This is a genomic window from Gordonia prachuapensis, from assembly GCF_036350515.1.
GTDB lineage: Bacteria > Actinomycetota > Actinomycetes > Mycobacteriales > Mycobacteriaceae > Gordonia > Gordonia prachuapensis.
On record NZ_JAZDUE010000021.1, the window covers coordinates 1 to 86,110 of the forward strand.

Annotated in this window: 71 protein-coding genes; 31 read left to right on the forward strand and 40 right to left on the reverse strand. The window is 67.7% G+C overall.

What is annotated here, in order from left to right; all coding sequences use genetic code 11:
* Positions 1 to 189 precede the first annotated feature (189 nt).
* From V1Y59_RS20720 to V1Y59_RS20735, 4 genes are all read right to left on the reverse strand, one after another.
* A complete protein-coding gene (locus V1Y59_RS20720) occupies positions 190 to 981 on the reverse strand; it encodes a glycerophosphodiester phosphodiesterase (RefSeq protein WP_330506934.1) in 792 nt (263 codons plus the stop codon).
* Complete coding sequence (locus V1Y59_RS20725) at positions 978 to 1,931, reverse strand: DUF4328 domain-containing protein (RefSeq protein ID WP_330506935.1); 954 nt, start codon at positions 1,929 to 1,931, stop codon at positions 978 to 980. Before V1Y59_RS20725 ends, V1Y59_RS20720 begins: the two co-directional genes overlap by 4 nt.
* An 83-nt stretch (positions 1,932 to 2,014) precedes the next feature.
* Entirely contained in the window at positions 2,015 to 2,350 is a 336-nt protein-coding gene (locus V1Y59_RS20730) for a rhodanese-like domain-containing protein (protein ID WP_330506995.1), read from the reverse strand.
* A 428-nt stretch (positions 2,351 to 2,778) separates the two neighbouring features.
* Positions 2,779 to 3,627 (reverse strand): S49 family peptidase, encoded by an 849-nt coding sequence (locus V1Y59_RS20735; protein WP_330506936.1) that lies wholly within the window; start codon positions 3,625 to 3,627, stop codon positions 2,779 to 2,781.
* A 53-nt stretch (positions 3,628 to 3,680) separates the two neighbouring features.
* Here V1Y59_RS20735 and V1Y59_RS20740 point away from each other — a divergent pair, with 53 nt between their 5' ends.
* Positions 3,681 to 4,433: a VOC family protein gene (locus tag V1Y59_RS20740; protein ID WP_330506937.1), complete on the forward strand. Its 753-nt coding sequence runs from the start codon at positions 3,681 to 3,683 to the stop codon at positions 4,431 to 4,433.
* A 15-nt stretch (positions 4,434 to 4,448) separates the two neighbouring features.
* Here the strand turns inward: V1Y59_RS20740 and V1Y59_RS20745 are convergent, their stop codons facing one another.
* On the reverse strand, positions 4,449 to 5,522 hold the full coding sequence (locus V1Y59_RS20745; protein ID WP_330506938.1) for a winged helix DNA-binding domain-containing protein: 1,074 nt from the start codon (positions 5,520 to 5,522) through the stop codon (positions 4,449 to 4,451).
* Positions 5,523 to 5,525: 3 nt separating this feature from the next.
* Positions 5,526 to 6,230 carry a peptide-methionine (S)-S-oxide reductase MsrA gene (msrA, locus tag V1Y59_RS20750; RefSeq protein WP_330506939.1) on the reverse strand — a complete coding sequence of 235 codons (705 nt, stop codon included), beginning with the start codon at positions 6,228 to 6,230 and terminating at the stop codon, positions 5,526 to 5,528.
* Between the two features lie 132 nt (positions 6,231 to 6,362).
* Between msrA and V1Y59_RS20755 the strand changes: the two genes are divergently transcribed.
* On the forward strand, positions 6,363 to 6,515 hold the full coding sequence (locus V1Y59_RS20755) for a hypothetical protein (protein WP_330506940.1): 153 nt from the start codon (positions 6,363 to 6,365) through the stop codon (positions 6,513 to 6,515).
* Positions 6,516 to 6,695: 180 nt separating this feature from the next.
* Positions 6,696 to 7,325, forward strand: coding sequence for a superoxide dismutase (locus V1Y59_RS20760; protein ID WP_330506941.1), 630 nt, complete (start codon positions 6,696 to 6,698; stop codon positions 7,323 to 7,325).
* A gap of 113 nt (positions 7,326 to 7,438) precedes the next feature.
* On the opposite strand, the gene V1Y59_RS20765 is transcribed toward V1Y59_RS20760, so the two are convergent.
* The gene (locus V1Y59_RS20765; RefSeq protein WP_330506942.1) at positions 7,439 to 8,188 is read right to left on the reverse strand and encodes an energy-coupling factor transporter transmembrane component T family protein; all 750 of its coding nucleotides are present in this window, start codon (positions 8,186 to 8,188) and stop codon (positions 7,439 to 7,441) included.
* Positions 8,185 to 10,275 carry an ABC transporter ATP-binding protein gene (locus V1Y59_RS20770; RefSeq protein ID WP_330506996.1) on the reverse strand — a complete coding sequence of 697 codons (2,091 nt, stop codon included), beginning with the start codon at positions 10,273 to 10,275 and terminating at the stop codon, positions 8,185 to 8,187. Before V1Y59_RS20770 ends, V1Y59_RS20765 begins: the two co-directional genes overlap by 4 nt.
* A gap of 216 nt (positions 10,276 to 10,491) precedes the next feature.
* On the opposite strand from V1Y59_RS20770, the gene V1Y59_RS20775 reads away from it, so the two are divergent.
* The 4 genes from V1Y59_RS20775 (at position 10,492) to V1Y59_RS20790 (ending at position 12,722) form a co-directional block, all read left to right on the forward strand.
* Positions 10,492 to 10,779: a transposase gene (locus tag V1Y59_RS20775; protein WP_330506943.1), complete on the forward strand. Its 288-nt coding sequence runs from the start codon at positions 10,492 to 10,494 to the stop codon at positions 10,777 to 10,779.
* Positions 10,776 to 11,168: a hypothetical protein gene (locus tag V1Y59_RS20780; RefSeq protein WP_330506944.1), complete on the forward strand. Its 393-nt coding sequence runs from the start codon at positions 10,776 to 10,778 to the stop codon at positions 11,166 to 11,168. Before V1Y59_RS20775 ends, V1Y59_RS20780 begins: the two co-directional genes overlap by 4 nt.
* Before the next feature lie 212 nt (positions 11,169 to 11,380).
* Entirely contained in the window at positions 11,381 to 11,905 is a 525-nt protein-coding gene (locus tag V1Y59_RS20785; RefSeq protein WP_330434345.1) for a peptidase, read from the forward strand.
* Positions 11,906 to 12,020: 115 nt separating this feature from the next.
* A complete protein-coding gene (locus tag V1Y59_RS20790; protein ID WP_330506945.1) occupies positions 12,021 to 12,722 on the forward strand; it encodes a TMEM165/GDT1 family protein in 702 nt (233 codons plus the stop codon).
* Between the two features lie 7 nt (positions 12,723 to 12,729).
* Here the strand turns inward: V1Y59_RS20790 and V1Y59_RS20795 are convergent, their stop codons facing one another.
* From V1Y59_RS20795 to V1Y59_RS20810, 4 genes are all read right to left on the reverse strand, one after another.
* Complete coding sequence (locus V1Y59_RS20795; protein ID WP_330506946.1) at positions 12,730 to 13,857, reverse strand: MAB_1171c family putative transporter; 1,128 nt, start codon at positions 13,855 to 13,857, stop codon at positions 12,730 to 12,732.
* Positions 13,848 to 14,357, reverse strand: coding sequence for a hypothetical protein (locus V1Y59_RS20800; RefSeq protein ID WP_330506947.1), 510 nt, complete (start codon positions 14,355 to 14,357; stop codon positions 13,848 to 13,850). Before V1Y59_RS20800 ends, V1Y59_RS20795 begins: the two co-directional genes overlap by 10 nt.
* 30 nt (positions 14,358 to 14,387) lie before the next feature.
* Complete coding sequence (locus V1Y59_RS20805; protein ID WP_330506948.1) at positions 14,388 to 14,957, reverse strand: XRE family transcriptional regulator; 570 nt, start codon at positions 14,955 to 14,957, stop codon at positions 14,388 to 14,390.
* Positions 14,958 to 15,414: 457 nt separating this feature from the next.
* Complete coding sequence (locus V1Y59_RS20810) at positions 15,415 to 15,936, reverse strand: hypothetical protein (RefSeq protein ID WP_330506949.1); 522 nt, start codon at positions 15,934 to 15,936, stop codon at positions 15,415 to 15,417.
* 13 nt (positions 15,937 to 15,949) lie between these two features.
* On the opposite strand from V1Y59_RS20810, the gene V1Y59_RS20815 reads away from it, so the two are divergent.
* Positions 15,950 to 16,108 (forward strand): hypothetical protein, encoded by a 159-nt coding sequence (locus V1Y59_RS20815; RefSeq protein WP_330506950.1) that lies wholly within the window; start codon positions 15,950 to 15,952, stop codon positions 16,106 to 16,108.
* On the opposite strand, the gene V1Y59_RS20820 is transcribed toward V1Y59_RS20815, so the two are convergent.
* Positions 16,088 to 17,767, reverse strand: a complete 1,680-nt coding sequence (locus V1Y59_RS20820; protein ID WP_330506951.1) for a TM0106 family RecB-like putative nuclease — start codon at positions 17,765 to 17,767, stop codon at positions 16,088 to 16,090. The genes V1Y59_RS20815 and V1Y59_RS20820 overlap by 21 nt on opposite strands.
* A gap of 185 nt (positions 17,768 to 17,952) precedes the next feature.
* Here V1Y59_RS20820 and V1Y59_RS20825 point away from each other — a divergent pair, with 185 nt between their 5' ends.
* Both V1Y59_RS20825 and V1Y59_RS20830 read left to right on the forward strand, forming a co-directional pair.
* Entirely contained in the window at positions 17,953 to 18,663 is a 711-nt protein-coding gene (locus tag V1Y59_RS20825) for a DUF6474 family protein (protein WP_330434360.1), read from the forward strand.
* A 5-nt stretch (positions 18,664 to 18,668) separates the two neighbouring features.
* Positions 18,669 to 19,367 carry a hypothetical protein gene (locus tag V1Y59_RS20830; protein WP_330506952.1) on the forward strand — a complete coding sequence of 233 codons (699 nt, stop codon included), beginning with the start codon at positions 18,669 to 18,671 and terminating at the stop codon, positions 19,365 to 19,367.
* 92 nt (positions 19,368 to 19,459) lie between these two features.
* Here V1Y59_RS20830 and V1Y59_RS20835 read toward each other — a convergent pair whose 3' ends face one another.
* The 7 genes from V1Y59_RS20835 to lysX all read right to left on the reverse strand — a co-directional run bounded on the left by V1Y59_RS20835 (position 19,460) and on the right by lysX (position 30,177).
* Positions 19,460 to 21,484 (reverse strand): ArnT family glycosyltransferase, encoded by a 2,025-nt coding sequence (locus V1Y59_RS20835; RefSeq protein WP_330506953.1) that lies wholly within the window; start codon positions 21,482 to 21,484, stop codon positions 19,460 to 19,462.
* A gap of 138 nt (positions 21,485 to 21,622) precedes the next feature.
* Positions 21,623 to 22,423 (reverse strand): cyclase family protein, encoded by an 801-nt coding sequence (locus V1Y59_RS20840; protein ID WP_330506954.1) that lies wholly within the window; start codon positions 22,421 to 22,423, stop codon positions 21,623 to 21,625.
* A gap of 4 nt (positions 22,424 to 22,427) precedes the next feature.
* Positions 22,428 to 23,600 (reverse strand): PQQ-dependent sugar dehydrogenase, encoded by a 1,173-nt coding sequence (locus V1Y59_RS20845; protein ID WP_431309251.1) that lies wholly within the window; start codon positions 23,598 to 23,600, stop codon positions 22,428 to 22,430.
* A gap of 91 nt (positions 23,601 to 23,691) precedes the next feature.
* Complete coding sequence (locus V1Y59_RS20850) at positions 23,692 to 25,245, reverse strand: succinic semialdehyde dehydrogenase (protein WP_330506956.1); 1,554 nt, start codon at positions 25,243 to 25,245, stop codon at positions 23,692 to 23,694.
* An 8-nt stretch (positions 25,246 to 25,253) separates the two neighbouring features.
* Positions 25,254 to 25,787, reverse strand: coding sequence for a ribonuclease E activity regulator RraA (gene rraA / locus V1Y59_RS20855; RefSeq protein WP_330506957.1), 534 nt, complete (start codon positions 25,785 to 25,787; stop codon positions 25,254 to 25,256).
* Positions 25,788 to 25,861: 74 nt separating this feature from the next.
* Complete coding sequence (locus tag V1Y59_RS20860) at positions 25,862 to 26,752, reverse strand: alpha/beta hydrolase (protein ID WP_330506958.1); 891 nt, start codon at positions 26,750 to 26,752, stop codon at positions 25,862 to 25,864.
* Between the two features lie 5 nt (positions 26,753 to 26,757).
* Complete coding sequence (gene lysX, locus V1Y59_RS20865) at positions 26,758 to 30,177, reverse strand: bifunctional lysylphosphatidylglycerol synthetase/lysine--tRNA ligase LysX (protein ID WP_330506959.1); 3,420 nt, start codon at positions 30,175 to 30,177, stop codon at positions 26,758 to 26,760.
* A 58-nt stretch (positions 30,178 to 30,235) separates the two neighbouring features.
* Here lysX and V1Y59_RS20870 point away from each other — a divergent pair, with 58 nt between their 5' ends.
* Positions 30,236 to 30,463: an RNA-binding S4 domain-containing protein gene (locus tag V1Y59_RS20870; protein WP_330506960.1), complete on the forward strand. Its 228-nt coding sequence runs from the start codon at positions 30,236 to 30,238 to the stop codon at positions 30,461 to 30,463.
* A 416-nt stretch (positions 30,464 to 30,879) separates the two neighbouring features.
* On the opposite strand, the gene urtE is transcribed toward V1Y59_RS20870, so the two are convergent.
* From urtE to V1Y59_RS20900, 6 genes are all read right to left on the reverse strand, one after another.
* Entirely contained in the window at positions 30,880 to 31,572 is a 693-nt protein-coding gene (gene urtE, locus V1Y59_RS20875; RefSeq protein WP_330506961.1) for an urea ABC transporter ATP-binding subunit UrtE, read from the reverse strand.
* 4 nt (positions 31,573 to 31,576) lie between these two features.
* Positions 31,577 to 32,410, reverse strand: a complete 834-nt coding sequence (gene urtD / locus V1Y59_RS20880) for an urea ABC transporter ATP-binding protein UrtD (RefSeq protein WP_330434380.1) — start codon at positions 32,408 to 32,410, stop codon at positions 31,577 to 31,579.
* Positions 32,407 to 33,522 carry an urea ABC transporter permease subunit UrtC gene (urtC, locus tag V1Y59_RS20885; RefSeq protein ID WP_330434382.1) on the reverse strand — a complete coding sequence of 372 codons (1,116 nt, stop codon included), beginning with the start codon at positions 33,520 to 33,522 and terminating at the stop codon, positions 32,407 to 32,409. The genes urtD and urtC overlap by 4 nt, the downstream gene beginning before the upstream one ends.
* Entirely contained in the window at positions 33,519 to 34,406 is an 888-nt protein-coding gene (urtB, locus tag V1Y59_RS20890; RefSeq protein ID WP_330434383.1) for an urea ABC transporter permease subunit UrtB, read from the reverse strand. The genes urtC and urtB overlap by 4 nt, the downstream gene beginning before the upstream one ends.
* 137 nt (positions 34,407 to 34,543) lie before the next feature.
* Positions 34,544 to 35,809: an urea ABC transporter substrate-binding protein gene (gene urtA / locus V1Y59_RS20895; protein WP_330506997.1), complete on the reverse strand. Its 1,266-nt coding sequence runs from the start codon at positions 35,807 to 35,809 to the stop codon at positions 34,544 to 34,546.
* 357 nt (positions 35,810 to 36,166) lie between these two features.
* Complete coding sequence (locus V1Y59_RS20900) at positions 36,167 to 37,027, reverse strand: cutinase family protein (protein WP_431309252.1); 861 nt, start codon at positions 37,025 to 37,027, stop codon at positions 36,167 to 36,169.
* A gap of 197 nt (positions 37,028 to 37,224) precedes the next feature.
* Between V1Y59_RS20900 and V1Y59_RS20905 the strand changes: the two genes are divergently transcribed.
* Entirely contained in the window at positions 37,225 to 37,659 is a 435-nt protein-coding gene (locus V1Y59_RS20905; protein WP_330506962.1) for an SRPBCC family protein, read from the forward strand.
* 7 nt (positions 37,660 to 37,666) lie between these two features.
* Here the strand turns inward: V1Y59_RS20905 and V1Y59_RS20910 are convergent, their stop codons facing one another.
* The 3 genes from V1Y59_RS20910 to gltB all read right to left on the reverse strand — a co-directional run bounded on the left by V1Y59_RS20910 (position 37,667) and on the right by gltB (position 45,077).
* A complete protein-coding gene (locus tag V1Y59_RS20910) occupies positions 37,667 to 38,881 on the reverse strand; it encodes a TetR/AcrR family transcriptional regulator (protein ID WP_330506964.1) in 1,215 nt (404 codons plus the stop codon).
* 162 nt (positions 38,882 to 39,043) lie between these two features.
* Positions 39,044 to 40,498 carry a glutamate synthase subunit beta gene (locus V1Y59_RS20915; protein ID WP_330506965.1) on the reverse strand — a complete coding sequence of 485 codons (1,455 nt, stop codon included), beginning with the start codon at positions 40,496 to 40,498 and terminating at the stop codon, positions 39,044 to 39,046.
* Positions 40,491 to 45,077, reverse strand: coding sequence for a glutamate synthase large subunit (gene gltB, locus V1Y59_RS20920; protein ID WP_330506966.1), 4,587 nt, complete (start codon positions 45,075 to 45,077; stop codon positions 40,491 to 40,493). The genes V1Y59_RS20915 and gltB overlap by 8 nt, the downstream gene beginning before the upstream one ends.
* Before the next feature lie 357 nt (positions 45,078 to 45,434).
* Here gltB and V1Y59_RS20925 point away from each other — a divergent pair, with 357 nt between their 5' ends.
* On the forward strand, positions 45,435 to 46,451 hold the full coding sequence (locus tag V1Y59_RS20925) for an alpha/beta hydrolase (protein WP_330506967.1): 1,017 nt from the start codon (positions 45,435 to 45,437) through the stop codon (positions 46,449 to 46,451).
* Here V1Y59_RS20925 and V1Y59_RS20930 read toward each other — a convergent pair.
* On the reverse strand, positions 46,435 to 48,642 hold the full coding sequence (locus V1Y59_RS20930) for a DUF2254 domain-containing protein (RefSeq protein WP_330506968.1): 2,208 nt from the start codon (positions 48,640 to 48,642) through the stop codon (positions 46,435 to 46,437). The two genes, V1Y59_RS20925 and V1Y59_RS20930, sit on opposite strands and share 17 nt — an antisense overlap.
* A gap of 330 nt (positions 48,643 to 48,972) precedes the next feature.
* Here V1Y59_RS20930 and V1Y59_RS20935 point away from each other — a divergent pair, with 330 nt between their 5' ends.
* The 9 genes from V1Y59_RS20935 (at position 48,973) to V1Y59_RS20975 (ending at position 60,728) form a co-directional block, all read left to right on the forward strand.
* The gene (locus V1Y59_RS20935) at positions 48,973 to 50,265 is read left to right on the forward strand and encodes an aromatic ring-hydroxylating oxygenase subunit alpha (protein ID WP_330506969.1); all 1,293 of its coding nucleotides are present in this window, start codon (positions 48,973 to 48,975) and stop codon (positions 50,263 to 50,265) included.
* Positions 50,265 to 51,383, forward strand: coding sequence for an FAD-binding oxidoreductase (locus tag V1Y59_RS20940; RefSeq protein WP_330506999.1), 1,119 nt, complete (start codon positions 50,265 to 50,267; stop codon positions 51,381 to 51,383). Before V1Y59_RS20935 ends, V1Y59_RS20940 begins: the two co-directional genes overlap by 1 nt.
* 11 nt (positions 51,384 to 51,394) lie before the next feature.
* Positions 51,395 to 52,603 (forward strand): sarcosine oxidase subunit beta family protein, encoded by a 1,209-nt coding sequence (locus V1Y59_RS20945; RefSeq protein ID WP_330507000.1) that lies wholly within the window; start codon positions 51,395 to 51,397, stop codon positions 52,601 to 52,603.
* An 18-nt stretch (positions 52,604 to 52,621) separates the two neighbouring features.
* Complete coding sequence (locus V1Y59_RS20950; protein ID WP_330506970.1) at positions 52,622 to 52,921, forward strand: sarcosine oxidase subunit delta; 300 nt, start codon at positions 52,622 to 52,624, stop codon at positions 52,919 to 52,921.
* Positions 52,918 to 55,764 (forward strand): 2Fe-2S iron-sulfur cluster-binding protein, encoded by a 2,847-nt coding sequence (locus V1Y59_RS20955; protein ID WP_330506971.1) that lies wholly within the window; start codon positions 52,918 to 52,920, stop codon positions 55,762 to 55,764. The genes V1Y59_RS20950 and V1Y59_RS20955 overlap by 4 nt, the downstream gene beginning before the upstream one ends.
* Positions 55,757 to 56,374, forward strand: coding sequence for a sarcosine oxidase subunit gamma (locus V1Y59_RS20960; protein WP_330506972.1), 618 nt, complete (start codon positions 55,757 to 55,759; stop codon positions 56,372 to 56,374). The genes V1Y59_RS20955 and V1Y59_RS20960 overlap by 8 nt, the downstream gene beginning before the upstream one ends.
* A gap of 9 nt (positions 56,375 to 56,383) precedes the next feature.
* Positions 56,384 to 57,232 (forward strand): formyltetrahydrofolate deformylase, encoded by an 849-nt coding sequence (purU, locus tag V1Y59_RS20965; protein ID WP_330506973.1) that lies wholly within the window; start codon positions 56,384 to 56,386, stop codon positions 57,230 to 57,232.
* 75 nt (positions 57,233 to 57,307) lie between these two features.
* Positions 57,308 to 59,770, forward strand: a complete 2,463-nt coding sequence (locus V1Y59_RS20970) for a GcvT family protein (protein WP_330506974.1) — start codon at positions 57,308 to 57,310, stop codon at positions 59,768 to 59,770.
* Positions 59,771 to 59,939: 169 nt separating this feature from the next.
* On the forward strand, positions 59,940 to 60,728 hold the full coding sequence (locus V1Y59_RS20975; protein WP_330506975.1) for an IclR family transcriptional regulator: 789 nt from the start codon (positions 59,940 to 59,942) through the stop codon (positions 60,726 to 60,728).
* Here the strand turns inward: V1Y59_RS20975 and V1Y59_RS20980 are convergent.
* Genes V1Y59_RS20980 through V1Y59_RS20990 form a run of 3 tightly spaced genes read right to left on the reverse strand, consistent with a single transcriptional unit; the run spans position 60,719 to position 63,570 of the window.
* Positions 60,719 to 61,153 carry a MerR family transcriptional regulator gene (locus V1Y59_RS20980; protein WP_330506976.1) on the reverse strand — a complete coding sequence of 145 codons (435 nt, stop codon included), beginning with the start codon at positions 61,151 to 61,153 and terminating at the stop codon, positions 60,719 to 60,721. The genes V1Y59_RS20975 and V1Y59_RS20980 overlap by 10 nt on opposite strands.
* Complete coding sequence (locus V1Y59_RS20985) at positions 61,143 to 62,639, reverse strand: SulP family inorganic anion transporter (RefSeq protein WP_330506977.1); 1,497 nt, start codon at positions 62,637 to 62,639, stop codon at positions 61,143 to 61,145. Before V1Y59_RS20985 ends, V1Y59_RS20980 begins: the two co-directional genes overlap by 11 nt.
* A gap of 43 nt (positions 62,640 to 62,682) precedes the next feature.
* Complete coding sequence (locus V1Y59_RS20990; RefSeq protein ID WP_330506978.1) at positions 62,683 to 63,570, reverse strand: LysR family transcriptional regulator; 888 nt, start codon at positions 63,568 to 63,570, stop codon at positions 62,683 to 62,685.
* Positions 63,571 to 63,664: 94 nt separating this feature from the next.
* Between V1Y59_RS20990 and V1Y59_RS20995 the strand changes: the two genes are divergently transcribed.
* A complete protein-coding gene (locus V1Y59_RS20995) occupies positions 63,665 to 64,864 on the forward strand; it encodes an MFS transporter (protein WP_330506979.1) in 1,200 nt (399 codons plus the stop codon).
* 12 nt (positions 64,865 to 64,876) lie between these two features.
* On the opposite strand, the gene V1Y59_RS21000 is transcribed toward V1Y59_RS20995, so the two are convergent.
* A complete protein-coding gene (locus tag V1Y59_RS21000) occupies positions 64,877 to 66,322 on the reverse strand; it encodes an HNH endonuclease signature motif containing protein (RefSeq protein ID WP_330506980.1) in 1,446 nt (481 codons plus the stop codon).
* A gap of 640 nt (positions 66,323 to 66,962) precedes the next feature.
* Here V1Y59_RS21000 and V1Y59_RS21005 point away from each other — a divergent pair.
* Both V1Y59_RS21005 and V1Y59_RS21010 read left to right on the forward strand, forming a co-directional pair.
* Entirely contained in the window at positions 66,963 to 67,775 is an 813-nt protein-coding gene (locus tag V1Y59_RS21005; protein WP_330506981.1) for a PIG-L deacetylase family protein, read from the forward strand.
* 29 nt (positions 67,776 to 67,804) lie between these two features.
* Positions 67,805 to 68,485 carry a nitroreductase gene (locus tag V1Y59_RS21010; RefSeq protein ID WP_330506982.1) on the forward strand — a complete coding sequence of 227 codons (681 nt, stop codon included), beginning with the start codon at positions 67,805 to 67,807 and terminating at the stop codon, positions 68,483 to 68,485.
* A gap of 13 nt (positions 68,486 to 68,498) precedes the next feature.
* On the opposite strand, the gene V1Y59_RS21015 is transcribed toward V1Y59_RS21010, so the two are convergent.
* From V1Y59_RS21015 to V1Y59_RS21025, 3 genes are all read right to left on the reverse strand, one after another.
* Entirely contained in the window at positions 68,499 to 68,921 is a 423-nt protein-coding gene (locus tag V1Y59_RS21015; RefSeq protein ID WP_330506983.1) for a DUF779 domain-containing protein, read from the reverse strand.
* Positions 68,922 to 69,002: 81 nt separating this feature from the next.
* Positions 69,003 to 70,526, reverse strand: coding sequence for an acetaldehyde dehydrogenase ExaC (exaC, locus tag V1Y59_RS21020; RefSeq protein WP_330506984.1), 1,524 nt, complete (start codon positions 70,524 to 70,526; stop codon positions 69,003 to 69,005).
* Positions 70,527 to 70,669: 143 nt separating this feature from the next.
* Positions 70,670 to 71,815, reverse strand: coding sequence for a MalY/PatB family protein (locus V1Y59_RS21025; RefSeq protein WP_330506985.1), 1,146 nt, complete (start codon positions 71,813 to 71,815; stop codon positions 70,670 to 70,672).
* A gap of 140 nt (positions 71,816 to 71,955) precedes the next feature.
* Here V1Y59_RS21025 and V1Y59_RS21030 point away from each other — a divergent pair, with 140 nt between their 5' ends.
* Complete coding sequence (locus V1Y59_RS21030) at positions 71,956 to 72,759, forward strand: LLM class F420-dependent oxidoreductase (protein ID WP_330506986.1); 804 nt, start codon at positions 71,956 to 71,958, stop codon at positions 72,757 to 72,759.
* Positions 72,760 to 72,842: 83 nt separating this feature from the next.
* Complete coding sequence (locus tag V1Y59_RS21035; protein WP_330506987.1) at positions 72,843 to 74,864, forward strand: TPM domain-containing protein; 2,022 nt, start codon at positions 72,843 to 72,845, stop codon at positions 74,862 to 74,864.
* A 25-nt stretch (positions 74,865 to 74,889) separates the two neighbouring features.
* On the opposite strand, the gene V1Y59_RS21040 is transcribed toward V1Y59_RS21035, so the two are convergent.
* Positions 74,890 to 76,266, reverse strand: a complete 1,377-nt coding sequence (locus tag V1Y59_RS21040; RefSeq protein ID WP_330506988.1) for an NAD-dependent succinate-semialdehyde dehydrogenase — start codon at positions 76,264 to 76,266, stop codon at positions 74,890 to 74,892.
* 227 nt (positions 76,267 to 76,493) lie between these two features.
* Between V1Y59_RS21040 and V1Y59_RS21045 the strand changes: the two genes are divergently transcribed.
* Positions 76,494 to 78,587 (forward strand): PhoX family protein, encoded by a 2,094-nt coding sequence (locus tag V1Y59_RS21045; RefSeq protein ID WP_330506989.1) that lies wholly within the window; start codon positions 76,494 to 76,496, stop codon positions 78,585 to 78,587.
* 49 nt (positions 78,588 to 78,636) lie between these two features.
* Here V1Y59_RS21045 and V1Y59_RS21050 read toward each other — a convergent pair whose 3' ends face one another.
* Positions 78,637 to 78,864: a PLDc N-terminal domain-containing protein gene (locus V1Y59_RS21050; protein WP_330506990.1), complete on the reverse strand. Its 228-nt coding sequence runs from the start codon at positions 78,862 to 78,864 to the stop codon at positions 78,637 to 78,639.
* A 55-nt stretch (positions 78,865 to 78,919) separates the two neighbouring features.
* Between V1Y59_RS21050 and V1Y59_RS21055 the strand changes: the two genes are divergently transcribed.
* Positions 78,920 to 79,384: a MarR family winged helix-turn-helix transcriptional regulator gene (locus V1Y59_RS21055; protein ID WP_330506991.1), complete on the forward strand. Its 465-nt coding sequence runs from the start codon at positions 78,920 to 78,922 to the stop codon at positions 79,382 to 79,384.
* Positions 79,385 to 79,440: 56 nt separating this feature from the next.
* Positions 79,441 to 80,715: an MFS transporter gene (locus tag V1Y59_RS21060; RefSeq protein ID WP_330506992.1), complete on the forward strand. Its 1,275-nt coding sequence runs from the start codon at positions 79,441 to 79,443 to the stop codon at positions 80,713 to 80,715.
* A gap of 22 nt (positions 80,716 to 80,737) precedes the next feature.
* On the opposite strand, the gene V1Y59_RS21065 is transcribed toward V1Y59_RS21060, so the two are convergent.
* Positions 80,738 to 83,650: a patatin-like phospholipase family protein gene (locus V1Y59_RS21065; RefSeq protein ID WP_330506993.1), complete on the reverse strand. Its 2,913-nt coding sequence runs from the start codon at positions 83,648 to 83,650 to the stop codon at positions 80,738 to 80,740.
* Positions 83,651 to 84,166: 516 nt separating this feature from the next.
* On the opposite strand from V1Y59_RS21065, the gene V1Y59_RS21070 reads away from it, so the two are divergent.
* A complete protein-coding gene (locus V1Y59_RS21070; protein ID WP_330506994.1) occupies positions 84,167 to 85,810 on the forward strand; it encodes a DUF222 domain-containing protein in 1,644 nt (547 codons plus the stop codon).
* The last annotated feature ends 300 nt before the right edge of the window (positions 85,811 to 86,110 follow it).

Sequence of the window (86,110 nt, forward strand, 5' to 3'; positions counted from 1 at the left end):
AGAACTGGATCGCCGGATGGAACGCCAACCCCAAACCATTCATCTGGACCAAAACCGCCGAAGACATCCTCGGCTCCATCGGCAGACTTATTCAACGAATTAACGGCGCAGGACACTAGCGCCTCGCTCCTCAGGGACCGGGGCATCCTGACGTGCGGCTAGCGCCTCGCTCCTCAGGGACCGAGTCGATCAGTCGACCGTGACCAGCCAGTCACGAACCTTTGCGGGCCGGTTGGTGGAGAGCCAGCGGACCCCGAGGTCGGCACACAGCTGCACGTCGGGCAGTTCGTCGACCGTCCAGCAGTAGGTGACCCGGCCGGCCGCGGCCGCCCGGTCGACGAGATCCGGATACATCCGCAGCGTTTCCACCGAGGGACCGATCCCGGTGGCTCCCACCGCGGTGGCGGCGCTGCCGCCGAGCAGGCGGGCCGTGTCGCCGAGCAGGATGGTCGGCAGCATCGGCGCGTGCCGCCGGATGCGCCACACGGCCGCCGACGAGAACGAGATCACCACCGCGCGACTGTGATCGGCCGACGGCGGGGTGGCGACGCCGAACTCGTGGAGCATCGCGAGCAGCTTCTGCTCGACGAGACTGCCGTACCGCACCGGATGCTTGGTCTCGATGAACAACCGCACCGGACGACGCCAGTCGAGGGCGAGGGTGATCAACTCGCGCAGCGTCAGCACCGACGACGGCGTGCCCGCCGGATGCCAACTGCCGAAGTCGAGTTCACGTAGCTGCGCCAGCGACATCTCGCTCACCGCGCCGACACCGTCGGAGGTGCGGTCGACAGTGCGGTCGTGGACACAGACCAGCTCGTGATCGCTGGTCAGACGGACGTCGCATTCCAGGCCGTCGGCGCCCTCGAGGAGGGCACGCTCGTAGGCGGCCAGGGTGTGTTCGGGCAGATCGTCGGACGCCCCGCGGTGTGCGACGACGGCCGGCTTACCCGACCGGGAGATGTGCTCGGTGCCCGTCATCCGACCGCGACCCATCGGCGAGACGGCACCGGATCCTCGTGGCGTTCACCGAACGTGGCGTCGAGCCGGTCGGCGAACCACCACGCGAACACGCCGGAGCACGCGGCGGAGACGACGACCGCGAGGAGCGCGTCGGCGCCGGTCTGGATGGACCCCGACGACATCGCGACCACCCGGGTCACGACGGCCGCCACCGCCACCACGTTGACGAGCACCCACCCGACCCACATCCGCGACAGTCGCCTGCGGGTGCGCTCGCGGTCGAGGTCGATCCGCATGTTCGCCGCCTCGTGGAGCAGCACCGCGGCACCCCACACATTGAGCAACGGGATGCCCGCCATGAGCATGATCTGCCACCGACGCCGCGGATCGCGCCGCTCGCGGCGACGGTAGGCGTCGGCGCGCAACGCGACGACCCAACGGGCGAACACGACGGTCGCGTAGACGAAACAGCCGAGCGACAGCAGACCCCCGAACAGCACCAGCGCCGAGGTGATCAGATCCGTCCACGCCGGTACGGGTGTCGACCGGTTCACGACCAGCAGGATGTACCGGGCCAGGTGCGCCACCGCGGCGAGTCCGAGCGCGGCCGCGAGGACATGCAGGGCACGCGACAACGCGGCGGTGAGGGCGTCCCGGCGGCTGGGGACGGAATCGGCGACCACCGGCGCATCCCGCAGACCCCACTGCGGAATGTAGAGGTAGCGGGGGATGTACCGGGGCCGCAACGCCTGGTCGGAGCGGCGACGCGGAGGGATCGCCTCGGGTGGGCGGCGCGCCACCCACCGGACGTGCCGGCTCCGATAGAGACGGCCGCTGCGCGGACCGCTGACCGGTGAAGGCATGGGGCCGGGCGCCGGCGCTGCCGGGCGTGGGGCGGGTGCGGGTCGTGGTCCGTCCGCGACGTCGCGGGGCGGCACCGAAGCGCCGAGCAGATCCGAGTCGACCACGCGGAGCGGCCCACCACAGCGGGGGCAGCGCTCGCGCCCCGGGCGGTGCGGCGCCTGTATCCGGCACCGCGGGCAGAGGTCGATCATTTCGACCCGGCACTCCCTGTCTCGACGGGCTTCCCGTTCTCCAGCCACGCCAGCATGCCACCGCGGACACAGCTGCCCTCGTACCCCATCTGGTCGAGGTACTGCAGCACCCGCATCGACCGCCCACTCGAGTGACACACCACCAGCAGGTCGGCATCGAGGTCGATCTCGCCGAGCCGTGCGGGGACGTCGCCGAGCGGAATGTGCAGAGCACCTCTGACGTGTCCGGCCGCCCACTCATCGTCCTCGCGGACGTCGAGCAGAACTCGGTCGGCGTCGTCGGTGAAATCGTTCGGAAGCTCCGTCACCGGCACCTGTCGGATGTCGCCCATGCTCACGGATTCCATGGTGGCACAGGCACCTGAGGCCGGGTGCGCATCATGCGACTCCCGCTGTGCACAACCTTGGGATGGACACGGTCGAATTGACACGGCTCCGCCCCCACTCGCCCACTATGATGACCTACATACGGCTATCCACATGCCGCTTTGCGCGGGACCCCGGAAGTGTGCATCAGCGTCCTTCAAGCTGTGGATGAGACTGTGGAAAATGTGGAGAAACCGCCGACGACCTCGGCAGATCTGTGACCGCCCTCACACACTCTGTGACGGTCGTCACCAGATTGGTTGCTCGGCGTAACAAGTTCTTCACCACAGTGCAGACCCACGTCACACCTGAAGAATGTTGCACATGATCACAGCGCCTGTGGACAACCTGGGGAGAACTGTGCACATCTGCTCACCGACGACCCCACCAGGCGTCATCGCATGTCGGTGAGGGTCGGTCGATCGAGCGCACCGAGCGCACCCGACACCGCGCTTTCCATCACGCCGGCCACGCTCAGCTGCCCACCGAAGATCCGGGCGAGCAACGGCTTGGGTGCTTCGATCACCGTGATCTCGGCGTCCGGGTACCGCTCGGCGATCACCGACCGCATTACCCCGATACCGTCCACCAGTCCGACCTCCACCGCGCGACCGCCCACCCAGAGGTCGCCGCTGAACAGTTCTGCATCCGGCGCGTTGAGCTTCTTCCCACGACGTTGGCGAACCCAGCCGGTGAACGCATCGTGCAGTTGCGACTGCAAGCCCTTGAGCCATTCGACGTCCTCCGGCCGTTCCGGGGAGAACGTGTCCAGGCGCGCCTTGTTGTCGCCGGTCGCGTAGAGCCGACGTTCCACCCCGAACCGCGACAGCAGATCGGCCAGGCCGAAGCCCGAGGACACCACCCCGATCGAGCCGATCATCGACGTGTGCGCGGCGAAGATCTCGTCGGCGGCGCACGCGATCCAGTACCCGCCGGAGGCGGCGATGTCCTCGCAGAAGGCGAGCACCGGCACCCCCTTCTCGGCCGAGAGCTGCCGGATACGTTCCGCGATGTACTCCGACTGCGCCGGCGACCCGCCCGGCGAGTTGATCACGACGACGACGGCCTTGACGTGCTCGGTGCCGAACGCGCGCTTGAGGACCGGCTCGAGGCTGTCGGTGCTGATGCCGTGCCGACCTATACCCGTCACACCGATCGGGCCGTCGAGCCGGACGACGGCCACCCGGTCCGCGCGTGAACGCGCCAGACGTTTGGCGATCGATTTGCATGCTGCACCGGTCATGGGGCCGAGTGTAATGGGCCGCCACCGGCGTTCGACGACACTAGACTTTGCGCGTGCGGATCCGATGGCTCACGGCATTCTTGGATTTCCCGACCGATCAGTTCGGCGCCGAGGTGACCTTCTGGCGGGCGATCGCCGGCAGCACGGTGTCGCCACCACGGGGTGAGCGACGCGAGTTCGCCTCACTCGAGCCGTTCAACGGCGACCCACATCTGCGGGTGCAGCGGGTCGACGACGGGCCCGGCGGGATTCATCTCGACCTCCATGTCGAGGACCTCGGCGCAGCCACCGAGGAGGCCATCAGGCTGGGCGCCACCACCATTCGAGCAGAGCCGGGCGACGGCTACGTGACGATGACGTCGCCCGCCGGGTTCGTGTTCTGCCTCGTCGACTGGCAAGGCGAGTCCGAGCGGTCCCGCCCGATCCGCTGGCCGGGCGACACGATCAGCATCATCGACCAGGTCTGCATCGACGTGCCGCATGACGCTTTCGAATCCGAGACGGACTTCTGGGAGCGGCTGACCGGTCGCCCGACCACTTCCACCAGCCGCCCGGAACTGGTCCGCCTGGCCCGTGACCCGGCACTGCCGATCGGAATCCTCTTGCAGCGCAGGGGCCGCGAGGACACGACCGCAACGGCGAGCGGACACCTGGATCTGGCCGCGACCGCGGTCGAGGACGAGGTGGCGCGCCACGCCGACTGGGGCGCCGAGGTGGTCGAGCGATTCGAGAACTGGACGGTCATGCGCGACCCGGTGGGACGGCGGTACTGCATCACGAGCCGCAACCCGCGCACCGGCGACTGAGGCCGGAATCGTCCGTTATCGCGCGGGTTCGGCGATGAACTGTTGCAGCTGTTGAACTTCCACTTCGAGATCGTCCCGCTCGGCGGGCGTCGGGTCGACCATCATGTCCACCGAGACCCGGCCGTCGACGATGCGCCAGGAGCCCGCGAGCCGGCCGTCGAGGAGCACGAAACCCGGCGATCGTCCGTTGGGGGTGCGCAGGGCGCCGAATCGGTCCTCGTCGGCGATCCGCCGTCGGTCTGCCTGCGCGACAAGGACATTGTCGTACGGGGCGAGCAGGCGTGCCGGCGCAGGCCGATCGGCGTCGACGAGGTCGAGACCCTCGAGGTCGAAGAGCCGCTCACCGTCGGGTCCGGTCAGTTCCACGAGCTCCCAATCGGCTTCCATCTTCTCGACGAGCGTTTTCAGCCTGGTCATCCCGCACCAGCTCTGGATGCCCGCCACGGTCGCCGGGCCGAAGCCGCGGAGGTAGAGGCGGATGAGATCAAGGCGGGCCTCGTCGCCGGTCACCGCAGGTTCGCCCGGACCGGCCCAGTCGTCGAAGAGCGCGAAGGTCGGCGCGCCGACCCCGCGCCACAGTCCCCGGGGAGGCACCTGGACGAGGCTCAGGCCGCACCGCGCGACGGCCACGAGTGTGGACGGGTCCTCGTCGGGGTGCCGTTGCACCAGCGCGGCTCCGAGCCGCGCGCCGGGCATGGGCCCGTCGGCCAGCAGCTCGGCCGCGTCGTCGAGGACCTGCTCGGACCGGGCGCCGACGAGTTTGCGCGCGTGCAGCGCGAGTTCGGTGTCGAGCGTCGGCTGCGCGAGCCGACGTATCCACCGCGCGTCCTCCGCATCGAGGAGGAACACCGTCGAACGCAACGCCGCCATGCGCACCACCTCACGCCGGCGGAGCAGGTCGTCGAGCTCGGTTGGTTCGAAATCGGTTATGCGCGACCACAATCCGAAGAAGGGTGCCGTGGGCTCCTGCGCCTGGAGGCCGACGCATCGGTCGAGGACCTCGATCGCGTCCTCGTCGACCCGCCCGAGCAGGTGCTGGCGGTGCAGCACGGTCCGGTTCCACTGGCGGGCAGTGATCTGTTGGGGCACCGCTCAGCCGGCTGGATAGTGCAGGCCGGTCGCGGCGTGGCAGCGATAACCGTGCGGGTTCTTGGCGAGGTACTGCTGGTGGTGGTCCTCGGCGTAGTAGAACTGGCCGTTCCCCGCCTGCGACAGCTGCGCGATCTCGGTGGCGATCGGCCCCAGGCCGGCATCGGCGAGTACCTTGCCGAACTTCTCGGCACTGGCACGTGCGAGGTCCGCATCGGCCTCCGACAGCGTGTAGATCGCCGACCGGTACTGCGTTCCGACGTCATTGCCCTGCCGCATCTGCTGGGTCGGATCGTGGTTCTCCCAGAAGATCTTCAGCAGTTCCTCGAGGTCGATGACGGCCGGGTCGAACACCACCAGCACCGCCTCGGTGTGCCCGGTCCGCGCAGTACAGACCTCGTTGTAGGTCGGGTTCGGCGTGTATCCGCCGGCGTACCCCACCGCCGTGGTGTACACCCCGGGTACCTGCCAGAAGATCTCCTCCACACCCCAGAAGCATCCGCCGGCGAGGATCACCGCCGACAGGTCGGCGCCGAAGTCGCCGATGCCCTGCGACTCGGGTGCCGGGGCGCCACGCAACGGATGTCGCAGCAGGAGGTGCTCGTCGGCAACGGGCATGGTGGCCTCGCGGCCGGGCAACGCCTGCTCCGGCGAGATGAGTTCCCGTTTGTGCGAACGCGCGGAAAGTAGCTGGTCAAGCCATGACATGGCACCGATCCTACGCGCGGGTGGCCGGCCGATCGGGTTGATGGATCGCCGGCGGTCTGCCTATCATGACCCCCACGCCGGACGTGTGATCGTTGTCACTCCCGGTGGTGTCGCCGACAACGAAGGGTGTTCATGGCAGCGCACGCGAGTTCCGACCTCGGTCGAGCCCTCGGCTCGCGTCCGACCGCTCCGCGCGCCAACTACGACGTCCGTTCGTCCTGCATCGGTACCGGCGTCAGCATCCTCGGACTCATCGCTCTGCTCGTCGTCTTGATGCTGATCTGACCTGCGATCGCACGGCGGATGACGACCGCCGAAACTTCAACCGCACTTGAGGTGGATTACCGCCCAGTGTTTGCAATCCCCCAGGCAGTGGGTAAGGGTGGAAGTACTCGCGCGACCGGCGATAGACGCCGCGGTTGAGCGCGCAGAGTGAGTACGAGAAGCACCTCAGAGAGGAATATCGTGGCTGAATACACCTTGCCGGATCTCCCGTACGACTACGCGGCACTCGAGCCGCACATCTCCGGCAGGATCATGGAGCTCCATCACGACAAGCACCACGCCACCTACGTCAAGGGTGCCAACACCACCCTGGAGAAGCTGGCCGCAGCCCGCGAGGACGGCACCATCGCCGACAAGGTCTACGGCCTCTCGTCGACGCTGGCCTTCCACCTCGGTGGCCACACCAACCACTCCATCTTCTGGAAGAACCTGTCTCCCAACGGTGGTGACAAGCCGGAGGGTGACCTCGCGGCCGCGATCGACGACCAGTTCGGTGGCTTCGACAAGTTCCAGGCCCACTTCACCGCGGCCGCCACCACCCTGCAGGGCAGCGGCTGGGCGATCCTGGGCTACGACACCATCGGTGGCAAGCTGGTGATCCTGCAGCTGACCGACCAGAGCGGCAACATCCCCGCCGCGATCATCCCGGTCGTCATGCTCGACATGTGGGAGCACGCCTTCTACCTCGACTACCAGAACGTGAAGCCGGACTACGTGAAGGCCTGGTGGAACGTCGTCAACTGGGCCGACGCCGCCGAGCGTTTCGCCACGGCGAGCAAGCAGGGCGCAGGACTCATCGTTTCCGCCTGATCGACGCACAACGCCCCGATCCCTGAGGAGATTCGGAGCGCTAGCGGAGAATCGTCACGAAGGGCCCTTCGTGACGCTCGGCTAGCGCCTCGCTCCTCAGGGATCGTGGTTTTTCAGAGCAGGATGGTCGCGACGATCGCACTCACACACGCGACGCCGACGACGGCGAGCGTCACATAGTCGGCCCGCCCCGGCCGCGACGGATAGGCGGTCAGCCGACCGGTACCTCCGCGCGCGGTGATCGCCTCCGCCATCTCCGAACTCCGCCGTAACGCACTCGACATCGCGGCGGTGAGCATGTCGAGTACGCCCATCTCGGCCGCCGGGTGGCCACTGCGTGGCGGCGCGGATGGCCGCAGCCGATGCGCCGCCCGCAACATGCGCAGTTCGTCGATGAGCATGGGCAGACCGCGCAGGCACAGGGCGATGGCGACCGCCCATTCGTCGACCGGGAGCCGAAAGATCCGCAGCGGCCGCATCAGCGTCGCGATGGCCGGCGCGATGTCGGCCATCGGCGTCGTCCAGATCACCAGGATCGAACTCGCCACGAGTACCAGACCGAGGGTGACCGCCCGCAGGTACACGATCAGCGCGGCGGGCCCGAACACCAGGTTCACCAGACCACCGGCGATGATGAGTCCCCAGAACCACCACGGCGGGCGGGGAATCGCGCCGAGCGGGATGCCGGCGATGATCGCGGTGATCACCACGACCGCGGCGACCATGCCCAGCGCCGGCCACGACGGCAGCACCCAGGTCATCACACCGAGCATGAGCACCACCACGAGCTTGGTGCCCGCCCACAGGCGGTGCACCAGCGAGTCGCCGGGTACCTGACGCAGCGGAATCGTCCGAACGCTCATTCGCCCATCTCCCCGGATGTGTGCTGAAACTGTTGGTGCCCAGTGTTTTTCGGATACCCGTGGTGGTTCGGAGTCGGGGTGGGCGGCGGGTCGACCGGGGTGAGCGTGCCGGCGGTGAGCTTCACACGGCGACTGACCACCGCATCGAGGTCGGACAGATCGTGCGAGATGATCACGATGGTCATCCCGTCGGCACGCAGCCGGCCGAGCAGATCCACGATCTCGGCGCGCGCATAGGGGTCCACCCCGGCAAGCGGTTCGTCGAGGATGAGCACCTTGGGGCGCCGGGCGATGAGGCCGGCCAGCACGACACGGCGCATCTGGCCGCCGCTGAGCGAATCGGTTCGGCGAGCCGCCATCTCCCGTGGCAGTCCGACTGCCTCGAGCACGCGGGCGACTTCGGCGGTGCCCACCTCGATGCCGCCGGCGGCCATGATCTCGTCACCGACCGTCTGCTTCTGCAGCTGCAGACGGGCGTGCTGGAAGGCCAGCGCGACGTCGCCGACCTTGTCCGCGGTCGGCGAGCCATCGAGCAGAGCGCTTCCCTGGCTGGGTGCGATGAGTCCGGCCATCACCCACGCGAGAGTGGTCTTGCCCGAACCGTTTCCGCCGACGATGAGCAATCCGTCGCCGCGATGCACGGTGACCGACACGTCGTGCAGGGCCTGCACCGCCCACGGCGATCCCTTGAGGTAGGTGTGTCCGACCCCCTCGAGTACCAGGAGACGCTCCGCTGGGCGGGGTGGAAACCCCGACTGCGCGACCGGCGTCGGGCGGGATGGCTCCTCGACCGCACCCGGCCGGGGCACCCAGTCCGGCGGGTGTGGAATGACCCGGCCGTTGTGCAGGTGGATGATCCGATCGGCGGCGGCCGCCTCGTGCCCGCGATGCGTGATAAGCACGACGGACATGCCGCGACGTCGCGGGAGATCGGCGAGCAGGGCGAGGAGTTCGTCGCGCCCCTCCGGATCGACCATCGAGGTGACCTCGTCGGCGATGAGGAGCGCCGGTTCACGTGCGAGGGCCGCGGCGATCGCGAGCCGTTGCTGTTGGCCGCCGGACAGATCCGATGTCTCACGGTCGCCGAGGCCGGACAACCCGACCTCGGTGAGCAGTCCCTCGGCGTCCACCTCGACCCCGGCGGGCAGACCCCACACCACGTCGTCGGCGACCCGCGACCCGAGCATCTGAGTCTCGGGGCGTTGCAACACCATCGCCGTCCCGCCGTGACGGCCGAGGCCTGCGGCGCCGGGCCGGACGACGGCACCGGTCGTCGGTGCCCGTCCCGCCAGGATCTTCGCCAGCGTCGACTTGCCGGAACCGTTGGCGCCGACAACGGCGACGAACTCGCCGGGCGCCACCGTCGCGTCGACGTCGTCGAGGACGATCGGCCCGTCCGGCCGGTAGCGGAATCCGATACCGGTCAACTGCAGCGGCAGCGGGGCCGGCTCGGCTGCGTCGCGGTCGAGTTGCCCGACGTCGAGGGTGTCCTCGCTCGGGATGTCGGCGAGGCGGGCGATGACGCCGCCCAGCAGCCACCACGCGACCGCCAGCGAGACCATGGTGCCCAGCGCGCCGGACACCCACATCCACACCCACCAGTAGTCGACCATGCTGGACCCGAGCGCATCCACGGTGTCGGCGAGCCCGCCGAGGGCCGGAACGGCGTTGAGCAGTTCGACCAGGCCGCCGACGGTGTTGCCGAGCGCTTCGAGGATCAGTGTGCGCAGCGGCACCAGGACCAGCAGCACCAGCACGGAGATCCCGCCGATGATCGGGGCCGCGGCCAGCCCGGCGAGGGTGATCGTCCCGATCCCCCGCCCGCGCCGCTTCGTGTCGCCGACGATGCCGCCGATCAGCGCGGACCCGAGCACGGACGCCGCGGCGCCGGTGCCGGCCATCGCGAAACTCACGCCGGTGGCGGCCACCGACGCGGCGATCAGCGCCCGCGGTCGGGTACGCGCCGCGACGAGCGCCAACGGCACGGGTGCCAGCAAACCGACCGCGGTGGCCAACGGGACCACGGCGGCGACCACGATCGTCGCTACCGTCAATCCGCCGAAGATGGCGATCGACGCCATCTCCATCGGGCGCAGCGGAACAGAACTTCTCACCTCATCCAGTGTGCCTGGTGGGGCCGACGTCCCCGCAGCCTGTGTCCACCGTTCGCGTCCGGTCTGTCCGACCGGTAACAGCAAACTGTGGCGCACCGAACTGGCTGAACTCCGGCGATCCTGCCGGGGTAGGACTCCATCCCATCAATTGTGTATTACATACAGATCTTTCTGTAGTACATTGAGCTTGTGGAACTGGAAATCGACTGGTCACATCGTGAGGAGTACATCGCGTGCAAACACCAGACGACGCCGACCATTGCGAACGAGGCACTGACCGATCCGAACCGTGTGGTGATCTCACCCGACTACGCAAGCCGGTCAGGGGCGAGTGATCGGACCATCGGCTGGTCGACGACGGCTGGCGTGGTCTTGACGGTCATCACCGTGGAGGAGGACGACGGCACCCTATTCGGAGTGAACTGCTGGAAGGCGAACGAGAAGGACCAACGCCTGTATCGAGAGGGAACGGAATGAGTGATCGAAAGGGCAAGCTGCAGCAGGCAGTCGATGAGGCGCAGGACATCGAGCGTGATCCCGATCGGGTGGTGCGCACCGACGTGAAAGTGACACGCGGACATGGACGCAGCAAGGTGTTGCAGGTCCGTTTGAACGACGACGAGTACAACGAACTCGAGCGGCTCGCCGGAACTATCGGCGACGGAGGAGTTCCACTGTCGACGCTGGCCAGGTCACTTCTGATCGAGGGAATCCAGCGTAGAACCGACGAAGTCGACGGCGGCAGTGCGGACTCCGCTGGTCCGGCGGAGGCCGCCCAGATGCTCGTCCATCTGTCGGCCCAGATGGCACGAATCGCAGAGACCCTGGTTCCCGATCAACAGCAAGGAATCGCGTCACGCCGATAGTTCATGGTGAGGCGATCTCCTGTCATTGCGACACGACGCAGCCGGATTCCGTGTCGGGTTACGTCGTGTAAAAGAACCGTCACAAGAGCCGTGTTCGAGTTGTCACCGGCCCCGCGGCGGAGGATTCTTCTTCCACAGGTTCCGTATCGCCGGATCCTGGTCTCGGAGTTAAGGCCCTGTGGCAGAGCAACACCAGCGATGGGAGACCAGTGATGACGACTTCCATTCCGATCGGCCTGACGCCGTTCCAGTTCGAAGGGCATCTGAACGGCATCCTGATCTCCGGGCGGTGGCCCGAGTCGACCCTGGAGTGGACGCAGACGCTCGTCGCGTCGGTGCGGATCGCGTGCCGGCCGGGTTTCCTGCCGACCACCACGGTCTTCGGTGTGGTGGAGGAACGTCCCGACGACGCCGAACAGGACGCCGTCGGCATGATGGTCGCCGTCGGCAACGTCGTCGACGACAGCTTCGTGGAGGCCGGACGCTTTCTCTCGAATCCGCCGGCTCTGGTGATGCTGCATCCGCCGTCGCAGACCCGGCCGTCGCTGCCGGAGTGCTCCGAGGTCGCCTCGGGCTGTGTCCTTCTCCCCGGCCTGCCGGAACTCGGGCTCGAACACCGCGCCGGCTGGGCCGAAGCGGAGGCCGACGGCACCGTGGTGAACTTGCGCAACCAAGTCGGTATCGACCCCAACGCCGACCCCGACACCGCCGTGCTCGCCATGCTTCTCGCAGCCTGACCTGCGGGTAGGCGAGTTAGGGTTCCCAAACTTTTAGTTTTGACCCTCCTACCAGCGGAAATACGGCTCTGCAATCTGTTGCACCGCCAACTCTGGGCACCCTAACCTGGCCTTCATGATCGCTGCGATGTTGTTGAGCTTCGGCGTGATCTTCGTCGCCGAACTCGGCGACAAGTCACAGCTGATGGCGATGACGTACGCCCTCCGCTACCGGTGGTGGGTGGTTTTGTTGGCGATCACCGCCGCCACCACGGCCGTGCACGCGGTGTCGGTGTTCTTCGGCCACTTCCTGGGGATGTCCATCCCGTCGGACACGATGTCGATCCTGGCGGGTCTGGCGATGCTGGTGTTCGGACTGTGGACCATCCGCGGCGATCACCTCGACGACGCCGAGGCCGCCAGGGCCGAGCGGGTGGGTGCATCGGTGTTCCTGGCGGTGATGTCGTCGTTCTTCCTCGCCGAACTCGGCGACAAGACGATGCTCGCCACCATCACGCTCTCCACCAACAACGACTGGCTCGGCGTGTGGATCGGCTCGACGATCGGCATGGTCGCCGCCGACGCCCTCGCCATCGCCGTCGGTGCGTTGCTGGGCAAACACCTGCCGGAACGGACGATCGCCCGGGCTGCGGCCACGCTGTTCTTCGGTTTCGGCGCATGGTTGTTGTGGACGGGATTGGCCGGCGCCGAGGCAGTCACCGTGATCGCGACGCTGTCGGCGGCGGTCGTGCTGCTCGGCGTCGGCACCGCCTACATCATTCGCCTCCGGCGGGCCGACGATGTGCAGCAGCCACACGACGAACCCGTGCGGAACTGACCCGGCTCTAGCTCGTTTCCAATTCGGCCACGGCCGCCGACAGTCGGAGCAACGGATCCGCGTCGGCCGCGAGATCCGGCCCGCCGGGGACCAATTCGCGGACGGCACCACGCGGGCGGCCGGACACCTGGTACTCCTCTACCGCCGCCCACAGCATCTCGGCGCGTGCTGTCTCGTCGACGACGGCGAAGTCGTCGGTCAGGTACGGGCTGAGCTGGGTGAGGGCGTCGCGGATCTCGACGACGCGCCGATGCAATGTCATCGTCGGCGCCGGTGTGCCGCCGACGGGAAGCACCACCTCGGGGACGGCGTCGGTCACCAGCTGCCAGAGCGGAGCGAGCGCCTCGACGTCGCGGCGATGCCGTCGGCGCGCCGAGATCGTGTGCCAGCGCGCACGCAGCATCGGATAACTGATCCCGATCAAGAACAGGACCACGCCGATGACCGACAGGACCGCGCTGACGTCGAGCAGCCACCGCACATGCCAGCTCCGGGTCGACGATCCGATGACGAAGACGATCTGCAGCACGGTCCCGGCCGTCAGCATCACCAGGCCACTCAGCAGCAGCCCCAGCGACGTCCTCAGGTAACCCTGCGCCAGCCGCAGGAACTGACGGATGCTGCGGACACACGCCACGAACCCGTAGGTGAGGTAGGCGCTGGCGATCAGCACGAACAGCGCGTAGGCGATGTTGCGGGCGGTCCACACGGACAAGCCCTCGGTCCGCAGGTCGGTCGGGATGACCAGCATGGTGATCTGCAGTCCGAGCAGGGCGACCACCAGCGGTACGGCCTCGATCCCCGCCCGGCGTTCCCGCGTCGTCGTCCGTCCGGGGAAGAAGAACACGACGATCAGGGCGGCGACACCGAGGGCGAGCAGCGCGTAGAAGAGGACCCGCGCGGCGCCGACGAACGTCACCGAGTCGATCGCCGCGGTCACATCGTCACCGGAGACCACGTACGCCAATGTGAGTGCGGCGATCGCCACGGTCATCGCGACCGATTGCAGTCCGCCGCCCTCGCGGCGGATCTGTTCCAGGCGCCAGCACAGTGCGGCGGCGAAGATCACGGCCGCCACCGTGTTGAGTACACCGACGACGATCACGCCGGCCCCCTCGACGACACCTACAGCCACCCCTTGTGGCCGCCGAGGACCCGCTGGATGCCACGCAGACCTTCGTTGTCCGGCGTCGTGCCGACCGTGTGAGCCGCCTCCGATGCCCACGTCAGGATCATCGAGGCCAGCATCTCCGCTTCCCACTCGCGGTCGTCCGAGTAGCACGTGCGCTGCAACGCCGCGGCGGAGTCCTCGTCGGACGGCGCGGTCAGCGCGGACGCGGACACCGCGCCGAGCATCTGATGCCCCGCGATGAGATGGCCGAACTCGTGGATGACGATCTGGTCCTGATGCAGTGGCGATGTGTTGGCCTGATAGAAGAAATAGTCCGCGTCGTCGGCGGCCAGCCAGACGCCGTTCGGCATGCCGACCGGCAGCGGATGAGCGATCAACCGGATCGGACGGCCACGCTGTGTGCCATAGCGGTCACACAGCTGCGCGACGTCGAGCGGGAGATCGAGGTCGAGGCCCTTGAGCGTGTCGCGGCACAACACTCTCAGCACACGATGACTTCGCATGGATTCGACTGCGTGCGACGCCCGGAGACCTCAGTTGTTGTTCAGATGCCCGCCGACGACCCGCAGATGCGCGTCCTCGGGAACATCGGAGATACCGGCCGCGATGACGTCCGGCGGATCCTTGGGCAGACCCTGCTGCTCGCGTAGCACCTTGATCAACTCGTTGACGATGGTCACCGAGTCACTCGACAGTCCGGCGAGCCGGAACGCGGCGAGCTGGACATTGGTGTCGGCCTGCAGACGCATCAGGTCGATCTCGTCGCGAGTGCGCTGGGCGGCACGGTCCTCGAGGAAGTAGTGCACATCCACACCGAACGCGGCCGCGATCCCCTCGACGGTCCGGAACGACGGCGACTTCGCCTTACCCGAGCGCAACTGGCTCAGATACGACTCACCGAGCCGGAACCCGCGCTCGGTGGATCGTGCGGCGATCGCCTTGGCGCTGTAGGCGCGACCGTTCGGACCCGGCACCGTACGAAACAGTTCTTCCAGGCGTCGAGCGAACAGACCCGGATCCACTGCTCCGGTCTGCTCGGAGTCGACCGTCCCACCCTCGGTTCGACGTCCGCCAACAGGCATTTCCGCACCTCGTGTAGTCATTGTTTCTCCCCGGCAAATTCAAAGCTGCTTGAACTTGCAAACATTAAAGACCGGCGTGCATCGTGGATGCAACGCTCCATTCCGTCTGAACGTACCCGACCACCATCGCGCATGCGTATCACCTGTGCCAACGATGTAACGATTACCCAGTGTGGCATTGTTCACACTCGATCGTGAACAACATGCGGCAAGGCGAATCGTACGTTGCCGGGGGATAAACAAGTGGGGTCGAGTATGTCCAGCGTTCGTGTCCACGTAACCAAACCGGGGGTCCGATGACACATCGTGTTCCGTCTCGTGGTGCACGCCGTCGCCGAGCGGGTCGCGGAGTCGCGATGATCAGCGCCATTGTCGCGATGTTCGCCGTCGGCGCCGGTGTCGCGTTTTCGTCGCCCGGCGCAGACGACGACCGCGGCCACAGCAGACCCGGCGACCGGCATCACCACCATTGGCACGATCACGACCACGGAGATCGCGGGGACGTCGGCGACGGCGACGGCGACGGCGAGGACCAGAGCACGGAACCCTCCGAGCCCTCGACGAAGCCGTCGACCAAGACCTCGACCACAACGCCCCCGGAGACATCCGAACCCACGACATCACAACCGACGACGACCACACCCAGAACGAGCGAGCCCACCAGCACGCGCTCGACGCCCTCGACCGGGACGACGACGTCCGACGAGACCACCGCCGGCAGCCTATCGACGAGAGATCGGGACAGCGGGGATACGGACGGCAGCGATTCCGACAGCGGCGATTCCGACAGCGGGGCGGCGATCATCGTGCCGCGGTCGGCTCCACCTGCCGACCCACCCCCTGCCGTCCAGCCCCCTGCCGTCCAGCCACCTGCCGTCGCCGCAGTCCCGGCGCCGGTCCCCACCGTGCCGACCGTCGCATCCGGGTCCGATGCCGCCGGCAGTCGCGCTGATTCAGCAGCGACACCGGGGCCCGGCGGCCCGCCGACCGAATCGGCCACCGCGACTCAGGCGGTGACGGCCACCGGTCCACCGGTCTCGACGGGCACGGCGCTGGCTTCGGCCCGGCGCATCATCGTGGGTTTGGCGCCCGGTGCACTGCTGCTGCTCGGTGCGGTCGCACTGCTCGGCAGCGGATCGTTCCTGGAGGCCCTACGTTCGTCCCGCTCGTGAGTCGCCTCCGCGGCGGAATGCGAGCATCTGGTCCTGATACGGGATCTCGACCGCGGCGCGATCGGTGATCCATTCGCGCAGAGCCTTGGTCGCGCGGACGTCGTCTTCGTTGTATTCGAGCAGTCGTCGACGTTGCGTGGGGTCCGGGGCGGTACCCCCGAGCCCGACGGCATCGCGGTACCAGTCCATCGACGCCTCGCCGCCCGCTTCGGCGTCGCGCCAGGTGAAGCCCGCAACCGGGGCAACCTTCTTGAGGCCTTTGCCGTTCGGGCAGACGAAGTTGCGTCCCACCGCTTCGTAGATGTCGACCCATTCGTCCGACGCGATGAAGGCCTCGATCTCGGCGCGCGGTGGCACGCCGGGCGTGCCGGCGAAACGGTCCGCCGACCCGAGTAGCCAACGGTTCTCCGCCTGCTGGGAGTAGCAGTAGGCGGCGAACGTCTTGCCTGCTGCGCGCGCGGCGTCGCGTTCGATGCTCAGCCAGGTCCAGAACTCGCCGAAGGAGCGGCCCTCGTCCGGGGTCGGCAGCGGATGCCATGTCCCGAACGCCCGGTAGCGGACCTCCCGCGCCGGATCGGTGTTGTCGGTGAGGAGGGTGCCCCACAGGTAGGCGCCGTGCTCCCCATAGCTCTCCATGTCGACGTCGACCTCGACGTCGGCGCGCGCGACCGTCGGTTCGGCGAGACGACGGATCAGCGGGGTGCCGGTGAGCCAGGCGATCGCGGCGAGGACCGCGTCGTCGAACCGGGCGTTGGGCGGCCAGTCGTCGGGCGGATGACCGTCGAAGTGGGCGAGCTGGTCGATCGTCGTGATGCCGGCCTCGGCCAGCACGACGCTCTGATGTGCCCCGACCACCAGGCTGACGTCGCGACGTTCCTCGAGCTCCGGGCCGCACCGAAACCACCAGGGACAACTTCGGCACTCGCCTATTCGGCGCGGCGTGGTGGCGATGCGCCCGTCGGCGATCGCCTGGCGGCGAGTGAACGTGTCACGGTAGTCCTCGAGTGTCGACGCCATCTCGTGGACGACGATGCAGTCGGCGTCGAGTCCGATGGCTCCGGCGCGGAGCTCGGCCGGATCGGTGGATGTTGCGAGACCGGCGTCACGCAGCATCGCGGTGATCTGGGCGAGGCGCAGGCGGTCGCGACGATGGTTGCGGCTGCTGCGGGTCGGGTCGGCGCTCGGCGCCCAACCCCAGATCGGACTGGTGACTGCCCCGGCGGCGTTGCCGTTGCGCGGCCCGTTGGCCGACTTCGCCGGGTAGCTGACCCGGTGGTTCACCACGATCACCGGCACGTAGCCGGCGCCGTCGCGGATGAGCAGTTCGACGTCGCCGCGACGACCGACGACCCGGTCGGTCGGCAACGCCGCTCCCCAGATCCAGTCGGCTCCCGCGGCACAGGCCGCCTGTGTCGCCGCCACACGCGCCGCGTGGTCGCCGGTGGGGTCGATCAGCACGACGGTGCCCGGCGGCTGATCGCTGTGTAATCCGCGGATCAGTTCCCGAACCGACGCCCGGTGGTCGGCCGCAGCCGCCTTCCGGCGCTGCGCCTCCGGCGTGTCGGGGCGAGATCTCACCATGTCGGGGTGAGCGTTGTCGAGCGCGAGTCGGTGTTCGCAGCCCGCGAGATCACGGGGGTGCAGCACCACCGTCGTCACTCGCCTGTCCTTTCCCGACCACGTCCGGGCCGTCCTGCCATCCGCGGGGACCTGTCCGGTTCACGCGGGTTCGCCCATGTCGAGCCTATGTAATGCTTGTACCGATGCAGTCGACGCCCGCACGGCGTTTCCCGGCCACGGGTCGGGCAGGGCGCAGGAGACACCACACAGGAGGTAGGTCCTAGATGGGATTGTTCTCGTCGGACAGCAAGACCCGCGCGCAGCGAAAAGCCGAGGCCAAAGCATTGAAGACCAAGGCCAAGCTGGAGGCGAAGCTCGACGCGAAGCAGGCGCGCAAGTCGGAGAAGTCGCGGCGGAAGGCCGAGCACAAGTTCCGCAGCAAGGAACTCAAACTGCAGCGTAAGAACGAGAAGGCGAGCGGTAAGGCCCAGGTGAAGGCCGCCAAGGCCGACGCCAAGGCGACCGAGGCCAAGGCGAAGGCCGCCGCCGACGCGCAGCGCTATTCGCCGGCGAGTGTGCGTCGGTATCTGACGGTCGCTCGCCTGCTGTCGCCGATCGTGATGCCGATCGCGTATCGCGCGGCGGTCGCTGCACGGGGCCGTGTCACGGCGATCCAGGCGAGCCGCGCCGGCGTCGCACCGGACGTCCTGCGCCAGTTCTCCGGCCACGGCGCCACCCTGTCCGCGCGGATCAGCACCACGCGCAGCGCGCTCGAGAAGGTCGGCAACAACGATTCGTCCGACGATTCCGCCGCATTCGTCTCCGCGATGGTGACCCGACTCGACAACCTCGCCATCGCCGTCGACGCCGCCGAGGCGATGCCGTCGTCGCAGCGCCGCACCGCGCATCAATCGATCGAGAAAGAGCTCGAAGGCATCGAGGCCGACATCCTCGCCCGACTCGGTGTGCAGGATTCATCGCGCAAGGGAGCGTGAGCACCATGAGCAACCCGGATCCGGCCGACGAGACTTCGGAAGCCGGCCCCGCCGAGGAACCGTCCAACCACGGGCCGGCAGGCCAGGAGTCGCCGGCCCAGGAACCGGCGGCCCCGGAGAGCGCAGCCGACGAGCCGGCGTCCGAGAAGATGCCTGCGAAGAAGGCCCCGGCAAGGAAGGCCCCCGCCAAGAAGTCGGCAGCCAAGAAGGCCCCGGCGAAAAAGGCGGCTGCGAAAAAGGCTGCACCGGCGAAGAAGGCGAGTAAAAAGGCTCCGGCAAAGAAAGGCCCGGCGAAGAAGGCCCCAGCCAAAAAGGTCGCCGGGAACCAGGCCCCGAAGCCCCCCGCCACACCGCCCGAATCACCTGCCGCCGAGACGAATTCGCCATCCGCTGAGGCCAAGCACGTGGCGTCCGGGCCGGTGTCGTCGAAGCCGGGTGCCACCAAGCCCCCGACCAAGCGGTCCCCGTCGACCGGACCGTCCGGCCCCGCGTCGACGGCACCGAGCGCACCTTCCGCGCGACCGTCCCCGGCCGTCGTCGACGTGGTGGCCGAATCCGACGCACAGCGGGCAACTTTCGCGCAGCTACGGTCCGGCGCGCCGACCGAGTTGCCGGGCGGCAGTCGCACGGCGCCGATGGTTGCGGCCGGAGTGTTCGGTTTGCTGCTGCTCGTGGTCGCCGAGATCCTGCGTCGAAGGCGCTGAGCCACCCACGAGCGAGTGGTACGAGACGACGAGCAGATCGCCCGCGACCGTGTGTCGCGGGCGATCTGGATCCGACGTCGGTTCGGTTGCCGTCAGTTCAAGGCGTAGACGGTGGTCCCGCCGACGGTGGTCGCGGTGTAGTTCTGTGCCACCCATTCCGCGATCTCGGAGTTGCCGCCGGGCCCGCCCTGACCGCCGCCGATGTAGTAGGCGATATCGCCTGCCTCGACGTAGTCGATGAACTGCTGGAGGGTGGGAGCCGGATCGCCACTCCACCCGCCGATCGCCATCACCGCCTGGCCGGTGGCGATCTCGATGCCCGCCGCCGACTGCGAGCCGTTGGTGGCGGCCGCCCATGTCGTGTCCGCGGCCCTCAGGAGCTCGACGAGTTCGGTGTTCGACGAGATGTCACCACCCATACCTCCGGGGCCCCCGCCGCCGCGGGCACCGTCCTGGGTTGCACCGTCTGGAGCTGCACCGCCTGGTCCGCCGGCGCCGCCCGGTCCACCGCCTCCGGGCCCGCCCATGCCACCGGATTCCATCGAGGTCGCCACCGCATTCGGGATGGACCCGCTGTGCGGGGTCGCGGCCGTCGCGATCGAGAAGGCAGCGGTGCCACCGAATCCGGCGAGCGCACCGGCGATCACGGCAGCGGCGACCACCTTGCGCCACGCCATCACACTGCCGACCAGCAGGGCGACGACGCTGATCACGGCGACCGCGCCGATCAGCCAGCGGCACCATACGGGCCCGAAGTCGTTGCGGTTCAACAGCACGATGGACCAGCCGGCAGCCAGGCCGATCATTCCGGCCAGGGCGAGACGTCCGTCCCAATGGTCGCGACGCCGCCAGGCGAACACGCTGCCCATGCCGACGAGTGCGGCGACGGCGGGCGCCAACGCCACCGTGTAGTACGGGTGGATGGTGCCGCTCATGAAGCTGAAGATGAGTCCGGTGATCAGGAGCCAGCCTCCCCAGGCCATCACAGCTCCGCCTTCGACGCGGCTGATACCGCCGGTCGATCGGAAGATCGGGAAGCTGCGGACCATCAGGTAGGCCGCGAACACCAAGGCGAGCAACGCAACCGGGAGCAGCCAGGAGATCTCGTTACCCATCTCGGAGCTGAACAGTCGGTTGAGTCCGGTCGAGCCGCCGAACGAGCCGCCCGCCTGGCCGCCACCCATGCCGCCTCCGCCGCCGGACCCGCCGCTGATGCGGCCGACGCCGTTGTAGCCCCACACGAGGTCCATGAAGGTGTTGTCGGTGGAGCCGCCGATGTACGGCCGCGCCGATGCGGGCACCAGGATCGTCGCGAGGACGAACCAGCCCGCCGACACGATCAGCGCCGCGGTCGCACCGATCAGATGACCGATACGCCTGGGCCAGCCGTTGTTCGCGAACACCAGGTAGGCCAATCCGAAGGCGGGCAGCACCAACAGGCCCTGCAGCATCTTGGTGAGGAATGCGAAGCCCAGCGCGACACCGACGAGCGCCAACCATCGACCCGAGTTGGTGCCGATCGCGCGGATCAGGGCATAGCCGGCCGCGACCATCAGCAGCACCAGCAGTGCGTCCGGGTTGTTGAACCGGAACATGAGCGCCGCCGCGGGGGTGAAGGCGAGCACACCTCCCGCGATCAGCCCGGCGACCGTGCCCTGGCGCGGATCGGCGAAGGTGCGGCGCATCGCGCAGTACAGCAGCGCGACGGCGGCCACGCCCGTCAGCGCTTGCGGCACCAGCACGGCCCAGCTGTTCATCCCGAACAGCCGCACCGACATCCCGGTCACCCACAGCGAGGCCGGGGGTTTGTCGACGGTGATGAAGTTGGCGGAGTCGAGCGATCCGAAGAACCACGCGGTCCAGCTCTGCGAGCCCGCCTGCGCCGCCGCCGCATAGAACGTGTTGGCGTAGCCGCTGGCCGCGAGATTCCACAGATACAGCACCGCGGTGGACACGAGCAGCGCGGTCAGCGCATACGGGCTCCATCGGACGGCTCGTCGCGGCCGCGGCGTCCCGGCCCGGCGCCGGCCCCAACGGGTTGTCGGAGGTGGCGGCGGTTCCCCGGGTGTCGATGCACCCGGGCGCTCCAGCCCCCGTCGTTCTAGCGCGGTGGTCATTCGGGTCCTCCTGTGTCGGATGTGGTGATCCCACACTGGGCCCCGGCCCTCCCGCGACGCTGGACGCCGGCTGGGAGAACCCTGTGAACGCCGCGCAGATTCCGGGCCGCACCTACCCTCGCCCCGAGGTTCGGCGGATCACACGAGCGCGAGCACGCGCGCCGGGCCACCGGTTCCACCGGCGAAGCGGGGTGCGCCCACCATCACCGTCGCGCCCGATGCAGGCACCGACGACAGGTTCGCCATCGCCTCGACGGCGTACCGTCCCGCGCCCAGGATGGCGGTGTGCGCGCCGACCGACCCCTGGATGTCCACGCTGAGGGTGTCGGTGCCGACCGCGACCACGCCGCGTTCGGCGACCAGCATGTGCACGACGTCGGGATCGAAGCCCGGGGCGTCGGCGCCGCCGGTCTGCGGCTGCCATCCGCTGTGCAGCGCGACGATCGCGCCACGGGGTATCCGCCCGTTGTCGGACTCGTAGGCAGCCACGTCCCGTTCGGTCAGGGTCGCGCGTCGATCCCCTTTCGCTCGGGCCGCGATGCTGATCACCGCAAGCGGTGCGACAAGGTCCTGCGCCGCGATGCGCTCGACGGTGATGCCGTCACCGATCTTGTGCGCAGGCGCGTCGACGTGTGTGCCCGAGTGCTCTGGAAACGACATCCACCGGGTCGCGTAGCCGCGATTGCCCGGTCCCACGCGGGAAGTCGGGATCGACACCACCGGCGCGTTTCCCGGCCAACGGGGGAACGCCGACGACAGCACGTGCGTGAGGTCGACGACGCGCTGGCGCGACGGTGCCGCCACGGCATCGGATGCGGCGCCGATGGCCACCGCGCCGGCGGTCCCGGCCGCGGTTCCGGCCGCCAATCTCAAGGCGGTCCGGCGCGAGAAGCGCCGGGCTTCCTGGTGGGCATGCCGGACGATCTCGTCGTCGCACATGCGCTCAGCCGGCCGGCCGCACGCGCAGGATGCTGTCGTCGCCGTTGTCGGTCCCGACGAGCAGGGAACCATCCGAGTCGACGGCCAGCGCACGCAGCCGGCCGTGCATGTCGGCGAGGGCGTCGCTGGTGGTGACCACCCGGTTGCCGGCCTCGTTCAGGGTGATGAAGACCAGTCGCTTGCCCTGTTGGGAGGAGATGACGACGGCCCCGTTGAGCGCCCCCCAACCGCTCGACGGGAGGAACGCCAGGGCCGGCGTCGCGATCGTCGGTTCGCCCGACGACCACACCGCTCCGACAGCCCCGGGGACTCGAACGGGATCGGTCATCGGTACGGACTCGTCGTAGATGATCGGCAACCGGTCCGGCTTGTAGCCGTAGTTGGCGCCGGCGCGCAGCAGGTTGAGCTCGTCGTCGCGATCGGTGCCCTGCTCGATCGCATAGACCCGACCGGATCCGGCCTGGATCGCGACGCCCTGCACGTTGCGGTGCCCCAGGGTGTAGATCGGACTGCGCGGATTCGGGTTGCCCGCCGCCGGACTGCCGTTCGTGTTGATGTGGAGGACCTTGCCACCCAGCGAGTTCCGATCCTGCGGATTCGTGGGGATTGCGTTGTCGCCGGTGCCGACCCAGAGCGTGCCGTCGGGTGCGGCGGTCAATCCGCACCCGCCGTGACGTCCATTCGCTCTCAGCGGGATTCCGGTGAGGACCGTGCGTTCGCGGGTCATCTGCGACCAGTTCTCGTTCACCCGCCACGCGACGATGTTGATCACCTGACCGGTGTTGGGCCACGGCAACGGCAGGCTGCCGACCGAGCCGGGCACGCTCACCGCTGCACCCGACGTCGCCTCGGCCTGACACGAGTAGACGCGCCGGTTCTCGGCGAAGCGTCGGTCCAGGGCGAGACCCATCAGTCCGGACTCACCGGCCACGAAGAGGTCCGAGAGGTCGGCCCGAATGGTCCGCTGCGCACCGCCGGGCAGGACCGCGACGAATCTTCCGGACCGTTCACCGGTGAGGAGGGTGCCGTCGGGCGCCACCTCGATGTCCCACGGACGGTCGAGGTTGCTCGCCACCGGGGTCACGGTCAGGGGAGGCGCTGCTCCCGCTGGTCCCGGTGCGCCGAACCCTGCGATGAGGGCGCCGACAGTCGCGGCGATCACGGCCAGACGAATCATGTGGGGACGCAAGCGTCGTCGTGTCACGCCGCCCACCGTAACCCGGATCACAGGGGCCGCGTCGCCGAAACCGCCCGTGAACCGCCTCGGGTCAGCGGCCGGGCAGGTACTTCAACGCACGCACGGCGTACGGCGTGACCGCACGATAGATGCCCTGCGGAATCCCGGGTGCACGGTCGATCCCGATGAAGCGCTGCTCGGCGACGGTCTGCGGCTCGGTGTACTTGAGCAGGCCTTCCTCGCCGTGGCGGCGGCCGACACCGGAGATGCCCATGCCGCCCATCGGTGCGGCGGTGGAGCCCCACGCGGCGGCATAGCCCTCGTTGATGTTGACCGTGCCGGCCCGCAGTTGGTCGGCGACCTCGTTGGCCTCGGCGCTGCTGCCGGCGAAGACGCATGCGTTGAGTCCGTACTGCGTCTGGTTGGCCAGCTTGATGGCCTCGTCGGTGGAGTCGACCGGGTAGATGGAGACGACCGGCCCGAAGGTCTCGTCGGCGTAGCAGGTCATCTCGTCGGTGACGTCGGTGAGGACGGTGGGCTCGAAGAAGAACGGTCCGAGGTCGGCGCGTCGTCGCCCACCGGCGACCACTCTCGCACCCTTGTCGACCGCGTCGCGCACATGGGCATCGGCGGTGTCGACCTGCGCCGCCGATGCGAGCGAGCCCATGTCGGCGGAGAAGTCGTAGGTGGCGTCGAGCGTCATCGCCGAGACGAAGGCGGCGAACTTCGTGGTGAACTCGTCGGCGATCTCCTTGTCGACGTAGAGCCGTTCGATGGAGATGCACAGCTGACCGGAGTTCGAATAGCAGGCTCGGGCAGCACCTTCGACGGCCCGGTCGATGTCGGCCTTGGCGGTCACGATCATCGGGTTCTTGCCGCCGAGTTCCGCGGAGAACCCGATGAGCCGGCGTCCGGCCTGCTCGGCCAAGGTCGCCCCGGTCGCCGACGACCCGGTGAACATCACGTAGTCGGTGGTGGCGACGATCGCCTGACCGACAACACTTCCCGGTCCCGGGACGACGGCGAACAGGTCGAGCGGGAGCCCAGCCTCATAGAGCAGCTCGGCAACGGCCAACGCGCAGTAGGGCGTCTGGCTGTCGGGCTTGACGACGACGCCGTTGCCGGCGAGCAACGCGGCGACCGCGTCGGACACGGCCAGGGTGAGCGGGTAGTTCCACGGGCTGATCACGCCGACGACACCCTTGGGCTGATACCGCACGCGGACGCTGGTGGCGCCCGGCAGCATGCCCTTGACCTTGCGCTCCGCGAGGGTCTTCGGGCCGGTCGTCGCGTAGTGCCGCGCCGTGAGCGCGACGTCCATGACCTCTTCCTGCGCGTAGATCCGCGCCTTACCCGTTTCGGCCTGGGCGATGTCCATCAGCTCGGCGGCGTTGCGGTAGACGAGGTCGGAGAAGCGGTCGAGCACCTCGGCGCGCTGCTGTGGGGTCTGCTTGGCCCACCCCTCCTGGGCGGTCCGGGCGCGGGCGACCGCGGTCTCGAGATCGTCGGCGGTGCCGACCGGGATGGTCGCCATCTCGACGCCGCTGAACGCCTCGAGGACGGGACGGGTGGGACGCGCCTCGACGTCGTCGATCGCGATGAGGGCGGCGAGCCGCGCGAAGTACTCGGAAGTGGGTTTCGGCATGGTGGTCCTCAGCTCTCGGCAGCGGCGGCGTCGGAAGCGGCGGTGTCGGGCTCTGCTTCTGATTCCGTGACGATCACGATGCCGTCGTCGTCGGAGTAGACGAGGTCGCCGGGGTGGAACGTCTCGCCGCCGATGGTCAGCGCGATGTCGCGCTCTCCGACGCCGGTCTTGGTGGACTTGCGCGGGTTGGTGCCCAGGGCCTTGACACCGAGCTCCATCTCCCCGATCGCCTTCGCGTCGCGGATGGCGCCGTTGACGATGATCCCGACCCAGCCGTTGGACCGGCCGAGTTCGGCGATGAGGTCGCCGACCAGGGCCGTGTGCACCGATTCCGCGCCGTCGACCACGAGCACGCCACCGGGGTTGGATTCGCCCAGGATCGACTTGAGCAGGGCGTTGTCCTGGAAGCATTTGACGGTGGTCACGCGGCCCACGAACTCGCGGTTCCCGCCGTACTGGGTGAACTGGGTGTCGCAGCTGCGGACGAGGTCGCCGATCTCGTCGACGAGGTCGGCGGTCGGCGTGAAGGTCGGATCGCTCATGCGCCCAGTCTAGGCAGTGGCCGTTTAGGTGTGACGGCGAGCCACACTTATCCGCTTTCGAGGGCTGGTACCCACTACCCGACCGCCAGCGCGTCGATGGCAACCGCCACCTCGTCGGGCCGCTGCGACACCACGAAGTGCCGTGCCCGCGGGATGACGTCGACGTCGGCTCCCAGCAGCGCGGCGTACCGCCGCTGCTTCCATTCCCAGAACTGCCGCCACCCCGGTGTCCGTGGGGCGGCCACGATCACCCGGCTCGGCACCGCCGGAAGCGGATTTGTGTGCCGCAGCCGGCGCAGCGTGCGGTCCATCGCGCCGAACATGGCGTTCTCGGCCACCAGCGCCGCCAGGAACGGCGCCCGCCCGAACAGCTGACCGACCCACCTGTGATGGTCGGCGGTGAAGCCCTCGGGAGGAGGCGGAACCACCAGCCGCCAGACCCGCTCCCGCGGCCATCTGTCGACACCCAGCCACACGCAGATCGCCTGCGCGTGGTCGGACAACCACCTCGCCGCCCACACCGACCATGCCCGCGGCACCAGATGCACCGGGGTCATCGAGAACGAGCCGTCGATCACGACGAGTGCAGCCGTGCGATCCGGATGGACCCGGCCGAAGGCCTCGACGTACAGCGACGCCAGCGAGTGCCCGACCACGGCCGCGGGGGTCTGCACCCCGGCGGTGTCGAGCACCGCGGCCATCCGGTCGACCTCACCGAGCAGGGTCGGATGTTCGCCGCGACCGGGCGGATCGGACAGTCCGTAGCCCGGGCGGTCATAGCGGATCACCCGCCACCCGCCGGCCGCCAACCGCGAGGCCAGCGGATCGAGATCCCACCAACTGCTGCCCAGTGCAGCCATCAGCAACAATGGCGGGCCTGCTCCCTCGTCCACCACATGCAGGCGGCGTCCGCCGACGGTGGTGAGGACTCCCGGCGGCCCGTCGATCCCCTGTCCGGGCGTCACCGGGCTCAGAAGCCCTGCGGCTTGGCCAGCGGGAACGCCAACGACTCCCGGATCGACTGCCCGGTGATCAGCATGACGACCCGGTCGACGCCCACGCCGAGACCGCCGGTCGGGGGCATCGCGTACTCGAGGGCCTGCAGGAAGTCCTCGTCGAGTTCCATCGCCTCTGGGTCGCCACCCGCCGCGAGAACCGACTGTGCGGTCAATCGCCGGCGCTGTTCGACGGGGTCGGTCAGTTCGGTGTACGCGGTTCCGAGCTCCACACCCCACGCGACCAGATCCCACCGTTCGGCGACGCCGGGGATGGACCGGTGTGCACGCGTCAGCGGCGACGTCGAGGTGGGGAAGTTCGTGTAGAAGGTGGGGAACGTGGTCCGGTCCTCGCCGAGGTGTTCGTACAGTTCGAGCACCACCTGGCCGGCATCCCAGTCGGGCCGGTGCGCGATCTCGAGCCGGTCACAGATCGCCCGCAACGTCTCGACCGGGGTCTCGGGCGTGATCTCCTCGCCGGCCCCCTCCGACACCACCTCGTGCACCGTCTTGACCGGCCACTCCCCCGAGATGTCCACGCGCTCTTCGTTTCCGTCGTCGTCGGTGCGGACGATGACGGGAGCACCGTAGGCTGCGGTGGCGGCGTGCTGGATCATCTCGCGGGTGAGGTCGAGCATCTTCAGGTAATCACTGTGCGCCTCATAGGCTTCCAGACTGGTGAACTCAGGGTTGTGGCTGAAGTCGACACCTTCGTTGCGGAAGTTGCGGCCGATCTCGAACACCTTCTCCACGCCGCCGACGCAGAGCCGCTTGAGGTAGAGCTCAGGCGCGATCCGCAGATACAGATCGAGATCGTATGCGTTGATGTGGGTCTGGAACGGGGTGGCGTTGGCGCCGCCGTGGATCTGCTGCAGGATCGGGGTCTCCACCTCGAGGTAGCCACGGTCGGACAGGAAGTCCCGCAACGACTTCACCACCAGGCTGCGGGTGGCCAGCAGATCGCGCGTGCGGGCGTTGACGGCGAGGTCGACGTACCGTTGCCGGACGCGCGCCTCCGGGTCGGTGAGGCCACTCCACTTGTCCGGCAACGGCCGCAGGCATTTTCCGTTGAATCGCCAGGCGTCGATGAGGATCGACAACTCACCCGACCGGCTTCGTCCGACCACGCCACGCGCCTCGATCAGATCCCCGAGGTCGACGTCGGCGCCGAAGTCGGGGGTGCCGGGGATCACCCGGGCTTCCTCGACGAGCATCTGGACCTCGCCGGACCAGTCGTGGACGTCGGCGAACGCCACCTTGCCGAAGTCACGCAGCCGGGTCACGCGCCCGGCGATCGTCACCGTCGTCCCCTCCGGCGACGCCACCGCCTGCGCGATCGTGTGCGTCGGCGGATCGGCGGGCGGATAGGGGTCGAAGCCCTCGGCGACGAGATGTTCCATCTTGGCCACCCGCACGCGTACCTGCTCGGGACGGTGCACGACGACCTCGGTGCCCTCCGCCTCCTCGTCGAACTCCGCGATCAACGCATCGACGTCCACTCCGGCGGGGATCGCGGGCCGGCCCTGCGTGTACTGCTGTGCGCGGCCGACTCGCGGCAGCCGCACGAATCCCTCGGTGACGATGGCCGCCAGACCCACCCGGGCGATCATGCGGTTGTCCTCGAAACACAGGTAGCGGGGTTGCCAGTCCGGCCGGTATTTGGCGTTCGACTTGTATAGCGACTCCATCTGGAAGAACCGCGACCCGAACATGAGGACCGAGTACGTCGCTCGCATGACCGGTCCGGCACCGATGTCGGCGCCGTGCTCGAAGAACGCCCGGAACGCCGCGAAGTTGAGGGAGATCTCGGTGACGCCGAACTGTTCGGAGTTGCGGGCCAGTTCGGTCACCATCGTCTCGACGACCCCGTTGACCGCGGCGCGGTCACGGCGCATCACGTCCAGGGACACGCCGGTCCGGCCCCAGGGGACGAACGACAGCATGCCGACGACCTTCTCGTTCTCCGTGCCCAGATTCTCGACGGCCTCCACGAGTAGGCAGTTGCCGTCGAGCGGATCACCGAGCCGACCCAGCGCCATGGCGAAACCACGCTCCTCGTCGGTGTCGCGCCACGAGTCGGCGCGGGCGATCATCTCGGCCATCTCCGATGGCTTCCCGTCGATCGAGCTTGTCGAGATCTCCGAGTGCCGTCGGATGCGCACATCGACCCCCGCACGCCGGGTGCGGGTGACGGCCTGCCGGACCCCGCGCATCGCCGGACCGGACAGGCTGAAGTTGCGGGTCGGGATGATGGCCTCGTCGCCGATGTTGAGTGAACCGAACCCGGCGGCGTCATAGGCGGCGGCACCGCGGCTACTGGGGCCCATCGCGGCCGGATGCCACCCGTAGCGTTCGCACAGCGTGAGGAATTCGGCGATCGCGTCATCCCAGGATTCCGGGTCGCCGATGGGGTCACCGCCCGCCATGCCGACACCGACCTCGACCCGGTAGGTGACCGCGGCGCGGCCGTCCGGGGAGAACACCACGGCCTTGTCGCGCCGGGTGGAGAAGTAGGCCAACGAGTCGTCGTCGTTGAACCGGGTGATGAGCGCGCGGATGAGCCGCTCGTCGTCGGCGGTGATCAACGACTTCAACCGGACCGACCGGAACAGGACCATCGCCGCGGCGATCAGCGCCAGCGCCCCGAAGAGTCCCAGCAGTCCGTTCACCGGCGCGAGTGCGTGGCGGCCGTCGAACGCCGCCTCGGAATCGACCGAGCCGAACGCCGCGACCCGGTTGATCGCATAAGGCAGACGATCGCTGCGGGTGAGGGTGTGCGGGAACAGCCAGACCAGTGCCCAGCCCAGCAGGGAGCTGACGACGAGTCCGGCGATCAGGACGCCGAACGCTCGCAACAGCGCCCCCTTGCGAACCCGGGTGTGGAACTGCCGGTAGGTGAGGATCAGGTAGGCCAGCGCCAGGAGTTGGATCGTGATGCCGATCCACAGGTTGATCCGGTCGTTGCTGGTCACCGCCAGGTCGTCGGCGAGCGCCGGCACCAGGTACAGAGCGTTGCTCAGCACGAACAGCGTGAGGTAGATGACGCAGATCCACCAGGCGATCCGTTTGCGCATCGACATCGCGAACGCGATCAGCGCCAGCACGAACGCCCACGCGAAGCTGGTGTCGGGGAGGGTGACGATGAAGGTGTCGATGTAGTCGCGCGGGACGTGGATCAGATGGCGGAAGAACGGGAACAGACTCGACAGCAGGGAGATCGTCGCCATGACTCCGAGGACGGTCCCGGCGACCCGGGGAGCGGCCCGCCCGAATCCCCGCGGTGCACGGATGCGGTCGAGGAGGTCACGGGAACGCCGGGATGCGGCCGACGGCGTCCGCTCAGGGGTGACCGCGTCGTCGTCGAGGCCCGGGGTCCGCGTGATGTCCAACGTCATGGCTAAACGTTAAGGTCCGCGCTCGCCGAATCTGCGTTGGTTGGGCAAGATGTGAGCAATGGACGGCACGGACATCGATGATGTGCCCATTCGCGACGACTCGATCCGGCTCGGTCAGTTCTTGAAGCTGGCGAATCTCATCGACTCGGGCGCCGAGGCCAAGAGTGTGATCGCCGACGGCCTCGTGTCCGTCAACGGGGACGTGGAGACGCGGCGTGGTCGGCAGCTGGTGTCGGGAGACGTGGTGGAGATCGGCGGTCAGGCCGCTCGGGTCGCCACCGAATGAGCCCTGATCGTCGGATCAGTTCAGGATTGCAGCCGCCGCAACTCGGCGGGCGTCACGAGGCGTTCCGCCTCGGCAGGGAACATCCGCGCGGGTCGCGCTCGACCGAAGCGCACGGTGATCGAACTCAGCATCGAGTTGCGGCGTGGACCGGAGGATGAATTGGACAACCTCATGACCAATCACTTCCCTGAATTGCTACCTCGGACTCGATCTTTGGCTTACTGTAGTCGGTTCGCCGATTCGGTACCAAGCGATATAGCGCGTTCAACAGACGTTGTCTGCGCCACACTCGGCCGGATCGACGACTACGACCAGGTAGTGCCAGTCATGTGTGTACATCGATGATCTCATCGTCATCGTTACGGATTCGGTAGCGACATGCCCCGATTTGTGATGGGACACACAGAGCGGACGGGTCAGATGGTCATGGCGTCGCGGACCGTGGCTTCTGCCGAATCCCCGCCCTCGCCGGACGATGTGACACGGCCGCTCTCGAGGACGTAATAGCGCTGGGCGGCCTGCAGCGCGAAACCGATGTGCTGCTCCACCAGGAGCACTCCGAGACCGCCGCGCGAGGTCAGTTCGGTGATCGTGTTCTCGATCTCGGCGACCACCGACGGCTGGATGCCCTCGGTCGGCTCGTCGAGAATCAGCATCCGCGGCTCGGTGATCAGCGCCCGGGCAATCGCCAGCTGCTGCCGCTGACCGCCCGACAGCAGACCGGCGCGACGGTCGAGCAGGTCTTTCAGCCCCGGGAAGAGATCGAGCATCTCGTCGATCAGCGCCTTGCCTCGTTTCCGGCCGTCCGCGACGACCTGGAGGTTCTCCGCGGTCGTCAGGTGGCCGAAGCTCTGTTGCCCTTGCGGCACGTAGGCGAGGCCGCGTTTGACGCGCGCGCTCGGGCGCATCCCGGTGATGTCGACACCGTCGAAGGTGATGGTTCCCTTCGTCGTCTTCACCAGCCCGACGGCGGCCCGGAGCAGGGTGGTCTTGCCTGCGCCGTTGTGTCCCATCACCGCGGCCACGCCGTCGGCCGGCACCTCGAGGTCCACCCCGTGCACCACCTCGGTGCGTCCATAGCCGGCATGCACGCCTGCCATCTCCAGCATCGCGTCACTCCCCGTCTCGCGCCGGGTCCGCAGACCCTGCCGTCTCGTGGTCCATGTCGGCGGCGGCCGTCGTGCCCAGGTACACCTCTTGGACCTTCGGGTTCGCCTGCACCTCGGCGACCGTGCCCTCGGCGAGGACCTTCCCCCGCGCCAGCACCGTCACCGACGTGGCGTAGGACCGCATGAAGTCCATGTCGTGTTCGACGACGACGACCGTCCGGGCGGCACCGATCCGCCGCAGCAGCGCACCGGTCTCCTCGCGTTCCTCGTGGCTCATCCCGGCCACCGGTTCGTCCAGCAGCAGCACCGACGCGTCCTGTACCAGCAACATGCCGATCTCGAGCCACTGCTTCTGGCCGTGCGCCAGCACCCCGGCCGGCCGGTCGCGCAGGTCCGCGAGGCCGATGGTCTCCAGCGCCTCCTCGATGGCCTCGGGGACGGCGGCGGGACGGCGGCGCAGCATCGTCCACATCGAGCGCCCGGCCCCGGCCGCGATGTCGAGGTTCTGCAGCACGGTGAGTTCCTCGAACACACTGGCGGTCTGGAACGTCCGGCCGACGCCCTGCCGGGCGATCTGGTGCACCTTCTTGCCGAGGAGTTCGGTACCCGACTTCTGCACCGAGCCGGTGGCGGGCACCAGGCCGGTGATGGCGTCGATGATGGTCGTCTTGCCCGCACCGTTGGGTCCGATGAGGAAGCGGAGATCGCCCTGCAGCAGGGTGAGGTCGACGTCGGAGACCGCCTTGAAGCCGTCGAACTCCACCGACAGCCCGCGCACCTCCAGATAGTCGCTGGACATTCCCGCTTTGCCGGCGGCGGGCGATTGCACCTGGGTCATGACGACACTCCTGTCGACGTGGTCGCGACCGCGACGTCGGTCGTCCGGGTGGAGTCGGGATCGGCGGGCGGGCGTCGTCGCCGTCGCAGCAGTGCCCCGAGCCCGGCGAGTCCGGCCGGGAAGAAGCCGACCACGACGATGAACAAGATGCCCTGCGCGTACACCCATCCGGACGGGAAGTTCTCCGAGAGACTGGTCTGCGCCCAGGCGACGGCGATCGCACCCAGCACCGGACCCAGCAGCGTGGTCCGGCCACCGATCGCGACTCCGATCAGGAACGCGATCGACGGGACGATCCCCACGTCGGCCGGCGAGATGATGCCGACGATCGGCACGAACAACGCTCCGGCGATGCTCGCGAACAGTGCCGCAACGGCGTAGGCCACCAGCTTCACGTTGGCCGGGTCGTAGCCGAGGAACCGGACACGCTCCTCCTGGTCGCGCACCGCCACCAGCAGTTCGCCGTAGCGGCTGTACATCAGCTGGCGCGTGATGGCCACGACCACCAGCAGGGTGGCGGCGGCGATGAAGAACAGCAGTCGCCGGTTGACGGGATCGTTGAGTGCCAACCCGAAGAAGCTGCGGAACCGGTTGAGCCCGTTGCTGCCGCCGATCGTCTGTTGTCCCACCAGCAGGATCGCGAAGGCCGCGGCCAGTGCCTGGGAGAGGATGGCGAAGTAGGCGCCCTTGACCTTGCGTTTGAACACGCCGAGTCCGAGCAACACCGCGACGAACGTGGGGATCAGGACGATACCGAGGATCGTGACCACCGGGGACGCGAACGGCTGCCAGTAGGCGGGCAGTTCCCGGATGCCGGCGATCTGCATGAAGTCGGGCACGTCGTCGCCGCGCAGTTCGGCGTCGGCGATCTTCAGGTGCATCGCCATGATGTAGGCGCCGAGTCCGAAGAACACTCCTTGTCCCAGGGTGAGCATTCCGCCACGGCCCCAGGCCAATCCGATGCCCACCGCGACGATGCCGAAGCACAGGAACTTGCCGAGCAGGCTCAGCCGGAAGTCGGACAGGACCGCGGGTGCCACCGCGAAGAGCATGATCGCGGCAATTCCGAAGCCCGCGTAGGTTTTCCAACTGTTGGCGAAGTAGTCTCTCACACCAGGCTCCTCGACTGGACCGTGAACAGCCCCTGCGGACGGATCTGCAGGAAGATCACGATGAGCACGAACACGATCACTTTCGCCACCGATGCGGTGGTGGAGTACTCGATGAACGAGTTGAGCAGGCCGAGCGCCACGGCCGCGATCACGGCGCCCTTGATCTGGCCGAGACCGCCGATGACGACCACGAGGAATGCGTCGATCAGGTAGGCCATCCCGGTGTTCGGGCTCGTCGAGCCGATCAGGGTGAGAGCGACACCGGCGACACCGGCGAGCCCGGACCCGATGAAGAAGGTGGTGATGTCGGTCTGCCGACTCGAGATGCCGCTCGTCTCAGCCAGATCGCGATGCTGGACCACGGCGCGGATTCGCCTGCCCATCGACGTGTACTTCATCGTCGCGGCGATCGCGATCACGCAGATCACCGCGAGCACCATGATGAAGATCCGCGTCTTGGGAACCACGGCGCCGAGGATCTCGACACCGCCGTCGAGCCATCCGGGCGCGATCACGCGGACCGCGGGCGCGCCGAAGATGTCCCGGGCCGCCTGCTGCAGGATCAGGCCGACGCCGAACGTCACCAGCAGCGTGTCCAACGGGCGGTGATACATCCGGCGGATCAGCGTGACCTCGAGCAGGACCCCCATCAGTCCGCCGACCACGAAGCCGACGAATAGCGAGACGAGCAGGGACACATCGGCATTGGAGACGAGGTACTGCTGCACCGTGTAGGCGGTGTAGGACCCGGCCATGATGAACGAACCGTGCGCCATGTTGATGACGCCCATCTGACCGAAGGTCAGCGACAGCCCCAGCGCTGCGAGCAGCAGGATCGATCCCAGACTGAGTCCGGTGAACGTCTGCCCGATCAGGGTTTCCACGACAGATCTCGATTCTTGTTGTTGCGAACTCGCCGACGGGCCCGGACCCGCCCGTCACGCCGGAGCGTGGCGGGCGGGTCGGGCGCCTCGGAGATCCCCAGCAGTTCAACACCTCAGCAGCTCAACACCTCAGCAGGTCAGCCGCTCAGCCCTTCGGCCCAGTCGTAGCCCTCGAGGTACGGGTCGGGCTCGATCGGTTCACCCGAGTCCCACACGGTGTAGATCAGTCCGTCCGAACGGATCTCGCCGATCCGGGCGGTCTTGGTGATGTGGTTGTTGTCGCCGTCGATGGTGACCAGTCCCTCCGGTGCGTCGAAGGTGACGCCGCCGGCGGCTTCCTGCACGTCCGGCACCGCGAAGGATTCGGCCTTCTCGACGGTGTTCTTCCACAGGTAGACCGACACATAGGCGGCCTCCATCGGGTCCGACGTCGGCTTGTCGGCGCCGTAGCGGGCCTTGTACGCCGCGACGAACTCGTTGTTCACCGGCGTGTCGATCGTCTGGTAGTAGTCCCAGGCGGTCAGCTGGCCTTCGATGTTGCCGACACCGATTCCGCCGACCTCCTCCTCCGCGATGGAGACGGAGATGACCGGCATGTCCTGCGCGGTCAGGCCGACATTGCGGTACTCACGGAAGAACGCGACGTTGGAATCGCCGTTGAGCGTGTTGAACACGGCGTCCGCGTCCGCGGTCCGCACCTTGTTGACGATGGTGGAGAAGTCGGTCGACCCGAGCGGCGTGTAGTCCTCGCCCTTGATCTCCATCCCGTTCGCCTCGGCGTACGCCTTGATGATGCGGTTGGCGGTCTGCGGGAACACGTAGTCGCTGCCGACCAGGTACAGCGACGTGACGCCCTGTTCCTTCAGGTAATCCAGCGCCGGGACGATCTGCTGATTGGTGGTGGCGCCGGTGTAGAAGATGTTCTCCGACGACTCGAGGCCTTCGTACTGCACCGGGTAGTACAGGAGGGCGTCGTTGTCCTCGAACACCGGCAGCATCGCCTTACGGCTCGACGACGTCCAGCCACCGAAAACCGCTGCGACACAATCGGCGCTGATCAGCTTTTCGGCCTTCTCCGCGAACACGGTGGGCTCGGAGGCGCCGTCCTCGCCGACGACCTCGATCTGCTTGCCCATCACGCCGCCCGCGGCGTTGATCTCCTCCACGGCGAGCGCGATGGAGTCGCGCACGGTGACCTCGGAGATCGCCATGGTGCCCGACAGCGAGTTGAGCGACCCGACCTTGATCGTGTCGCCGGAGGTGTCCACACAGGACTCGGCACTGGTGGCCGCCTCGTCGGTTGCCGAACTGCCACACGCACTCAACGCGAGGGCCACCACCGACAGCACCGTCGGAACACCCAACCGGACCCAACGAGTCCCGGACCGGCGCCGCGACACCATGTGTCCGTCACCGGCCGCGTCACCCCCGCCCGGGACGGAGTCGTTCAACTTCATCTTCTGATCTCTACTTCCCTTGGCGCGCAGCAAAGAACACGCGAACATCCGACACTGGTCATGGCCGGATACCCCCGATCTCCGGCCGAACAGAACGTCGCGACTCGTGCGCAGCAGGCGTGTTCGGTGAACCCACCCCTACGTTCCGATGACGTTCTTGTGTACGGGAGACGCACACAGAGGGGAAGCTATCGACGGATTGTTACGTCTGGATTATTTGGGGTGAATGCCCGGTTTCGGATGCCGGTGCATCAGCGATGTCGAATAGTGCACGGATGCAAGCGATCTCAGCGGGGTCGCGGATCAGGCGAGCCCGGCTAGAAACCGGTGCGCCCACCCAACCGCGGTGACGCCCGGCTGGACCGCAAACGTGGCGTAGTTGGCGTGTGCGCCCGACTGCAGGAAGCGGTTGAACGAGATGATCTGCTCGCGGGCGCGTGCGTTGGACAGCTCCTCGACGATCTTTCCCGGACCACCGAGGGTGAGCAGCTCGCTGATGATCGCGCCCGCCTCGGCCTGATATTGGCCGATCTGTGACGGCGTGGGATCGCTGGTCTCGGCGAGGTACCCGACGATGCGGGTGATGAAGTAGTCCTGCGGCACATTGCAATACAGGTCGGAGGGTTCGCAGATCGTGAAGGCGCGGGGCAACACCCAGCCCATGCCGTCGAGGCGCGGACCACCGCTGCCCTCCCAGCGAAGCGGCGGCCCCACGAGATTGTCGCGCTGCGAACGGCGCGGATCCGAGAGGAGCACGACCCCGGCGATCTGGCCCGGTCGGATCGCGGCACGTCCCGTGCCGACCTCCGATGCGAAGTCACCCGCGGCGTCGGCGCCCTGGCTGTAGCCGACCACCGCGATCCGGGTGCCCGGGCACCGCCGCAGCATCGTGCGCGCCAGCCCGGTGGTGTTGGCGACCGCCTGCGCCTTGGATTTTCCGTAGACGGCCTTCTCCCAGGGGAACGCCGTCGCGTCGTAGCCGACGTACTGGACGCGTGTCTCGGCCCCGAGCCCGGTGGTGATGTCACCGAGGATTCCGGGATTCTGACCATTGGCCCAGGTGCCGGGGATGGCGAGTACGTAGAGTTCGGGGCATCCGGCCGGCGCGGCCGACGACGGCGCCCCGACACCCATGCTCGTACCGATCGCCGTCACCAGGGCCATCACGCCGGTGATCACTGAACGTAGACGCATCGTCGCCCTCCCTCTACCGCCGGACTGCGTCTCGTGTCCCGAGTGTAGCGAGGTCGGCGGTGTTGCGAGACGAACGTGTTGCGGGAAGTTCCTGCCCGACCCATCCGAACCGGTGGACGTCGCCGAATACACCGTGCAAGCAACACCCGCCGACGACAGGAGTGGTCATGGTCGACGTGTCCCGAACCTTCACCGTGCAACGTCCCCGCGACGAGATCGTCGCCTACATGCGGGACTTCGCGAACGCCGTGGATTGGGACCCGGGTACACAGCGCTGTGAGCAGATCGGCACCGATCCGATCGCGGTGGGCACACGCTGGCACAACGAGACGAAGCTGTACGGCATCTCGACGACGCTCGTCTACGAGCTGACGCGCGACGATCCCGACCATCTGGTGTTCACGGGTCGCAACAAGACGGCCACCTCGGTCGATGACATGACGTTCCGCGCCCACGGCGAGTCGGAAACGGTTGTCACCTATCACGCCCACGTGGACTTCAACGGCGTCGCGAAGATCGCCGATCCGATCGCGCAGTTGGCGTTCGGCAGGCTCGCCGACACGGTTCCGAAGCAGATGTCTCGGGTACTGACCGCGATGTGACGAGAGTTCAGGTGACGAGCGGTGCCTGCAGCACCGCCTTCGCCAACCGGTGTGCGTGGCCGGGGAGTTCCGGACCGCGCAGCCCGTCGACCCGCACCACCCCGTCCATCACGGCGAGCGTGAGATCCACGAGAGTCTGCGCCTCGTCGGCACGCAGTTCCGGTCGGCACAGCTGCACCAATCGCCGCCACTCACCGACATAGTCGAGGTAGGTCCGGGCCAGCGCCATCATCTCGTCGGGGTCGAGCATCACGGTGTGCGACAAGCACACTGCGATCAGGTCCCAATGGGCCTGCGCGAACCGCGCGTACCCCGACACCAGCATGTCGAGCGCGATGGCGGGATCGGTGGTCTGCGACAGCACCCGGCCGAGCTCCAGCCACATGGCGTCGAATGCCCGGTTGACCCCGCAGACGAGCAGTTCGCGCTTGCTGGCGAAGTGGTTGTAGACGCTGGGCCCGGCTATCCCGACGACCTCGCCGATGTCGTCGAGGCTCACGTTGGCGTACCCGTCGACGGCGAACATGGTGATCGCCGCGTTGAGCAACGCCTCCCGCCGCGCGACGGGCAGAAGGCCGGTCGCGGGCTCGGTCGGCACCGGGCTGCTCTCGTCGACCGTGCCGTTGGCGGGCCACTGATGGGGTTCCTCGCCGTCGCCCCGACAGGCGTTCACGACGGCCCGGACGGCGGTGAGCATCATGCGCTGCCGGTCGCCGGCAGGCACCGGCAGCGGCCGGTGCCCGGGCCAGTTCACGATGGCCAGCACCGCCCACGCCGCGACGCGCGAAGGGACGCCGGCAGGGCCTGCACCCTGCGCGATCGCCTTCTCCAGCGACTCGGACACGCCGACGATCCGCAGCCGCAATAGGGCTCGATCGGCTGGGCGGAGATGCCCTCTGTCGCGGCTCCACAGCTGGTCCATCGCCTGGGAGTCGTCGGCGATGCCCACCACCCGGCTCACGCACTCGAACGGGTCGTCGCAGTCGGCGAGCGTTTCCTCGTACCGGCTCAGCGCGTTGTCGAACACCGCCACCAGCAGTTCTTGCTTGTTGCGGTAGTGGCGATACAGCGCGCTCGGGACGATGCCCACGCCCGCGGCGATGTCACTCATCGACACACTGTGGTAGCCCGAGGTGCGGAACAACTCCGCGGCCGTCGCGAGAATTCGCTGTTTGCGATCCTTGGGACGGACGCGCCGGTCCTCCGCGGACGCTGTGGTCATGGGAATCCTGTCAGGTTCGCGCCTGGACGGACCCCCGCTTCTTGGGGGCACCTGTATGCACCACTGTGCCCTAGCCGACGGGACATTGCACCGATGTCGGGAAAGTGCTGTTCCGCGCGTCGGGTGGCCGACCTGTCCGAACGGTCAGGTCGGCCGTCCGGATCAGCGCTGGGCGACCTGCGTGGGCACGATCGGCGCGGGAAGGTCGGACCGGCCGGCGAGGTAGGCGTCGGCCGCGGCGGCGGCCGACCGGCCCTCGGCGATCGCCCACACGATCAGCGACTGGCCACGACCGGCATCGCCGGCGACGAAGACGCCGTCCTGGCCGATGGCCGCGAAGTCGTCGTCGCGCTTGATGTTGCCACGCTGGTCGTACTCGACGCCCATCTTGTCGAGCAGGTCCTCACGTTCCGGACCGACGAAGCCCATGGCGAAGAGGACCAGGTCGCACTCCAGCTCGAACTCGCTGCCCTCGACCTTCTCGAAGCGGCCGTCGTTCATCACGACCTCGTGGGCCTTGAGTCCGGTGACCTTGCCGTTCTCGCCGAGGAACTGCTCGGTGCTGACCGAGTAGACGCGCTCGCCGCCCTCTTCGTGCGCCGACGACACCCGGTACATCAGCGGGTAGGTCGGCCACGGGGTGGACTCGGCGCGCTCGATCGGCGGCTTCGGCATGATCTCGAACTGGTGCACGATCTCGGCGCCCTGGCGCAGCGAGGTGCCCAGGCAGTCGGCGCCGGTGTCGCCGCCACCGATGATGACGACCTTCTTGCCCTTGGCGGTGATCTGTCCGTCGACGGTGTCGCCGAGCTGCACCCGGTTGGCCTGCGGCAGGAACTCCATCGCCTGATGGATGCCGTCGAGCTCGCGGCCCGGGATCGGCAGATCGCGACCGATGGTGGAGCCGTTGGCGAGGATCACCGCGTCGAAGTCGGCACGCAGCTGCTCGACGGTGACGTCGACGCCCACGTTCACGCCGGTCTTGAAGACGGTGCCCTCGGCCTCCATCTGCTCGAGGCGGCGATCGATGTGGCGCTTCTCCATCTTGAACTCGGGGATGCCGTAGCGCAGCAGCCCGCCGATGCGGTCGGCCCGCTCGAACAGCGTGACGTCGTGTCCCGCGCGGGTGAGCTGCTGTGCGGCGGCGAGTCCGGCGGGACCCGAACCGACCACCGCGACCGACTTGCCGGTCTTCTCGGTCGGCAGGACCGGCGTGACCCAACCGTTCTCGAAGGCGTTGTCGATCAGCTCGACCTCGACCTGCTTGATCGTCACGGCCGGCTGGTTGATGCCCAGCACACACGACGCCTCACACGGCGCCGGGCACAGCCGCCCGGTGAACTCCGGGAAGTTGTTGGTGGCGTGCAGTCGCTCGATGCCGTCGAACCAGCGGTCCTTGTAGACCAGGTCGTTCCACTCCGGGATCAGGTTACCCAGCGGGCAACCGTTGTGGCAGAACGGGATTCCGCAGTCCATGCACCGGCTGGCCTGAGTCTGCAGCTCCTTGTGGTCGAAGTCGGTGTAGACCTCGTTCCAGTCGAGCAGACGCAGTTCCACCGGCCGACGGTCCGGCAGCTCGCGTTCGGTGTGCTTGAGAAAACCTCTGGGGTCAGCCACGTGCGGCCTCCATGATCGCTTCGTTCACGTCTCGTCCGTTGCGCTCCGCGGTCTCGATCGCGAGCAACACGCGCTTGTAGTCACGCGGCATCACCTTCGAGAACTTGCCGCGGGTGTTCTCCCAGTCGGCGAGTACCGCTGCTGCGACGGGGGAATCCGTCTCGGCACGGTGTTCGTCGACGATGGCGGCGAGGAACTCGATGTCCTCGTCCTCGAGCTCCTCGATGTCGACGAGTTCGGTGTTCAGGTTGTCGCCGAGCTTGCCGAACGGGTCGTACACGTAGGCGATACCGCCCGACATGCCGGCCGCGAAGTTGCGTCCGGTGTCACCGAGGACCACCACGCGTCCACCGGTCATGTACTCACACCCGTGGTCGCCGACGCCCTCGACGACCGCGGTGACGCCCGAGTTGCGGACGCAGAACCGCTCGCCGACCACACCGCGGAGGAAGATCTTGCCGCTGGTGGCGCCGAACCCGATGACGTTGCCGGCGATGATGTTGCCTTCGGCGACAAAGCCTTCCGGCGCGTTGCGGGCGGGTCGCACCACGAGGCGTCCGCCGGAGAGTCCCTTGCCGACGAAGTCGTTGGCGTCACCCTCGAGTCGCAGCGTGATGCCCTTGGGCACGAATGCGCCGAAGCTGTTGCCGGCCGATCCGGTGAAGTCGATCATGATCGTGCCGTCCGGAAGGCCGTGTGCCCCATAGGCCTTGGTGACCTCGTGGCCCAGCATCGTTCCGACGGTGCGGTTCACGTTGGTGATCTTCGAGCTGAACGACACCCGGGTGCCGCTGTCGATGGCCTCCCGACTCTGCGCGATCAGCTGCTGGTCGAGTGCCTTGTCCAGCGAATGGTCCTGGACGCCGGAGCAGTACAGGTCCTGGTTCATGAACGGCGATTCCGGCATCGCGAGCACCGAGCTGAGGTCGAGCTTGCCGGCCTTCGACGACCCCCAGTGCGACAGGGCCTTCGCCGTGTCGAGGGCCTCGACGTGTCCGACCGCCTCCTGCAGGGTGCGGAACCCGAGGCGCGCCAGCAGCTCTCGCACCTCTTCGGCGATGAACATGAAGAAGTTCTCCACGAACTCCGGCTTGCCGGTGAACCGCTCACGCAGCAGTGGATTCTGCGTCGCGACACCCACCGGGCAGGTGTCGAGGTGGCAGACGCGCATCATGATGCAGCCCGACACCACCAGCGGTGCGGTGGCGAAGCCGTATTCCTCGGCACCGAGCAGCGCGGCCACCACGACGTCGCGGCCGGTCTTGAGCTGTCCGTCGACCTGGACGACGATCCGGTCGCGAAGTCCGTTGAGCAGCAACGTCTGCTGGGTCTCGGCCAGGCCGATCTCCCAGGGGGCGCCGGCATGCTTCATCGACGTCAGCGGGGTCGCGCCGGTGCCGCCGTCGTGGCCGGAGATGAGCACCACGTCGGCGTGCGCCTTCGACACACCCGCGGCGACGGTGCCGACACCGACCTCGGAGACCAGTTTCACGTGAATCCGGGCCTGCGGGTTGGCGTTCTTCAGGTCGTGGATCAGCTGCGCGAGATCCTCGATCGAGTAGATGTCGTGATGCGGCGGCGGCGAGATCAGGCCAACGCCCGGCGTCGAGCCGCGCACCTCGGCGACCCACGGGTACACCTTGTGCGGCGGGAGCTGTCCGCCCTCGCCGGGCTTGGCGCCCTGGGCCATCTTGATCTGGATGTCGGTGCAGTTGGTGAGGTAGTGCGACGTCACGCCGAAGCGGCCGGACGCCACCTGCTTGATCGCGCTGCGCCGCCAGTCACCGTTCTCGTCGTGATGGAACCGTCGCGGATCCTCGCCGCCCTCACCGGAATTCGACCGGCCTTTGAGGCGGTTCATGGCGATGGCGAGGGTCTCGTGGGCCTCGGCGGAGATCGAGCCGAAGCTCATCGCGCCGGTGGAGAACCGCTTGACGATCTCGCTGGCCGGTTCGACCTTGTCGATCGGGATCGGGTCGCGGTCACCGAAATTGAAGTCGAACAGCCCGCGCAGCGACGCCATCTTGGCCGACTGGTCGTCGACGAGCTTGGTGTACTCCTTGAAGACCTTGTACTGCCCGGTGCGCGTCGAATGCTGCAGCTTGAACACGGTGTCCGGGTTGAACAGGTGGTATTCACCCTCGCGGCGCCACTGGTACTCGCCGCCGACCTCGAGTTCGCGATGCGCACGCTCGGTGGGCCGGTCGGTGAACGCCAGACGGTGCCGGGTCGCGACGTCGTCGGCGATCTCGTCGAGACCGATGCCGCCGAGCTGGCTGTTGAGACCGGTGAAGAACTCGTCGACCGTCTCCTGCGAGAGGCCGATCACCTGGAACAGCTGCGCGCCGGTGTAGGAGGCGAGGGTGGAGATGCCCATCTTCGACATCACCTTCAGCACACCCTTGCCGGCGGCCTTGATGTAGTTCTTCTTGGCCGTGGCGAAGTCGATGTCGCCGAGCGCACCGCGCTCGACCATGTCCTCGATCGACTCGAACGCCATGTACGGGTTGACCGCGGCGGCACCGAAGCCGACGAGCGCGGCCACATGGTGCACCTCACGGCAGTCACCGGACTCGACGACGAGGCCGACGCGGGTGCGCTTGCGCTCGCGCACCAGATGATGGTGCACGGCCGAGGTGAGCAGCAGCGACGGGATCGGGGCGAGCTTCTCGTCGGACTCGCGGTCGGAGAGCACGATGATCGACACGCCGTCGGCGATCGCAGCGCTCACCTTGGCCCGGATCTCGTCGAGCGCGCGGCGCAGGCCGGCGCCGCCCTCGGACACCTCGTAGAGGCCGTGGATGTGGGCGCTGCGGAAGTCCGGCAGGTCGCCGTTCTCGTCGATGTTGACCAGCTTGGCCAGGGTGTCGTTGTCCAGGACCGGTTCGGGCAGCACGATCTGGCGGCAGGATTCCGGCCCCGGGTGCAGGAGGTCGGCCTCGCGGCCGATGGTGCCGCCGATGCTGGTGACGACCTCCTCACGGATGGCGTCCAGCGGCGGGTTGGTGACCTGCGCGAACATCTGCTGGAAGTAGTCGAACAGCATCCGCGGCCGGGCCGACAGCACCGCGATCGGGGTATCGGTACCCATGGAGCCGATCGCCTCGGCGCCGGTCTTGGCCATCGGCGCCACCAGCAGGTTCATTTCCTCGGTGGTGTAACCGAACACCTGCTGGCGCAGGGTGACCCGGTCGTGGGCCATGTGCACGTGCGGCAGCGCCTCGACGTCGTCGATGTGCACGAGACCCTGGTCGAGCCACTCCTGATACGGGTGCTCGGCGGCGAGTTCGTCCTTGATCTCCTCGTCGTCGACGATGCGACCGGCGGCCGTGTCCACCAGGAACATGCGGCCCGGCTGCAGGCGCATCTTCTGCACCACGTCGGCGTGGTCGATGTCGAGCACACCGACCTCCGACGCCATCACGACGAGGCCGTCCTTGGTGACCCAGATGCGGCTGGGGCGCAGACCGTTGCGGTCGAGCACCGCACCGACGACGGTGCCGTCGGTGAAGCACACCGACGCCGGTCCGTCCCACGGCTCCATGAGCGCCGAGTGGTACTCGTAGAACGCCCGGTGCTCGGGCTTCATCGACTCGTGCCGTTCCCACGCCTCGGGGATCATCATCAGCACGGCGTGCGGCAGGCTGCGGCCACCGAGGTGCAGCAATTCGAGCACCTCGTCGAAGCGGGCGGTGTCCGACGCACCCGGGGTGCAGGTCGGGAAGATCTTCTCGGCGATGTCGCCGTCTCCGAACTGTGCCGCGTCGATCAGCGCCTCGCGGGCCCGCATCCAGTTCTCGTTGCCGGTGACGGTGTTGATCTCACCGTTGTGGGCGACGCGGCGGAACGGATGCGCCAGCGGCCACGACGGGAAGGTGTTGGTGGAGAAGCGGGAGTGCACGAGTCCGAGCGCGCTCTCCACCCGCGAATCCTGGAGATCGAGGTAGAACTCGCGCAGCTGCGGGGTGGTCAGCATGCCCTTGTAGACGAAGGTCTGACCGGACAGGCTCGGGAAGTACACGGTCTCGCGGCCGGGACCGTCGGCGCCGGCGCCCTTGGTGCCGAGTTCGGCCTGGACGCGCTTGCGCACCACGAACGCCTTGCGCTCGAGGTCCATGCCCTCCGCACCGGCGATGAACACCTGGCGGAACGTCGGCATCGCGTCGCGGGCCAGCGCCCCGAGCGAGGTCTCGTTGGTGGGCACCTCACGCCAGCCGAGCAGGGTGAGGCCCTCGGCCTCGATGATCTTCTCGACACCTTCGGTGGCCGCGCGTGCGTCCTCTGAACCCTGCGGCAGGAAGGCGATGCCCGTGGCGTAGGAACCCGGCTCGGGCAGCTCGAAGTCGACGGTCTCACGCAGGAAGCGGTCCGGGACCTGGATCATGATCCCGGCGCCGTCGCCGGTGTTCGGCTCGGCGCCGGCCGCACCACGGTGTTCGAGGTTCACCAGCGCGGTGATGGCCTTGTCCACGATGTCGCGGCTGCGACGTCCGTGCATGTCGACGACGAATGCGACACCGCAGGAGTCGTGCTCGTTGACCGGGTCATACAGCCCCACGGGGCCCGGAGCATGCTTCATAAGTTCGCCTCTGTGTGCGCGACGCTGCGCACGCATTCACCCTCGAGTGTCTGATCGCGACACTGTGACGTCTGTCCTTGCCGACGCTGCCACGGCCGGTGAGGCCCTCCCGCAATCGTTGGGCTGACCTGGGAGGTCCTACGGCCACTGGCGGCGTCCGTGTCAGCTCCGTTGCTGACGGTGCACCCGGGGTCGACTGGTCGCCCCGGCACCACCCTGCTCACGCGAAAGCATTGTCAGCCATTTTCTCACGGCAGGTGCCCGGTATCGAAATCCGGATAGCACAACTGTGATGATTTCGCAGCGTATGCAGCGCAAATGTCGCACGTGAGACGCTCACAGGGTTAGCGTCGTGATGTGAGTGTACGGACCACCGATCAGCAGTGGCGCCCGGACGGGCCCGGCTCGGTACGCGCGCGAGCCGTCAACACCTATCTCGCCCGGGTCGCCCACCCGCTGATGGTGGCGAGCATGGGTAGATCCGGACCGTCGCCGCGCCGGATCGCCGCCATGCGGCCGGGGCTGAACCGGTCGCTGGTCGCCCTGGCTCCCACGCCTGGTGGGACCCGCATCGACCCGGTGCGCGACCGTCGCACCGGGGGCGACGGTGTGCCGGCCGGACAGGTGCGCGGTGAATGGGTGAGCGCGCACGGCGGCCCACCGCGGCCCGCCACCCCCGATGACACCCGGATCATCTATTACCTGCACGGCAGCGGCTACGTCGTCTGTTCGGCGCGCACGCATCGCGGACTGGTGGCCCGGCTGTCCCGACGGACGGGATGGTCGGCGTTCAGCCTCGACTACCGGCTCGCGCCCGAACACCGATTCCCCACCGCCGGCGACGACGCCATCCGCGGCTACCACTGGCTGCTCGACCAGGGCTACCAGCCGGACCAGATCGTGGTTGCCGGCGATTCCGCCGGTGGGCATCTGGCACTCGATCTGATCGCCGACAACCATCGCCGCGGCGTCGGTCAGCCGCGCGGACTGGTGATGTTCTCCCCGCTCTATGACCCGACATTCGATCTGGCGGTCGCCAACCAGGCCCGCGGGGCCCGCGATCCGATCATCGATGCCGTTGCCGCCCAACGGATTCTGCAGCTCTACACCGGGACGACCGAGCCCGACCACCCGCGCATGCGCATCGCGCTCGACGACACGATGGCCCTCCCGCCCACACTCATCCAGGTGGGCGGACTCGAGGTGATGGGGGACGATGCACGGGCGATCGCGCGGGTGATGCGGACCGCCGGAGGCGATGTGCGCCTGCAGGAATGGCCCGGCCAGGGGCATGTGTTCCAGATGTTCGGCCGGTTGATCCCCGAATCGCGTCTCGCACTGCGCGAGGCGACGCGCTTCATGTCGACGTGTTGATGCGGATACGGCGGTGCCGGACCCGCCCGGCCTCCGACCCGTACCCCTGACGGTCGGCCGCCTCGGCGAGCCGCCGATCCAACTCGGCGCGCCAGTCCTGGTCGATCTCCGCGTCGAGGGCCTCCATCCGCGCCCGCAACGGTTCCTGCTGGTCATCGGCGCACTCTTCGGCCAACGTCTCGTAGAGCGCCCGGAGCCGGCGTTGCACCTGGATCGAGTTGTGCCCGTAGTGGCGGATCTGGTCGGTCCCGATCCCCACGTAGTCGGCCCAGGTACGCCGGTAGCCGCTGATCATCGTGAGCGTGCTGCTCTTCTCTTCCGCGGCGACCCTCGGTGCCAGCATCAACAGCAGGTCACCGGCATGATCGATCGCCTGCACCGCGCGGCTCGGGTCGTTGATGGCGGGTGACAGCGCCTTCAGCGCGACATCGGAGATCGCCTGCAACGCCGCCGCAGGGCTGACCGACGGCCGATGCGTGTCGCCGAACAGCAGGCACCCGAGCAGCGGTGCGGGCCGGACCTGCCGGGCGTCGCCGATGATCTCGAACACGCCCGCGTTGTGCGGGACGTAGTCGCCGACGCCGACGAGCAGGTCGACCCGGACGCCCCAGCGCACCGCGAGCCGCTGGATGCGGCCCAGGTTGATCGCGAGCAGCACCCGCCCCTGGGTGGGGGCATCGCGGAGCGTCACCACGAGGCTCACTGGCAGGGGATCGTCCGGCAGGGAATCGTCCGGCAGGGAATCGTCCGGCGGGGGACTGCCCGTGCTGATCGGCTGCGATCTGATCGGTTGCTTCCCAACATCGCGCGGATGATCCGGATAGAGGCGTCGCACGGCCGCACGACCCTCGGATTCGATCCAGCGCAGCAACTGGGTGGAGTTCAGGATGCTGCCGACCTTGCCGATCAGCACGATGAACTGGAATGCGCTCGCCAGGGTGAGCACGATGGCGATCGCGGTGGAGACCACCGGGGCCTCCGCCTCGTCGGCGACGGTGGTGAGGTCCACGGCCACGATCACGGTGAATGCGAACGTGGCGAGGAACAGCCCCACCGAGGCCCGCATCACCCGGTCCTGCTGCAGCATCGGGATGACGCGGATCGAGATCTGCGACGCGCCGAACTGCATTGCGAGCGTGACGGCCGTGAACACCAGGCCGGTCAACGTGGCCATCGCTCCGGCGATCACACCGAGCAGCGTCGCGGTGGTACTGGCGTCCAGTTCTCGGGATCCGAATGAATCGTCGATGCCGATGGAGATCAGGCCGGCGACGATCGCCACCGCGACCATGAACATGGGCAGCCGCCACGGCGGGTCACGCTTCAGATCGCGTTTGGTCCGACGCCAGCGGATCGCGGTGACGATCCGGTTCGGCGACGACGCCGGCGTTGCCAGACCCGGCGCGGGGGCGGCGGGACGCACCGGCTGCTCCGGGACCCCGAATCTGCCGGCCACCCACTCCTGGAACAGGATCTTCCATCGCACGACCGGCTCCCGGTATCGACGTTCCCGCGCAAGCGACTTCTGTTGTTTGCCCTGCTTCTCCCCGTACCGCCACCGCGCCCACGGGGAGCGCGGCCGGGCCACCCGCCACGCCCCGACGATCAGCAACGGCGGCAGGAACATACCCAGCAGACCGGTCCACACCTTGCCCTTGAGCAGGGTGATGACGGCCAACGCCACCACGAGAATCAGCGAGATCAGCAATCCGATGCGGGTCGACCCGTCGGTCGTCGCGCGGTACTCGTCGACCTCCGCGAACCCGATCGGCCGCAACCCGAGCAGGAACAACAGCCCGATCGCGATCGCCACGAACACCGCGTCGATCGACGTGCGCCCTTCCTCTTCCCAATACACGTCCCGTAGGTGCAGGATGAGCGCGAACTCGTCGAGCACGAGCGCGCAGCCGATGCCGAAGACGGCGGCCAGGACGCAGTTGGCGATCGGCGTCTCGAAGCTCGCCAGTGCCACGAAGCCGAACCCCGACAACAACATCGCGATCATGCCGAAGAACTCGTGATGCACGTGGACGCCGCCCGGGGTGACGTTGCCCGGCCACCAACTCACCTCGGCACGGATCATGCGGACGCTGATGCGGATGAACAGAAACGTGAGGACGAACGCGACGAGCAGGAAGAACAGCGGCAGCCGGCCCGTGTCCACGATCGCATCGTCGAACCACCGCGTCATGGTCCGACCCTACCCGGGATCGTCTACCGGATCCGGCCTCTTCACCGCTTCACGATCTTCGGTGGACCCGCAGATCTGACGGGAAATCTCCGCAAACCGGACGGGCCGCCTACCTGCACCGATCCCCGCGCGGAGCGGCCGGGCGTCGCGCTTGACAGCACACCCGACAGGCCGCACACTTGTTGCATGAGCTGCGCAGTGTTGCGTAATGCGCAACTCGGAAGCACCGAGGGTTGTGCGGCCCCGCCGCGGTCGACGTAGACCGGGGCGTGGGAACCGCATCGAGTGATCCATGTAAATCCCTGGCAGAGATTGGTATTCGCTTCCACGATGACCACCCGACTCATACCGTTCATCCGTGACCGCGCGGTCGGACAGAGCCTGCCCGCCCCCTTCTATGTCGATCAGGAGTTCTTCGATCTCGATCTCGACGAGATCTTCTCCAAGCGCTGGCTTTTCGTGGCAGCCGAGGCCGAGATCGCCGAACCCGGCGACTACGTCACCATCACCTTCGGCACCCGATCGGTCATCGTCACCCGCGACGATGCCGGACGGGTCCGCGCCCACCACAACGTGTGCCGGCACCGTGGCGCGCGGTTGCTCACCGAGTCCGGCGGCTCGACCGGCACCATCGTGTGCAGCTATCACTCGTGGACCTACGGCATGGACGGGCGGCTCCTCTACGCCGACGCACAGGCGCCCGGCTTCCAGAAGTCCTGCTACTCACTGCGTTCCGTCCACGTCCGGACGATCGCGGGCCTGGTCTTCATCTGCCTGGCCGCCGAGCCGCCCACCGACATCGACGAGGTGGCCGAGATCGTCGAGCCCTATCTGCGGCCGCATGGCCTCGCCGGCGCGAAGGTCGCCAAGCAGACCGACCTCGTCGAGGACGGCAACTGGAAGCTCGCGATGGAGAACAATCGGGAGTGCTACCACTGCGACGGGCACCCCGAACTGCTCAACGTGTTCTTCCCGACCTGGGGATACAGCGACAACGAGGCCATCCCGGGCCGGCTCCGACCGGTGTTCGCCCGGTACCGTCAGGCCACCGCCGAGCTCATCGAGATCTGGGACCGACATGGCCTCCCCTATCCGAGGATCGAGCAACTCGACACGCGTACAACCGGATTCCACATCGAGCGCGAGGCGATGGATCTCGCCGGCGAATCGTTCACGCTGGACGGCACCATCGCGTGCACCCGGCTGCTCGGCGACTTCGGCGAGAAGCGCCTCGGCCGGTTGTCGATGCACATGCAGCCCAACATGTGGCTGCACGTGACCAGCGACCACGCACTACTCTTCTCGGTCATCCCGATCGCCCCTGACAAGACGCTGGTCCGGACCACCTGGCTGGTCCACGCCGACGCCGTCGAAGGCGTCGATTACGACCTCGACCGCCTCACCTCGGTCTGGGACATCACCAATCAGCAGGACGCCGATCTGGTGGCCCTCGCACAGCAGGGCATCAGCAGCCCCGCCTACATTCCCGGCCCCTACGGTCCGTCCGAGTTCCAGGTCGAGGCGTTCATCAACTGGTACATCACGGCATTGCGGGCCAATCTCGCGATCCCTGCCGCCCCGATCACACCCACCCTGATCACCGACACCGCCGAGACCGCGTGATGACGGCCCTGCAGGAACGCCCGGAATCGGTCGGCGCCGCCACTGACGCCGCCACCGCGACGGACCACCACCTCGTGTGCGTCGACCGCGCCGATGTCACCCGCGACATCACCACCTTCACCTTCCGTGTTCTGCCGCACATGGCCCTCGACGCCGCCGGGTCCGGTTCCGGCACTGAGTCGTTGACGCTGGTTTTCCAGCCCGGACAGTTCCTCGCGTTCACCCTGCAGATCGACGGCCGGGAGGTGCAGCGCTGCTACAGCATCTCGTCACCGCCGACCCGGCCCGGGACGATCTCGATCTCGGTCAAGCGTGTCGTCGGCGGGCACGTCTCCAATTGGCTGCACGACAACATGGTGCCCGGGATGATGGTGTGGGCGTCGGGCCCGATGGGACGGTTCAGCTTTCACGCCCGGCCGGCCGACAAATACCTGTTCATCTCGGCGGGCAGCGGGATCACGCCGGTGATGTCGATGGTCCGGACCATCACCGACTCCGAGGCGCCCACCGACATCGTGTTCGTGCACAGCGCCCCGACGGTCGAGGACATCCCGTTCCGCGACGAACTCGAGGACCTCGCGCAGCGCTACCCCAACGTGAACCTCGCGTTCGCGGCGACCCGCATGCCGGTCGACGAGCTGCCCGAGTGGACGGGCCACCGCGGCCGGGTGGATCAGCAGATGCTCGCCCGGGTCTGCCCCGACCTCGGTGAGCGCGTCGTCTTCCTCTGCGGTCCCGGACGGTTCCGCAGCGGCGTGCGCAGCGCGCTCGTCGCAGCGGGTGGCGATCTGTCGCTCATCCACGAGGAGAGCTTCGGATTCAGCCTGCCGACCGCCGACGACGCCGCCGATCCCGCGGGTGTCGTCGTCGACTTCACCCGACGCTCGCGCCGCATCACCGTCGCGCCCGGGACGACCATCCTCGCGGCCGCGGCCGCCGCCGGGGTCACCCTGCCCTCGACCTGCGGCGTCGGCCTGTGCGGCTCCTGCAAGGTGACCAAGCTGTCCGGCGACGTGGTGATGAATCACCAAGGCGGCATACGCAACCGCGAGATCACCCAGGGCAAGATCCTGCTCTGCTGCTCCGAACCCCTCTCGCCCGTCGAGATCGACTTCTAGGAATGACCACGATGACCGTGCCCCATCCCGACTTCCTCTGGCACAACCCGGAGCCCGAGTCGACCTATGACGTCGTCATCGTGGGCGGTGGCGGCCACGGTCTGGCGACCGCCCACTATCTGGCCCGCAATCACGGCATCACGAATGTGGCTGTGCTGGAACGTGGTTGGCTGGCCGGCGGGAACATGGCGCGCAACACCACCCTGATCCGGTCCAACTACCTGTGGGACGAGAGCGCCGGTATCTACGAGCACTCCCTGAAATTGTGGGAGGGCCTCGAGGACGAACTCGGATATCCGATCCTGTTCAGCCAGCGCGGCGTGCTGAACCTGGCCCACACCGAACAGGACATCCGCGACAGTGTCCGGCGCGTGGAGGCCAACCGGCTCAACGGTGTCGACGCCGAGTGGCTCGACCCCAAGCAGGTCGCCGAGGTGTGCCCGATCGTCAACACGTCGGCGGACATCCGCTATCCCGTCCTCGGCGCCACCTTCCAGCCGCGCGGCGGGATCGCCAAGCACGACTACGTCGCCTGGGGTTTCGCGCGCAGCGCCACCGAGGCCGGCATCGACATCATCCAGAACTGCGAGGTGACCGGATTCGTCACCGACGGCGACCGGGTGACCGCGGTCGAGACCACCCGCGGCCGGATCGGGGCGGGCACCGTCGCGCTGTGCGCCGCCGGCCACACCTCCACCCTCACCGACCAGCTCGGCTTCCGGGTGCCCGTGCAGAGTCACCCGCTGCAGGCACTCGTCTCCGAACTGCTCGAACCCATCCACCCCACCGTCGTCATGTCGAACGCCGTGCACGTGTACGTGTCGCAGGCCCACAAGGGTGAGCTGGTGATGGGTGCCGGCGTCGACTCCTATAACGGCTACGGCCAGCGCGGCGCCTTCCACATCATCGAACGCCAGATGGCTGCCGCCGTGGAACTCTTCCCGGTGTTCGGCCGCGCCCGGCTGCTGCGCACGTGGGGCGGCATCGTCGACGTGACCCCGGACGCGTCACCCATCGTCGGCGCCACGCCGTTCGACAACCTGTACCTGAATTGTGGTTGGGGCACCGGCGGATTCAAGGCAACCCCCGGTGTCGGGTGGTGTCTCGCCCACACGATCGCCACCGGGGCGCCACACGACATCAACGCGCCCTTCACCCTCGACCGCTTCGTCACCGGCGCGCTCATCGACGAGCACGGCGCCGCAGCAGTGGCGCACTGAACCCGGAGGATCAGCCCGATGCAACTCATCGAATGTCCACATTGCGGTCGCCGCGAGGAGACCGAGTTCCAGTACGGCGCCGCCGCCGGGATCGCCTACCCGCCGGTACCGGCCGACCTCGACGACGAGGCCTGGGCGCACTACTTGTTCTTCCGCCCGAACCCCAAGGGCGTCATGACCGAACGCTGGTTCCACGGAGCCGGGTGCCGGCAGTGGTTCACCGTCGACCGCGACACCGTCACCTACCAGTTCGTCGGCACCTCCGCCGCCTCTCGTGTCCGGTCCGGCACCGACGTCCCCGATGGAGCACCATCATGACCCAGTCCTACCGCGTGCCGGCACATCGCCTGCCGGAGGGCGGCCGGATCGATCGCGACCGCACCATCGAGTTCACCTTCGACGGCACCACGTATACCGGTCACCCCGGCGACACTCTCGCGTCGGCCCTGCTGGCCAACGGAATCCGCACGATCACGACCAGCGTGAACCTCGGCCGGCCGCGCGGCATCACCGGATCGTGGGCCGAGGACGCCACCGCTCAGGTCGGCGTCGACGCCCCGTTCGTCGAGCCGATGGTCCCCGCGACCACCGTCGACCTGTGCCCGGGACTCGCCGCGCACGGTGTCCCCGGCTGGGGCAAGCTGAGCGCCGACCCCGACCCCGCGCGCTACGACTCGCTGCACCACCATCCCGACGTCCTGGTCGTCGGTGCGGGTGCGGCCGGGTTGATGGCCGCGCTGATGGCGGCGCGGGCGGGGTGCACGGTCCTGCTGGTCGACGAGCGGAGCGAACCGGGCGGCGCCACGCCGTGGGCCTCCTGGGTGCAGGGCGCGGTCGACGAGTTCGACGCGTACCCGCGGACCACCCGGCTGACCCGCACCACCGCTTTCGGCGGCTACGACGACGGGTTCGTGCTCGCCGTCGAGCGACGCACCGACCACCTCGGCACGGACGCCCCGCCACACATCTCCCGGCAGCGGGTGCATCGCATCCGGGCCCGCCGGATCGTTATCGCGACGGGCGCACATGAGCGCCCGATCGTGTTCGCCGACAACGATCTTCCCGGTGTGATGCTCGCCGGTGCGGCCGCCGACTACCTCCGCCGCTACGCGGTGCTGGCCGGTACGTCGTCGGTCGTCTTCACCGCCTGCGACTCCGCCTACGACGCGGCGTTCGCCCTCGCCACGGCGGGGATGACCGTCAGGGCGATCGTGGACGTCCGCCCCGTGGTCTCCCGCGATCTCACCGAGCGTGCACGGCACCTGGGTATCGACGTCCACACGTCCGGCATGGTGCTGCGCGCGGTCGGCGAGGGCGGCGCCGTGACCGGGGCCGAACTCTCGGCGCCCGGTCTGCCCGCCGGCACGATCGTCGACTGCGACACGCTCATCACCAGCGGCGGCTGGAATCCGGCGGTGCATCTGTGGAGTCAACTGCGCGGTGCCATCGCCTTCGATGAGCACGCCGGCGCCTTCGTGCCCACGGGCGATCTCCCGAACGTCGAGATCGTCGGTGCGGCCAACGGTTTGGTCACCACCGGCGCCTGCCTCACCGACGGTCGGCGCGGTGGACTCGCCGCACTGCGATCGCTCCGGCACACCCTGCCGGAGTACCGGGGTGTGCCGCGCGTCGACGAGCGCACCCCGGCCGCGCCCGCCGTGTGCTGGCGGGTGCCGGCCGAAGCCTCCTCGGCGACGACCTCTTTCGTCGACCTGCAGCGTGACGCGACCGTCGCCGACATCGCCCGCGCGATCGGTGCCGGGATGCGTTCGGTGGAACATGTCAAGCGTTACACCACCATCGGTACCGGCCACGACCAGGGCAAGACGTCGGGCATCGTCGCGTCCGGTATCACCGCTGAGCTACTCGGTATCGGTATCGGTGACGCCGGCACCACCACATTCCGGCCGCCGTACACTCCGGTCTCGTTCGCGGCGTTGGCCGGGCGGGATCGCGGGGCGCTGTACGACCCGGTCCGCCGGACCCCGATCCACGACTGGCACGTCGAACGTGGCGCCGTGTTCGAGGACGTCGGCCAGTGGAAGCGGCCCCGCTACTACCCGCGCGGCGGGGAGGACATGGAGTCGGCCGTGCTCCGCGAATGTGGCGCAGTCCGAGGTGGTGTCGGCATCCTCGATGGCTCCACGCTCGGGGTCATCGACGTCGCCGGGCCGGATGCACCACGGCTTCTCGACCTGCTCTACACCAACATGATGAGCAGTCTGGCCGTCGGCAAGGTGCGCTACGGCGTCATGTGTGGCCCGGACGGCATGGTGCGCGACGACGGCACCGTACTGCGCGTCGCCGACGACCGCTACACCGTGTACACCACCACCGGCAACGCCGCCGCGATCCTCGACTGGATGGAGGAGTGGCATCAGACCGAATGGCCCGAGCTGAGGGTGTGGACGACGTCGGTCACGGACCAGGTCGCCACCTTCCCGGTCGTCGGGCCGCGGTCGCGTGACGTCGTCGGCGCCGTGTTCGCCGGGTTGGACGTGTCCAACGAGGCCTTCGAGTTCATGGGCTGGCGCGACACGACGTTCGGCGCCGACGTGCCGGTGCGCATCGCGCGGATCAGCTTCTCCGGCGAACTCGCCTTCGAGGTCAACGTCGGAGCGGGCCACGCCCCGACGGTGTGGCGAGCGCTCGTGGAAGCCGGTGAACCGTACGGGATCACGCCGTACGGAACCGAGACGATGCACGTTCTGCGCGCCGAGAAGGGCTATCCGATCATCGGTCAGGACACCGACGGCACCGTCAGCCCACATGACCTCGGCATGAGTTGGGCGGTGTCCAAGAAGAAGCCCGACTTCATCGGAAAGCGATCGTTCGCCCGCGCGTCGAACACCGCCGCCGATCGCAAGCAGCTCGTCGGCCTGCTGCCCACCGACGGCTCGACACGGCTGCCGGAGGGATCACAGATCATCGATCACCGCGGCGACCGCACCCTGCCGCCACCGCCGGTCCCGATGCTCGGCCATGTCACCTCCAGCTACCGGAGCGCCGAACTCGGCCGACCCTTCGCGCTGGCCCTGGTCAAGGGCGGACAGGCGCGACTGGGCGACCGACTCGACGTCCCCATCGGCGATGTCCTGTGCGAAGTCGAGGTCACCTCAACAGTTTTCGTCGACCCGGAAGGAGCACGCCGCGATGGCTGAGATGATCGGATCCCCGATCGGTCCCCTGGACGCCTGGGCGGTGCGGTTCACCGGCCTCGCACCGGCGGTGTCGCTCGCGTCGGAGCCAATGCCGCAGGTGGTCGTCCGCACCGACAACGCCGGCGTCATCGAGGCGCTCGACCTGCCTTCGGCGTGCCGAATCCGGCGCTACCGCAACGAGACCGCCATCTGGCTCGGTCCGGATGAGTGGCTACTCACCCACGAGGGGATGGCGCCGCATGAGTGGGTTGCGGAGGTGGAGGGGCGGGTCTCGATACGCGGCTCCTTCGTCGCCGCTACTCGACCAACGAATGGGGCCTATGTGCTCGACGCCTCCGGCCAGCGCACCCGCCTGGTCCTCGGCGGCCCGCATGCGACGGCCATCCTGCGGCACGGCTGCGCGATCGATCTGTCGCCGGAGGCGTTCGGCGACAACGACGTCGCGCAGACCCTGCTGGCCCAGGCAGGCGTGATCGTGCACCGCGAACACGACCGGAACGGAACCGGTGACGGCTTCGTGCTCTACGTCCGCAGCTCGTTCGCCGAATATCTCGCGGAGTGGATCGTCGACGCCGCCACCGAGTACCTCCTCCCCCACCCGACTTCCTGAGGGACCGCCATGTCCGATGTGTTCACCCTGACCCTGCGTTGTCCGTCCCGCGCCGGGATCATGCACGCGATCAGTTCGTTCCTGTACAGCCACGGATGTGAGGTGATCGACCACCGACAGTTCGACGACCCGATCACCCACACGCTGTTCGTGCGGACGGAGTTCACGTCGGCCCGGGCGTCGACCGGGGCCGAGCTGGCCGCCGCCTTCGACTACCTGGCCAGCGGACTCGACGCCACCTACGAGGTCAGTGACCACGCGCCGCAGCGAATCCTGGTGATGGTCTCCAAGCTCGGTCACTGCCTCAACGACCTGATCTTCCGGTGGCGGGCGGGCACGCTCGGCGGCGAGCTCGTCGCGGTGGTGTCCAATCACACCGACCTGCGGGCGATGGCGGAATCGGCCGGACTGCCGTTCCACCACGTCCCGATCGCCCCGGACACCAAGTCCGACGCCGAGTCCGAGATGCTGCGTCTCGTCGACGAGTACGACGCCGACCTCGTGGTGCTCGCGCGCTACATGCAGATCCTCTCGGATCAGACCTGTGCCGCGCTGCGCGGCCGGGCGATCAACATCCACCACTCGTTTCTGCCGGGGTTCAAGGGCGCCAAGCCATATCACCAGGCACACGAGCGCGGTGTGAAGTACGTCGGCGCCACCGCCCACTACGTCACCCCCGACCTCGACGAGGGACCGATCATCGAGCAGGAGGTGATCCGCATCGATCACACCCATGATCCGCGGCGTCTCGCGACAGTCGGCAGCGATGCCGAGGCGCTCGCGCTGTCCCGCGCTGTCCGTTGGCATTCCGAACGCCGGGTGCTGATGAACGGCACCAGCACCGTCGTCTTCAGCTGAACACCACCGTTGGTCGAGTAAGCCCGCGAGGAACGAGCGAGCGCATCGAGGCCCCCAACGCAAAGGACCCACCCCATGACCACCTCCCCGAAAGTCGTCATCGTCGGCGCCGGCATCGTCGGATCGTCACTCGCCGACGAGCTGACCGCGCGTGGCTGGACCGACGTCACGGTGCTCGACCGCGGCCCGCTGTTCGCCACCGGCGGTTCGACGTCGCACGCCCCCGGACTCGTGTTCGCGACCAATCCGTCGAAAACAATGACCGAACTCGCCTCCTACACGCTGGAGAAGTTCTCGTCGCTGCACCATCCCGACGGCTGGTGCTTCAACCACGTGGGCGGGCTGGAGGTCGCGACCACCGAACGTCGCTGGAACGACCTGCACCGCAAGGCCGGTTGGGCCGCGTCGCGCGGCGTCGACCACGAGCTGCTCGGCCCGGCGGAGGTCGCCGCACTGCATCCGCTGGTGGACCCGGACACCATCCTCGGCGGCCTGCACACACCGCGCGACGGCCTCGCGAAGGCGGTGCGCGCGGTGGAGGCGCAGGCGTGGCGGGCGATGGAACGCGGTGCGACGTTCGTGGGTCACCAGGACGTCGTCGAGGTGATCGAGACCAACGGTCAAGTCCGCGGGGTCCGTACCACCACCGACGTGTTCGATGCCGACATCGTGGTGTGCTGCACCGGATTCTGGGGCCGTGAGTTCGGTCGGCGGGTGGGGTTGACCATCCCGCTGGTCCCGATGGCTCATCAGTACGCCTACACCACCCCACTGGCGTCGCGGCGCGGCACGAACTCCGCTCTCGCCGAGGCGTCGCTGCCGATCCTGCGGCACCAGGACCAGGACCTGTATTTCCGCGAGCACGGCGACCGGCTCGGCATCGGCTTCTACGGTCACCGCCCGATGCCGTCGGATGTCAACGCGCTCGATTACGATTCGACGATCTCGTCCGACGAGATGCCGTCGAAGCTCATGTTCACCCCCGACGACTTCGAGCAGGCCTGGACCGAAAGTGTCGCGCTGCTGCCCGAACTCGGCAACGGCAAGGTGGAGGACGGGTTCAACGGCATCTTCTCGTTCACCCCGGACGGGCAGTCGATCATGGGGCAGCACCGCGAACTCGGCGGCTTCTGGGTCGCCGAGGCGGTGTGGGTCACCCATTCGGCCGGCGTGGCCCGCACGATGGCCGAGTGGATGATCGACGGCACCCCGGGTGTCGACGTGCATGAGGTGGACCTCTATCGCTTCGAGAACGCGGCCTTGTCCGACGAGCACATCCTCACCACGAGCTCGCAGGCCTTCGTCGAGGTGTACGACATCATCCATCCGCACGACCAGCGTGTCGCACCCCGACAGGTCCGCACCAGCCCGTTCCACGACCGCGAGGTGGCGCTGGGTGCGGAGTTCTGGGAGGCCGGCCTGTGGGAGCGTCCGGCATGGTACGAATCCAACGCCGCGCTGCTCGAGCAGATGCTCGCCGACGGCCTGACCGTCCCCGAGCGTGACGAGTGGTCGGCGCGGAACTGGTCGGCGATCTCGGTGGCCGAGGCCGCGCACACCCGCAGCCACGTCGCCGTCTACGACATGACCCCGCTGACCCGCTACGAGCTCTCCGGGCCCGGAGCGCTCGATCTGCTCCAGCGGCTCACCACCAACAATCTCGACAAGTCGGTGGGATCGGTGACCTACACCCTGATGCTGGACGAGAGCGGCGGTGTCCGTTCGGATCTCACAGTCGCCCGGCTGGCCGATGAACTCTTCCAGATCGGCGCCAACGGTCCCGCCGACCTGGACTGGATCAGCCGCCACCTGCCCGACGACAACTCGGTGCGGCTGCGCGACATCACCGGCTCGACCTGCTGCATCGGGCTGTGGGGACCGCACGCGCGTGACGTGCTCGCGCCGTTGACCCCGGCCGACCTCACCAACGACGGCCTGCGGTACTTCCGGTCGATCTCGACGATGGTCGGTCCGGTCCCCGTCACCCTGATGCGGGTGTCGTATGTGGGTGAACTCGGCTGGGAGATCTACACGTCCGCCGAGTACGGCCGCGCCCTATGGGACATGATCTTCGCTGCCGGTGAACCGCACGGCATCATCGCGGCCGGGCGGATCGCGTTCAACAGCCTGCGCATCGAGAAGGGTTACCGGTCGGCCGGTACCGACATGACCACCGAGCACACCCCGACCGCTGCCGGACTCGATTTCGCGGTGCGGATGGGCAAGCCGAGTGACTTCATCGGGAAAGAAGCTCTGGCAGAGCGTGAGTCGACAGCGCGGCTGCGCACCGTCGCGCTGTCCGACCCGGCCGCGGTGGTGCTCGGCAAGGAGCCGGTGTCCATCGACGGTGAGGTGGTCGGGTACGTCACCAGCGCCGGTTGGTCCGCCACCGTCGGCACCTGTCTCGCCTATGCGTGGTTGCCCGCCGACGTCGCGGACGGCACGGAAGTCCAGATCGCCTACCTGACAACGTCATACACGGCAACCGTGGTGGCCGATCCCGTCGTCGACCCGGAGATGGCACGGATCAAGAAGTAGCCGCCCTTCGTGACGATCCTCCGCTAGCGCTCCGGATCTCCTCTGGGAGCGGTGGAGATCGTCACCCCCCCCCGAACCCTGAGGAGCGAGCTTGCGAGCATCACGAAGGGCCGGCCGCGTGTCGGTGTCTCCGATCCCCGTCGGCGCAGCAGGTATCGTGGGTCGGGACATGCCTGCCACCACGCCCGAACCCGACAAGGCCGCCGGGGGCGCCGTCCAATCGGTCGATCGGGCCCTGCACGTGCTCGAGATGATCGGGCGGGCGGGCACCGCCGGGGTCACCGAACTGGCCGTCGAACTCGGCGTGCACAAGTCCACGGTGTCACGGATCATCGGCTCCCTCGAGGCACGGGGTTTCGTCGAGCAGGTGCCGGACAGCCGCAAGTACCGCATCGGCTTCACCGTGGTGCGGTTGGCCGGGTCGACCACCGCGACGCTAGACCTGGCCAAGCAGGGTCAGGACATCTGCAACGCGCTGGCCGCCGACACCGGGGAGACCACCAATCTCGCGGTCCTCGGTGGCGCCGACGCCATCAATGTGGTGGAGGCCCAGGGTTCGTCGAGCGTCGCGTTGCAGACATGGGTCGGACAGTCGACACCCGCGCATGCGACCTCGTCGGGCAAGGCCCTGCTGAGCGGTCTCACAGCGGACGAGCTGCGCGCGACGATGCCCGCCCGGCTGCGGGCGTTCACCGAGAACACCATCACCAGCCTGTCGGCGCTCACTGCGAACCTCGACATCGTCCGGGAGCGGGGATGGGCGATGGCCGAGGAGGAACTCGAGGTCGGTCTCATCGCGGTGGCCGCGCCGATCCGAGACCACACCGGCCGGGTCGTGTCCTCACTGAGCATCTCCGGCCCGCGGTACCGCTTCGCTCCGGAGGACGCACCGCAGGTCGCAGCGAAGGTGATGCGTGCCGCCACCGAGCTGAACGAACGGTTCGGGTACTACGGCTGACGCCCGACCTCACCGACCCGCTCGGCGAGCTGCTCGGTGAGTTCCTCCGCATACGCCAACTGTCGCGCCAGTTTTCGGCACGCGTCGCGGGCCCGTTCACCGAACTCCTCGAGCGTGTCGCATGCCGCGGCCTTCGCCTCGGCGGTGGCGTCCGGGTCGTCGAGCATCTCCTCGGCGTCGAGCAGTCGCCGCATGTCGTCGAGGCTGAACCCGGTGGGTTTCATCCGGCGGATCACCAGCAGCCGATCGATGTCGCCCGGCGTGTAGAGGCGGAACCCCCCCGCCGAACGGGCGGACGGCGTGACCAGACCGACCTCGTCGTAGTGCCGGATCGTCTTGATGGACAACTCGGTTCGGCTGGCCACCTCGCCGATCTGCAGCAGCTCTGTATGCACCGGCTCGACCGGCCCCTGTTCAGTGTCCACCGGCGAGGTGTCCGCTCAGACGTTCGTGGCGGTCGGCGCTGTGGCCGTCGAGTCCGACGATGGTCGCCGTCTTTCCCTTCGCCGCGTACTTGGTCGTGACGGCATCGAGCGTGGCAACGGTCGATGCATCCCAGATGTGTGCGTCGCTCATGTCGATCACCACGTTCTCCGGGTCACCGACGTAGTCGAACTGATAGACGAGGTCGTTGCTGGATGCGAAGAACAGTTCGCCACGAACCGCGTAGACGCGGGTGTCCTCGTCGGGATGTGCGACGTCGACCACCTCGGTCAGGTGCGCCACCCGCCGCGCGAACAACACCATCGCGGTGATCACGCCGACGATGACACCGTAGGCCAGGTTGTGCGTGACCACGGTGACCACCACCGTGGCGAGCATGACGGCGATCTCGCTCTTCGGCATGCGGCGCAACGTCTTCGGGTTGATGCTGTGCCAGTCGAAGGTAGCCACCGACACCATGATCATCACCGCGACGAGCGCGGCCATCGGGATCATCGCCACCACATCGCCGAGGCCGACGACCAGGATCAGCAGGAACACGCCGGCCAGGAAGGTGGAGATGCGGGTGCGGGCGCCGGACGACTTCACGTTGATCATCGTCTGGCCGATCATCGCGCACCCACCCATGCCGCCGAAGAAGCCGGTGACGATGTTGGCGACACCCTGCCCCACCGCTTCCCGGGACTTGTCCGAATGCGTGTCGGTGATGTCATCGACGAGTTTCGCGGTCATCAGCGACTCGAGCAACCCGACCAGCGCCATCGTGAACGCGAACGGCGCGATGATGGTCAGGGTGTCCCAGGTGAACGGCACGTCGGGGATCAGCCATGCCGGCAGGCTGTCGGGCAGTTCGCCCTCGTCGCCGACGTTGGGCACCGACAATCCGGCGACCAATGTGACCGCGGTCAGCAGCACGATCGCCACCAGCGGTGCGGGGATGACGCTGGTGATCCGTGGCAGCAGCACGATGATGGCGATCCCGACGGCCACCATCGGGTACACCAGCCAGGGCACCCCGAGCAGGTGCGGAAGTTGCGCGGTGAAGATGAGAATGGCCAGCGCGTTGACGAACCCGACCATCACGCTGCGCGGGATGAACCGCATGAGCTTCGCGACGCCGAGGCCGCCGAGGACCATCTGGAAGATGCCGGCGAGGATCACGGCCGCGATCAGGTAGTCGAGCCCGTGGCTGGCCACCAACGGCGCGACGACGAGTGCGACCGCACCGGTTGCGGCCGAGATCATCGCGGGCCGACCGCCGACGACGGCGATGGTGACCGCCATCGTGAACGACGCGAACAGGCCGACGCGCGGGTCGACCCCGGCGATGATGGAGAACGAGATAGCCTCAGGGATCAGCGCGAGCGCCACGACCAGGCCGGCGAGGACCTCGGTGCGCAGACGGCGCGGCGACCGAAGCGCGGCGAGCACCGACTGCTCGTGCTGAGGGGTGGTGGGGGTCGACACGAGCGGCGACTCTACCCTCCAGAGAGGGTAGAGTTTCAACTCGTCAGCCGGAGATGTGGTGCGCGCCACTATCTCCGGCAACGACGAACTCGCGGAACCGTTCCGCCGCGGCCGACAGCGGTCGGGGACGAAACCAGGTCAGTCCGATCTCGCGGGACTCGCCGAGCAGGGGTATCAGCGCGACCTCGGGGCTGCGGACCGAGTCGTCGACGGGCACAACCCCGATGCCCAGGCCCGCGCCGACAAGTCCCGTGATGGTGGCCAGCTCGGCGGATTCGAAGGCGATGGTCGGCGCGATATCGGCTGCGGCACACAGTTCGTCGACGATGCGGCGCATGCCGAACCCGTGTTGCATGACGATGAAGTCCTCGTCGGCCGCCTCCGCGAGACCGATGGCGGCGCGGCCGGCGAATCGGTGATCAGAAGGCACGACGAGCGCGAGATCCTGCTGCGCGATCGCGAACCACGCCATGTCCGTGCGCATCGGCCGGGGTGACACGATCGCCAGATCGGCATCACCATCGGCGACGTGATCGACGACCGTCGCCGCCGCATGCTGGGTCAGCGAGAACCGTGCGCCCGGATCGACCTCCCGGAACCGTCTGATCAGGCCCGGAACCATGGACACCCCGAAGGAATGCAGGAAGGCCAGCCGCACGGGGCCGCTGGCCGGCTGCCTCAGGTCCTCGATCTCCCGGCGCGCGATGTCGAGCTGGACACGCGCACGTCGGGTCCGCTCGAGGTAGACCTGCCCGAATCGGTTGAGGACGAGTCGACGGCCGTGCCGATCGAAGAGCGCGACGCCGAGGTCGCGTTCGAGTCGGGCGACGAATCGGGACAGGGTCGGCTGGGACACGTGGAGCTGCTCGCCGGCCGCGGTGAGGTTCTGAGCTTCGGCGATCGCGATGAACCAGTCCAGTTCGTCGTGCACCTTGGCAACTCTAGCTGCGTTTATTCATAGATGAATGAATCTCTGGAACTCCATTCATTTTGCGCAATAGCGCAACGGTGTTTGGCTGAACACGATGACCGCGACCGCCCCCATCTCTACCGCCACCCGCCACACGCTCGGCTCGCCCGGCTATCGGCGGGCCACCATCGCGCTGTTCGCGGCCGGCATGACGACGTTCATGGCTTTGTATTACGTGCAGGCGCTGCTGCCGCAGTTGTCCGACCACTTCGGCGTCTCCCCCACCTCGGCGGCGTTGTCGGTGTCGCTCACCACCGGTTTCCTCGCAGTCGCGATCATCCCGGCCAGCGTTCTGTCGGAGCGGTTCGGCCGGGTGCGGGTCATGGTGATCTCCGCGCTGGCCGCATCGATCGTCGGCGTCGCGCTGCCGTGGGCACCAACCGTCGAGGTGCTGCTCGCCGGGCGCGCACTGCAGGGAGTGCTGTGCGCGGGCGTGCCCGCGGTGGCGATGGCGTATCTCGCCGAGGAGGTCGACGGCGCCTCGCTCGGAACAGCGATGGGCCGCTACGTCGCGGGCACCACCATCGGCGGTCTGACCGGTCGCCTGATCCCAGGGATCGCGGTCGACGTCGTGGCGTGGCAGTGGGCGATGCAGATCGCCTGCCTGGTGTCGTTGGCGTTCGCGATCATGTTCTGGCGCACGATCCCCGCGTCGCAGTTCTTCACGCCGCGGCGTATCTCACCGGCGACCACGCTCCGCAACCTGCTCACCCACCTGCGCGACCCGGGACTGTGGCCGCTGTTCGTGCTCGGGTTCGTGTTGATGGGCGGCTTCGTCACCGTCTACAACTTCGTCGGCTATCGGCTGCTCCGGGAACCGTTCTCGCTCAGTGAGGCTGTCGTCGCGACCGTGTTCGTGATGTATCTGGCCGGAACGTTCTCCTCCACCTACGCCGGCCGGATGGCCGACCGCCTCGGTCGGCGTCCGGTGCTCGTCGTCGCCGTGTCGACGATGCTGGGCGGTCTCGCACTGACGTTGCCCGAGCAACTTCCGCTCGTGCTGGTCGGCATGCTGCTGTTCACCGGCGGATTCTTCGCCGCCCACTCCGTGGCCAGCGGCTGGGTGTCCGCGCGCGCCACCGAGCATCGCGCCGAGGCGTCGTCGCTCTACCTGTTCCACTACTACCTCGGCAGTTCGGTGGTCGGCGCGCTCGGCGGACTGGCCTTCTCCGCGTTCGGCTGGGCAGGTGTCGTCGCCGCGGTGGCCGTCCTCGTGGTGATCGGATTGGGGCTCGCGGTACTGGGTCGACGCTGATGGCGACGAGGTTCAGAACGGCGGTGGATTCTGCTCGTTCCATCGGTCCATCGCCCGCTTGTCGGCACGTTTGACCGCCGCACCTCGCTGGGTCCGGATGGTGTCGATGCGTTGTCGGGCGGGGTCGTCGGGTGGTCTCGTTGCTCGGGTCAACGATCCGAACAGGTCTCGGCCGGTGAACGCGTTGCCCAGATAGGTGTGGCCGGTGGGTGATTGGAAGAACACCTCGCCGAGAGGATCCTGATAATCGCGCCACCCGGCGGCGAAGGTCTTGATCCGGTGATAAAAACGGCACAGCGGCTTCAGGTTTCGAGGGTCTGTTGGGCCGCCGTCAGCGTGCGGGACGGAGTGGTCGACGTCGGCGTGGAACGCCCGGTTGTTGCAACCGGGGAAGCTACAGCACGATTCGCCGGAGCGGATGAGGTCGGCAACCTTCTTGCTCGGTGCGTAGCGGTCGACCTGTGCGGTGTTCGCGGAGTCGGGGTTCACGTAGCAACGCTGCGCCTCCGAGACGAGTGCCCGCGCGGTGTCGGCATCGATGACGCCCTGGCCGTCGAGGAACGCCGGGTCGTCGTCATGGCCGAGCAGGGTGCTCAGGTTGACGACGATGTGAAATGTTGGACGCGGGGCCACCTGATCGGAGGTGGTAGTGCTTTCCGGTTCGGCCGGAACAGGTTCGGCACCTTCTGCGTCGGCCTCGTCGTCGTCGGAGCATGCCTCACAGCGGCAGGTGAGGGCGGTGGAACCGTTGGCCAGGGCGACGAGCGCGTCGGCGCGGCGTTGCGCGGCTGTCCGGGGATCAGCGTTGTGGACAGAGGCGGCCATCGCATTGAGTCGGGCGTCGACGGCGGCGGCCTGTTCTGCCGGTAGGGCACCACCGATGCGGGCCTGACCGGGTGTGTGGCGGTCGGGTCGGACGCTGATGTTCCGGTCCTTGTCGACGACTTCACGACGCCGCCGGGTGGCGGCAGGGTCGATCTTGGCGATGAGTTTGTCGATCATTGCGAGGAAGCGGGTCATCGACATCGGCTCGCGGGTCTCGATCGCCTCGGCGATGAGCTTGTCGAGCAGATCCAGGTTCTCGGGTGTGCAGAGACTGGTGCGGCGCACGATCGCGAGAAACCGGGGAAGGTCGATGCGGCCTGCGCCGAGGGTGGCACCGGTGAACGGCAACTGGTGGCGCAGGACACTGCCGGCTTCGATGAACTCACGGGCGCGTGCCGGTGGGACAGTCAGGGCCGCACCGACTTCCGCGACAGCCTGCTCGAGCCCGTTGGGGCCGTACTGGGCGCGCGGGTCCTCACCGGCGGCGGCACGCGTAGCCAGGCGTTCGAGGTCGGCCAGGGAGGTCGATTCCTCGCCGAGCGCGGCGGCCAGGCGGACGAGGTGGTCTTGCTCGCGTTCCTCGTGGATGAGGCTGGCGGCCTGCAGCATTCGATAGTCGGACGCCGCGCGCACTGCGTTCGTGTGAGCACCTCGATCAGTTCGGTCGCCGAGTGCTGCTCATCCTCGCCCATCTGGGCCAGCGGACGCGCGGTCGATTGCATGAGTTCAAGGTATCGGTAGGGTCTGACAACTTTCGTCGCACAGATCAGGGCCCGGTTGCTTGTGGACAACCCTCCCGCGGGCGTTGCGTTCGGGGCGTGGTGACACTGAAAATTTCAGTTATGGGTCACCGGGTCTCGATACGCCACTCGCTGCCGCTCGCGACTACTCGACCACCGAGAAGAGGCAGATCAGGGCCCGGCTGCTTGTGGACAACCGTCCGCGGGCGTTGCGTTCGGGGCGTGGTGACACTGGAGTTTCGTTTATGAGTCACCGGGCCTCGATACGTCACTCGCTGCCACTCGCGACTACTCGACCACCGAGAAGAGCCAGATCGGCAGCCGGCTGCTTGTGGACAACCGGCCCCGGGGGCGTTGGGTTCGGGGCGTGGTGACGTCGGAGATTCGTTTACGGGTCACCGGGTCTCGATACGTCACTCGCTGCCACTCGCGACTACTCGACCAGCGAGCAGAGCGCAGATCAGGAGCCGGTTGGTTGTGGCTAAACGGGAGGTGGTCGGTGCGGCTCGCGTCGGTCCGAGCATGATCGACCCATGAGCACAATCGTCTTCGTCCATGCGCACCCCGACGACGAGGCCACCGGCACGGCCGGAACCATGATCCGCGCGTCGCGGGAGGGGCACCGTGTGGTCGTTGTGTACTGCACGGATGGGGACCCGGGTGATGTGCCCGATGATCTGGCGCCGGGCGAGACGGTGGTGAGTCGTCGCAGCGGTGAGGCGGAGGCCTCGGCGCTCATCACCGGAACCGCGCGCGTGGCCTGGCTGGGATACGCGGACTCGGGGATGACCGGCTGGGCGCGAAACAACACCGACGGGGTCTTCTCGCGCGCCGACGTCGGCGAGGCGGCACGCCGGCTGGCCGACATCCTCGACGAGGAGGACGCGGATGTCGTCGTCGGCTATGACTGGCACGGCGGTTACGGCCACCCCGATCACATCATGTTGCACCGGACCACCCTTGCCGCAGCCGATCTCGCGGCGAAGCGGCCCCGCTACCTTGAGGTGACGATGAACCGGGATCTGATGAGGCAGCTGTTCACGCTCGCCAAAGAAATGGGTATGGACGAGGGATTCGACCCGGACACCCGCGGCGACGACGGGAACCCGATCGGTACCCCCGAGGCCGACCTGCACTGGGCCGTCGACCTCGGCGACGACGTGACGGCAAAGCGCGAGGCACTCGCCTGCCACGCCAGTCAGAGCGACGTCAAAGAGATGCTCGCGATTCCGGTCGAGGTGTTCCCGTTCGCGTTCGGCACCGAGCACTACATCGAGCCGGGCCGCCCGCCAGGGATGGTGCGGGGTTGGTGGCTGGACGATGTGGAGCGTGGAATACTGCCGTGAAGTTCGATTCGCGCGAGGAGAGATCGACAATGGATTACGACGAAGTGATTCTCGGGCGCCGCAGCATCCGCGGGTTCACGCCCGACCCGGTCCCACGGGAACTGATCGAGGAGATCCTCGCACTCGCGATGCGCGCCCCGTCGTCGATGAATACACAGCCCTGGAACTTTCATGTGATCACGGGAGAACCCCTCGATCGCATCCGGGCGGGGAACACCGAGCGCAACCTCGCCGGTGTGCCACATTCACGGGAGTTCCGGACTGGCGCGGAGAAGTTCACCGGTACGCATCGTGAGCGCCAGGTCCAGGTTGCGAAGCAACTGTTCGGCGCGATGGGCATCGCCCGCGACAACACGGAGAAGCGGCACGACTGGGTGCTGCGGGGATTCCGTCAGTTCGATGCTCCGGTGTGTGTGATCGTGACCTACGACCGCATCCTCGACGGCAGCGACGACACACCCTTCGATTGCGGTGCGGTCTCCACCGCTCTGGTCAACGCGGCGTGGTCCCGCGGCCTGGGGGCGGTGATCAACAGTCAGGGCATCATGCAGTCGCCCGTCGTGCGAGAACATGCCGGCATCCCGGACGACCAGGTGATCATGAAGAGCATCGCGTTGGGCTGGCCGGATCACTCCTTCCCGGCCAATGCGGTTGTCTCCGAACGTAAGACGGTCGAGGAAGCCGCCACCTTCGTGGGATTCGAACACTAGTCGGGTTCGAACCCTAGATTCCGACGGCGGCCCCGGTCAATGGCGGTGACGCCGCCAGGATCTCGTTCTCGTCATCGCTGAAAGCCCGTGCACGCGAGAGAAAACGAACACCCTCGGGCGCCTCGAGACTGAATCCGGCACCCCGTCCCTTGACGACGTCGAGGATCAGTTGGGTGTGCTTCCACAGTTCGAACTGGTCGCCGTTGATCCACACCCGCACCGCGGGAAGGGGTTCCGCCAGTTCGATTTCTCCGACGAGCACGTCGCGTTGACCGACGCGATACTCGCCGACCGGATAGCACATGGGGGCGGAGCCGTCACAGCATCCACCGGATTGGTGGATCATGAGTCCGCCGTGGAGCTCCGACAGCTTGGTCAGGAGCTCCACGGCGGTGTCTGTGGCGACCACCCGATCAGGAACCTGCTGGTCCGACACGGGTTTTCACCTCTGCTTTCTGGTTGTGGCCCTTCGTGACGCTCGGCTAGCGCCTCGCTCCTCAGGGACCGGGGACTCAGATCAGAAGAAGCCCTTGGCACTCTGAGCGTAACCAACCAGCAGGTTCTTCGTCTGCTGATAGTGCTCGAGCATCATCAGGTGGGTTTCGCGACCGATGCCCGACTGCTTGTAACCACCGAAGGCGGCGTGGGCCGGGTAGTCGTGGTAGGTGTTCGTCCACACGCGTCCCGCCTGGATCTCGCGACCGGCACGGTAGGCGGTGGCACCGTCGCGGCTCCACACGCCCGCGCCGAGCCCGTAGAGGGTGTCGTTGGCGATGTGGATGGCGTCCGCGTAATCGGAGAAGGTCGTGACCGCGAGCACCGGCCCGAAGATCTCCTCCTGGAAGATGCGCATCTTGTTGTGCCCGTCGAAGACGGTGGGCTTGATGTAGTAGCCGCCCGACAGATCGCCGCCGAGGTCGGCGGGCTCACCACCGATGAGCACCTTCGCGCCTTCTTCCTGGCCAATGGTGAGGTAGGAGCTGATCTTCTCGAACTGGTCGTTGGACGCCTGCGCACCCATCATCGTGTCGGTGTCGAGGGGGTTGCCCTGCTTGATCTGGCTGACCCGATCGACGGCCTTGGCGATGAAGTCGTCGTAGATGTTCTCCTGGATGAGCGCGCGGCTCGGGCAGGTGCAGACCTCGCCCTGGTTGAGCGCGAACATCGAGAAGCCTTCCAGCGCACGGTCGAGGAAGCCGTCGTCGGCGCTCATCACGTCGGAGAAGAAGATGTTCGGGCTCTTGCCGCCGAGTTCGAGGGTGACCGGGATGAGGTTCTCCGAGGCGTACTGCATGATCAGGCGGCCGGTGGTCGTTTCACCGGTGAACGCGATCTTGCGGATGCGGTTGCTCGACGCGAGCGGCTTGCCGGCCTCCACACCGAAGCCGTTGACCACGTTGAGCACACCCGCGGGCAGCAGATCCGAGATGAGGCTCATCAGGTAGAGGATCGACGCGGGGGTCTGCTCGGCGGGCTTGAGCACCACGGCGTTGCCGGCGGCGAGCGCGGGGGCCAGCTTCCACACGGCCATCAGGATGGGGAAGTTCCACGGGATGATCTGTCCGACAACGCCGAGCGGCTCGTGGAAGTGGTAGGCGACGGTGTCCTCGTCGACCTCGGAGATCGAACCCTCCTGGGCGCGCAGCGCACCGGCGAAGTAGCGGAAGTGGTCGATCGCCAAGGGGATGTCGGCGGCCAGGGTCTCACGGACGGCCTTGCCGTTGTCCCAGGTCTCGGCGACGGCGAGCTTCTCCAGGTTCTCTTCCATGCGATCGGCGATGCGCAGCAGCGTCAGTGACCGTTCGGCGACCGGCACCTTGCCCCACTGCGGTGCGGCCTTGTGTGCGGCGTCCAGCGCCAGTTCGATGTCCTCGGCGGTGGACCGCGCGACCTCGCAGAACGTCTTGCCGTCGACCGGGGAGGGATTCTCGAAGTACTGTCCCTTCACCGGCGGCGTCCACTGGCCGCCGATCCAGTTGTCGTAGCGGGACTCGAAGCTCATCACCGATCCCTCGGCTCCGGGCTTTGCGAAGACGGTCATCTCGTACTCCTCAGGTGGTTCCAATGTCGTGGTTCCAGGTGTCACGTGCGCCACTAGGGGTGGCTGAAGTGATCGGGTGCACACGGTAGGAGTGAGTGCGTTGCACCTGCGTTGCAGGACGTGCAACGATGCCGAACCGCAGGTCAGACGGACCGAGCGATGCGTTGCACACCTTCGATAACGAGTTCTGGAGCGCATCCCACGTTCATTCGGGCGAAGCCGCGGCCCTGCTCGCCGAACGCCGGCCCCGAATGCAGCGCGAGGCGTCCACGCTCCAGGATCGGTGCCGCTGGGTCGTCGCCGAGGCCGAGCGCGCGGAAGTCGAGCCACGCCAGGTACGACGCGGTCGGTCGGTGCAGCACCACCTCGGGCACCTCGTCGTCGAGCACCTGCCCGAGGATGTCGAGATTCTCCACGATTCGGTCGACAGTGGAGAAGAGCCAGTCGTCGCCGCCGGTGAACGCCGCTTCGGTGGCCGCCCGTCCGAGGATGCTCGTCCGGAATCCGACCTCGGCGGGCTGGCGATCGAGCAGCGCGCGGGTGCGGTCGGATGCCGCGACCATGAGCGCGCACTTGGCGCCCGCGATGTTGAAGCCCTTGCTGGCCGAATGGGCCGCGATGCCGACCTCGCGCGCGGTGTCCCCGACGGACAGGAACGGGACGAACGTCGGTTCGAAGTGGTGGATCAGGGGTGCGTGGATCTCGTCGCTGACCACGACGGCGTCGTGTTCGGCCGCCAACTCGGCCAACGCGACGAGGTGCTCGCGTGGGTGCGCGAGGCCGAGCGGGTTGTGCGGATGACACAGCAGCACGGCGCGGGCCCCCGCACGCAACGCCGATTCGATCCCGCCGAGATCGAGGGTCCAGCGGGTGCGGTCGAGCTGCAGCGGCACCTCCGCGACACGTCCGCCCGCCTCCGGGATCAGTTCGAAGAACGGCGGGTAGACGGGCGGCGTGATGACCACCGGGTCGCCCGGTTCGATCGCCACCCGCAACGCCTCGACGATGACCACGCTGACGTCGGTCGTGAGGCGGACATCGGCCGGATCGACGGTCCACGCCCAGTGCCGATCGGCGAACCCGCTGAACGCGGTGCCGACCCCTCCCGGGCCATCGCAGTATCCGATGTCGGACGTCTGGACCTGCTCGAGCATCGCCTCCGTGACGACCGGCGCGAGGTCGAAATCCATCTCGGCGACGAACATGGGGAGCACGTCGTCGGGGTAGGTGCTCCACTTCGCACTGGTTCGTCGGCGCAGGGCGGCGAGGTCAGGGGCGTGAGGGATCACGAATCCCTGCTTACCATCATCGATTCCGCGAGGCGTGCCCACTCGATGCGAAACAGCGCCCACTCGACGAGAAACGGCACCCAGTCGACGGGACCGAATCGGACAGTGACGCTCCGACAATCCTTCGGCAGACTGGCGTCATGACCTTCACCGCACGCGATTTCCCTGTCCGCATCGGCGTCCAGCTCCAGCCGCAGCACGCTCCCGAGTACTCGATGATCCGCGACGCCGTGCGCCGCGCCGAGGATCTGGGCGTCGATGTCGCCTTCAACTGGGACCATTTCTACCCGCTGTACGGCAATCCGGACGGCGAGCACTTCGAGTGCTGGACCATGCTCGGCGCCTGGGCGGAACAGACCAGCCGCGTCGAGATCGGCGCGCTGGTGACCTGCAATTCCTACCGCAACCCGGAACTGCTGGCCGATATGGCCCGCACGGTCGACCACATGTCGGACGGCCGTCTCATTCTCGGTATCGGCTCAGGCTGGTTCGAGAAGGACTACGACGAATACGGCTACGAGTTCGGCACGGCCGGCAGCCGCCTGAACGACCTGGGCGCCGCCCTGCCGCGGATCTCCGATCGCCTCGGCAAGCTGAATCCGCAGCCGACCCGCGACATCCCGGTACTGATCGGTGGCGGCGGGGAGAAGAAGACGTTGCGCCACGTCGCCGAGCACGGGAACATCTGGCACTACTTCGTGGATGTGCCCAGCTACGAACGTAAGTCGGGCATCCTCGCCGACCACTGCGCATCGGTGGGCCGTGACCCGTCGACCATCGAACACTCGGCGGGTTTGCAGGCCCGGACCGTCGACGACGCGCTGACCGAGGCGGAAGAACTGGTCAAGGCCGGTATCTCCCTCATCACGGTCGGCGCGTCGGGTCCGAAGTACGACCTGACCGTGCTGGAAGCGGTCTGCAAGTGGCGCGACAACCACAACTGAGCACCGACCCGAACTGACGAACGGCTGACACGGCGGGCGGCGGCACGCGGGACCGCCCGCCGATGGCGGATACATTGGGACGCATGCTTGCCGCCGCCACGCACACCTGTCGGTTGGGCCCGACCCGCGTCGTCCTCGGCCTGGCCGCTCTCGTCCTCGGTGTTGTCGCGCTGCTCGGATCCACCCCGGCGCACGCGGAACCACCGTCGCGCCTGCCGACGCAGGTCGTGGACTCCGCCAATGTGCTGACCACCACGCAGCGCACGGACCTCCAGGAGTCGACCGACCAGCTCTACACCGACCACGACGTGATGCTGTGGGTGGTCTACGTCCGCGACTTCGACGGCATGTCCGCCGAGCAGTGGGCGGCGCAGACCGCCGCGACCAGCGACCTCGGCGACCGCGACGTGCTGCTCACCGTCGCCACCGAGGACCGCGGCTACTACTTCGACGCCCCCGAGGAGATCGACGGTCTCGACCAGGAGGCACTCGACGAGATCGCCCGCGACGACATCGTGCCGGCGCTGCGCGACAGCGACTGGGCCGGCGCCGGCGAGGCTGCCGTGAACGGCATCAACTCCGCGATGACGCCATCGAACGCGGGCCTCTACACCGCGCTGGCTGTCGGTGGGGTCGTCGTGGTGGGCGGCGGTGCCGCGCTGCTGTATCGCCGGCGGCGCAAGCAACAGCGCATCGAATCCGGCCTCGAGGCGATGCGGGAGCAGGAGCTGACCGGCGACGAACTGGTCGAGCAGCCGCTCGACGTCCTCGACCCGTGGTCGCGTGAGGTGCTGACCGACACCGACAACGCGATCCGGACCAGCGAGGAGGAGCTGCAGCTCGCCATCGGCGAGTTCGGTGAGACCGAGACGGCGCCCTTCACCGAGGCGCTGACGGCGGCGAAGCAGGGATTGGCGGAGTCGTTCGCGGTGCGTCAGCGACTCGACGACGCCATCCCCGAGACCCCCGACGAACAGCGCGCGATGCTGGTGCAGATCATCACCACCTGCACCGACGTCGACGCGGCGCTCGACGCGCAGGTGGAGAACTTCGACGCGATGCGTAATCTGCTCATCAACGCCGACACCCGGCTCGACGAGCTCACCCGCAAGCTCGTCGCCGCACGCGCCCGGATGGAACGGTCACAGACCAAGCTCGACACGTTGATCGGCAAGCACGGTGAGACGGTGTTGGTGTCGATCGCCGACAACGTCGATCTGGCGCGTGACGAGATCGAGTTCGCCGAGCACAGCGCCGACCAGGGCCGCGAGGCGGTGTCCGCACCGGCAGGTGAACAGGGTCCTGCGGTGGCCGCGATCCGCTCCGCGGAGGGCGCGTTGGATCAGGCGAACAAACTGCTCGACGCGATCGACAACGCGGAAGGCAACATCGCGGCCGCGAACACGCGGATGCCGGCTCTGATCGACGAGGTCGACGGCGAACTCACCGAGGCGCAGGCGCTGGCCGGCGACGGCGGGCCGGCGCTGGCCACGGCCGTCGAGAGGGCCACCGCGGCGCTGTCGGCGGCGCGGACCGGCTTCGACGACGACCCGCTCGGCACGTTCACCGCGCTGGTGGATGCCGACGCCGACCTCGACGATGCGCTGGACGCCGCGCGCGCCACCTCGGCCGAGCGGCAACGGCGTTCGGAGCTCGTCAACGCCGCGGTCACCTCCGCGCAGGCGAAGATCTCGACCGCGAGCGATTTCATCTCGACCCGCCGCGGAGCGATCCAGTCCGTCGCCCGCACGCGACTGGCCGAGGCGCAGCGGCTGCTGGCCGAGGCCACGGAGTCCGCCCAGGCCGATCCGACCGGGGCGGCACAGAGCGCCCGCCGGGCCGGCTATCTCGCCGACCAGGCCTTGATGGCCGCCCAGGGCGACGTCGTGCAGTGGCACCAGAGTCAGCCGCCGCAGTCGACACCGTCGGTGGGCGGTGCGGTCCTCGGCGGCATCCTCGTCGACAGTTTCCTGCGCGGCACCCGCGGTGGCGGTCGCGGTTGGGGTGGCGGATTCGGCGGCGGCTACGGCAGCGGCGGCCGCAGCCCCGGCTCCTTCGGCGGGTCGGGCAGTTCCGGGCGGATCGGGGTCGGCGGGCGGTTCTGAGACCACCCGTCCGACCCCCGGACACCTACTTGCGCGAGGTCCTCCGCAACCGGGTGTTGACGAATTCGCCCATGCCCCAACGCCCGAGCTCGCGTCCGTAGCCGGACCGCTTCACACCGCCGAAGGGCAGGCCCGGCAGCGTGGTGCCGTGCTCGTTGACGTAGGCCATGCCCACCTCGAGCCGGTCGGCCACCTGCTTCGCCTTGTCGAGGTCGGTGCTCCACACCGAACCGCTCAGCCCGAACCCGACGTCGTTGGCGAGTTCGACGGCCTCGTCGATCGCGGACACCCGGTAGACCATGCCGACCGGCCCGAAGATCTCCTCGGAGTAGGCATCCATCTCCTTCGTGATGCCGGTGAGCACGGTCGGTGCGTAGAACGCGCCGTCACGATCGAGCTTCTTTCCGCCCGTGTGCAGCGTGGCGCCCTGTTCGACCGCCTTGTCGACCTGGTCGGCCACGCCGTCGCGCGCCGAGATCGACGACAGCGGCCCCATGTCGGTGCCCGGGTCGGCCGGGTCGCCGACCGTGACTGATTCGAACTGGCCGACAAGGGCTTCCACGAAGTCGTCGTAGAGGTCGTCGAGCACGATGAAGCGCTTCGGCGAGTTGCACGCCTGACCGGAGTTGGACAGTCGTGCCTTCGCGGCGATCGTCGCCGTCCGTGACATGTCCTCGGTGTCGAGGAGGAGGAACGGGTCCGAGCCGCCCAACTCCAGGACCGATTTCTTGAGGTTCTCCGCGGCGGTCTTCGCCACGGCCGCACCTGCGCCTTCGCTGCCTGTCAACGAGACGCCGTGCACCGCCGGGTCGGCGATGAGGTCGGCGACCTGGTCGTTGGAGGCGAAGACGTTGACGTAGACGTCCTCGGGTACGCCTGCCTCGTGCAGGATCTCGGCCATCAGCTGCGACGAGGCGGCACAGATCGCCGCATGCTTGAGGATGATCGAGTTCCCCACCATGAGATTGGGCGCGACGAACCGCACCACCTGGTAATAGGGATAGTTCCACGGCATGACACCGACCAGCGGACCGACCGGTCGCCGCTGCACGATGGACTCCTCGGCGCCCTGCGGGTCGAGGGTCTCGGTCTCGAGCAGCTCGGGCCCATGCTCGGCGTACCAGCGGTAGATGTCGGCCGCGAGTTGGACCTCACCGTCGGCTTCCGCCTTGGGTTTGCCCATCTCCGTGGTGATCACCGCCGACAGTTCCTCGGCACGCTTCTCGTACAGCTCTGCGGTACGCGCCAACGCGTCCGCCCGTTCCTGCACCGGGGTGTCCCTCCACCGCCGGAAGCCCGCCGCGGCGCCCTGCGCGACGGCACGCACACGGTCGTCGGTCAGAGCCTCGAACTCGCGCTCGGTGACACCGGTGGTCGGATTGGCGGTCACATATGTGCTCATCGAGTAACACCTTCCTCTCGGTTGGTCTTGGCGTACCCGGGTTCGGGGCGGGCTCAAACACCGAGCCCACCGGGCACCCGGTGAGCTCTCGCACCAGCTGTTCTCCCCGTGTTCACGATCACCTTCGCGCGGGTTTCCTTTCGCTCCCTAACGTCCACACAGTTCTCTGCGCAGCCCATGCGTATCCAGCCCAGATCACAGGGAGCGACCCCGGGGGAGGCCCGATCGTGCGTATTCCGTTGCCGTTGTTGACCTCGCAGTCCGATCGGCTCGGCCGGTCCTCGCGAGCCCGCGTCACGTGCCAGTACCGATGCGGGGAGGCCTGCTGGCACGAACCCGGAAACGACAGCGACAATCCCTACTTCCGGGATGTACTGCGCGCAAAAGCTTCTCGTCGTGCCGTGCTGCGGTCGTCGGCGGGTGCGGCGGTCGCGATCGGCGCGACGTCGATGCTGGCCGCCTGCGGTTCCGACGACGCCTCCGACTCCGCGGCTGCCTCGTCGTCGCCGGTGGACGACACCCCGCCGGCCGGGATGGACTTCGCGTCCGTCGCGCCGAACACCGAGGATGCCGTGGTCATCCCGGAGGGCTACCAGCAGCGGGTCGTCATCGGCTGGGGTGATGCGGTCCTGCCCGGCGCGCCCGCGTTCGACTTCGCCAATCAGACGCCCGAGGCGCAGGCCATGCAGTTCGGCTACAACAACGACTTCGCCGGGCTCATCCCGGTCGACGGGGTGTCGGGCCACTACTACCTGGTCTGCAATCAGGAGTACACGACCGAGGAGTTCATGTTCACCGGGTACGTCCCCGGTGAACCCACCGAGCAGCAGGCCCGAATCGCCATGGCGGCGCACGGCATCACGGTCGTCGAGGTGTCGGCGGAGAACGGCACCGGCGCCATCACCCCGATCGTCGGCGAACGCAACCGGCGCATCACCGCGTCCACCCCGATGCGGCTGACCGGTCCCGGCGCGGGCAGCGATTTCGTGAAGACGTCCGCCGACCCTGCGGGCGTCACGGTGCTCGGCACCTTCGCCAACTGCGCGGGCGGTCTGACGCCGTGGGGCACCATGCTCTCCGGCGAGGAGAACTTCGACGGCTACTTCAGCAACGCGAGCGCCGTCACCGACGCCACCGCGACGGAGCGACTCGACCGGTACTCCGTCGACGACGATTCCGATTACCACCAGTGGGGTCGGTTCGACCCCCGCTTCGATCTCGGCCAGGAGCCGAACGAGATCAATCGGTTCGGCTATGTCGTCGAGGTGGACCCGCACGACCCCGACTCCACCCCGATCAAGCACACCTCGCGCGGCCGGCTCAAGCACGAGGGCGCCACGATTCACGTCGTGTCGTCGGGGCCGGACGAAGGCACCGTCGTGGCCTACACCGGTGACGACGAACGCTTCGAGTACATCTACAAATTCGTGTCGTCCCGGAAGATGAAGACCGGGGTGTCGGCGACGGCCCGCGCGCACAACATCGGCATCCTCGATGAGGGCACGCTGTATGTCGCGTCCTTCACCGGCGACAGCCCCGACGCGATCGACGGCAGCGGTGAACTCCCGGAGGGCGAGTCGTTCGCGGGCACCGGCACCTGGCATCCGTTGCTGACCGTCAATGCCGACGGCTCGGCGCAGTCCCACGTCGACGGGATGACCCCCGAAGAGGTGGCGGTGTTCACCCGCCTGGCCGCCGACGAGGTCGGCGCCACCAAGATGGACCGCCCCGAGGACATCCAGGCGAATCCGCGCAGCGGCAAGGTGTACTGCGCGCTGACCAACAACGACGAACGCGGCACCGACGGCGAGGCGCCGGCCGACGAGGCCAACCCGCGCAACGAGAACAAGAACGGCCAGGTCATCGAGATCGAGGACAACCACACCGGCACCGACCTCACCTGGAACCTGCTGCTGGTGTGCGGCGACCCGGCCGCGGCCGACACGTACTACGGCGGCTACGACAAGACCAAGGTCAGTCCCATCTCCTGCCCGGACAACGTGGCCTTCGATCCCCACGGCAACCTGTGGATCTCCACCGACGGCAACGCACTCGACAGCAACGACGGCCTGTTCGCGGTCGCGCTCGACGGCGCGCAGCGCGGCATGACCAAGCAGTTCCTCACCGTCCCGGTCGGTGGGGAGACGTGCGGTCCGATCATCGACCGTGACCGGGTGATCGTGTGCGTCCAGCATCCGGGCGAGCTCGACGACCACTCCGCCGACAACCCGGCGTCGCACTGGCCCGACGGCGGCAACACGCAGCCCCGGCCCGCGGTGGTCGCGGTGTGGCGGGACGGCGGCACGCCGATCGGGGCCTGACCCCCTCGCCCCCTGAGGAACGAGGCGCTAGCCGAGTGTCACGAAGGGCTCAGGAGCCCTTACGCCCCACCACGAAGTAGGCGATCGGACCGACGTAGTTCAGGAAACTCACCCCGAGCCACAGCTGCTTGGGACCCCTGACCTGCGCGGCCGGTCGCCTTTTCAGGTCCCGCAGCGCTGCACCCTGTAAAGCGAACTGGACCACGGCGCCGACGATGATCAACGCCCGCGAACGGGGCGAGAGCTGGGAAAACCGCTTCTTCTCAGATCCTGTCATGCATGTCACACTAGCTCAGCTATTATTTCGTAAACCTAAGTATTAGCGTTGTCATGTGTCCGAAGACGAGGTGTACCGGTTGGCGTCGGCCTTGCGGCCGTCGGTGACCCGGCTGTACCTGGCTCTGAGGCGCCGCACCCCGATCGCGGAGTACACCGCCGCTCAGGCGTCGGCGCTCGCCGTGCTGCTCGACCACGGACCGATGCGTATCGGGGAGCTCGCCGAACGCGAATCCATCCGCATGCCGACGGCGTCCAACCTGATCGACGGCCTGAGCAAGAACGGTCTCGTCGAACGCAAGCCGGACCCCGCGGATCGTCGTGCGGTGGTGGTCGGTCTCACCGACCGCGGCCACGATCTCCTCACCCAGGTGCGTGGGCGACGGGACCGCATCCTCACCGCTGCGCTCTCCGACCTCGATGAGGCCGACCGTGCCGCCCTCACGGCGGCCGCGCCCGCGCTCGAAAGGCTGCGTCGACGACTCGATGCACTACCCCAGCCCGACGGTGACACCAACTGATCTACGTCGACGACACCAACTGATCTACCGGGCCACCCACTGATCCAGAGGAACGCATGACTGTCACAGAGAACCGGCCGGCAGCCCCGGCCGACGAGCACGACCACTCCCTGCTGGAGACGTTCCGGCAACAACCGCGCACGGTCTGGGTGACCGCCTTCGCCGCGGTCGTCGCGTTCATGGGCATCGGGCTCGTCGACCCCATCCTGCACACCATCGCCGAGGCCCTGAACGCACCGCCGGAGAAGCTCACCCTCCTGTTCGGCGTCTACGTCGGCGTGCAGTGTGTCGCGATGCTCCTGACCGGTTGGGCGGCATATCGTTTCGGCCCCAAGCGCACGCTGACCATCGGGCTGTCACTGATCGTCATCGCCGCCGGCATCTCCGCGTTCGCCGGTGACATCGACCAACTCATCGCCTACCGGGTGCTGTGGGGCCTGGGCAACGCACTGTTCCTCGCGACCGCACTCGCCTTCATCGTGACGGCGGCCAAGGGCAGCCAGGCCGGGGCCATCATGCTGTACGAGGCCGCACTGGGCATCGGCCTCGCGGTCGGACCGCTGCTGGGAGCCGTTCTGGGCGAGGTGAGTTGGCGTGCACCGTTCGCCGGTACCGCGACCCTGATGCTCATCGGCGCGATCCTCTGTGCGGTGATGCTGCCGTCTGACGGACCCCGTGCCGGACGCACCCGCGTCCGTATCGTCGACCCGCTCAAGGCATTGCGGAACCGCACCCTGTTGATCACGTCGATCGGTTCCGCGTTCTACACGGGCGCACTGTTCACGGTCATCGCGTGGGCACCGATCGCGATGGGACTGCGACCGCTGTACGCGGGTCTCGTCTTCTTCGGCTGGGGCGTGCTGACCGCATTCGCCGGTGTCCTCGTGGCGCCCTGGCTGGCCGAGCACATCGGCCAGAAACGCGGCGTCCTCGCGGCGATCACCCTTTACGCCGCGGTCATGGCGCTGGCCGCAGCGGGTGTGCTCACCGACCAGGTCTGGCTGATCGGCCTGGCCGTGATCCTGTCCGGCTTCCCGTCGGGCGTGCTGAACACACTGTTCACCGGAGTGGCGATGTCGTCGGGCGACGGCTCCACGCCGCAGTCGGTGTCCAGCGCCGGATACAGCTTCCTGCGTTGGATGGGAGCCGCGATCTCGGCCGTGTTGGTGGCCTACCTCGCCGAATGGTTCGGGTCGATGGCCGCACCGTTCTGGTTCGCCGCGCTCTACTGTGCCGTCGCGGTGGCGGCCGTGTCGTTCGTCCGCGGGCAAGCGGCCGAGTCCCACGATGTCGACGACACCGCCGCGCTGGTCGGCGCCGAGGAGAACTGAGCGACTCAGCCCCAGAACCGGTTCAGCACACGAGCTCCCGCGCCCGCAACGCCTCGGCACCGATGAGCCGTCCGAGTTCGGTGTAGGCGGCGAACTGGCCTTCGTCGAACCACTGATCCGACGTACTGTCGTGCGGGAACACCGGATTGGTGTTGGCGTAGGTCATCAACCAGTCCGGGCATTCCTGCCACAGCACGGCTTTGGCGAGGAGGAGGCGTCCGGTCTGCGACACACCGCCGCGCGGCGGGTAGGTGATCGTCGCCGCCACCACACAGCCCTGGGTGATTCGTGCGTTGAGCGCGGCGAAGTCGTCGTCGGGGTCGAAGGACTCCCCGGTCCCGGGCGCCAGATACTGCGCATCGAAATCGTCCGGCGCCCCGTCGCCCGGGAAGGTGAACGTGACACCGAGCTCGGCCCGGGCGAGCCGGACGGCATCGGCCAGGGTGCTGAGATTCGGCGGAGTGTCACCGGTGGCGTCGATGCAGACGATGGTGGTGCAGCGGCGGCGGAGGGCCTCGACGAGTCCGAGATTGTCGTAGTGACCCCCGTCGGAGATCTGCAGCAATCGTCCACGGGCGGAGTTGATGCCGAGCACCTCCCGATAGAGGTACCCGGCGCCGCGGTAACGGGGCAGGCCGTGCGGCCACGCCCAGTTGTCCTTCTGGCTCGCCGAGGCCGCCAGGAACGTCGGATTCGGGAGCCAGGTGCCGAGCCGCGCGCCGGAGATCGCGAACAGTTTCTGATATCCCGAACCCATCCGGCCCATCGCCGATGCGAACGCGGCCCCGCTGACGGCGACCGCCGCCTGGACGGTGAGATCGCGGAGAAGGCGAGGCGGGGCAAGGGCTTTCAACGTCCGCGTCGACACCCACCCCACGTCCGGGCCGCCGACATAGTCCGTCGCGAACGTGAACGGGACGGCGTTGAGTCCGGCGGCCGGTTTCTCCGTACCGGAAATCGTTGCGGCGGCGGCGAAGACGAAATGCGGTGTCGATCCGGGGTCGTGGAAGTCCGCGAGTTCGGTGGATTCGCTACTCGGGTACGGCACCGCGACCGTCCGCTTCGTCTCGCGCCCACCGACTCTCGACGTGACGGTCAACCGTCGCACGGCGAACGCCCGCGCCAGCCGCCGGCGGTAGAACGGATGCAGACTCGACGAGGTGACGTCGTAATAGGACAGTGCGAGAGCGATCGTCACCGCAAGTGCGAAGACGATCCACACCCCGCTGCGGTCGGCGGTGTCGCTCACGAAGGTGTCGAAGGTCCATGCGCCGGCGCCGCCGAACGTCGCGAACCACGTGAGAGTCACCACCAACAACGTCACGAGGACGAGCAGCAGCTGAATCGCACCGCGAGGCACGCCTTTACGCGGCGACTCGGTCGTGCCTCTGATACTCGCGACGATCTTGCCGACGATCCCGCGGTTGCGCCAGAGGATCGCGGCCAGGACCGCGGTGTAGTTCAGCAGGGCGACCGCCGAGGCGCTCCAGACCATCCCCGACGACGAGCCGGCGAAGAGCGAATCGGCGACCCGCAGGAGACCGGGCGCCGCAACGGTGATCGCCGTGATGATGGCGACGCCGATCGCGAAACAGATCGCGGCCCGGGAGAGGACGGCGCGGATCTTCTCACCTGTCGGGCCGGCCGACATCGCCTCGGTGAATCCGGCGGCGACAAGAAACACGAAGCAGACTGCTGCGAGCGCCCCGAGGATCCACACCGTGGCAGTCGAGTTGGCATGCAGACTCGCCTGTTCCGGCAGTGCCGTGTCGCCGGCAACGGTGTCGTCGGGCACCGGCACGACTGCGGCGATAGGAATGTGGGCGTAGGTGAGGCCGGCCAGCACACCGGCGATCACCGCGGGAGTGAAGAGGATGGTGAGCGACAGCAGCATGTTCTTGGCGATGACCACGAGGGCAGTCGCCATCTCGCCAGGGCTGTCGGCGATGTAGCTGGCGCGGCGCCGGACGTAGTCGTACTCTTCGCTGCCCTCGTCGAAAAGGCCTTCGAGGGGGACTCGTTGCACCGAGCTGCCCGACTTCTCGTACGCGGTCCTGTCGGTGGCCGACCAGTAGTCGAGATTCGGCTCGTGTCGGCGCATCGCCTGGAGGAGTGCGCCGGCCGTGTACCCGCCGCCGGACACGGAGACGACGTAGTCGGGTCGCATCGGTGCCCGGTCACCGGACTTCTTGGTGAGGCTCTGTTTGGTAAGGCTCTGCATCGCGCCGAGCGCGACACAGGCCGATCGGACGCCCCCACCGGACAGACAGATGGCGGTCTTGTCATGGTCCTCGGTACCGACCGGCTCGGGGGTCGGGGTCAGATACGCACGGTCCCAACGGGGTTCGTCGGCCCAGTGTTCGTCGCTCGGGGCCGGATGCCATGCGTCGGCGCCTTTCTTCTTCAGCCACCGTCGCGCCACCAGGGTCTCGGCCAGGCTGACGATCGCCCACGCCGCAACGACCGACGCCGGCAGCAGGAGAGCGAACTTGGCCGTGGCGAACACCGCCGAGGCCGCGATGCCGCCGAGCCGCCATTCCGTCAGCAGAGCGAGATTCTCGGCAAGATCGAACAGCCCGGCCGCGACGATGCCGACTGCGGCTACGGTCGACACCGTCCGATACGGCTTGGTGAAGGCGAGCAGTCGGCCGAGGAACGCCAGCCCACCCAGGGTGAGGACGTAGCCGAGGATCAACCCGAGATCGGCGGCAAGAGTGTCTCGGAGATCGTCGAGCCGGTCCGGATCGGTCGGCGGGTAGCCGAACTCCCACGCGAGGATGCCCGGCTCGTAGGACGGAACGATCGTGACCGCGATCAGCGCGATCCCCATCCCGATGACGAACAAGACCGCCACCACGGTGTTTCGGTCGGTCGGCTTGCGGGCAGCGGAGAACCGGATGCCCATCCGACTCGGGATCACACTCGGTTCACTCATCGCTGGCCTCCGGGATGCGCTACCGATCTGCTCTGCCGCTGTGCTGTGCTGTGCCGACGTGCTCTGTCTACACCCTTGGGTATGGTCCGGGCCAGGGGCGAGTGAGGTGCGCGTCGGTGGATCGGATGACCCTGCGCGAGCGTGCGGGCCGGTGCATTCTTTCGTCAGTTGAGTAGCCGCGCGAGCCTGCGAGCCACCGTCCTCCTCTCGCTGGTTGAGTAGCCGCGCGAGCGTGCGAGCCGGCGCCCCCGCTCGCTGGTTGAGTAGCCGCGCGAACGTGCGAGCCGGCCCCCTATGTCGTTGGTTGAGTAGCCGCGCGAGCGTGCGAGCCGGCGTATCGAAACCCCCCGTGACCTGCACGAACAAAACTTGTCAGACCCATGTCGTAGTTTGGTTGTCAGCAGGAACGAAACGATGTTGATGCCGGCCGAACCGTGGGGTTCGGCCACCTTTTCAGATATATGTGGGATGCGGTGTCCTGCGCTGCCCATATCTGTCTCTGAAAGGGCGTTTACGGTGTCGGGTCCGGGGTGGGCGTTGTCGTCGTGGTGGCGGGATCCGTCACCGTGGCCCGACGTGCCGCCGATCTTCACCGGCGGCCTCGACGCCAGCAACGTCGCGTCGACGGACACCAATGATCTGATCGGCGCGCTCGTCGCCGACGTGCGCGGTGAGGCGTTCCTGGCGTGGCACCGCTACCAGATCGCCGCCCAACTGCATGCCCGTCTGGTGGGTGATGAGCCGTCGGATCACGACTTTCTCCTGGTCGACGGCCTCGCCGATTGCGCCGCCCGGGTCGCGTTGGGGTTGGGCATCGGACAGGCCGCCGCCGAACGCCTGATCACTGAGGCGATCGCGCTACGTGACCGACTGCCGCAGGTGTCGCAACGGCTGCGGGACGGCCGGATCAGCGCGGCGCTGATTCCGACGATCATCTCGCGTACCGACCTGGCCGACGGCCAACCCTATGCGGCGTTGGTGGATGCCGAGATCGCCGCCGAACTCGACGCGCACGCCGGGGGCTGGTCGGCGCACCGGCTACGCGACATGGTGGACCGGATCGTGTTCCGGCACGACCCGGATGCGGTGCGGGAACGCCGCCGACGCGCCCTGGACGCGCGCGGTATGCGCACCAAGAACAAGCCGGATGGGATGGCCGAGATCTCGGCGACCATGGCCGCGGAGAATGTGCGGATCGCCGCCGCCGCGGTGAAAGCTCTCGCCAACTCGGTGTGTGAGTTCGATGAGCGCACCCGACAGCAGCGCGCGTCGGATGCGATGTTCGCCCTGCTGTCCGGCACACCCTTCGAGTGCACCTGCGGCCGCACAGACTGCACCGCGCAGATCCCGGAGCCCGGTACGGTCCCACCGGTCGACGCCAAAGTGGTGGTGCATGTGGTGGCCGATGAGTCCACGTTGAACGGCACCGCACAGCATGCCGGGTTCATCGCCGGGCACGGGGTGATCTCCGATGACCATGCCCGCGATCTCGCCGCCCGCCCGGACGCGGTCATCTCGCCGCTGGTGCCCGAGGGCACCCCCACCAATCCGGATGGCACGGTCACCCTGCCGTCGCATCTGCCGTCGGACCCGTATCGGCCGTCGGCTGCCTTGGACCGGTTTGTGCGGGTGCGTGATGGCTACAGCGTGATCCCGGGCAACCCGACGTCGTCGTTCGATGCCGACCTGGATCACGTCAACGAGTACAACCACCAGCGTCCGGAGCGGGGTGGGCAGACCGAGCCGGACAACCTGAACGCCAAAGACCGCTTCTCCCACCTGCTCAAGACGTTCGGGCGGTGGGTGGACGAGCAGTACCGTGACCGGCGCGGCCGCCTGCGCACGGCGTTCACCACGCCAGAGGGGCTGATCATCGACGGTGAGCCCGACACTCTGGAAACGATGTTCCCCGGGCTACGTCGCATCCGATTCGCACCACCGGACCCACCACCGCGGCGGTCGGACACCGACCCCGACCCGCCACCACCGACACCATCGACGCCCGAACCACCCACCCGATCCACACCCCGGGTGGCAGCCAAACACGCCCGCCGACAACAAGAACGAGAACGCAACCGACAACGGAGAGAAGAGGCGGGACGAGAACAGCAGGAACGAGACCAGGAGGAGCAAGAAGCCGAGGGAGGCGAGCAGGACTGATTAGCCGCAGTTGGACGACTTGCGGCGGGATGACACCGTTCATCTCCCTCGATGGTCGAGTAGCCGCTGAGCCGCTAGGCGAGGCGGCGTATCGAGACCACTTGCGTCACAATCGTTTCCGGACACCACAGAGCGTCACCGGATCTCGATACGGCTCCTCGCTGCCGCTCGTCACCTACTAATGGGAGCTACTGGGTCTGGTCGTGAGTTTGGGTCAGACTTGGTGTTGGTGGCTGCTGCTGGGTGAGCACTCGTGCCTACGGAACCGTTGATGGCGAGTTCTGGATCGAGACCGTGCCC

Coding starts and splice junctions, on each gene's coding strand:
- V1Y59_RS20720 (WP_330506934.1), bottom strand. CDS start 981: ATGACGGGCACCGAGCACATCTCCCGGTCGGGTAAGCCGGCCGTCGTC.
- V1Y59_RS20730 (WP_330506995.1), bottom strand. CDS start 2,350: ATGGGCGACATCCGACAGGTGCCGGTGACGGAGCTTCCGAACGATTTC.
- V1Y59_RS20735 (WP_330506936.1), bottom strand. CDS start 3,627: ATGACCGGTGCAGCATGCAAATCGATCGCCAAACGTCTGGCGCGTTCA.
- msrA (WP_330506939.1), bottom strand. CDS start 6,230: ATGTCATGGCTTGACCAGCTACTTTCCGCGCGTTCGCACAAACGGGAA.
- V1Y59_RS20755 (WP_330506940.1), top strand. CDS start 6,363: ATGGCAGCGCACGCGAGTTCCGACCTCGGTCGAGCCCTCGGCTCGCGT.
- V1Y59_RS20765 (WP_330506942.1), bottom strand. CDS start 8,188: ATGAGCGTTCGGACGATTCCGCTGCGTCAGGTACCCGGCGACTCGCTG.
- V1Y59_RS20770 (WP_330506996.1), bottom strand. CDS start 10,275: ATGGAGATGGCGTCGATCGCCATCTTCGGCGGATTGACGGTAGCGACG.
- V1Y59_RS20780 (WP_330506944.1), top strand. CDS start 10,776: ATGAGTGATCGAAAGGGCAAGCTGCAGCAGGCAGTCGATGAGGCGCAG.
- V1Y59_RS20785 (WP_330434345.1), top strand. CDS start 11,381: ATGACGACTTCCATTCCGATCGGCCTGACGCCGTTCCAGTTCGAAGGG.
- V1Y59_RS20790 (WP_330506945.1), top strand. CDS start 12,021: ATGATCGCTGCGATGTTGTTGAGCTTCGGCGTGATCTTCGTCGCCGAA.
- V1Y59_RS20800 (WP_330506947.1), bottom strand. CDS start 14,357: ATGCGAAGTCATCGTGTGCTGAGAGTGTTGTGCCGCGACACGCTCAAG.
- V1Y59_RS20805 (WP_330506948.1), bottom strand. CDS start 14,957: ATGACTACACGAGGTGCGGAAATGCCTGTTGGCGGACGTCGAACCGAG.
- V1Y59_RS20825 (WP_330434360.1), top strand. CDS start 17,953: ATGGGATTGTTCTCGTCGGACAGCAAGACCCGCGCGCAGCGAAAAGCC.
- V1Y59_RS20830 (WP_330506952.1), top strand. CDS start 18,669: ATGAGCAACCCGGATCCGGCCGACGAGACTTCGGAAGCCGGCCCCGCC.
- V1Y59_RS20835 (WP_330506953.1), bottom strand. CDS start 21,484: ATGACCACCGCGCTAGAACGACGGGGGCTGGAGCGCCCGGGTGCATCG.
- V1Y59_RS20840 (WP_330506954.1), bottom strand. CDS start 22,423: ATGTGCGACGACGAGATCGTCCGGCATGCCCACCAGGAAGCCCGGCGC.
- V1Y59_RS20845 (WP_431309251.1), bottom strand. CDS start 23,600: ATGATTCGTCTGGCCGTGATCGCCGCGACTGTCGGCGCCCTCATCGCA.
- V1Y59_RS20850 (WP_330506956.1), bottom strand. CDS start 25,245: ATGCCGAAACCCACTTCCGAGTACTTCGCGCGGCTCGCCGCCCTCATC.
- rraA (WP_330506957.1), bottom strand. CDS start 25,787: ATGAGCGATCCGACCTTCACGCCGACCGCCGACCTCGTCGACGAGATC.
- lysX (WP_330506959.1), bottom strand. CDS start 30,177: ATGACGTTGGACATCACGCGGACCCCGGGCCTCGACGACGACGCGGTC.
- V1Y59_RS20870 (WP_330506960.1), top strand. CDS start 30,236: ATGGACGGCACGGACATCGATGATGTGCCCATTCGCGACGACTCGATC.
- urtE (WP_330506961.1), bottom strand. CDS start 31,572: ATGCTGGAGATGGCAGGCGTGCATGCCGGCTATGGACGCACCGAGGTG.
- urtD (WP_330434380.1), bottom strand. CDS start 32,410: ATGACCCAGGTGCAATCGCCCGCCGCCGGCAAAGCGGGAATGTCCAGC.
- urtA (WP_330506997.1), bottom strand. CDS start 35,809: ATGGTGTCGCGGCGCCGGTCCGGGACTCGTTGGGTCCGGTTGGGTGTT.
- V1Y59_RS20900 (WP_431309252.1), bottom strand. CDS start 37,027: ATGGCCCTGGTGACGGCGATCGGTACGAGCATGGGTGTCGGGGCGCCG.
- V1Y59_RS20905 (WP_330506962.1), top strand. CDS start 37,225: ATGGTCGACGTGTCCCGAACCTTCACCGTGCAACGTCCCCGCGACGAG.
- V1Y59_RS20910 (WP_330506964.1), bottom strand. CDS start 38,881: ATGACCACAGCGTCCGCGGAGGACCGGCGCGTCCGTCCCAAGGATCGC.
- gltB (WP_330506966.1), bottom strand. CDS start 45,077: ATGAAGCATGCTCCGGGCCCCGTGGGGCTGTATGACCCGGTCAACGAG.
- V1Y59_RS20930 (WP_330506968.1), bottom strand. CDS start 48,642: ATGACGCGGTGGTTCGACGATGCGATCGTGGACACGGGCCGGCTGCCG.
- V1Y59_RS20935 (WP_330506969.1), top strand. CDS start 48,973: ATGACCACCCGACTCATACCGTTCATCCGTGACCGCGCGGTCGGACAG.
- V1Y59_RS20940 (WP_330506999.1), top strand. CDS start 50,265: ATGACGGCCCTGCAGGAACGCCCGGAATCGGTCGGCGCCGCCACTGAC.
- V1Y59_RS20945 (WP_330507000.1), top strand. CDS start 51,395: ATGACCGTGCCCCATCCCGACTTCCTCTGGCACAACCCGGAGCCCGAG.
- V1Y59_RS20950 (WP_330506970.1), top strand. CDS start 52,622: ATGCAACTCATCGAATGTCCACATTGCGGTCGCCGCGAGGAGACCGAG.
- V1Y59_RS20955 (WP_330506971.1), top strand. CDS start 52,918: ATGACCCAGTCCTACCGCGTGCCGGCACATCGCCTGCCGGAGGGCGGC.
- V1Y59_RS20960 (WP_330506972.1), top strand. CDS start 55,757: ATGGCTGAGATGATCGGATCCCCGATCGGTCCCCTGGACGCCTGGGCG.
- purU (WP_330506973.1), top strand. CDS start 56,384: ATGTCCGATGTGTTCACCCTGACCCTGCGTTGTCCGTCCCGCGCCGGG.
- V1Y59_RS20970 (WP_330506974.1), top strand. CDS start 57,308: ATGACCACCTCCCCGAAAGTCGTCATCGTCGGCGCCGGCATCGTCGGA.
- V1Y59_RS20975 (WP_330506975.1), top strand. CDS start 59,940: ATGCCTGCCACCACGCCCGAACCCGACAAGGCCGCCGGGGGCGCCGTC.
- V1Y59_RS20995 (WP_330506979.1), top strand. CDS start 63,665: ATGACCGCGACCGCCCCCATCTCTACCGCCACCCGCCACACGCTCGGC.
- V1Y59_RS21005 (WP_330506981.1), top strand. CDS start 66,963: ATGAGCACAATCGTCTTCGTCCATGCGCACCCCGACGACGAGGCCACC.
- V1Y59_RS21010 (WP_330506982.1), top strand. CDS start 67,805: ATGGATTACGACGAAGTGATTCTCGGGCGCCGCAGCATCCGCGGGTTC.
- exaC (WP_330506984.1), bottom strand. CDS start 70,526: ATGACCGTCTTCGCAAAGCCCGGAGCCGAGGGATCGGTGATGAGCTTC.
- V1Y59_RS21030 (WP_330506986.1), top strand. CDS start 71,956: ATGACCTTCACCGCACGCGATTTCCCTGTCCGCATCGGCGTCCAGCTC.
- V1Y59_RS21035 (WP_330506987.1), top strand. CDS start 72,843: ATGCTTGCCGCCGCCACGCACACCTGTCGGTTGGGCCCGACCCGCGTC.
- V1Y59_RS21040 (WP_330506988.1), bottom strand. CDS start 76,266: ATGAGCACATATGTGACCGCCAATCCGACCACCGGTGTCACCGAGCGC.
- V1Y59_RS21050 (WP_330506990.1), bottom strand. CDS start 78,864: ATGACAGGATCTGAGAAGAAGCGGTTTTCCCAGCTCTCGCCCCGTTCG.
- V1Y59_RS21060 (WP_330506992.1), top strand. CDS start 79,441: ATGACTGTCACAGAGAACCGGCCGGCAGCCCCGGCCGACGAGCACGAC.
- V1Y59_RS21065 (WP_330506993.1), bottom strand. CDS start 83,650: ATGAGTGAACCGAGTGTGATCCCGAGTCGGATGGGCATCCGGTTCTCC.